Here is a 110,543-nt window from a genome sequence, read left to right on the forward strand (position 1 = left end):
AAAAGAAGCGCTTCGCCCAGGCCAGGCTGCTCAAACGACTGGGAGAGAGCCCACTGCGCATCGCGCCGGAGTGTGAGCACTTCGGCCGCTGTGGCGGCTGTCAGGTTCAGCATCTGTCCCAGCAGGAGCAGCGGGCCTATAAGCAGCAGGCGCTGCTGGACATGCTGTCCCGCCTGGGGGGCTGTGAACCACAAGAGGTGGCGGAGCCCATTAAAGGCGCCGGCTGGCACTACCGCCGTCGTGCCCGCCTGGCCCTCAAGGTGGATAAGGGCGAGCTGCAGATGGGGTTTCGCCGTGAGGGCAGCAGTGAGATCGAACCGGTGCGCCGCTGCCCCATACTGGTGCAGCCCTTTGCCGATCTGCTGCCTCAGATCCACAGTCTGCTGAACGGCCTCAAGGGAAAACGTCAGCTGGGACACCTGGAGCTGACCCGCACCGCCAGCGGTGACCTGTTCTGCTTGAGGGTGCTCAAACCCCTCAAGCAGCAGGATTGCGCCGCCCTCGAAGCCTTTGCCCTCGAGCATGAGCTGACGGTGTTGCTGGATGAGGGGGCGCAGGTGCGCCGCATCGATGGCAAGCCTCTTGCACCTTTCGCCATTGAGCTGGGTGAGATGAGTGAGCCCCTGGCCTATCTGCCTGGTGACTTCATTCAGGTGAACGATCAGGTGAACCAGGGGATGGTGGCCCAGGCCCTGGACTGGCTGGCACCGGATGAGGAGGACAGCGTGCTGGAGCTGTTTGCCGGCATCGGTAACTTCAGCTTCCCTCTGGCGCGGCGCTGCCGGTCGGTATTGGCGGTGGAGGGGGTGGATACCATGGTGGCCCGGGGCAATGAGCGCGCCCGGGAGCTGCGGGTGGACAACCTCACCTTCTGTCAGGCGGATCTCAACGATGGTGAGGGGGACCCTCGCTGGCTCAAACCGGTGGACCTGCTGCTGCTTGACCCTGCCCGGGCAGGCGCAGGCGGGGCTCTGACCCACCTGAGCCAATGGTCGCCTAAACGGGTGCTCTATGTCTCCTGCAACCCCGCCAGTTTGGCCCGTGACGCAAAATTGCTCACTGAGCAGGGATATCGCCTCAAGAGGGTTGGACTGGTGGATATGTTCCCCCATACTCAACATCTGGAGTCCATGGCACTTTTCGAAAAAAGTGGGCTCTGAACAACAGGATGCCGCCGGCAGGCGGTGAAGGAATCACGCTCTACATAGGATGACAAAACACCATGGTATCGGTTCGTCAGATCCATTTCGGAGAACAGCAGGTCGATCTTAGCCAGTGGCTGATGCAGCTGGAGCTCAGCGCGGAGTCGCGCCAGAAGCTGGAGGCCTGTTTCCGATATTGTCAGGAACTGACCGTGGAGGAGCGTCCGGTGCTGGAGGCGTGCCTGATCCGCGCCAGGGAGATGGTGGAGATCCTGCTGCCCCTGAACATGGACATCGCCACCCTGGAGGCCAGTGTCCTGTTCACCTGCCTGGATGAGGGACTGCTGACCCTGGAGCAGATCGAGGAGAAGTACGACGCCAAGCTGCTGCCCCTGATCAAGAGCGTTCAGGTGATGGACGCCATCCGCACCCTACAGACCGGCAGCGGCGTGCACGCCTCCGAGGGCCAGATCGATAACCTGCGTCGCATGCTGCTGGCCATGGTGGAGGATGTCCGCGCCGTGGTGATCAAGCTGGCGGAGGGGGTGGTCATGCTCCGCGAGGTGAAAAACGCCGACGAGGAGACCCGGGTGGTGCTGGCCCGGGAGGTGCGCGACATCTACGCGCCCCTGGCCAACCGTCTGGGTATTGGTCAGCTGAAGTGGGAACTGGAGGACCTCTCCTTCCGTTACCTGCACCCGGACACCTACAAAGATATCGCCAGGCTGTTGGACGAGAAACGCATCGACCGGGAAAGCTACATCCATGAGTTTGTCTCCGACCTGCAGCAGAACCTGGACAGAGACGGCATCCGCGCCGAGGTCTATGGCCGTCCCAAGCACATCTTCAGCATCTGGAAGAAGATGCAGAAGAAGAACCTGGCGTTTTCCGAACTGTTCGATGTGCGCGCCGTGCGCATCATCGCCGAGCGGCTGCAGGACTGCTACGCCGCCCTGGGGGTGGTGCACACCAAGTGGCGCCATCTGCCCAACGAATTCGATGACTATGTGGCGACCCCCAAGCCCAACGGTTACCAGTCCATTCATACTGTGGTGCTGGGCCCGGCGGGCAAGAGTGTGGAGATTCAGATCCGCACCGAGCAGATGCACCAGGACGCCGAGCTGGGTGTGGCCGCCCACTGGAAATACAAAGAGGGGCCCCAGTCCGGCAAATCCACCGGCTTCGAAGAGAAGATCAACTGGCTGAGAAAGATTCTCCAGTGGCAGGAGGATGTGGTGGAGAGCGGCAACCTCATCGACGAGGTGCGCAGCCAGGTGTTCGAGGACAGGGTCTACGTGTTTACCCCCAGGGGAGACGTGGTGGACATGCCTGCCGGCAGCACCGTGCTGGATTTTGCTTACTACATCCACTCGGTGGTGGGCCACCGCTGCATCGGCGCCAAGATCGATGGCCGCATCGTGCCCTTCACCACCGAGGTGGAGACCGGCCAGCGGGTGGAGATCATCACCGCCAAGCAGCCCAACCCCAAGCGAGACTGGCTCAACCCCAACCTGGGTTACATCAAGACCAGCCGCGCCCGGGCCAAGATTGCCCACTTCTTCAAGCAGGAAGACAAAGAGAAGAACACCGTCGCCGGCCGGGAGATCCTGGAGACCGAGCTGGGCCGTCACGGCCTCAAGCTGGAGGAGGCCAGCTCCGCGGTCGAGCGCTTCAATATGCACAGCCTGGATGACCTGCTGGCCGCCATCGGCGGTGGTGACATCCGCCTCAATCAGGTGATCAACCACATCCAGAGCCGTCATAAGCGCGCCATGGAGAACGAAGAGGACGCGGTGGCCGAACTGGTCAATCGGGCCCCCTCCCGCCCCAGCCGCCGCAGTGGCCAGATTGAGGTTAACGGGGTGGGCAACCTGATGACCCACCTGGCCAAGTGCTGTCAGCCCCTGCCCGGGGATCCCATCTACGGCTACATCACCCAGGGACGCGGCGTCTCCGTGCACCGGGAGGAGTGTGAGCAGCTCAAGGATATGCTGGAGCGCAGCCCGGAGCGTGGCGTGGACGTGGTCTGGGGCGAGAGCGCCGCCGGCGGCTACAGCGTCAGCATCCGGGTGGTGGCCAATGACCGCAACGGCCTGCTGCGGGACGTAACCACCTTGCTCACCAATGAGAAGTCCAACGTCACCGAGATGCGCAGCCGCTCGGACAACATGAAACACACCGCCATCATCGAGCTCAAGCTGGAGCTGTACAACATGGAATCCCTGAGTAGGCTGGTGTCCCGGCTGAGCCAAATTCCCGGCGTGGTGGAGGTAGGCAGACTGTGAGTCAGATGGACAGACTGCTGGCCATCATGGCCAAGCTGCGCGATCCCGACGGCGGTTGCCCCTGGGATCTGAAACAGGATTTTGCCTCCATAGTGCCCCATACCCTGGAGGAGGCCTACGAGGTGGCCGACGCCATCGAGCGGGGTGACTGGGAGGGGCTGCCCGGCGAGCTGGGGGACCTGCTGTTTCAGGTGGTGTTCTATGCCCAACTGGGCAAGGAGAAGCACTGGTTCGATTTCGAGGAGGTGGCCAGACGCATCAGTGACAAACTGGAGCGGCGCCACCCCCATGTGTTCACCGACGCCCAGATCCCCGAGACGGAGCTCAAGGCCAACTGGGAAGCCACCAAGTCTGCCGAGCGGGCAGACAAGGGGGAGCACTCCCTGTTGGATGACATCCCCAGGGGAATGCCTGCCCTGACTCGCTCGGTGAAGATTCAGAAGCGGGTGGCCACCGTCGGCTTCGACTGGGACAGCCTGGGGCCAGTGGTGGACAAGGTCCACGAAGAGGTGGATGAGGTGCTCGAGGAGGCCCATCAGGTGGTGGTGGATCAGGAGAAACTCACCGAGGAGGTGGGTGACCTGCTGTTTGCCGTCACCAACCTGGCCCGTCATCTCAAGGTGAACCCGGAGCAGGCCCTGCGCCGGGCCAACGACAAGTTTGAGCGACGCTTCCGTGGGGTGGAGGCGCTGGCTGGCGAGTCAGGTCGGGAACTTGATGCCCACACCCTGGAACAGCTGGAGGCCTACTGGCAGCAGGTGAAGGGGCGGGAATAGCCCTTTCGTCGTTACTTCGTCTGGCGCAAAAATCACCAATAAAGGCTTCAGGGGATTGCGATTAATTTGAGACGGATTCAACGCTTCTCAGATTGTCCTGCCCTGGGGCCTCTGGTATACTGTCATCCCGTCCTATAGTGAACTCCCACTAAGTCGTATCATTCTTATCTCAGGTTCAGCATGACTACAAATTATATCTTCGTGACGGGCGGGGTGGTTTCCTCGTTGGGTAAAGGCATTGCAGCAGCGTCTCTTGCCGCCATTCTGGAAGCTCGCGGTCTTAACGTGACCATCATGAAACTGGATCCCTACATCAACGTGGATCCCGGCACCATGAGCCCCACTCAGCACGGTGAGGTGTTCGTGACCGAAGACGGTGCCGAAACCGACCTGGACCTGGGCCACTACGAGCGCTTCATCCGCACCAAGATGAGCAAGCGCAACAACTTCACCTCCGGCCGCATCTATGCCGACGTTCTGCGCAAAGAGCGTCGCGGCGACTACCTGGGTGCCACCATCCAGGTGATCCCTCACATCACCAACGCCATCAAAGAGCGGGTGATCTCCGGTGCCGAAGGTCATGACGTGGCCATTGTGGAAGTGGGCGGTACCGTGGGTGACATCGAGTCCCTGCCGTTCCTGGAAGCCCTGCGTCAGCTGGCGGTAGAACTGGGCCGTGATCGTGCCATGTTTATGCACCTGACTTTGGTGCCTTACCTGTCCGCCGCCGGTGAAGTGAAGACCAAGCCGACTCAGCACTCAGTAAAAGAGCTGCTGTCCATCGGTATTCAGCCCGATATCCTCATCTGCCGTTCCGATCGCGTGGTGCCCGCCAACGAGCGTCGCAAGATCGCCCTGTTCTGTAACGTCGAAGAGAAGGCGGTAATCAGCCTGAAGGATGTGGACAGCATCTACAAAATCCCGGCCCTGCTGAAATCCCAGGGACTGGATGAGCTGTGTGCCAAGCGCTTTGGCCTGACCTGTCCTGAAGCGGACCTGTCCGAGTGGGAGCGGGTGATCTACGAAGAGGCCAACCCAACCGGCGAAGTGACCATCGGCATGGTGGGCAAATACGTTGAACTGCCTGACGCCTACAAGTCCGTCAACGAGGCGCTGAAGCACGGCGGTCTGAAGAACCGTGTCTCCGTGACCATCAAGTACGTGGACTCCCAAGACGTGGAAGCCAAGGGCACCTCCATCCTGGAAGGCCTGGACGGCATCCTGGTACCCGGTGGCTTCGGTGAGCGTGGCGTGGAAGGCAAGATTATGGCCGCCCGTTACGCCCGTGAAAACAAGGTGCCCTACCTGGGTATCTGCCTGGGTATGCAGGTGGCTCTGATTGAGTTCGCCCGCAATGTGGCCGGCCTGGAAGGCGCACACTCCAGCGAGTTCAATTCAGGCACCGATCACCCTGTTGTGGGTCTGATCACAGAATGGGTCGACGAAGAGGGTAATGTAGAGGAGCGCACTGAAGGCTCCGACCTCGGCGGCACCATGCGCCTGGGTGGCCAGCTGTGCCACCTGAAAGAGGGCTCCAAAGTAGCCCAGATGTACGGCGGCGCCACCTGCGTTGAGCGCCACCGTCACCGTTACGAAGTGAACAACAACTACGTCAAGCGCCTGGAAGAGGCGGGTCTGGCCTTCACCGGTCTGTCCACCGACAAGAAACTGGTTGAGATCATCGAGATCCCAGGTCACCCATGGTTTGTGGCCGGCCAGTTCCACCCAGAGTTCACTTCCACTCCACGTGACGGTCACCCCCTGTTTGCCGGTTTTGTGAAGGCAGCAGACGAGTTCCAGAAAAGGGAACTAAACTAGAGCGAGATTCCCGGGCGGGTGCCCTTGTGGCGCCCGTCCTTTAACTTTGAAACTCTGTAATAGGAAACTTTGAAATGGCAAAGATCGTTAAGATTGTCGGCCGCGAAGTCATGGACTCCCGCGGTAACCCCACTGTAGAAGCCGAAGTGCATCTGGAAGGCGGGTTTGTCGGCATGGCCTGTGCTCCCTCCGGTGCCTCCACCGGTACCCGTGAAGCCCTGGAACTGCGTGACGGTGACAAGTCCCGCTACCTGGGTAAGGGCGTACTGAAAGCCGTTGCCAACGTTAACGACTCTATCGCTCCTGCCCTGGTGGGCTTCGACGCCGCTGACCAGCGTGGTCTGGACAAGGTGATGATCGACCTGGACGGCACCGAGAACAAAGACAACCTGGGTGCCAACGCCATCCTGGCTGTGTCTCTGGCCGCTGCCAAGGCCGCCGCTGCCGCCAAGGGTCTGCCTCTGTACGCCCACATCGCTGAGCTGAACGGTACCCCTGGTGAGTACTCCATGCCAGTACCTATGATGAACATCCTCAACGGTGGTGAGCACGCGGACAACAACGTGGACATCCAGGAGTTCATGGTACAGCCTGTTGGCGCGCCTAACTTCCGTGAAGCCCTGCGCATGGGTGCCGAGATCTTCCACAGCCTGAAGAAGGTACTGAAGGCCAAGGGTCTGAACACTGCCGTAGGTGACGAAGGTGGTTTCGCCCCTAACCTGGCCTCCAACGCCGACGCCCTGGCTGTGATCAAGGAAGCGGTTGAAGCGGCTGGCTACAAGCTGGGCACCGACGTGACCCTGGCTCTGGACTGCGCGGCTTCCGAGTTCTACAAAGACGGTCAGTATGTCCTGAGCGGCGAAGACAAGAGCTTCGATTCCAACGCCTTCTCCGACTACCTGGGCGAGCTGAGCGCTCAGTACCCCATCGTATCCATCGAAGATGGCCTGGACGAGTCCGACTGGGAAGGCTGGGCCTACCTGACCAAGATCCTGGGTGACAAGATCCAGCTGGTGGGTGACGACCTGTTCGTAACCAACACCAAGATCCTCAAGCGCGGTATCGACAACAGCATCGGTAACTCCATCCTGATCAAGTTCAACCAGATCGGCTCCCTGTCCGAGACCCTGGACGCCATCAAGATGGCCAAAGACGCTGGCTTCACCGCAGTGATCTCCCACCGTTCCGGTGAGACCGAAGATGCCACCATCGCCGACCTGGCTGTGGGCACCGCTGCCGGCCAGATCAAGACCGGCTCCCTGTGCCGCTCTGACCGTGTTGCCAAGTACAACCAGTTGCTGCGCATCGAAGAGGCCCTGGGCGGTAACGTACCTTACCGTGGCCTGAAGGAGATCAACGGCCAGGGCTAATGCCTTGACGCGTTGAAAACCATACTGAAAAGCCGCCTTAGGGCGGCTTTTTTTGTGTCTGATGACTTTCCTTTTTGGTCGCCTTGGGTCAAGATCTTGTCATCATATTGCGGGTGGATACGATGCGACTGCTGCTTATTGTCTTGACGCTGTCCCTGGTTGGGCTTCAGTACCGTCTCTGGAACGGAGAGAATGGCTACGCCGAAGTGCGTCGGCTGGAGTCACAGATCGCCGAGCAGCAGGCCAACAACCTGCAACTGGAACAGCGCAATCAGATGCTGCGTCAGGAGATCACCGATCTGCGCGATGGGCTGGAGTCCATCGAAGAGCGCGCCCGGAACGAGCTGGGCATGGTGGGACCCAATGAGCAGTTCTTTCGGGTGATCAAACGCCCCTCCGCTGATTCTGCCCGCCAGTAATCCGCCCATCCCGGAGCCAAGATGTTACCTAAGCACACCCCCATTTACGCCGTGGTGCCCGCGGCCGGCGTTGGCAAGCGCATGGGAGCCGACATTCCCAAGCAGTATCTGCCACTCAATGGTCGCCCCATACTGTCCCACACCCTGGGCCGGCTGCTCAGCCATCCCGGCATCACTCAGGTGGTGGTGGCACTGGGCAGTGAGGATGGCTTCTTCGACGCGTTGCCAGAGTCCACCGATCCCAGGTTGACCCGGGTCCCTGGCGGGCAGGAGCGAGCCGATTCGGTGCTCAGTGCGCTGAGCCATATCGATGACGACCAGGCCTGGGTGATGGTCCATGATGCCGCCCGCCCCTGTCTGAGCCATGAGGATATCGATCGGTTGATCCGACTTTCCGGCGAGCAGGGAGGCATCCTGGCCGCCCCGGTACGGGATACCATGAAGCGGGCCAATGGCGATGGCGCCATTGACCACACGGTGGAGCGCAGTGGCTTGTGGCATGCCCTGACCCCGCAGTTGTTCCCACTCAAGGCCCTGCGTGATGCCCTGGCTCAGGGCCTGGAGCAGGGCGCCAACATAACCGATGAGGCCTCCGCCATGGAGCGCCTGGGATGGCACCCCACCCTGGTGGAGGGCAGCCCAGCCAACATCAAGGTGACCCACCCTGACGATCTGCGCATCGCCGGGTTGCTGATTAAGGAGTAGAGATGATTCGCATTGGCCATGGTTTCGATGTGCATAAATTTGGTGGTGAGGGTCCGGTGACCCTGGCCGGAGTGAAGGTGCCCTATCACCAGGGGCTGCTGGCCCACTCCGATGGGGATGTGATCCTGCACGCCATCAGCGATGCCCTGCTGGGGGCCCTGGCCCTGGGGGACATCGGCCACCATTTCCCCGACACCGACCCTAAGTTCAAGGGGGCGGACAGCCGGGTGCTGCTGCGCCATTGCTATGCTTTGGTGAAGGAGCGTGGATACACACTGGGCAACCTGGACGTGACCGTCATCGCCCAGGCCCCAAAGATGGCGCCCCACATCCAACAGATGCGCGCCAACATCAGTGCCGACCTGGAGTCGGCGCTGGATCAAGTTAACGTAAAGGCGACCACCACGGAGAAGCTGGGTTTTACCGGCCGTGCCGAGGGGATCGCCACCGAAGCAGTAGTGGTACTTACCCGTGACTGAATACACCCTGCCCCAGTGGCACTATCTCCATGGCGAGCCTGACGGCTATGCCATCCTGCGGACCCAGCCTGAAGACTTCATTGTCGAAGAGGGCCTCCCTTTCGAGGCCGACGGACAGGGTGAGCACCACCTGCTGCAGATCCGCAAGCGCCTGATGACCACCCACCAGCTGGCCCAGAAGCTGGCCAGTTTCGCCGGGGTGAAGCGGATGGACGTCTCCTGGGCGGGACTCAAGGATAAGTATGGGGTGACCACCCAGTGGTTCAGTGTCCGCATCCCTGGCAAGGAGACCCCGGACTGGAGCGCCCTCAATGGTGAGGACCTCCAGGTGTTGCAGGCCCTGCGCCATGGCAAGAAGCTGCGCACCGGCGCCCTGAGCGGCAACCGCTTTACCCTGACCCTGCGTCAGCTGCAGCCTGGCAGCAATCTGGAGCAGCGCCTGGAACAGATAAAGGCCCAGGGCGTGCCCAACTACTTCGGTGAGCAGCGCTTTGGTCATGGGGGCCGCAACGTGGAGCGTGCCGCAGAGATGTTCGCCGGCAAGCGCATCAAGGACAGGAACAAGCGCAGCATCTACCTGTCCGCAGCCCGCAGTTTCCTGTTTAACCATGTGGTGTCCGAGCGTCTGCAGCAGCATGGCCTGGCCTCTCTGTCCGGGGACACGGTGATGATGCCCACCGGGGGCAGCTTCTTTAAGTCTGAGGCCACTGACGCCGAGATCCCGGGGCGGGTGGTGCGTGGGGAACTGCGTCTGTCCGCGCCCATGGCCGGTGACTACCAGAGCGGTGACGATGAGGCCGACCAGTTTGAGCAGGAAGTGATGGCTCGCTGGCCAGAGCTGGTCCAGGGACTTAAGGATGCGCGCATGGATCAGGAGCGTCGTCCCCTGTTGCTGCGCCCGGAGCAGATGAGCTGGCAACTGGAGGGGGAGACCCTGGTGCTCAGCTTCCAGCTGCCTGCCGGGGCCTATGCCACGGCGGTATTGCGTGAGCTGCTCCGCTATGAGGAGGCACACAATCTTGAAAATCAAACGGTTAATGGATAAAAATAGCCCACTATGAAGATTCTGGTAAGCAATGATGACGGGGTGCATGCCCCGGGAATCCGCGCTCTGTCCGAGGCCTTGGCCTCTCTGGCAGAGGTGACGACCGTGGCACCTGACCGCAACTGTTCCGGGGCCAGCAACTCGCTGACCCTGACCAACCCGCTGCGGGTGCAGTCCATAGAGAACGGCTATCTGGCGGTGAACGGCACCCCCACCGATTGTGTGCACCTGGCGATTCGTGAGCTGATGGAAGGTGAGCCCGACCTGGTGGTGTCCGGCATCAATGCGGGCGCCAACCTGGGGGACGACACCCTCTACTCCGGCACCGTGGCCGCGGCCATGGAGGGACGCCATCTGGGGCTGCCCACCATCGCCGTTTCTCTGGTGGGTCGTGAGCTGCGCCACTACGAGACTGCCGCTCAGTTCACCCTGAAGCTGGTCAAGCACCTGAAACAGAATCCGCTGCCCTCCAACCAGATCCTCAACATCAACGTGCCCGACCTGCCGGAAGAGGCGATTCAGGGCGTCGTGGTCACCCGCCTGGGCGCTCGTCATAAGGCGGAAGGGATGATCCGCACCCAGGATCCCGCCGGTCGCGACATCTACTGGCTGGGACCTCCGGGTCAGCAGCAGGATGCCGGTCCGGGGACCGATTTCCATGCGGTGGCCAACGGCTACATCTCCATCACCCCGCTGACCGTGGATCTGACGGCCCACGATCAGCTGGATGGGCTCAAGGGCTGGATGGGCGGCTTGTCATGATAGGTCAGGCCCAGGTATACGGTCAGCGACTGGCCGACCTGCTTCGGCAGGCGGGCATCCAGAATGAGCGGGTGCTGGCGGCCATCGCCAATACCCCCAGAACCTCCTTTGTGGAGGGGGCCCTGACGCAAAAGGCCTGGGAGAACACCGCGCTGCCCATAGGCCAGGGACAGACCATCTCCCAACCCTATATCGTGGCGCGCATGACTCAGGCGCTGCTGCAGGATATGCCCGAAGGGCCGGTGCTGGAGATCGGGACCGGTTCGGGCTACCAGTCGGCGATTCTGGCTCAACTGGTCCCGGAGCTCTGTTCCGTGGAGCGCATCAAGGGGCTGCAGATCAAGGCCAGGCAACGACTGAAGAAGATGGATCTGCACAACATCGCCTTTAAATATGGCGATGGCTGGCAGGGTTGGCCGGCTCGGGCCCCCTTCGCCGGGATCATTGTGACCGCCGCCGCCCGGGAACTGCCCCAGGCGTTGCTGCAGCAGATGGCTGACGGTGGCCGGATGGTGATCCCCATAGGCGAACAGGTTCAGGTGCTGCACCTGATCACCCGCCAGGGCGATCGCTATCTGAGCGAGGTGCTCGAGGAGGTGCGTTTTGTGCCCTTGGTGGCCGGTGACACCGAGTAAGGAACACAGGCTGCGCCGCCGTTCTCTGGCGGCGTTTGCCTTTCTGGAGGGGCTGATTCTGCCTATCCCTGCAGAACTGGCCCTGGCGCCCATGTGTCGGCTGGAGCCCAGGCAGTGGTTTTCCCTGGCCTGCCTGACGGTGTTCTGGTCGGTGCTCGGTGGTTTGCTTGCCTACCTGGCGGCGCGTTATGGCATGGAGGCTCTGGTGATGCCTCTGGTGCAGCGCTGGCACTATGAGGCGGAACTGACGGAGATCCTGGCACTCTATGGCCAATGGGGAGCGGGGATACTGGCGGTGACCGGATTGACGCCACTGCCCTATAAGCTGGCCACCCTGGCGGCCGGGGCCAGCGGTGTGTCATGGCCCTTATTCCTGCTGGCGGCGACGGTGAGTCGAGCCAGCCGATATGTTTTGGTGGCCTGGGTGGCTAAGGAGACGGGCCGCCTGCCCAAGTCCTACGCCTGGCTGGGATGGTTGATACTGGGAGGATTGCTGTGCGCCATGCTGCTCGTTTTGTAAGCAGATCTTTCTTTTTGCTTCTGATCTTCTCTCTGGTCGGATGCAGTTTTCAGGCTCATAAACCTGCGCCTGTGGAAAGTTTATACACAGGCAAAACCTACAAGGACAAGGCCCGCGGCAGTGTCAGTCAATCCAGGTATCAGGTAAAACCTGGGGATACCCTCTATTCCATTGCCTGGGCGTCGGGCAACGACTACAAGGATCTGGCCCGGATTAACAAGCTGCCATCGCCCTATACAATCCGGGTCGGGCAGTGGCTTGATTTGCGATCGGTCAAAAAATCAGCAGCAACCACCTCCAGCACCAGAAAACCAGCAAAAACAACTGCGAATGCCAGTCGATCCACATCAAGCTCTGTCAGATCGCCGAAACAAAAAGAAAACACTAAATCTGTTGATCCCAAAAATTCTCAGGAGTATGCTTCAACAAGAAGCTCACAAAATATTAACAGGTCATTAAACTCTTCATTGCCGAAGAAAGTGTCCAAGTGGCGCTGGCCAGCCTCAGGAAAGGTGGTGGCCCGTTACTCCGACTCCGCTCAGGGGCAAAAGGGGTTGAATATCGCTTCCAGGGAGGGGGCGCCTGTTGTAGCTTCAGCCGAGGGCCGGGTGGTGTACGCCGGAAGTGCTCTCAGGGGATACGGCAAGTTGATCATCATTAAACACAGTGACGATTACCTGAGTGCCTATGCCCACAACAGAAAAATACTCGTAAAAGAGAAACAGGCAGTAAAAGCAGGTCAGCAGATCGCCGAAATGGGAAGTACAGACAGCGATCGGGTGATGTTGCACTTCGAGATCCGTTACCGGGGTAAGTCGGTGGATCCGGAGCGTTATCTGCCGAAGAAGTAATCTTTCTTGAAGGGACGTCAAGGTATATGGAGGCTTTACCGTGAAGTAATCATCAGTGGTTTGGGACAAATTGGGAGACTGGCCAATGAGTCGAAATATCAAGCAATACAGCAGTGCTGCCGTAGATCTGAACAGGGAAGAAGCAGTTTTGGGGACTGATTCCAACCGGGCAACTTCAGGCAAGCGAAAGGCAGCGAAAGAGTCCGCAGTAGATCAACTGGTTCAGGATGATCTGCAGAAAAATCTCGATGCCACTCAGTTGTATCTGAGTGAGATCGGATTCTCACCCTTGCTCACCGCCGAGGAGGAGGTCTATTACGCTCGCCGTGCCCAGCGTGATTGTGCCAAATCCCGTAACCGGATGATCGAAAGTAATCTGCGTCTGGTGGTGAAGATCGCCCGCCGGTACAACAATCGGGGTCTGGCCCTACTCGACTTGATCGAAGAGGGTAACCTGGGACTGATCCGCGCCGTGGAGAAGTTCGACCCGGAGCGTGGATTCCGTTTCTCTACCTACGCGACCTGGTGGATCCGTCAGACCATCGAGCGCGCCATCATGAACCAGACCCGTACCATACGTCTGCCCATTCATGTGGTGAAAGAGCTCAACGTCTACCTGCGCACCGCCCGTGAACTGGCCCACAGCCTGGATCACGAGCCCACCGCAGACGAGATCGCCGCCAAACTGGACAAGCCGGTTGAGGATGTGAGCAAGATGCTGAAGCTGAACGAGAAGATCAGCTCGGTGGACACGCCCATCGGTGGTGACTCCGACAAGGCTCTGCTGGACATCATTGCAGACGACGATAGCTCTGGTCCCGAATCCAAGGTGCAGGAAGACGACATCCAGGACTCGGTGGTCCGCTGGCTTGATGAGCTTAACTCCAAGCAGCGCGAAGTACTGGCTCGCCGCTTTGGACTGCTGGGCTATGAGCCCTCCACCCTGGAAGACGTGGGGCGGGAGATTGGTCTGACCCGAGAGCGGGTTCGTCAGATTCAGGTTGAAGCCCTGCGTCGCCTCAAGGATCTGCTGGGATCCCAGGGACTCTCCAGTGAGGCGCTGTTCCGTCCCTGATTCTGTCATTTGTTAGCGCAATGAAAAACGCGGCCACTGGGCCGCGTTTTCTTTTGTCGCTCTGGCTTACAGCATCGCCTTGAGTCGGTAGATCAGATCCTGGGCCTGGCGGGGGCTGAGGTTATCCGGGTCGCTCTGCTCCAGCATCTCCAGGGCCGGGTGGGGTTCCGGCTCCGCCGGACTGATGGCCAGAGAGAGCTGGGGTTCAGCCTGAGCCTGGCCCAGCTGTTCCAGTTGAGCCAGCTTGTGCTTGGCCTGGCGAATCACCCCTTGAGGCACGCCCGCCAGGGCGGCCACCTGCAAGCCATAACTGCGGCTCGCCGGCCCCTCCTGCACCGCGTGCATAAAGGCGATGGTGTCCCCATGCTCCACCGCATCCAGATGGACATTGACCGCTTCTGCGTGTTGCTCTGGTAGCTGGGTCAGCTCGAAGTAGTGGGTGGCGAACAGAGTCAGGGACTGACTCTTTCGGGTCAGGAACTCCGCCGCCGCCCAGGCCAGGGACAGGCCATCGTAGGTGGAGGTGCCGCGGCCAATCTCATCCATCAGCACCAGGCTGCGTTCACTGGCGTTGTTGAGAATGTTGGCGGTTTCGGTCATCTCAACCATGAAGGTGGAGCGTCCGGACGCCAGATCGTCCGAGGCGCCGATGCGGGTAAAGATCCGATCCAAACGGCCAATCTCGGCGCTGTCGGCCGGCACAAAGCAGCCGATGTGCGCCATCAGGGCAATGAGGGCCGTCTGCCTCATGTAGGTCGACTTACCCCCCATGTTGGGGCCGGTGAGCACCAGCATGCGGCGAGAGGGACACAGGGAGACCGGGTTGGCGATAAAGGGCTCCTTCATCACCTGCTCCACCACGGGGTGACGGCCACCGCGGATCTCGATGCCGATAGAGTCACTCAGAGTCGGGCGGCAGTAGTTCAGAGCCTCGGCCCTATCGGCGAAGGTCTGCAGCACATCCAGCTCGGCGCAGGCAAAGCCGAACATCTGCAGCTCGGCCAGCTTGGGCATCAGCAGGTCGAACAGCTCCTCATACAGCTGTTTCTCCAGGGCCAGGGCCTTGCCCTGACTGGTGAGCACCTTGTCCTCGTGCTCCTTGAGCTCGGGGATGATAAAGCGCTCGGCATTCTTCAGGGTCTGGCGGCGGATGTAGCTGGCCGGCACCAGGGCCGACTGGGCTTTGGACACTTCGATGAAGTAGCCGTGCACCTTGTTGTACCCCACCTTGAGGGTGGCGATGCCGGTGACCTCTTTCTCCCGGGCTTCCAGCTCAGCCAGATAGTCTGTGGCTCCCTGGGACAGATCTCGCCAGTAGTCCAGATCGCTGTTGTAGCCCGGCGCGATCACGCCGCCGTCGCGAATGAGCACCGGCGGATTGTCGATGATGGCTCGCTCCAGCAGCGCCAGCTCTTCGGGAAACTCCCCCAGCTGTTGGGTCAGGGCATTCAGCCGTGAAGACTGGCACTGGCCCAGGGTGTCTTTCAGCTCCGGCAGCACCCTCATCGCCTGACGCAGCCGGGTAAAGTCTCGGGGACGGGCGCTGCGCAGGGCCAGGCGTGCCAGTACCCGCTCGATATCGCCAATCTCCTTGAGCAGATCGATAAGGTCGGCGCTCAGCCCCAGCTCCACGAGTTCCGCCACCGCATCCAGGCGCTGATTCAGGGTGTCGCGGCAGGTCAGCGGCTGGTGGATCCAGCGCTGCAACTGACGGGAACCCATGGCGGTGGCGCTGGCGTCCAGCACCGACGCCAGGGTGTTGTCATGGCCGCCACTGAGGTTTCGGGTCAGCTCCAGATTGCGCCGGGTGGCGGCATCCAGCACGATGCCCTCATCGGAGAGATGGCGGCCGATGCTGCGGATGTGGGGCAGGGCGGTACGCTGGGTGTCCTTGACGTATTGAAGCAGACAACCGGCGGCGCACAGGCCCAGGTTGGCGTCCTCCACCCCAAACCCGGCCAGATCCCGGGTACCGAACTGCTCGGTCAGCTGCTTGCGGGCGGTGGCCAGGTCAAACTCCCATTCGGGCCGGCGGCGCAGCCCCTTGAGATCCTCCACCAGGTGCATTGCCATCAGCGATTCGCAGTAGAGCAGTTCCACCGGCGCCACCCGTTGCAGCTCGGCGGCCAGGCTCTCTTCATCGTTCAGCTCATTGAGGAAGAACCGGCCGGAGGTGAGATCCAAAGTGGCAAAGCCAAAACGGCCCTGGTGTTCATACAGGGCGGCCACCAGGTTATCGCGACGCTCGGTCAGTAGAGCTTCGTCGGTCACCGTGCCCGGGGTGACGATGCGCACCACTTTGCGCTCCACCGGGCCCTTGCTGGTGGCCGGATCGCCCACCTGCTCACAGATCGCCACCGATTCACCCATCTGCACCAGCCTGGCCAGATAGCCCTCAACCGCATGGTAGGGAACGCCGGCCATGGGGATGGGATCGCCGCCGCTCTTGCCGCGGGCGGTCAGGGTGATGTCCAGCAGAGCCGCAGTGCGCTTGGCATCGTCATAGAAGAGTTCATAGAAGTCGCCCATGCGATAGAACAGGATCACATCCTGATGCTGGGCTTTGAGAGTCAGGTACTGCTGCATCATCGGCGTGTGATGCGCTAGGGCGTCGGACTGGGGGCTCACGAGTTTCCTGCTGGGCAAAATCGACAAAGCCGTTATCATACCCCGGATCGAAAAACGCCTCCATACAGTAAACAGGGGTTGATACTGTATGACTATACAGTATACTGACCCCAGTTAAAGATAACGCCTCATCCAATTTCAGAGTGGAGCTAGCAATGGACAACAACAAACAGCGGGCATTGGCCGCTGCCCTGGGACAGATTGAAAAGCAGTTTGGAAAAGGCTCTATCATGCGCCTGGGTGATGCCACTGCCATGGACATTGAGGCCATCTCCACCGGTTCTCTGGGCCTGGATGTGGCTCTGGGTATTGGCGGTCTGCCCGCCGGTCGTGTTGTTGAGATCTACGGTCCTGAATCTTCCGGTAAGACCACCCTGACTCTGCAGGTGATCGCCGAAGCTCAGAAGATGGGCAAGACCTGTGCCTTCGTGGATGCTGAACACGCCCTGGACCCCATCTATGCCGAGAAGCTGGGTGTGAACGTGCAGGAGCTGCTGGTGTCCCAGCCCGATACCGGTGAACAGGCTCTGGAGATCTGCGACATGCTGGTGCGCTCCGGCGCCGTGGACGTGGTGATCGTCGACTCCGTGGCCGCATTGACGCCCAAGGCGGAGATCGAAGGCGAGATGGGTGACTCTCACGTGGGTCTGCAAGCCCGTCTGATGTCTCAGGCCCTGCGTAAGCTGACCGCTAACATCAAGCGTTCCAACACCCTGTGTATCTTCATCAACCAGATCCGGATGAAGATCGGTGTGATGTTCGGTAACCCTGAAACCACCACTGGTGGTAACGCCCTGAAGTTCTACGCCTCCGTGCGTCTGGATATTCGCCGCACCGGTGCCATCAAAGATGGTGACGAGGTGGTGGGTAACGAAACTCGGGTCAAGGTAGTGAAGAACAAGGTGGCACCTCCGTTCAAACAGGCCGAGTTCCAGATCCTCTACGGTGAGGGTTCCTCCAAAGAGGGTGAGCTCATCGATCTCGGTGTGAAGCACAAGCTGGTGGAGAAATCCGGCGCCTGGTACAGCTACAAGGGCGAGAAGATTGGTCAGGGTAAAGCGAACTGCATCCGCTTCCTCAAGGAAAACGTGGCCATCGCCGAAGAGATCGAGTCCCAGCTGCGTGCCATGCTGCTGGTGAAGGCCGAGCCCCAGGCCGACGAGTTTGACCCTGCTAAAGAGGGTGAGGAAGCCTGAGCCAGGCCGACCTCAAACAGGCGGCTCTGAATCTGCTGAGCCGCCGGGATCACGCCAAAGCCGAGCTGAAGCAAAAACTGCGTCAGCGCGGCTTTGATCTTTCTGGCAGCGACGAACTCTTCCTCCAGCTGGAGGAGTGGGGCTATCTGGATGAGGCGCGCTTTGCCCTCTCTTACGCCCGCAGTCGTGCCCTTCGTGGTCAGGGGCCTGCCAAGGTGAGGCAGGAGCTGCGTCAGCGGGGCCTTTCCTCTTCCCTGATTACTCAGGCCATAGATCAGGAGGAGCTGGATTGGTGGCAGTGTTGCCTGGAGCTGGCACAACGACGCTTCGACGCCCAGCAGCTGGCCGACTACAGCGCCCGTCAGAAGGCGTGGCGCTTCCTCACCGGCCGTGGCTTTGACCGCGACCAGATACACTACGCCTTCGAGGAGCTTTCCCGAAGCGAGTAATTTTCCCTTAATTCCCCCATATCGCTGGTTTGCCCGGCCCTGTTACGGATATAATCACCCGTTTGAACAGGCAGCGCTGCCAAGCCGATGGACAGTGCGCTGCCTCAACCCAGATACAACTCTTTTCAGGATGACCGCATGCGTATGACCACTGCTGAAATTCGGGAAGCTTTCCTGGAATATTTCCGCACTCAGAACCACGAAGTAGTGGAGTCCAGCTCCCTGGTTCCTCATAACGATCCCACTCTGCTGTTTACCAATGCGGGGATGAACCAGTTCAAGGACGTCTTCCTCGGCGCAGAGCAGCGCAACTACTCCCGTGCCACCACATCCCAGCGTTGTGTGCGCGCCGGTGGTAAGCATAACGACCTGGAAAACGTGGGTTACACCGCCCGTCACCACACCTTCTTCGAGATGCTGGGTAACTTCAGCTTTGGTGACTACTTCAAGCGTGATGCCATCAACTTCGCCTGGAACTTCCTCACCAAGGAGTTGAAGCTGCCCAAGGAGAAGCTGTGCGTCACCATCTATGAGTCCGATGATGAAGCCTATGAGATCTGGCTGAAGGAGATCGGCGTACCTGCCGAGTCCATCATCCGCATCGGTGACAACAAGGGCGCCCCTTACGCCTCTGACAACTTCTGGCAGATGGGCGACACCGGCCCATGCGGCCCCTGTACCGAGATCTTCTACGACCACGGCGACCACATCTGGGGTGGCCGTCCCGGTACCCCGGAAGAGGATGGGGATCGCTTCATCGAGATCTGGAACATCGTATTCATGCAGTACAACCGTCAGGCTGACGGCACCATGGAACCTCTGCCCAAGCCCTCTGTGGATACCGGCATGGGCCTGGAGCGTATTGCTGCCATCATGCAGGGCGTGCACTCCAACTATGAGATTGACCTGTTCCAGTCGCTGATCAAGCAGGCGGCCCAGCTGCTGTCCGTAGAGGATCTGGAGAACAACTCCCTCAAGGTGATCGCCGATCACATCCGCTCCTGTGCCTTCCTGATTGCCGATGGCGTGATGCCCTCCAACGAAGGCCGTGGCTATGTGTTGCGCCGCATCATTCGTCGTGCCGTGCGTCACGGTCACAAACTGGGTGCCCGTCAGCCTTTCTTCCACCGTCTGGCCCCTAAGCTGGCTGAGCTGATGGGCGCCGCCTACGATGAGCTCAATACCCAGATGCCGGTCATCTCCAAGGTTCTGAAAACCGAAGAGGAGCAGTTCCTGCGTACCGTGGACCGCGGCCTGGCTCTGCTGGAGGATGTGCTGGAGAACCTGGAAGGGGACACCATTCCTGGTGCCAAGGTGTTCGAACTCTATGACACCTACGGTTTCCCGGCGGACCTGACCGCCGACATCGCCCGTGAGCGCGACATGAAGATCGACCAGGAGGGCTTCGATGCCGCCATGGCCGAGCAGCGTAAGCGTGCCCAGCAGGCCAGCAAGTTCGGCATGGACTACAACGAAGTGCTGCGCATCGACAGTGACACCGAGTTCAGCGGTTACACCCTCAACGAGCAGGCGGCCAAGGTTGTGGCCATCTACAAAGAGGGCGAGTCCGTCGAGCAGCTGCTGGAAGGGGAAGAGGGCCAGGTGATTCTGGACACCACCCCCTTCTACGCCGAAAGCGGTGGTCAGGTGGGCGACTCCGGTGAACTGATGATGGCCAACGGCGCCTTCACCGTGAAGGATACCCGCAAGGCGGGCAACGCCATTGTTCATGTGGGCTATGTGTCCGGGGGAGAAATTCACGTCGGTGAAGAGCTGACTGCCACCATCGACAGCCATCGTCGTCAGGCGATCAAGCTGAACCACACCGCCACCCACCTGCTGCACGCCGCCCTGCGCAAGGTGCTGGGTGACCACGTGACCCAGAAAGGTTCTCTGGTCAACGCAGAAGGCCTGCGCTTCGACTTCAGCCACTTCGAAGGGGTCAGCATCAAGGCGCTGCGCACCGTTGAGAAGATGGTGAACGATCAGATCCGCGCCAACAACGAAGTGGCCACCCGACTGATGAACATCGACGATGCCAAGTCCGCCGGTGCCATGGCCCTGTTTGGTGAGAAGTACGACGACGAAGTACGGGTCGTGAACATGGGTGAGTTCTCCACCGAGCTCTGTGGTGGTACCCACGTTAACCGCACTGGTGACATCGGCTTCTTCAAGATCATCTCCGAAGGCGGCATTGCCGCAGGTGTGCGTCGTATTGAAGCCCTGACCGGCCAGGTGGCCATCGATGCCATGCATCAGCTGGGCGAACAGCTGGAAGGCCTGGCGACCATGGTCAAGAGTGACACCACCAACCTGGGCGAACGTGTTCGCACCCTGGTGGAGCGCAGCCGTTGGCTGGAGAAGGAGGTCGATCGCCTCAACGCCAAGCTGACCGCTCAGGCCGGCGCGTCTCTGGCGGACAACGCCGTTGAGATCAACGGCACCAAGGTAATTGTGGCCAACCTGGAAGGGGCTGAGCCCAAATCCCTGCGTGACACCCTGGATCAGCTGAAGAACAAGCTGGGCAGCGGCATTGTGGTTCTGGCAACCGCCAAGGACGACAAGGTCAGCCTGATTGCCGGCGTGACCAAGGATCTCACCGGTCAGGTGAAATCCGGTGAGCTGGTGAACATGGTGGCTCAGCAGGTTGGAGGTAAAGGCGGTGGTCGTCCTGACATGGCTCAGGCTGGCGGAACCGACGTAACTGCTCTGCCGGCTGCTCTGGCGAGCGTGAACGACTGGCTGGCGCAGCGGCTGTAATCAGTGTCCCTGTTTGTACAGAAGTTTGGTGGCACCTCGGTGGGGTCTTTTGACCGCATCGAGGCGGTCGCCGACGGTATTGCCCGTACCGTACGCGAAGGTCACAAGACGGTAGTGGTATTGTCAGCCATGGCTGGTGAGACCAATCGTTTGTTGGAACTGGCCTCCCTGGTGTCGGCTCAGCCTGACCAGCGCGAGCTGGACATGCTGGTCAGCACCGGCGAGCAGATCTCCATCGCCTTGATGGCCATGGCTTTACATAAGCGGGGAGTCCAGGCTGTCTCCCTGTTGGGATTCCAGGTGGGAATTCACACCGACGGCCATCATGGTCGCGCCGAGATTCAGTCCGTCGAACAGCAGCGCCTGGAGCGTTGCCTGGCGGCGGGACAGGTGCCCATTGTGGCCGGATTTCAGGGGGTGAGTCCTGACGGAGAGGTGACGACACTGGGCCGTGGAGGCTCTGATACCACGGCCGTTGCACTGGCCGCAGCCCTTGGTGCTGACGAATGTCAGATTTTCACCGACGTAGAAGGGGTTTATACTACTGATCCTAGGATAGAACCTAAGGCGCGCAAAATGAGCCACATCACCTTCGAGGAGATGTTGGAGCTAGCCAGTCTGGGTGCTAAGGTATTGCAAATGCGCTCTGTTGAATTTGCAGGCCGGCACCAGGTGCCACTCAGGGTGCTGTCCAGTTTCAAGGAAGGAGAAGGGACTCTGATCGATTACGATGGCCGTTGCCACTCCGGCAACTGCGTTACCGGTATCGCATACAGTCGCGAAGAGGCCAGCCTGACCCTGACCGGTCTGGTGGATGAGGCCGGCGTGGCTGCTGCCCTGTTTTCCCCCTTGGCTGATGCCAAAATTGCCGTGGATATGATAGTTCAGGCGGGCGCCGGAGAAGGCCGTGTCGACCTGACTTTTACCGTTCCTCGGGGTGACCTTCCCCTGGCCCGTTCCGTTATCGAGCCTCTGATGGAGAGGTTTGGTGCCAGGGAATTGATAGAAACCAGCGACATCTGCAAAGTTTCCGTAGTGGGGGCCTCAATGACCCAGCACACCTCGGTGGCCAAGCAGATGTTCGAAGTCTTGGGTCGAGAAGGAATTAAGATTCATTTGATTGCGACCTCGGAGATAAAGATCTCCGTTGCCATTGATGAGAAGTATCTTGAGCTTGCCGTCCGAAGCCTCCACAGCTCGTTTGGGCTGGGTGAAGACTGAGAATATCTGCCAATGTGGGTAGAATTAATCTAGGCTAACTTTATAATAGCGCTGCAAGATTCCACCGTCGAAGGCCGTGGACTTGAAGAGAGAGGAGCGAAAGAATGCTGATTTTGACTCGCCGCGTAGGCGAAACCTTAATGATTGGTGACGAAGTAACCGTTACTGTTTTGGGAGTAAAGGGCAACCAGGTACGTATTGGTGTGAACGCTCCCAAAGAGGTTTCTGTGCATCGCGAGGAGATCTACATGCGGATTCAAGCCGAGAAAGACGGCACTCCGCAGGGTGGAAACTTCTAAAAAAGACCGGCGCAACAGCGTCGGTTTTTTTATGCCTGAATCCCGTTTGAAGGGCGCTCTTAGGCACGGCTGCTGACAGTAAAATAATCATTTTCAGGGCTTGCTGCCGGAATCTTGGCTGGACTGGATAAAAACAGTGCAGTTGTTATCGCGCCCACCAAAAAGCGTTTGACATATTTCTGCTACGACGTAATATACGCCCCGCACCACGGCAGAGCGAGCTCTCCAGGTGACCGGGGACCTACCGGAAAACAGGTCGATTAGGTGAGGTGGCCGAGTGGCTGAAGGCGCGCCCCTGCTAAGGGCGTATACCTTGATCGGTATCGAGGGTTCGAATCCCTCCCTCACCGCCATTGCGCGCTCGTAGCTCAGCTGGATAGAGTACCTGGCTACGAACCAGGCGGTCGAAGGTTCGAATCCTTCCGAGCGCGCCATTTTCTTTAAGGATGCCTGAGCTGCGCTCAGGGGTTCTACGCGCTTGGTCGGATTGCCGGCCTGCGGGCAAAGCCCTACGGCGTTGCCGCGGCGAAAGCTTCGCTTTCTAGTGTCCGCGCCAACCCTTCCGAGCGCGCCATACATAAGAAAGCCGCGCAGTGCTTGCGCGGCTTTTATTTTCCCCGAGGGGAAGACAACAGAATTAGTGTGCGTCCGTAGCTCAGCTGGATAGAGTACCTGGCTACGAACCAGGCGGTCGAAGGTTCGAATCCTTCCGGACGCGCCATTAATTCCCAAGCACAGCTTGGAAAATACTTTGCGCGCTCGTAGCTCAGCTGGATAGAGTACCTGGCTACGAACCAGGCGGTCGAAGGTTCGAATCCTTCCGAGCGCGCCATTTTAAAGGATGCCTGAGCTGCGCTCAGGGGTTCTATACGCTTGGTCGGATTGCCGGCCTGCGGGCAAGCCCTACGGCGTTGCCGCGGCGAAAGCTTCGCTTTCTGGATTCCGCGCCAACCCTTCCGAGCGCGCCATCATTTCGACACTGGGGTATCCCCGGGTCAAAACCAAATATGTGCGTCCGTAGCTCAGCTGGATAGAGTACCTGGCTACGAACCAGGCGGTCGAAGGTTCGAATCCTTCCGGACGCGCCATATTTTTAAAAGTTAATGAGTGTCTGACACGAAATTGACTACAATCTGTTTTCTGCGCGCTCGTAGCTCAGCTGGATAGAGTACCTGGCTACGAACCAGGCGGTCGAAGGTTCGAATCCTTCCGAGCGCGCCATATTGATAAAAAAGCCCAAGCGAAAGCTTGGGTTTTTTTATGCGCGTCCGTCGGATTGCCGGCCTGCGGACGGAGCCCTTCGGCGTCGTTGCGGCGAAAGCTTGGGTTTTTTTATGCCTGAACCCTGCAAAGAGCACGGGGCCGCGCATTCGCCGCGATACAGAGGGCAACGCTGGCTGCTTCATCCTGCATCAATTTCTGCTCAGCTCGGGGCCGTATTGAAGCTTTGTTGTGCAATCAAACACCTGGAGTGAATTTGTTGCCCTTTAGGGGTTTGACATCCTCGCATTAGGCCGTAAGATAGCACTCCTGTGTTGGCCACTAAGGCGAACGCAGAGCGTGGTGAGGTGGCCGAGTGGCTGAAGGCGCGCCCCTGCTAAGGGCGTATACCTTGATCGGTATCGAGGGTTCGAATCCCTCCCTCACCGCCATTGCGCGCTCGTAGCTCAGCTGGATAGAGTACCTGGCTACGAACCAGGCGGTCGAAGGTTCGAATCCTTCCGAGCGCGCCATATTGATAAAGAAGCCCGAGCTGACGCTCGGGTTTTTTTATGCGCGCTCGTCAGTCAGTGGTCCTGCGGCGCGCTAGAGGCGATCAAAAGCAGAGATTAGCCGGGCTGGGTCAGTTCAATCATCAGGGCGAAGAAGCCGATCAGCCCGAGGCTAAGGCCAAAAATCCAGTAAAACCCCTTCTGTCCCTGTTTCAGGCTGTAGCCGTTCATGGTCAAGTACAGGTACCACAGCAGTGACAGGATAATCGGCAGCAGAAACATTCTTCCTATCATGGTGGTTCCTCATCATTGAGCTGTAGGCAATTTCTTAATAGATACCAAGAGTTTGCCGGGTTTTCAAACAGGCTTCCACTACCGGTTTTGCACGAATCCCACGGAAAGATGACAGGGATTGACAATGTTTATCAATACGTTAACCCTTGTGATCTGAGTGTAAAAAATTGACAAATTGGCTTCTTATTTATCCATTCGCGTGTAGCATATAGCCCTTGGGGGATTATCAAATTGACTATGCGCTACCTGACTTTGCTGACTTTGTTCTCCCTACCCGTTCTGGCCTGGTTCGACGCGGTTCCCGACTGGCTGGATAAAGAGAGTCATCAGCTGGTGATGGACCTCAACAGTGGTATCGGACAAAGCCAGAATCCTAACTTCTTAAAAGCCGAATATGGCGATGGTGAGATGATACTGTACTATCGTCAGGTAAATGGCGATCGTCTCGGTGCCTTCGGCGCAGTGGTGGAAAACCACGCTCAGGAGACCATTTACAGCTTCTGTGCCAGCGCCTACTATCGTAAGCGCTTAGAACTGGGCATGATATATCGTCACCTGTACCAGGATGATACGGGCAACACCAATCAGGAGATCCGTATCGACAGATACAGCTGTCTGCAGTCACAGCGTTTTTGACCGCAAGGGGAGCAGAGGCCCCGTCAGCCCGTACCTCTGAACGCCTTTGGCGATTGATTGGAGGTAAGATTCTTGCAACTCACCAGCTTCAGTGACTTCGCGTTCCGTTCCCTGCTCTACATGGCGACGCTGCCAGAGGGGGAGTTGACCAGCATCACCCAGGTAACCGAGGTCTACGGTGTATCCCGTAACCATATGGTGAAGGTGATCAATAAGCTGGGTCACGCCGGTTTCGTGAAGACCGTGCGGGGCAAGAAGGGGGGGATCTGTCTGGCTAAATCCCCTGAAGAGATTGGCCTGGGAGAAGTGATTCGTGCCCTGGAGCCTCTGCAACTGATCAATTGCGGCGAACCCTACTGTAAAATTCTTCCCGCCTGTCGCCTGAAGCAGGTGCTGACAGAAGCCACCAATGCGTTTCTGTCGACTCTGGATAACTACACCCTGGCGGACATGCTGTCCAACAATGATGAGCTCAAGGCTCTGATGATCCCTTCGGAAACCGTCGAGTAATCCCTTGTTGTCAGCCGAAGGGGGCCTGTTTGTCAGCGCCTTCGTCTCCGCCACTCTCGCTCCCGGGGGCTCAGAGGTGCTTCTGGGCTATCTGGTTCAATCCACTCCTGCCAATTGGTTCAGCCTCGTCATAATTGCCACCATAGGCAATACTCTGGGTTCCCTCACCAGTTATCTCCTTGGGCGCCTGGGACGGCGTGCCAGATCCCCCGAAGAGCTGATGGAGGGGAAGCACCAATGGCTGATCCCCAAGGTGCAGCGTTATGGCGTCTGGAGCCTGCTGCTGGCCTGGCTGCCTCTGATAGGGGATGCCATTCCCCTGCTTGCCGGATGGTTCCGGTTTGGGATGTTATCTAGTAGTCTGTTGATCTTCATTGGTAAGTTTTTTCGATACCTGGTGATCGCCCTCACCACTCTGGGCATCATCAGTCAGTTCTAGGCGCAGCCCGACCGGGCTGTGGGCCGCTACAGGAGGGATTCCGTGAAATTGTTCAAGCCACTGGCACTCAGTCTGGCGATTACCCTGGCCGGATGCGCATCCGACGCACCCACTCCGTCGCTGCCCGACGGGGTCGCTTATCTGGGCTCAAACCTGTCCCAGCAGGCAGAAGTAACAATTCCTTACGAAAAGTTCCAGTTGGACAACGGTCTGACCGTGGTGCTGCACAAAGACAGCTCTGACCCTCTGGTCCATGTGGACGTGACCTATCATGTGGGATCGGCCCGAGAGGAGTTGGGTAAGTCCGGCTTCGCCCACTTCTTCGAACACATGATGTTCCAGGGCTCCGAAAACGTCGCCGACGAGCAGCACTTCCAGCTGGTAACCGAGTCCGGCGGTACCCTGAACGGCACCACCAACAGCGATAGAACCAACTATTTTGAAACAGTGCCAGCCAATCAGCTGGAGAAGATGCTTTGGCTAGAGGCGGACCGCATGGGCTTCCTGTTGCCCGCGGTCACCGAAGAGGCGTTCGAGGTTCAGCGCGCCACCGTTAAGAACGAGCGTGGCCAGAGGGTGGACAACCAGCCCTATGGTCGCCTCAACGAACTGGTTTCCCAGGCGCTCTATCCAAAAGGCCACCCCTACTCCTGGCCGGTGATCGGTTGGATGGAGGAGCTGGACAACGGCAATGTGGATGACTTGCGCGCCTTCTTCAAGCGCTGGTATGGCCCCAACAACGCCACCCTGACCATTGGCGGCGACTTCGATCGTGAGCAGGTGCTGCAGTGGGTGGTGAAGTACTTTGGTTCCATCCCGAGGGGCCCGGAAGTGACCGCCCAGCCCAAGGCGCCCGCTTCTCTGGAGGCCGACCGTTACCTCACCCTGGAAGACAAAGTGCACTTGCCCCTGATTTACCTCTCCTTCCCTACGGTGTACGCCCGCCATCAGGATGAGGCAGCATTGGACCTGTTGTCTGAGATCCTCGGCGGCGGCAAGACCTCCATCTTCTACAAGAATCTGGTGAAATCCGGACTGGCGGTGCAGGCGGGCGTTGGCCATCCCTGCCGGGAACTGGCTTGCGAGTTCACCATGTACGCCCTGGCCAACCCGGGCAAGATGCCTCAGCTGGCCGAGATCGAGAAGGTGATTCGCGACTCCGTGGCCGAGTTTGAGAAGCGCGGTGTCCTGGCCGATGATCTCAAGAAAGCCCAGGTGGGCCATGAAGCCAACACCATCTTCGGTCTGCAGAGCGTCCGCGGCAAGGTGACCTCACTGGCGTACAACCAGACCTTCTTCGACGAGCCCGACCTGCTTCAGCAGGATCTGGACCGTTACCGCAATGTCACCGCCGAAGACGTGATGCGGGTGTTCAACACCTACATCAAGGACAAGCACGCGGTGATCATGAGCGTCGTGCCCCAGGGGCAACTGGCCCTGGCCGCCGCGCCAGCCAGTTTCACCGCCCCGGGCCCGATTCCCAAGGATCAGCTGAGCCACGCCGGTAAGGTGGAACAGGCTCAGATTCAGGACAGCTTCGACCGAAGCCAGGTGCCGGGATCCGGTCCCGCTCCTCAGCTCAAGGTACCTGCCCTGTGGCAACAGCGCCTGGCCAACGGCATCGATGTCATCGGCACTCAGAGCGATGAGACCCCCACCACAGAGATCATGATTGCCCTCGATGGCGGTCAGCGCCTGACCTCCGCCTCCGAGGCTGGTCTGGCTCAGCTCACTGCCACCATGATGGGCGAGTCCACCGAGTCCTTTACCACGGTTGAGATGGCTCAGGAACTGGAGAAGCTGGGGTCCTCCATCTCCGTCAGTGCCTCCGGCTATCGTACCTATGTCAGTGTCAGTGCCCTGACCGCCAACCTGGATCCCACCCTGGCCCTGTTGCAGGAGCGTCTGCTCAAGCCGGCGTTTAAGGATGAGGATTTCCAGCGGGTCAAGGTTCAGCAGATTCAGGGACTTCAGCACCAGGCCAACGATCCTGGCTGGCTGGCCAACACCGCCTGGAGCGAGTTGCTCTACGGTGGCAACAGCGCCGGTAAACCCGTCGGTGGCACCCTGGAGAGCGTTCAGGCCCTGACTCTGGATCAGGTCAAAGGCTTCTATAACGAGCAGTTCCGCGCCGGCAACGCCAGCGTGGTGGCGGTGTCTGACCTGGATCAGGCTCAGTTACTGGCCAAGCTCAACTGGCTGGGCCAATGGCAGGGCGACGCCAGTCAGTGGGCTCCGCTGAAAGCGATGCCACAGTTGGCCGGTCCCAAGGTGTACCTGCTGGATAAGCCGGGTGCGGCTCAATCGGTGATCAAGATAGGCCGCCGCGGCATGCCCTTTGATGCCTTGGGTGACTACTTCAAGTCCGGGTTGATGAACTATCCCCTGGGTGGGGCCTTCAACAGCCGCATCAACCTGAACCTGCGCGAAGACAAGGGCTACACCTATGGCGCCCGCAGCAGCTTCCGAGGCGGACCCGAGCTGGGCTCCTTCGTGGCTGGTGCCAGCGTACGTGCCGATGCCACCGCGGCGTCGGTGAAGGAGTTTGTCGACGAACTTCAGGGTTTCGCAGACAAGGGGATGACGGAAGAGGAGCTGGCCTTTATGCGGGCCTCGGTGACTCAGTCCGATGCCCTGAGCTTCGAGACCCCAGGGCAGAAAGCCCGCTTCCTGGGCAAGCTGCAACGCTATGACCTGCCCAAGGACTTTGTTGAGCAACAGGGGGACCTGATCCGCAGCATCAGCCGTGAGGAACTCAATCGCCTGGCGAAAGATCAGCTGGACCTGTCACAAATGATCATTCTGGTTGTTGGTGATAAAAGCAGCGTTGAGCCCTCTCTGAAAGAACTGGGCTATGATATCGTCACACTGACGCTGTAAAATTGTCCCTTTCCATCTACACCGGGAGGGCATCGCCCTCCCGTTTTAACGAGTATCTGACTTGACGGAATTTGAACGGAACCTGAGCCGACTCTCCAATGAGGAGGGGCGGCTCGCCCTGCGCTCTCTGGGGCGCGGGATAGAGCGGGAAGCCTTGCGCATTCTTCCCGAAGGCCTGCTGGCCCGGGACTCCCACCCCCAGGCCCTGGGCTCAGCCCTGACCAACAAGTGGATCACCACGGACTTTTCCGAGTCTTTGCTGGAGCTGATCACCGGGGTCAACACCTGTGTCGATGGCCTGCTCGAAGAGCTGGGTGATATCCATCGCTTTGTCAGTCACCACATCGGCGATCAGTTGTTGTGGCCCCAGTCCATGCCCTGCTTCATCGATCATCAGGAAGATGTGCCCATCGCCCAGTATGGTCACTCCCACGTCGGAAGGATGAAGACCCTCTACCGTGAGGGACTCAAGCGCCGTTATGGGGCCAAGATGCAGTCCATCGCCGGGGTGCACTTCAACTTCTCGTTGCCAAAATCGCTGTGGAAAGCCCTGTATGGGGACAGCTGCCAGGAGACCATCTCCACCGGCTATTTCCACATGATTCGCAACTTCCGTCATCAGGCCTGGATCCTGCCCTACCTGTTTGGGGCTTCCCCAACCCTGTGTTCCTCCTTCCTGGATGGTCGCGAAGTGGGGCTGGAGTTTGACACCCTCTCCAGCGGCTTGCTGGTGCTGCCCTGGGCCACCTCCCTGAGGATGAGCGACCTGGGCTACACCAACAGCGAGCAAACCAATCTGCGCATTCGCTATAACTCGGTTCAGGAGTACGTGTCCGACCTTAAGCGTGCCATCACCCTGCCGTCGGAGCGTTTTGCCGAACTGGGTCTGGAGGAGGGGGGCCAGCGGGTGCAGCTGAACACCAACATCCTGCAGATTGAGAATGAGCTTTACTCGCCCATCCGTCCCAAGCGCACCGCTCACAGTGGCGAGACCCCCTCGGACGCCCTGGATCGTGCCGGCGTGGAGTACATCGAGGTGCGCACCCTGGATGTGAACCCCTTCGCCCCCCACGGCGTAAGCCGGGATCAGGTGCTGCTGCTGGATCTCTTCCTGCTGGATTGTTTGCTGTTGCCCAGCCCCTGCTGGACAGACGAATGTCAGCAACAGACTCAGCGCAACTTCGATACCGTGGTGGCCAGGGGACGTCAGCCTGGTCTGGCACTGGAGTCAGGCTGTGGCGACAGCAAACCTCTCAGCCAGTGGCTGGCCGAGAGTTTTGCGCGTTGGCGTAAGATTGCCCGGGTGATCGACGGTGACCAGGGCAGTGACTATCAGGATGCCCTGGATCTTTGGCAGGGGTGCATCGATGACCCTGAGCAGACCCTCTCCGGCCGCATCCTGGCCGAACAGAAGGCTCAGGCCAATCCGGTGATGGCGCTGGCCAAGGCCCATCGTCAGCACTGGCTTGACGGTCAGTCTCAACGTCTGCCGGAACAGCGGCTGCAGCAGGAGGCCAAGGAGTCTGTAGAGCGACAACAGGCGCTGGAGGCCAACCAGGTGGGCACCTTCGAGGAGTACCTGGACCACTACTTCAAAGGATCAGAGCAGTGAAACCTCTGGGGTGGCTGCTGCTTCTGGGCGGGGTTCTGACTGGCTGTGCCAGCAATCAGGAGTTTGCCTGTGGCGTGGTGGCCAGCGGAGTGCGTCCGCCCGCGGCGCAGGGACTGTATCAGGTGATGGTGACTCACATCGATGGCCAGGCGGTGGTGTCCAAAGCCAGTTATCGCCTGCGTCCCGGTGAACACAAGTTGCGCCTGGTGGAACTGATTGACGATCCCCGGCTGGGGGTGAGCCTGCGAGACCGCAGCTATCGGGAGATGACCCTGTGGGTGGAGGCGGATCAGCAGTTCTCTCTGGCTGCCCGGTTTGATCCCGCTTCTCAGTCCGCCGAGGGAGGGCGTTACTGGGAGCCCACCATCTGGCAACAGCAGGCCCAGGTCTGCTCATTGGAGCCCTAGAAAAACGAAAAAGGCCGCATCAGCGGCCTTTTCTTATTCTACTGGGATATCAGGCGATGGCCATGGCGCCGCCCAGCCCGATAAAGGTCAGTCCACACAGGCGGTTGAACCGTTTCTGAGCCGTGGTGCTACATAGGCGGTTGGCCAGCTGACAGCCGCCGAAGGCCACCAGGTTGAGCACGATAAAATCCACCGCGGTAAAGGTGGAGCACAGCACCAGCAGCTGGGGCACCATGGGCTTTGCCGGATTCAGAAACTGGGGAAACAGGGCGGCAAAGAAGATCAGCCCCTTGGGATTGGCCAGGCCCACCATCAGTGTCTGACGGAACAGGCCGAAGGCGGTGGCGTCGTCCCGGTAGCGGAAGCCGGATTCCAGGTTCTCTTCGGGGCGCGAGCGCCAGGCCGAAATTCCTAGCCACAGCAGGTAGGCGGCGCCTCCATACTGGAGTAGCTCAAACAGGGCCGGGCTGCTGGTGATCAGGGCGCCGACGCCGGTGGCGGACAGCAGCATCAATACCAGGCCGGCCAGGTTGGAGCCCAACACGGTGGCCAGGGCTTTCTTGTGGCCGTGACGGACACTGGTAGACAGGGTCAGCAGTGTCATGGGGCCGGGGGCCACCAGCAGGATGACCACGGTGGCAAGGTATACCAGGTAAAGCTCAGTCGACATTGGAAAAATGACGGGTTTAAAAAGAAAGGGGCGCATTTAACCAGTGTGGCAATGGCCTGTAAAGGACCGGGGGGAATTCGGGCACAGGAATTGAGAGCTCACCTGTCAGCTTTGGCTGACAAAGGGGCAAAATCTTCACCCTTGTGGCATAGCGCTCGTAACCGGTATGCCTTTTGAGCATCTTAAGGTGGCAATTGTCCGTGCCTCAGGGCAGAATCAAGGCTTTCAGGGACACTCACGAACATCCAAACCCATGATGAAAATAGTAAAACTGCTGCTGAGCTCGGCGCTTCTGGTTTCTCTGGTTGGCTGTGCCACGCCGCCTCCCAGAGATCCCGAGAACCTGTGCAACATCTTTATGGAGAATCGGGACTGGTACAAAGCCGCCAAGGACACCCGCGAGAAGTGGGGGGTGCCTGTGCATGTGCCCATGGCGATGATGTATCAGGAGAGCTCCTTTAAGCACAACGCCCAGCCGCCCATGGAGTGGTTTTTGGGGTTCATCCCCATCGGCCGGGCCTCCAGCGCCTATGGCTACGCCCAGGCCAAGACCGTCACCTGGGATCAGTATGCCCGGGAAACCGGCAACTCCTGGTCCAGCCGCAGTGACTTCGACGACGCCATGGATTTCATGGGGTGGTACATCTACAAGAGCCACAAGATCAATGGGGTCTCCAAATGGGACGCCTACCGCCAGTACCTTAACTACCATGAGGGCTGGGGCGGCTATAAGCGCGGCAGCTACAAGAAGAAGCAGTGGCTGGTGAAAACTTCCCGTAAGGTGGAGGCACGTTCCAAGCGCTACGCGGCTCAGTACAACCAGTGCAAAGAGGATCTGGATCGCAGCTGGCTGTGGCGGCTGTTCTTCGGCTGATTCGTTTCAGAGCCCAAAAAAGCCAGCACCCGTTGCTGGCTTTTTTATTACCCTTCATCTGAGCACAAGCGCTCAACGACACCGTTCGGCGTCTCAGAGGTATTGTCGGCAGATCTCCGCCAGCGCCATCGGCGTGTCGGCCACATGGTCCGGTTGGTGCTGCCATTGAGCTGGCGAGGCGCCGCTGTAGGCGGCGGCCACCGCAATCACCCGGCTCTTTGGTCCCAGGGCAGCCCCCAGGTTGCGGGCAAACTGAACGTCGCCCTGATGGTCACCTATGTAGAACAGGGTCTCTGGGTTGTGGCCGCCAAACATGGTTTCAAGGCACCTCAGCCCTCCGGCCGGGTGAGGCTTTTGAGTCTCGCCAGACACCTCGTTGTAGCCGATCACCGCCTTGAAGGGGGCCGCGACCCCCTGGCGCTCCAGCTGGCGCCGGATGGTGAGCGAATCGTTCTGGGAGCAGATGCCGTGGGGCAGGGCCTGAAGCTGCTCCAGCACCTCGCTAATCCCATCAAACAGTGAGACCGCCGTGGTGTTGCGCCTCTGATGCTGAGCCCACAGAGGGCCCGCTTGGGCGGTTTCCTGAGCCGTCAGCCCATAGTAGTTCTGATAGAGATCCTGCCAGTTCTGCGCCGCGTGATTGGCCTGGTGATAGCGGGCCTCACTGCGCAGGCAGTGGGGAAGGCGGTCACCGGTCAGCCTTGGGGCCACTTCATCCAGAATGGAGAGGGTGATGCTGATGTTCTTCGGGGCGGAATTCACCAGAGTGCCGTCGTAATCCCACAGGATGGCGCTGGAGTGCATAGGGGTCTCCTTCTGAGCAGTGGCGCTCACTTTGCCACTGAACCCCCCTCGGAAAAAGTGCCCTGGCTCGAAATGAGTGTTCTGTGCTCCGGCCAAACGCCATAAAAAAACCGGAGTCAGGCTCCGGTTTTGTTTGGGAAGGGGGCTCAGTCGCCGAAGTAGTCGGCCACCTGTTTGAGGATGCCCGGCCCATCCAGGCCCAACACAGTGTGCATCTCCTCCTGGGTGCCCTGCTCAATGAAGCGGTCAGGCAGGCCCAGTTGCAGTACCGGTTTGGCGATCTTGTGGCGGTTCATGCATTCGATCAGCGCCGAGCCGGCGCCGCCCATGATGGCGTTCTCTTCCAGGGTCACCAGGCGTTCGTGGCTGTTGGCCATCTGCTGAACCATCTCCTCGTCGATGGGTTTGACGAAGCGCATGTTCACTACGGTGGCGTCCAGCTGCTCGGCCGCCTCCAGGGCGTAGGGCAGCAGGGTGCCGAAGCTGAAGATGCACAGCCCCTTGCCCTGACGACGGATCTCCGCCTTGCCGATGGGCAGGGTCTCCATCTCCTCCTGAATCTCCACCTTGAGGCCGGTGCCCCTGGGGTAGCGCACCGCCGCCGGGCTATCCATCATGTGGCCGGTGTAGAGCATCTGGCGACACTCATTGGCGTCCGCCGGCGCCATCACGGTGAAGTTGGGAATGCAGCGCAGGTAGGAGAGGTCGAAGGCACCCTGGTGGGTCTGGCCGTCGGCGCCCACCAGGCCGCCACGGTCGATGGCAAACAGCACAGGCAGGTTCATGATGCCCACATCGTGGATCGCCTGGTCGTAGGCGCGCTGCAGGAAGGTGGAGTAGATGGCCACCACTGGGTGATAACCCTCACAGGCAAAGCCGGCACCCAGAGTCACCGCATGTTGCTCGGCGATGGCCGCATCGAAGTACTGGTCAGGGAACTGCTGGGAGAACTCCACCATGCCGGAGCCTTCGCGCATGGCCGGGGTGATCCCCATCAGTTTGTTGTCCTTGGCGGCCATATCGCACAGCCAGTCACCGAACACCTTGGAGAAGGTGGGCTGGCCGGGCTTGGATTTGGGCAGTTTGGACTCCTCGACGTTGAACTTGGGTACGCCGTGGTAGCTGATGGGATCCTCTTCCGCAGGCTTATAGCCTTTACCCTTCTTGGTCATGATGTGCAGAATCTGCGGACCCTTGAGGTTGCGCATGTTGCGCAGGGTGTCCACCAGACCGCTGACATCGTGGCCATCGATGGGGCCGATGTAGTTGAAGCCCAGCTCCTCAAACAGGGTGCCCGGCACCACCATCCCCTTCAGGTGCTCCTCGGCACGGCGTGCCAGCTCCTTGATGGGAGGCACACCGGAGAGGGCCTTCTTGCCCCCCTCACGAATGGTGGTGTACAGACGGCCGGACATCAGCCTGGCCATGTGGTTGTTCAGGGCACCGACGTTCTCGGAGATGGACATCTCGTTGTCGTTGATGATCACCAGCATGTCTTTGTGGATGTCGCCGGCGTGGTTCAGGGCTTCGAACGCCATGCCACCGGTGAGGGCGCCGTCACCGATGACCGCCACCACCTTGCGATCCTGCCCTTCGCGGTCGGCGGCGATGGCCATACCCAGGGCGGCGGAGATGGAGGTGGTGGAGTGACCCACGCTCAGGGTGTCGTACTCGCTCTCTTCACGCCAGGGGAACGGATGCAGGCCGTCTTTCTGACGGATTGTGGGCATCTCTTTGGCGCGGCCGGTGAGGATCTTATGGGGGTAGGCCTGATGACCCACATCCCACACCAGGCGGTCGAAGGGGGTGTTGTACACGTAGTGCAATGCGACCGTCAGCTCCACAGCTCCCAAGCCGGAAGCCAGGTGGCCCGAAGAGTGGCTCACGCAGCGCAGCAGGTACTGACGGAGTTCATCCGCCACCGCTTGCAGGTCGGCCTTGGGCAGGGTGCGCAGGTCCTGAGGCATCAATGCCTTGGACAGGAGTGGATAATCGTTCAGATCCAGACTCATTATGACAGTCGCTTCTTGTTATCGTGATTATTGGCCTCGCTCGATGATGTATCGGGCAAAGTCAGTAAGTAGTTCAGTATTGTATGGCAACTGGGCCAAAGATGTCAGGGCATCTTTATGGAGACTCTGCGCCACCTCACAAGCCCCTTCCAGACCCAGCAGGGCAGGGAAGGTGCTCTTATCCGCATCGGCGTCCGAACCCTGGGGTTTTCCAAGCTGTTCGGTGTCGGCGGTGATGTCCAGGATGTCGTCCTGAACCTGGAACGCCAGCCCGATGGCTTCGGCATATTCCACCAGGGCGGTGCGGTGAGCCGGGTCCAGGTTGGGCACCGCCAGGGTTGCCAACTCCACGCTGGCCCGAATCAGGGCACCTGTCTTGAGCCGGTGCAGTTGGGTCAGCGCTTCTAAGGGAATACGTTTGCCGGTGGAAGCCAGATCGATCGCCTGGCCGCCGCACATCCCCTGGTAGCCTGAGGCCCTGGCCAGGGCGCGGAACATGGCCACCCGGTTGCCCTCCAGGGCGTCGGGCAGGTCGGCCTCGGCCAGAATCTCGAACGCCAGGGTCTGCAGCGCATCTCCGGCCAGAATGGCGGTGGCTTCGTCGAAGGCGATGTGACAGGTGGGCTGGCCCCGGCGCAGGTCATCATCGTCCATGGCCGGAAGATCATCGTGGATCAGCGAGTAGGCGTGGATGCATTCCACCGCCGCCGCCAGGGGATCCAGGGTCTTCTCATCGGCGCCCAGCATGGTGCCCACGCTGTAGACCAGAAAAGGCCGGACCCGTTTGCCGCCCAGCAGGGTGCCGTAACGCATCGCTTCCAACAGGCCGGGCGCGCAGGGGGGCAGGGAATCAAATTGGTGGATTAGGTGTTGGTCGACCCGTTCACGGTAACGGGTCAGGGCAGCGCTAAGCATGCTTACTCCTGAGATTCGAAATCAACCAGTTGTGCGTCGCCTTCCTCATCCCTGGTAAGCATCTGTACGCTCTGTTCTGCCTGGGTCAGCTTGCTCTGGCTGGCCCGCACGAGGTGAATGCCTCGCTCAAACTGTTTCAGCGCCTGCTCCAGCGGCAGGTTTCCCTGTTCCAGATTGCCAACAATCTGCTCCAGCTCCGACAGCGCCTGTTCAAAACTTAGGTTGTCCGGTTTTTTTGCCATCTTTCGGCTCCTTGAAGTGCTGGACAAAGGTACTGCTTTGTCGACCCCGGATCAATGGAGGTCCAGGCCGAAGCTGAAATTTCATTAAACTTGCCTTCGATTGGACCGATAAAGACAATAGACTACCTAGTTCCCCCTGTTGGGACGATCAGAAATTCAGACAGATCAGGAGAGTTTGTGGATCTCGCGACCCTAGTTGGCCTATTAGGCGCCTTTGCATTCGTGATCATGGCGATGATGGACGGGGGTGACCCCGGCGTTTTCGTCAACATCCCTTCGATCCTCATCGTGGTGTGTGGCTCCCTGTTCGTCGTGATGATGAAGTACAACATCAAGCAGTTCCTCGGAGCCATCAAGATCGCTGCCAAGGCGTTCATGTTCAAAATCGATAAGCCGGAAGATCTTATCGAGCAGGCGGTGGTGATGGCCGACTCCGCCCGCAAGGGGGGCTTTCTGGCCCTGGAAGAGGCGGAGATCAACAACAGCTTCATGCAGAAAGCGGTCGACCTGCTGGTGGATGGTCACGATGCCTCTGTGGTGCGCCAGGCCCTGGCCAAGGACATCGGCCTGACCATGGAGCGCCATCAGAGTGGCTCGGGCATCTTCCGCGCCCTGGCGGATGTGGCCCCGGCCATGGGGATGATCGGCACCCTGATTGGTCTGGTGGCCATGCTCAACAACATGGATGACCCCAAATCCATCGGTCCCGCCATGGCGGTGGCCCTGCTGACCACCCTCTATGGCGCCATTATCGCCAACATGGTGGCGGCGCCCATCGCCGATAAGCTGGAGCTGCGCATGGGTGAGGAGATGCTCAACCGCCGCCTGATCATGGACGCGGTGCTCTCCATCCAGGACGGTCAGAACCCCAGGGTGATCGAGGGCTTCCTCAAGAACTACCTGGCGGAGAAGCAGCGCGCCGTCTCCACCACAGAGGATTAGGTCCATGACCCTGACCGCCAATCGCGATGAGGACATGGCCCCGGCGAAGAAGGCCAGTGGAGGCTCTCCTGCCTGGATGGCCACCTTTGCCGACCTGATGTCTCTGCTGATGTGCTTCTTCGTGCTGCTGCTGGCTTTCTCCGAGATGGACGTGCTCAAGTTCAAGCAGATCGCCGGCTCCATGAAGTACGCCTTCGGTGTTCAGAACAAGCTGGAGGTGAAGGACATCCCCAAGGGGACCTCGGTCATTGCCCAGGAGTTTCGCCCTGGCCGGCCTGAACCCACCCCCATCGAGGTGATCAACCAGCAGACCATCCAGTTCACCAAGAACCACCTGGACGTGGATCCGGGTAAGGACCCGGTGGCCGGCAGTGAGCAAACCAACGACGGCAAGCTCAAGGGCGGCGCCAGTGAGCAGACCTCCCCGGCCTTGGACACCATGGCTCAGACCCAGGCGCAGGCCGAGAGCAGCGCCCTGGCCAAGAAGCTGGCGGAGCAGCTTCAGGAGCAGATCGAGGATGGGGCCATCGAGATTGAGTCCCTGGGCCAGCAGATCATGATTCGCATCCGTGAGAAGGGGGCGTTTCCGGCCAACTCGGCGTTCTTGCAGCCCAAGTTCCGTCCGGTGATCGCCGCGGTGGCGGGCCTGCTCAAGGATGTGCCCGGCATCATCACCATCACAGGGCACACGGACAACGCGGTGATCAACAACGAACTCTACCGTTCCAACTGGGAGCTCTCCGCCCAGCGAGCGGTCTCTGTGGCCCATGAGATGATCAAAGTGGAGGGGTTTGAACCTCACCGCATGGAGGTCATCGGTAAGGCCAACACCCAGCCCCTGGCCAGCAACGACGAAGCGGCCGGTCGAGCCAAAAACCGACGGGTGGAGATTGCGATCACCCAAGGTAAGCCTAAACTTTCCGAAGAGATCCCGGCCGTTCAGTAACCTGAGCGGGGTCACGTCCCTTGTGACGTGGCCTTCGGTCCTCTCTGCCAGCGGTTCCCCAGATGCATAAGCTCAGGTATAATGCCGCGCTTTGATTTTTTGCCCGTACAGGAAGCTCATGAAATTTATCGTTAAGCTGCATCCCGAGATCATGATTAAGAGCAAATCGGTGCGTAAGCGCTTCGGTAAATTGCTCGAGTCCAACATTCGCAATGTGTTGCGTAAGACGGACGAGACTGTGCGGGTTCGCTTCAACTGGGATCACATCAGTGCCGCCAGCAGCAATGACGATCCGGCCAACACCGCCAAACTGGTGGAATCCCTGAGCAACATGCCGGGCATCCACCACTTCATGGAGGTGCGCCAGTACAACTTCGAGACCCTGGACGACATCTATCAGCATGCGCTGCCGGTGTTCACCGAGCGCCTCAAGGGCAAGACCTTCTGCGTGCGTGCCAAGCGTCGCGGCAAACACGACTTCAACTCTCTCGAGGTGGAGCGTTATGTGGGCGGCGGCCTGAATCAGCACACCGAAGCCGTGGGGGTTCGCCTCAAGGATCCCGATGTGGTGATCGGCCTGGAGATTGAAGACGACAAGCTCTACCTGGTGCACAAGCGTCATGATGGCATGGGCGGTTTCCCCATCGCCACCCAGGAGGACGTGCTTTCCCTGATCTCCGGTGGGTTCGACTCCGGCGTGTCCAGCTTCCAGTGCATCAAGCGCGGTGCTCGTACCCACTACTGCTTCTTCAACCTCGGCGGCGCCGCTCACGAGCAGGGGGTCAAGCAGGTGGCTTACTACCTGTGGAACAAGTATGGCTCCTCCCACAAGGTGCGGTTCATCTCCATCCCCTTCGAACCCGTGGTGGAGGAGATCCTCGAGCGCATCGACAACGGCCAGATGGGCGTGATTCTCAAGCGGATGATGATGAAGGTGGCCAGTGGGGTGGCTCAGAAGTACAACATCCCCGCCCTGGTGACCGGTGAGGCCATGGGTCAGGTGTCCAGCCAGACCCTGACCAACCTCAATGTCATCGACAAGGTGAGCGACACCGTGATCCTTCGCCCCCTGGTGACCTGGGACAAGCAGGAGATCATCGACGTGGCCAGGGAGATCGGCACCGAGGAGTTTGCCGCCAGCATGCCTGAATACTGCGGCGTGATCTCTCAGAAACCGACCGTGAAAGCGGTACTCTCCAAGATCGAGGAGGAGGAGGCCAAGTTCTCCGAGGATCTGGTGGAGCGTGTGATGGCGGAGGCCAAGATGATGGACATTCGTGATATTGCCAAAGAGGAGCAGGCCAAGGTGACCGAAATGGAAACCGTGGACAGCCCCATCGACGGTGCCGTGGTTCTGGATATCCGCCCGCCCGAAGAGGAGGAGCAGAGCCCGCTGCAGCTGGACGGCGTCGAAGTGGTGACCCTGCCCTTCTTCAAGCTCGGCTCTCAGTTCAAGGAGCTGGACCAGCAGCGCACCTACCTGCTTTACTGCGATCGCGGCGTGATGTCCAAGTTGCAGGCCCTCTATCTCAAGGAGCAGGGCTACAGCAACATCAAGGTGTACCGCCCCTAATCGCCCAAGACAGAAAAACCGCCGAAAGGCGGTTTTTTTAGGGCTGGCGTTTGAGGTTCAGCTCGGCCGCAGAGCCCTGACCCTATCCAGGTTGTCTCTGTGGGTGGGCACCTCAATGCCCGCGTCGTCCGCCAGGGCAACCACGAAGCCACTGATCGCCTCAATTTCCGTGGGACGGCCTGCCTCTACGTCGGAGAGCATGGAGGAGCGATTCTGAGCCGTGGCCTCGGCTACCTTCAGCCCCAGGGCCAATATCTCCTGTGCTTCCATGGGCACGCCCTGGCTGGCGGCCACCCGGGCCAGCTCGTCGCTCAATCGCGTCAGGGTGGGCAGGTACCTGGCCTGGGTCAGTTCGCCATTGGGGCAGCGATGCAGCGCCGTCAGCGGATTGATCAGGGCATTGACCGCCAGCTTGTGCCACAGCCTCAGTTCGATGTTGTCATCCCGCTCAAAGCCGATGGCCGCCAGGGCCTCGGGCAATGGGCCTCTGTGTCGCAAAGAGCCGGCGAAACGTTGCCCCAGGCCGGTGTGCTTCACCGCCCCCTGTCCCTGACGCAGTGCGCCATCGGTCAGGGTGCCTGCCCACCAGTTGTGCTCGGGAAAGTCTCTGGCCAGCGTCTGTTGGGGCCCCAGCCCGTTGTGCAGCAGCACTATGGGAGTGTCACCCGTCACCTTTGACAGCAGGGGCGTTGCCGCCTCCTGGGCCTGGTAGGCCTTGGTGGTCACCAGCAGCGCCTGGCTGGGGGGCAGAGCGTCGGGCGTCAGGTGGCGCACCTTGTGGTGGAACCGCTCGCCTTCCAGGGTGGTCAGTTGGTGCGCCCTAACCTCATTGTGACTGCCGGGGCGGCCAATGATCACCGCTTCGATCCCCTGCTGTGCCAGCAGGCCCGCCATCAGTTGGCCGATGGCGCCGCCGCCGACTATGGCTACCGGTTCTGCCATCTCACCACCAGCATCAGAAACAGATGAAACATCAGGGCACCGGCCATGTCGGCCAGGAAATCCATGGGATCCGCCTGGCGGTAGGGCAGCCTGGACTGCACCAGTTCCACCAGGCCGGCGTAGCCTGCCAGCACCAGCAGCTGCTGCCAGCGGGGCCAGTCGAAGGCCAGGTGCAGCATCATCGCCAGGGCGGCGAAACCAAACAGGTGCCCCAGCTTGTCGGTATGGGCAATGGGCTGAGGGTAACTGGGCTTACCGAACAGCAGGTAGGAGAAGGCCGCCAGCATCAGCAGCAGGCTGAATCTGAACCAGAGCCGCTGCTGCGGATTGGGGGAGGTCAAAATCATCATGGCAGCAATAATAGCCGCCCGGGGGCCGCCAGGCCATGACCAATTGCCGCTTTTGGCCCTTTGCGCCTTGCGATGCCGGTGCCTGGGAGTAAACTCTTTGGCATCAACAGATTCAGCCGACACAGGCTTTGCAAGGAGATTTAGATGCCTTCATTCGATATAGTGTCCGAGGTAAACGCGGTGGAGCTGCGTAACTCGGTGGACAACGCCAGCCGTGAGCTGACCAACCGCTTCGATTTTCGTGGCGTGGAAGCCAGCTTCTCCCTGGCGGAGATGGTGGTGACCATGAAGACCGAGTCCGATTTCCAGCTCAAGCAGATGGAAGACATCCTGCGCGGTGCCCTGGCGGCCCGTAAGGTGGACACCAGTGCCATGGAGGTGGATGAGAAAGCCGTGCACAGTGGCAAGACCTTCTCCCGTAACGTCAAGTTTAAGCAGGGCATCGAGCAGCCCGTGGCCAAGAAGCTGGTGAAGATGATCAAGGACAGCAAGCTCAAGGTGCAGTCTCAGATTCAGGGTGACAAATTGAGGGTCACCGGCAAGAAACGCGACGACCTGCAGGCGGTGATGGCTCTGGTGCGCGAGGCGGAGTTGGGCCAGCCGTTCCAGTTCGAGAACTTCCGCGACTGATCACACTCAGCACAAAAAACGGGGAGCCTTGGCTCCCCGTTTTTTGTGCTTACACCGGTTGCTCGATGGTGAGCATCTGCTCCTCCAGCAGCCGCCGGGTGTATTTGTGCTGGGGGTTGGCAAACACCTCTGTGGTGCGCCCCTCCTCTACGACCACGCCCCGTTTGAGCACAATCACCCTGTCGCTCATGTGGCGCACCAGCCCCAGGTCGTGGGACATCAGGATGTAGCTCAGCCCCAGCTTCTGCTGCAGCTCCAGCAGCAGGTTGACGCACTGGGCCCTCAGGGAGGAGTCCAGTCCCGACAGCGCCTCATCGGAGATGATCACCTTGGGTTCCAGCATCAGGGCCCGGGCGATGGCCACCCGTTGCCTCTGGCCGTGGGAGATCATATGGGGATAGAAGTCCCCATGTTCCCGCAGCAGTCCCACCTTCCTCAGGATGCGGTTGACCGTTTGTTGACGCTCCTCCTTGTCCTGGCTGGTATTGAACTTCAGCGGCTCCTCCAGCAGCTGCCCGATGCGCTGGCGCGGATTCAGGGAAGTGGTGGGGTCCTGGAAGATCATCCGAATCAGACTGCAGCGGCGCTTGTGATCCATCATCTCCAGATGCTCACCATCGAGCAGGATCTCGCCACTGCTGCGCTGCTCTGCGCCGGCGAGGATCTTGGCCAGGGTGGTTCGGCCCGAGCCCGCTTCCCCAACGAAGGCCAGGGTCTCCTTGGGGTAGAGCTCGAAGGAGATCGGCTCCAGGGCGGTGTCATACACCTTGCGAAAGCGCCGGTAGCCCGCCGGAAACTTCTTGGACAGGTCTTTGACCTGCAGCAGCGGCTCGGTCATTTTCTCTCCTCCTCCGCCTGCAGCGGAAAGTGGCAGCGGTAGGCATGGCCGTTCTTGGTGGCGATCCGAGGCGGATTTACGCACTCGCGTCGGGCGTGGGGACAGCGGGGCCCCAGGCGGCAGCCGATGGGCAGGTGCTGCAGCGGCGGAATCATCCCCTCCAGGGTATTGAGCTGACGCTTGGGCAGCACCGACATGTTGGCGCTGGGGGCACTGGCGATCAGGGCCTGGGTGTAGGGGTGACGGGGCTCCTTGATCAGGGCCTTCACCGAGCCGGACTCCATCATCTGGCCACAGTAGAGCACACTCAGGTTGTGGCTCCAGCGCGCCACCGAGTTGAGATCATGGCTGATCAGCAAGATGGCCACGTTCTTGGTCTGGTTCAGCTTGGACAGCAGACGGTAGATCTGGGCGGCAGTGGCGGTTTCCAGTCCGGTGGTGGGTTCATCGGCGATCAGCAGTTTGGGACGGTGGGACACCGCCATGGCGATCATCACCTTCTGTGCCAGGCCCTCGGACAGCTCCCAGGGGAAGGCGCGCATCACCCGGGAGTGGTCCTTCACCCCGACCCGGTGCAGCAGGTCGATGGCCATCTCCTTGCGCGCCTTGGGGCGCTTCCACCAGGGCAGATCATCGAAATCCGGCATCGCCTCGATCAGCTGGCCGCCGATGCGGCTGCCAGGATCCAGGCAGGAGCCCGGTTCCTGGAAGATCATGGCAATCTCCCGCCCCATCAGCTTGCGTCTCTTGTTGATGGACATGGTCAGCAGATCTTCACCGCGCCAGCTCAGGCGGTCGGCGACAATGCGGGTGCGCTTGTCGGTGATGCCCATGATCGCCTGGGCCAGCAGGCTCTTGCCTGAGCCGGACTCGCCCACCAGGCCATGGATCTCGCCCTCCTGCAGGGTCAGGCTGAACTTCTCCACCGCCACCAGCCAGCCGTGGGGGGTGTTGAGCTCAATGGTGAGGTTGCGTATGTCGAGCAGATGCATCAGCCGCGGCCCTCCAGCAGGGCTTGGCGCAGCCCTTCACCCACCACATTGGTGGCCAGTACGCTGAACAAAATCGCCATGCCCGGCATGGTGACCGTCCAGGGGGCGGTCAGCAGGTTGTCCAGTCCCTGTTCGACCATGGCGCCCCACTCCGGCGAGGGCGACTGCGCCCCCAGGCCAATGAAGCCCAGGGCGGCGATATCCAGGATGGCCACGGAGAACGCCAGGGTGGTCTGAACAATCACCGGGTTCCATACATTGGGCAGGATGGAGTCGTAAAACACCTGCCAGGTGCCGGCGCCGTCCAGGCGAGCCGCCACCACGTACTCCTTTTGCACCTCTTCATGGACGGCGTTGTGCACGGTGCGCACAAAGCGGGGCACCAGGGAGAGGCCCACTGCCCAGATGACGTTGTCCAGTCCGGGGCCCAGAACCGCGGCAAAGAGGATCGCCAGTACCAGCGAGGGCATGGAGAGCAGGGTGTCCAGCAGGTGGGACAGCACACTGGCCTTCAGTCCCTTGGTCATACCGGACAGGCTGCCAATCAGGAAGCCGCACACCAGGGAGAGCAGCACGATCACCAGGGCATAGCCGAAGGTGAGGTGGGCCCCCTGCAAGATGCGCGAAAACAGATCCCGCCCCAGGTCGTCCGTCCCCAGGAAGTGTTCCACCGAACCGGCGTCGGCCCAGGAGGGGGGCACCAGCAGGGCCGAGGGGTCCTGGTAGGAAGCGGAGTAGGGAGCGACGAAGGGCCCCAGCAGGCTCATGGAGAGGATCAGCATCAGCACCCACAGACCGATCAGCGACAGGGGGTTTCGGGTGAAACTCTCCCAGATGGTCTGCCACAGGGAGGGGATCTTCTCCTCGTAGTAGATATTAACGTTGCCCATAGATCTCTTTCCGGCTGATGGGGTTGAGCGTGGTGTGGGCCACGTCAAACATGATGCTCAGGAATACGATGAACAGGGAGATGGTCAATACCCCTCCCTGCAGAGCGGTGTAGTCTCCCTGGCGCAGGGCTGCCACCAGCCAGGCGCCCACACCCGGCCAGGAGAACAGCAGCTCCACAATGATGATGGAGCTGGCGATAGGACCCAGCTGCAGCGCCAGCACCCTCAGTACCGAGGCCAGGGCGTTGGGCAGGGCATGATTCATGATCAGCTTATATCTGGAGATGCCCCGGGCCTCCAGGGCGCGGATGTAGTTCTTCTCCAGCTCTTCGGCCAGGGCAAAGCGGGTGATGCGGATGATGATGGTCAGTGGCAACACCATGACCACGGACATCGGCAGCACCAGGTGGGCCCAGGCGTCGGCCATGGCGGCGCCTCGCCAGGGGCTGTCGGAGAGGAAGATGTCCACCAGCAGCAGGCCGCTGAAGTCGGGAATGTCGTACATCAGGTTGATGCGCCCCGAGGCGGGCAGCCAGTCAAACTGGATGCCGAAGGTGATGATCTGCAACAGCCCGAGCCAGAATACCGGCAGGGAGAAGCCCACCAGGGTCAGGGTCATCACCACCCGCTGCACCGTGGGGTTGCGGCTCAGAGTGGCCAGCATGCCGATGGGAATGCCGATCAGCAGGGCCAGCCCCACCGAGAGCATGCCCAGCTCCAGGGTGGCCGGCAGCACCTGCAGCAGCTGGTCGGCAATGGCCTCACCTGAGTTCATGGAGACGCCGAAATCACCGCGCAGCCGGGTGCTGACGTAGGCCACGTAACCGACGATGGGACCGTGTTCCAGTTTGTAGGTGTGGTTGATCTCCGCCATCTCGGCGATGCTTGGGTCGCGCACTCCGGACAGGTTGGCCACCTGGTCGCCGGGCAGGGCCAGGGTGACCGAGTAAACCACCGCAAACAGCATCAGGGTGGTGAGCACAAACAGGTTGATACGTCGAAGCAGGTAGCTCAGCATCAGTCAGCCCTCTTAACCTGGCCAAAGCGGATGCCGCCTACCGTTGTCAGTATCGGGCCCTCCAGATGGCGCATTCGGCCCAGAGTCCGGGTGGCGTGAGCCAGGGGCAGCAGAGGCACCTGCTGCACCAGATGCTGCTCCAGTTGATGGTACTGGATGCGGCGCATGGTTCTGTCCTCATTGCTTCGGGCCTGCTGCAACAGGGCATCAAATTCGCGACTGCACCAGCGGGCGTGGTTGGTGCCCGAGACCAGGCCACTGCAGCTCAGTATGGGGGTAAAGAAGTTATCCGGATCCGTGTTGTCGGCGTTCCAGCCCAGCAGCACCGAGTCGTGTTCCGCCTGACGCAGCATGGTGGTGAACAGGCTCCAGTCGTAGCTCTTGATGATCACCGTGACGCCGATGGCCGCCAGATCCTGCTGAATCAGTTCGGCGGTCTTGATGGCGTTGGGGTTGTAGCTTCGGCCTATGGGGGGCGCCCAGATCTCCAGGCTCATGCCCGCCAGTCCAGCCTGGGTCAGCAGCGTTCGGGCCAGTTCAGGGTTGTAGGGCAGCTCTGTGGTGCTCTCCTGGTAGGCCCAGGAGATGGGGGCAGCAGGCCGGCGCCCCGGGCGGCGGTGTTGTGGTATACCGCCTTGAGGATCTTCTGCCGGTCTACCGCCATGGCCAGGGCCCGGCGTACCGTCAGCTGATCAAAGGGGGGCTTCTGGGTGTTGAACGCCCAGTAGGCCACGTTGAATCCGGGCTGGGCTTCCAGCTGCAGGTCATCGTACTCCTGAAGCAGGGAGAGTTGGCCCACCTGGGGCAGGGCGGCCACATCGCAGTCACCGCCAATCAGCTTGATCATTCGGCCGGTGGCATTGGGCGTGATATCGAAAATCAGCTGCTCCATGGCCGCAGGTCCACGGTAGTAGCCGCTGTGGCGCTTGTAGCGCACATATTGGTTTTTCTTGAACTCCACCAACTGGAAGGGGCCGGTGCCAATGGGCTGATGGTCAATCAGTTCCATCTCCCCGTCCCGGTAGAGGTGCTGACCATACTCCGCCGACAGGATGACGGCGAAATCGGTGGCGATGTTGGTGAGGAAGGTGGAATCGGGCTGGCGCAGTTCGAACTCCACCTGGTGGTCACCCAGCCGGTGCACCGCCAGCAGGTTTTCGGCCAGCTCTATGCTCTGGAAGAAGGGGTACTGACCGCCACCCACGCTGTGATAGGGGTGGTCACTGTCGATCATCCTGTTGAAGCTGAACAGCACATCATCCGCATCGAAGGGGCGGCTGGGGCTGAAGCGTTCATTGCTTTGAAACCAGACGTCATTGCGGAGAGTGAAGCGGTAACGGCGGCCATCTTCGGAGATCTGCCAGCTTTCGGCGAGTTCGGGAATCAGCTCACCGCTGACATCATCGAACCCCAGCAGCCGGTTGTAGATCTGCTTGGAGCTGGCGTCCAGGGTACTGCTGGAGGTCACCAACTGGGGATTAAACAGCTCCGGGTTGGCCTCGGAGCAGTACACCAGTCCCTGGGTGGGGGCGGAATCGGTGCGGCTGCAACCCTGGATGAGGGAGAGCAGCAGCAGCGCCGCTAGAACACGAAAGTGAGTCATTGGGTTAACTGACGTTTCTGGGATCCGGCTAGTGTATCAAAGCTGCCGCCAGGGATCATCAGCCTGATTTCATAACAGATCGTACTTCTTCAAAATGCCGCGCAGCTGATGGTAACTCAGCCCCAGCATCTCGGCGGTGCGTTTCTGGTTGAACTGACTCTCCTCCAGGGCCTGTTTGAGCAGATCCACTTCGAATGATTGCACCGTTTCCTTGAAGTCCAGGGGAAGTACCGGCTTGCCATTGGTGGCGCCGCCTGCCGGAGCCGAGGGAGTGGCGGGCTCTGGGGCCACGGGGGCGGAGGAGACCGGAGGCGGACTCTGTCTGTCCTGAGTCTTGACCCTCTGTTCCGGGCGCCAGGGAGACTCGAAGGGATCCAGGATGATCTGGTGCACCGGCAGGGCATCGTTGTTGTGGCGATAGACGCTGCGCTCCACCACGTTCTTCAGTTCCCGAACGTTGCCGGGCCAGTGGAACTCCAACAGGGTCTGCTGGGCCTTGCTGGTGAAGCCGGGAAACATCGACATTTGCAGCTGGCGAGCCATGTTGATGGCAAAGTACTCCGCCAACAGCAGGATGTCCTCGGTGCGCTCGCGCAAAGGGGGCAGGGTAATCACGTCAAAGGCCAGCCTGTCCAGCAGGTCGGCACGAAACTCGCCCTGTTCGGCCAGGTCCGGCAAATCCTCGTTGGTGGCGCAGATCAGGCGTACGTCGGTGCGAACGCTGCGGTTGCCGCCCACCCGTTCAAACTCACCGTATTCGATGACCCGAAGCAGTTTCTCCTGAATCAGCCCGGAGGTGTTGGCCAGTTCGTCCAGGAACAGGCTGCCCTTATGGGCTCGTTCGAACCGGCCCTCATGACGCTTCCCCGCGCCGGTAAAGGCACCGGATTCATGGCCAAATAGCTCACTTTCAAGTAGATTCTCATTTAGTGCGGCGCAGTTCAGGGTGATATAGGGCTGTTCCCAGCGGCTGGACAGAAAGTGCAGTCGTTCGGCGATCAACTCCTTACCCGTCCCCCGCTCGCCGATGATGAGCACCGGCTTATCCAGAGGCGCGACCTGAGACACGTGGTCCAATATGCTGAGAAAGGCGTTGGATTCGCCTATCAGGTTGTCTTGCTTACGAGAGTTGGCCATCGGTCCCTGATGTAGTGTGATTGGCTAATTGTTAGTGGATTTCATAATAGGGACTGGAAGGCGCAAAATAAAGGGATTTAAAAATTCCCTTTAATAACAAAGGTATAAAGGTCTGTGAAAAGTTGGCACGCTTCCTGTAACACTAAGGGCAAGAGGGCCATTACAGACTTTTAGAGGAAAGAGATTATGGGTATTTTTTCAAGGTTTGCCGACATCGTAAACTCCAACATCAGCGCCCTGCTGGACAAGGCGGAAGATCCGGAGAAGATGGTTCGCCTGATCATTCAGGAGATGGAAGACACTCTGGTTGAAGTACGCTCCACCTCCGCCAAGGTACTGGCCGAGAAGAAGGAAGCGATTCGCCGCATCGAGCGTGCCGAGGCCCAGGTAGAGGATTGGGCCTCCAAGGCGGAGCTGGCCCTGAGCAAGGATCGTGAAGACCTGGCCAAGGCGGCTCTGATGGAGAAGCAGAAAGGCGCCGAGTTGGTGGACACCCTCAAGCGTGAGCTGGTCTACATCGAAGAGCAGATTGAGCGCCTGAAGCAGGAGATCAACCAGCTGCAGGACAAGCTGAATGATGCCCGCGCCCGTCAGAAGACCATCATCATGCGTAAGCAGACTGCCAGCTCCCGCCTGGACGTGAAACGCCAGCTGGATACCGGCAAGATTGACGAAGCCATGATGAAGTTCGACCAGTATGAGCGTCGCGTGGAAACTCTCGAAGCGGAAGTGGAAGCCCACGAAATGATGCAGCCCAAGTCCCTGGAGGATGAGTTTGCTGCCCTGGCCGCCGAAGAGAAGATCAATGATGAACTTGAGCAGATGAAGAAGAAGCTCAAGAAGAAGAAAGACTGATTAGGGAGGAGTCGGAATGGAAGAGATCATGGGATTCCTCATCGCGCCGCTCATCATATTTCTACTGATTGTGGCGCCCATCTGGCTCATCCTGCACTACCGGAGCAAGAAACAACTGGCTCAGGGGTTGAGCGAGGAGGAGTATCAGCAGTTGAACCAGCTGCTGACCCGGGCGGACAAGATGAGTGAGCGTATTCAGACTCTGGAGGCGCTGCTGGACCAGGAATCACCGGAATGGAGGACCAAGCATGAAGGATAAACCACGTCAGTTGGTTCGACTGCCGGAGCAGGGCAAGGTGGCCGGGGTCTGTGCCGGCCTCGCCGAGCACTTTAACCTGGAGGTGTGGCTGGTTCGTATCGTGACCCTGTCCGCCATCCTGTTGACCGGTATCTTCAGCCTGCCCCTGCTGCTCTACATCATCGCCTGGGTATTGCTGGATAAGGGAAGCACCCGTCAGGAGCCCCACCAGCCAGAGCTGAAAACCAAGGTGTGGCAGGCCGGTGATTCGCCCCAGAAGGCGATGACCGAGGTCAGCACCCGCTTCCGAAACCTGGAGCTGCGTCTTCGCAGACTGGAGAAGCACGTGACCTCAGATGCATTCCATCTGAAGCGCGAAATCAATAACCTATAACCTCTCGTCCTCGGTATAACTCGGCCCGGTGTCACCACCGGGCCCAAGCTTTTTCTCCTACCACCAAGCAGTGATCCTATGAGCGCCATCAAACACAGGGTAAAACGTCTCACAAGCCAACTGGAGGAGGTCGCCCAGCGCGGCATGGATCGGCACATCCGCCTTGGGGTGACCGGCATCTCCGGGGCAGGTAAAACCGCTTTCATCACTGCCCTGGTCAATCAGTTGCTGCAGGCGGAGAGCCACCAGCTGCCCGCCTGGCAGGTGATGGCCCAGGGTCGCTACCTGGGTGGGCGCATTGCCCCGCAGCCGGATCTGACCCTGCAGCCCTTTGATTACACCGGTGCCATTGCCTGTCTTCAGCAGGCGCAGCCGGTCTGGCCGCCTTCGACCCGCAACATCAGCGAGATCCGTCTGGCGCTGCGCTACATGCCGGACAAGGGGCTGGCGGGGCAGATAGGCCGACCGGTCACCCTCTACCTGGACATCATCGACTATCCCGGCGAGTGGCTGCTGGATCTGCCGCTGATGCAGCAGGAGTATGAGCAGTGGTGTGAACAGATCTGGCCCCAGTTGCAGCTGCCCGCATGGGGGGAGCTGACCGAGTCCTGGTGTGCCCGGGCGGCCGCCCTGAGCACCGACGCCACCGAGGCGGACATCGCCGAACTGGCCCAGGAGTATGCCAGCCTGCTGCTGACGCTGAAGCTGCAGCGGGGAGCCAGCCTGTTGCAACCTGGCCGTGCCCTGTTGCCAGGGGAGCTGGCCGGCGCGCCTGTACTGGCCTGGTTCCCACTGCCACCAGAGAAACTGGCCAACCTGGGCGAGGAGTCCAGCCTGCGTCAGACTCTGATGTCCCGTTATCAGGCCTACCGGGACCAGGTGGTCACCCCCTTCTTCCGGGACTACTTTGCCAGGCTGGACCGTCAGGTGGTGCTGGTGGACTGCCTGTCCGCACTCAACCAGGGGCGGGATCAGGTGGAGCAACTGGCCCAGACCCTGCAGGCCCTGAGTCACAGTTTCCGCTACGGCCCGGGCTCCATGGTGACCCGGCTGTTCCGACCCAAGATTGACCGGGTGCTGTTCGCCGCCACCAAGGCGGATCATCTTACGGTAGACCAGCACCACAACCTGCTACAGCTGATGCACAGCCTGATGAAGTCCTCCCGGCGTCAGCCCAGGTACTTCGGCACCCAGATGGAGACCCTGGTGCTCAGTGCCATTAACGCCACTCGTCAGGGGCAGATGGAGCGCGACGGCCGCACGGTGTCTGTGGTCTCTGGCACCGATCTGAGCGGCGCCAAGAGCGTGCGTTTTCCCGGAGAGGTACCTGCCTCGTTGCCGGGCAATGGCTTCTGGCAGGAGCAGGGCTTTAGCTTTCAGCCCTTCAGTCCCCCCGGGTGGGACGGGCAGGATGCGCTGCCCCACATGAGGCTGGATTATGCCCTGCAGTTTCTTATTGGAGACAAGATGCGATGAAACCCATTAAGGCCGCCGAGGAGTTCAGCCCCGAGCTGGAGACCCAGATACAGCCCATGGAGGAGACCGAGACGGCCGCAGAGCCCGTAGAGATCCTTCCTCCCAAAAGGCGCATGGGCTGGTGGGGCAAGGCGCTGCTGGCCAGTGGCGCCGCGCTGATACTGGTCGAGAGTGGTTTTACCCTGGTTCGGGCCTGGGCGCAGAGCCCCTGGCTGTTCGGGCTCTATGCCCTGTTTTTCGCCCTGGCCCTGGGCGGTTTGTTGACCCTGAGCGTAAGGGAGCTGTCCCGGCTGCGCCGTCTCAAGAGCCGCCAGAGTTTGCGGGAGGAGCTGGATCCCCTGGTCAGCAGCGAACAGATGGGGGCGGCCCTGCCTCTGCTGGAGGGGCTGAAACGGGAGCTGCCCGGTGCGGCAGAGCGCTGGTCGGAGTTTGAGCGTTGTCAGCAGCCCCACCACAGTGATGCGGAGCTGCTGGATCTGGCCAACACCACCCTGGTGGCGCCCCTAGATGAGCAGGCCGAGGCGATCATCTACCGCTACTCTGCCCAGGCTTCGGTGATGCTGGCGGCCAGTCCCCTGGCGGTGATGGACATGGCGCTGATGCTGTGGCGCAACCAGAAGATGCTCGATGAGCTTTCGAAACTCTATGGGGTCGAGCCCGGCTATCTGGGGCGCGTGTCGCTGGTGCGACAGATGCTGGTGAACCTGATCTACGCCGGCGGCAGCGAGCTGGTGCTGGATCTGGGAGGTCAGCTGCTTACCGCCGAACTGACCGGCAAACTGTCTGCCCGGGTGGCCCAGGGACTGGGGGCGGGGATGCTCACCGCTCGCCTGGGATATCAGGCCCAGGCCCTGTGCCGGCCCCTGCCGCTGATCTCCCCCAGACCCAAGCTGCTCAAGGTCCAGGGCAAGCTGTTGGGTGAGCTCACCCGCTGGTCCGCCGGCGCCCTGAGACGGGCCAGGGAAACCGTGGATCGTAACAAATAATTTACATTAAACCGGGAGAGGATTTGCCCATCAGGCTGTTGCCTTGAGGCCGCTGGATTATGGTAGGGCTATAAAAGTGCGCCCCAGATCACGAATCTGATACACATAAATCCAACTAAGGGGTGCGTATTGGGGAGTTAAGCAACATGGCTTCAAAGATGCATCCGGAGACGGCGGTGATCCACGCCGGCCATCTCCGCGAACCTCAGGGCAGTCTGGTGTCGCCCTTATATCAGTCGGCCACCTTCGTGTTCGACGACGTACAAACCGGCTCTGCCCGCTTCGCCGGGGAACAGAGCGGGCCCATCTACACCCGCCTGGGGAATCCTACGGTGGCGGAGTTTGAGCGCCGTATGGCCCACCTGGAGGAGTCCGAGGGGGCTATCGCCTTTGCCAGCGGCATGGCCGCGGTCTCCGCCGTGTTTCTGGGGTTGCTCAGCAGCGGCGATCACCTGATCTGCAACACCTGCCTCTACGGCTGCACCCACTCCCTGGTGAGTGAGCAACTGCCCAGGTTTGGCATCGAGGTCACCCAGGTGGACTTCGCCGACCTGCAGGCGGTGGAGGCGGCCATCCGCCCCAATACCCGCATGCTGTTCCTGGAATCTCCGGTCAACCCCCACCTGGCGGTGTACGACCTTCAGGCGGTGGCCAGCCTGGCCAGTCGCAAGGGACTCACCTCGGTGGTGGATAACACCTTCATGACCCCGCTGCTGCAGCGGCCCAAGAGCCTGGGCATCGACATCGTGCTGCACAGCGCCACCAAATACCTCAATGGCCATGGTGACGTCATTGCCGGGGTGGTGTGCGCCGACGGCGAACCGCTGGAGCTGATGCGTCACCGCAGCCTCAAGGACATTGGCGGGGTGCTCTCCCCCCATGATGCCTGGCTGATTCTGCGAGGGATGAAAACCCTGGCCCTGCGCATGGAGCGTCATTGCCTCAATGCCCAGACTCTGGCGGAGTTTCTTGAGGGCCATCCGGCGGTGACCCGGGTCTACTACCCCGGGCTCAAGACCCATTCGGGTTACCACCTGCTGGGCAGTCAGATGGGCGGCGCCGGAGGCGTCCTGGCCCTGGAACTGAATGCGGACTTCGATGCGGCGGTGGCGTTTGTGAACCGGCTGAAGCTGTTCAACATCGCCGTCAGTCTTGGGGATGCGGAATCCCTGGTGCAGCATCCCGCCTCCATGACCCACGCCACCTATGAGGCGGGAGACAGGGAGAAAGCCGGGATCAGCGACACCCTGATCCGCCTCTCCGCCGGGTTGGAAAACGCCGAGGACTTGCTGGCCGATCTGCGTCAGGCCCTGGCGCCCCTGAGCCAGAGCAACACTCTGGAGGAGGCCCTATGAAAGGCACCAGTTACGTAGCCCGTCAGCCGGATGAGCAGGGCATCATTCATTACAGTGACGAAGAGAACCGGATCTGGAGCGAGCTGCTGGCCCGCCAGATGAGCTGGCTGCCGGGGCGTGCCTGTGACCAGTATCTGGAGGGGCTGCGCAAGCTGAACCTTCCAGAGGATCGCATCCCCCAGCTGGCGGAAGTCGACGCCGTACTGGAGCAGGCCACCGGCTGGCGTACCGCCCAGGTGCCGGCACTGATCTCCTTCCAGCATTTCTTCGAGCTGCTGGCGGACAAGCAGTTTCCCGTGGCCACCTTCATCCGTAGCCGGGAGGAGTTTGATTACCTGCAGGAGCCGGACATCTTCCATGAGATCTTCGGCCACTGCCCGCTGCTGACCAACCCCGCCTTTGCCCACTTCACCCATACCTATGGCAAGTTGGGGCTGGCCGCGTCCCCCAAGGAGAGGGTCTTTTTGGCCAGGCTCTACTGGTTTACCGTGGAGTTTGGCCTGGTGCAGACCGAGCAGGGGCTGCGCATCTACGGCGGCGGCATCCTCTCCTCCCCGGGGGAGACCCGTTATGCCCTCTCGGACGAGCCTGAGCGGGTGAGCATGTCGGTGCTGGATGCCCTGCGCACCCCCTACCGCATCGACATCATGCAGCCCATCTACTATGTACTGAATCACCTGGACGATCTGTTCGACATCGCCGAACTGGATCTCATGTCCCTGGTCAAGCAGGCCCAGGAGTTGGGGCTGCATGAGCCGAAGTTTCCGCCAAAACAAAAAGTAAGCTAAGGGCTACAGGCCCTAAAGGGAAAAGCTAATGTCTGAATTGTCACAAATGAAATGCGAAGCCTGCCAGGCCGGTGCGCCCACCGTATCCGATGAAGAGCTGGCGCAGCTGATGCGGGAGATCCCCGACTGGTCCACGCCGGTGTATGACGGGGTCATGCAGCTGGAGCGGGTCTATAAGTTCAAAAACTTCAAGTTGGCCTGGGCCTTCTCCAACAAGGTGGCTGAGCTGGCAGAGGCGGAGTTCCATCACCCCGGTATTCTGCTGGAGTGGGGCAAGGTGACCGTTACCTGGTGGACCCACGCCATCAATGGCCTGCACAAAAACGATTTCATCATGGCGGCCAAGACCGACCAGTTGCTGGATTGATTCCGGTTTCTCGGTGACAGGGCACCCCAGGGTGCCCTTTTTATTGCTTCGGCCCATTGGACAGCAGTCAAAAGCGATGCCAACAGCTCCGATCTCTGGCTAAAAAACACCCAATAAATTGTAAACAATTACTGACAGCGTAGTGTGCTCTGACGAATAGGGGTATCATGAGTCTTTATCGAACAGCAATTTAGGACCTTTTATGCGCCTGGAAGTGAGTTGTGACGACCGCATCGGGTTGGCCAGGGCGATTCTGGAAGTGCTGGAACAGCACCAGATCAACGTCAACGCCATCGATGCAGAGAGTCAGGGCTACATCTACCTGCAGCTGCCGGATTTGAGCTTCGATGAGCTGGCCGTGCTGCTGCCTATCCTGCGTAAAATTGACGCGGTAAAGGATGTCCGCACCGTTCCCTTTATGCCCTCCGAGCGTGAGCACTACGCCCTGGAAACCCTCCTCAGCACCCTGCCCGATGCGGTGCTCTCCATCGACACCAAGTTGAAGATCACCATGGCCAACGATTCAGCGGTGGCCATTCTCGGCAGCGCCCGCGATGAGGTGGAGGGGCAGCTACTCAGCAACTGGGTTCAGGGGTTCGGCTTCCAGCGCTGGCTGCAATCTGAGGAGGTGCTTCCCCAGGCCAGCCGGGTACAGGTCCAGGGCAGCGATTACCTGGCGGAGATGTTCCCCATCCACCTGCCAGAGGTCGGATCCGAGGGCACCTCCCTAGCCGGTGCCGTGGTGTTGCTGAAATCCCCCTCCCGGGTGGGTAAGCAGTTCAATGCCCTGCAGCAGCAGGTGACCGGCTTCGATACCGTGCTGGCCCAGAGCGATAAGATGAAGGCGCTGCTGGAGCAGGCCAGGCGCATGGCCCAGCTGGAAGCGCCGCTGCTGATCAGTGGTGAAACCGGTACCGGCAAGGAGCTGATGGCCCGCGCCTGCCACGATGCCAGCCTGAGGGCAGAAAAGTCCTTCGTGGTGATCAACTGCGCCTCCCTGCCCGACGCGGTGGCGGAGAGCGAGCTGTTTGGCCTGGCGTCTGCGCCCGGTCAACCCATCAAAAAAGGGGTGATCGAGCAGGCCAACGGCGGCACCATCTTCCTGGATGAGGTGGCGGACATGTCTGCCCAGCTCCAGGTGAAGCTGCTGCGATTCATCCAGGATGGCCGTTTCCGCCGGGTCGGGGACGACGAGGAGATCGCCGTGGATGTGCGCATCATCTGTGCCAGCCAGAAGGATCTCTCCGACCTCTGCCAGCAGGGCAAATTCCGCGAAGACCTCTACTACCGCATTAACGTACTCAACCTGATGCTGCCGCCTCTGCGGGAGCGTCAGGCGGACATCGTTCCCCTGGCGGAGCTGTTCCTGGAGCACTACAGCCAGCAGCTGGGCAGCCCCTCCCGTCAGCTCTCCGGTGAGTGCCGTGAGTTTATTCGTCACTACGCCTGGCCGGGTAACGTGCGTCAGCTGAAGAACGCCCTGTTTCGGGCGGTCTCCATGGCCGAAGGGATGGGGGAGATCGGCTCAGACGACCTGCGTCTGCCCGCCTGGACCGAGGGCTTTGGTTACTTCGACCAGGAGTTCGAGGGCACCCTGGAGCAGGCGGTCAAGCAGTTCGAGTCCAGTCTGCTCAGGCGCCTCTATCCCGCCTATCCCAGCACCCGTCAGCTGGCCAAGAAGCTGGGGGTTTCCCACACGGCCATCGCCAACAAGCTGCGGGAATACGGCATAGGAAAAAAGCGTAAGTAGTTGATTTGATAGCTCTATGTCACCCCTGTAAACCAGGGGTGACATCTTCTCCTCCCCCTCTCTTTCCTGTGATCTCTGTCACGTATCGCCATCCTTTGTTAGCGTTTGGTTACCAGTGTGTCGACAAAAGGTTTGTCGCCGCCACCGTACCGCCTCACCCATAAACAGAAGGGCGGACGGTCCACAGCGATCAACAAGGGAGAAGAAAATGACCTCTATGGATTACAACCCTCTGGGGACCGATGGCTTCGAGTTTGTGGAGTACACCGCCCCCAATGCCGAGGGCATTGGCAAGCTCAAGCAGCTGTTTGCCCTGCTGGGATTCACTGAGATCGCCAAGCACCGCAGCAAGGAAGCCTGGCTCTACCGCCAGGGCGACATCAACTTCATCATCAACGCTCAGCCCCACAGTCAGGCCGCCGAGTTTGCCGTTGCCCACGGCCCCTCCGTTTGTGGCATGGCCTGGCGGGTGCAGGATGCCGGCAAGGCCCTGGAACACGCCCTGGCCAACGGCGCCGAGCGTTTCGAGGGCAATATTGGTCCCATGGAGCTGAATATCCCCGCAGTCCACGGCATCGGCGATTCCACTCTCTACTTCGTCGACCGCTATGGTGACCAGAGCATCTACGACGTGGACTTCCAGTTCTACGCCGATTGGCAACAGAGCCTGGCCGCCAACGAGAAGGGCCTCATCGAGATCGATCACCTGACCCATAACGTGTTCCAGGGCAACATGAACAAGTGGGCCGGTTTCTACGAGCGTATCGGCAACTTCCGCGAGATCCGCTATTTCGACATCGAAGGCAAGCTGACTGGCCTGGTGAGCCGGGCCATGACCGGTCCCTGTGGCAAGATCCGCATCCCCATCAACGAGTCCTCCGACGACAAGTCGCAGATTGAGGAGTACCTGCGTGAGTACAAGGGGGAGGGGATTCAGCACATCGCCCTGACCACAGAGGACATCTACCAGACCGTGGCCGATCTGCGTGCCGGCGGCATGGACTTCATGCCCACACCGGACACCTACTACGAGAAGATCAACGACCGGGTGGAAGGTCATGGCGAAGATGTGGATCGTCTGCGCGACCTGCGCATCCTCATCGACGGCGCGCCCATGAAAGATGGCATCCTGCTGCAGATCTTTACCCAGACCGTGATTGGCCCTGTGTTCTTCGAGATCATCCAGCGCAAGGGCAACGAGGGCTTCGGTGAGGGCAACTTCAAGGCCCTGTTCGAGTCCATCGAGGAGGATCAGATCCGCCGCGGCGTCATCTGATGATGCGGCCGGGGCGCGTCGACCGACCCGCCCCAGGATCGGATTTTTTGCCAAGGAGGTCTCAATGAGAAAATGGATCAGCTTCCCCCATAAAGAGGGAACCGTCTCCCGTCAGGCCCATGCGGATCTGCCCGAGGAGGCGATTTACGAGCGTGAAGCGGGCCGGGCCGGCTTCTTCGGACCCGCGGCCCACTTCCATCATCGTCACCCGCCTACCGGCTGGAGCGAGTGGCAGGGGCCCCTGCGCCCCAGGGCCCTGGATATGAACCGTCAACAGGAGCGCGCGGCCATCCCCTGGCAGGTGCCCGCTTTCCTGCACAACAGTCATTGCCAGATGCGCCTGTGGCACCTGGACGCCCACATGACTGAGCTGATGCGCAACGCCGACGGCGATGAGCTGATGTTCGTCCACGCCGGTCGTGCCGAGCTCTATTGTGATTATGGCCATTTGACCCTGGAGACCGGCGACTACCTGATGATGCCCCGCTCCACCATGTGGCGACTGGAGGTGATCGAGCCTCTGCAGATCCTGATGATTGAGGCCACAGGCGACAGCTTTCAGTTGCCCGATAAGGGCCTGGTGGGGCCCCATGCCATCTTCGATCCGGCCATGCTGGACCTGCCCCAGATCAACGACCGCTTCCTGGCGCAGCAGAATGAGAGCCCCTGGCGGGTCAACATCAAGCGCCTGGGAGAGTTCTCTACGGTCAGCTATCCCTTCAATCCTTTGGATGCCATCGGCTGGCACGGCGACCTGGCCCCGGTGCGCATCAACTGGCGGGACATCCGCCCCCTGATGAGCCACAGGTACCACCTGCCGCCCTCGGCCCACACCACCTTTGTGGCCAGTCGTTTCGTGGTATGCACCTTTGTGCCTCGGCCCATCGAGAGTGATCCGGGCGCCCTCAAGGTGCCCTTCTATCACAACAACGATGACTTCGATGAGGTGCTCTTCTATCACGCCGGAGATTTCTTCAGCCGGGACAACATCGAAGCGGGGATGGTGACCTTCCACCCCTGCGGTTTCACCCATGGACCGCACCCCAAGGCGTTTGCCGCCGGTCAGGCCTATGCCAAGAAGTTCACCGACGAGGTGGCGGTGATGGTGGACACCCGGGATCCCCTGGAGCTGTCTGACCAGGCCCTGACCCTGGAAAATCCCGATTACGCCAACAGCTGGCAGGTGACAGATTGAGCTCAATTTCACTGCAGCAATAACCACTGACCTGATGAAATTGGCATAAGGAACAACAGATGAAATTAGCCACTTTGAACAACGGCAGTCGCGATGGCGAGCTGATGCTGGTCAGCCGCGACCTGACCCGGGCCGTCTCCGCCGTGGAGATTGCTCCGACCCTGCAAGCGGCCCTGGACAACTGGAGCGTGGCCAGGCCTCTGCTGCAGGCCCGTTACCAGATGCTCAATGACGGCGCCCTGGCCGACGCCATCCCCTTCGATCAGCAGGCGTGCCACTCGCCATTGCCAAGAGCCTTCCACTGGGCCGACGGCAGTGCCTATGTGAACCATGTGGAGCTGGTGCGCAAGGCCCGCGGCGCCGAGATGCCCGAATCCTTCTGGACCGACCCTCTTATCTATCAAGGGGGCTCCGACACCTTCCTGGCTCCCTATGAGCCGATCCGCATGCCCACCACAGAGTGGGGGGTGGATTTCGAGTCTGAGATTGCGGTGATCACCGACGATGTTCCCATGGGCATCAGCCCAGAAGGGGCGATGGACCACATCAAGCTGCTGATGCTGGTGAACGACGTCTCTCTGCGAAACCTGATCCCCGGCGAGTTGGCCAAGGGGTTTGGTTTCTATCAGTCCAAACCCTCCAGTGCTTTTTCGCCGGTGGCGGTGACCCCGGACGAGCTGGGTGAGCACTGGGCGGAGGGTAAGGTCAATCTGCCGCTTATCACCCACCTCAATGGCGAGTGCTTCGGCCGCCCCGATGCCGGGGTGGACATGACCTTTAACTTCCCCACCCTGGTGGCCCACGCCGCCAAGAGCCGTCCCCTGGGCAGCGGCACCATCATCGGCTCTGGAACCGTGTCCAACTATGACCGCAGTGCCGGCTCCTCCTGCCTGGCGGAGAAGCGGATGCTGGAGATCATTGACCAAGGCAAGCCGGTGACACCATTTATGCAATTTGGTGATATCGTCAGAATTGAAATGCTTGATTCTCAGCACAATTCCATTTTTGGTGCTATAGAACAAAGACTGGAAGAGTCTTAGGGAGTCCCCGTTGCCGATGCTCAAATTGTACGGATACTGGCGATCCAGTGCGGCCTATCGGGTTCGGATCGCCTGTGCCCTGAAAGGGCTGGAGTACGAGAACATCTCGGTCAACTTGGTTAAGAATGGGGGAGAGCAGCTTCAGCCCTGTTATGGGGTGCTCAACCCCAACCATCTGGTGCCCACGCTCCAGGATGGGGATCTGATACTCAATCAGTCCCTGGCGATCATCGAGTATCTGGATGAAGCCTACCCCGAGCCGTCACTGCTGCCCGATGAGCCGACCCGGCGTGCCCGTGCCCGCGCACTGGCCCAGAATCTGGCCATCGACTGTCACCCCCTGAATAACCTGCGGGTGCTTAAGTACCTGACGGCAGAGTTGGGGGTGACGGATCAGCAGAAGATGGAGTGGTATCACCACTGGCTAAAAACCGCCTTTGCCGGGTTCGAGCTGCAACTTGAGCAGAGCGCCGGACTCTATTGCGTCGGGGATCAGGTGACCATGGCGGATCTCTGTCTGGTTCCCCAGGTCTACAATGCCGAGCGCTTCCAACTGCCCATGGGGGAGTATCCGCTCATCAACGGCATTGTCCGCCGTTGTCGGGAGTTGACCCCCTTCGTTCAGGCGGCGCCGGAGAACCAGCCGGATGCGGTAACCTAAAAACGACAAAAGGCCGGAAGAAACCGGCCTTTTTTGTCTGACGATGTTCGTTGGATTAGATGGACTTGGCGCTGTCGCGCTGCTCCAGCAGGAAGTCCAGGAAGGTGCGGTCCGCCTGAGTCAGGGCGCGGCCCCGCTTCCAGGCCACGTGCAGGTCCATAAACAGCGGCTCGGCAAAGGAGACCGCCTTGATCTGCGGGTCGTTGTCCACCACCATCTTCAGCACCGTGGTGATGGCGAAACCCTGACGTACAATGGAGCGGATCAGCTCAATCAGGTTGGTTTCGAACGCCAGCTGCGGCTCCTTGTTGTGGGCCTTGGCCATCTGGTCCATCCGCTCCCTGTGGTAGTAGCCTCGCTTGAACATCACCAGCTCGTGTTCGAGGAACTCGTCAAACTTGACCGACTCCTGCTCCGCCAGAGGGTGGTCCAGTGAACAGGCAACGATCATCTCCTCCTTAGTCAGGGGGATGGTTTCCAGGGTGGGTTGGGTGTCTCCGTCGATCACAATGCCGATGTCGATTTCGTCGCGCTCGATCATCGACTGGATCTCGCGGGTACCCGCCTCTATCAGGGACAGTTTGAGCTCGGGGTACCTGTGGTGGAAGGCCATCAGCAGGGCAGGGAAGTAGTAGGAGCCGATCATGCCTGGCAGGGCGATCTTCACCTCACCACGGCCCAGCTGTTGCAGTCGGGTCATGGCGGACTCGGCCAGCTCAACCCGGGAGAGAATCTCCTTGGCGTGTGGCAGCAGCTCCTGGCCTTCGGCGGTCAACTGAACCCGCTTGTCCTGACGGTGCAGCAGCACCAGGCCCAGCTCAGTTTCCAGTTTCTTGATGGCGGTACTCACCGCTGGCTGAGCCACACCCAGGATACGGGCGGCCCGGGTGAAACTGCTCTGCTCGGCGACAGTGACAAAGTTGCGTAGTTGACGGAGGTCCATAACGGATTCTTTCTTTTTTTAAGAATTAATATAATTGATTTATTACTATGCCAAACAAATGCGCTATTACCTAACGAATTTTTAAGCGCAATTAGCAAGGATGGATCCATGACACAAAGCTCAGGTGACTTGGCGCAACTATTTACCGGAATCTGTCGGCTGGAGCATGCTCTGGCCCTGATGGAATGGGATCAGGCAACCCTTTGCAGCGATGCAGGACAAGCCGCGAGAGGGGAGGCGATGGCGGAGCTCCACTCGGAAATTCACCGCCGCCTTAACCAGCCCTGGGTGGCCGAAGCCCTGGCGCGAGCGCCCGCTGACACCGCCGGACAGCATAGGATGCGCACTCTGATGGCCAGGCGTCATCGGGAGGCGACCCTGCTGGATGAGGCCTTTATTCGTCGCAAGGTCACCCTGTCGGTGGCGTGCGAAACCGCCTGGCGACAGGCCAGAGAGGAGAGCCGGTTCTCACTCTTTGCCGAGGCCTTTACCCCTCTGCTGGCACTGCTGAAGGAGGAGGGAGCCAGGCGGGCTGAGCCTGGTGAGCCGCCCTACCAGGCGTTGCTGAAAAAGTTTGAGCCCGACCTGAGCCTGGACGGGCTCAATGCCCTGTTTGCCCCCATCGAGGCGCAGTTGCCGGAGCTGATTCAGCAGGCCAGCGAAATGAGTGCGCAGCGAACTGTCGAGCCTCTGCCCGGCATCAGCGTAGAGGAGCAGAAACGGGTGGCTGAGCGCCTGGCACATCAGTTGGGCTTTGACAGCGGGGCCGGGCGCATCGATGTCAGCACCCACCCCTTTACCGCCGGGGTACCGGGTGACGTTCGCATCACCTCCAGGTACGACAGCAACAACCTGCTCTCCGGCTTCTACTCCATGATTCATGAAGTGGGCCATGCCCGGTTTGAACAGGGCATCGACACCAGCTGGCGCCAAACCCCCATGGCCAGAGTTCAGTCGGCCGGGTTGCACGAGGCCCAGGCCCTGGCGTTTGAGATGCAACTGGCCCGAGAGCCTGAGTTCCTCGCCTGGCTGTCGCAACTGCTGCAACAGGAGTGGGGCAGTCACTCGGCACTGAGCGCCGCCAACCTTCAGGCTCATGTCCATCGGGTGGTTCCCAGTCTGATTCGGGTGGAGGCGGATGAAGTGACCTATCCGGCCCACATCCTGTTGAGGCTGCGCCTGGAGCAGGCGCTGTTGTCCGGGGATCTGCCTTTGAATGATCTGCCCGATGCCTGGAACCGGGGAATGGATCAACTGTTGGGAGTGACCCCTGGCAACGACGGCGAGGGGTGCCTGCAGGACATTCACTGGTGCTTTGCCGAGTTTGGCTATTTTCCCAGTTATGCCCTGGGCGCCATGCTGGCGGCCCAGCAGTTTGAGGGGTTAAGACAACAACCAGGCTGGCAGCAGCCGGTGCCGGAGCGCCACCTCTGGGTGTGTGAACAGCTGTCTCAATCGATCTGGCAGCATGGCGGCGCTCAGGACCTCAATCAAGCTGCGGTTTCCACCAGTGGTCGCCCGCTGAGCGCCGAGCCTTTGCTGGCGCACTTCAGGCGCCGCTACCTGGAGAGTTAGCCTCGGCGGAGGGTTTGGGCTCAGTCAGGCCAGTGCGGCTCAGGCGATGAAACTGCAGGGCCGCCATGACGCCCAACAGAGCGCTGAGCATCAGCACCAGCCGGGTGTCGAACAGGGCCAGCAGGGCGCCCAGGATGGCGATAATCACATTGCCCAGGCAGAACACCGTGGTCAGCAGCCCCATCAGCTGCCCCTGACCGTCGTTGCCCTGCGCCTGCTCCGACAGGAAACTGGGCACCATGGCGTTGAACAGGGCAATGCCGGCCCCTGCGACCACGAAGCTGGCGATGTAGTGGCCGGAGCCATAGGGGAAGCTGGCGATGGCCAGGGCAAACATCGTCATTCCCACCAGGGCGGAAGGGACCAGCCCCAACATCCGTTTGACCTTCATGGTCGCCAGGGTCGCCGTGGCGATCATCGCACTGGTGAGCAGGACCGTCGCCCAGGCGATCTGCTGACTGTCGAAGGCGAGGTACTCCACCAGCCACACAGGATAGAACTCGTAGAAGCCATTCAGCCCCAGCATCAGCAGCAGGTAGCAGGTGAAGAAGCTGCGGTACTTGGGTTGGGTCAGCAGGCTGAGGCTGCTGCCCTGTCCCTTCTGGGCTCCCTTGGGACTGTCCGCCGGCAGGGCAACCAGTATCAGGCCCAACGCCGCCGCACAGGCCAGGGCCGCGACCCAGAATGCCAGACTGGCACCCAGGGGAAGCAACATCCCGCCCACCAGAGGGCCCACCAGATATCCGGCGTAGCCCATGGCGCTCAGGTAGGAGAAGGCCCGGGTACGGTCAATTCTGGGGTGCAGATCCGCCGCAATCGCCCGGGCCACCGACAGGTTGCCCTCGAACAGCCCGGTCAGCAGCCGGCTCAGGGCGAACAGGGAGAAACTGCCCAGGCTGATGGACCAGGCGGTGAGACCGTAGCTCAGTGCCGCCCCCAGCATGGTCCAGGCCAGCACCCGCTTGCGTCCCGCCCTGTCGGACCAGGCACCGATGTAGTTCCCCCCAATGAGAATGCCCACAGGATAGATGGCCAGGGCGACCCCCAGAAGCATCTTGGGCGGCAGCCCGAGAAACTGCCCCACCGGATGACCCAGGTCCAGAAACAGCGGCGCCAGGATCGGGTAGGGCAGGGCGATACCACTGACGCTGATCAGGGTGATCAGTAGGGTGATGCCGAAGGTGTAGTAGGGGCGAGCGTCCATCTCTGCATCCATTTTGTAAAGTTAATGGTTTATATAATGAGGGTGATTCACCCATCTGTAAAGCCATTGCCGCAAATTTCTACTTCGGCCCTGACATAGCGCGAGCCAAAGGATAAGGTAGTGGCCGCCTGAATTCGGGCAGAGAAATCAGATTTGTAGGAGAAGTCATGTCCCGCCCCCTCGCTGCCAGAGTGCCCAATGCACTGGTCTTGCTCAGTTTCCTCGCGATCCTTGCCTGGTTGGCTACCCTGGTGGTGCCTGCCGGGATGTTTGACGTTCATCAGGTGGGTGATCGCACACTGCTGGTGGAGGGCAGCTTCCGCTACGCCGAGGAGCCCCTGGCCATGCCCTGGTTCTCTGAAGAGGGCGGCTCCGGTCTCACCAACGTCCTATTTGAAGGCCTGGTATCCGGCTCAAAGTGGGGCAGTGCCATTGGCATCATCGCCTTCCTGCTGGTGATCGGCGGAGCCTTTGGCATCATCATGGCCACCGGCGCCATGGACAGGGCCATCGTCTCCATGATTCATCGGTCGGCCCGGTATCAGGATCTAATGCCTCCGATGTTGTTTCTGCTCTTCTCCCTGGGCGGTGCCATCTTCGGCATGGGGGAGGAGGCGGTGGCCTTCTGCGTCATCCTGGTGCCCATGATGGTGCGCCTGGGCTACGACAGCCTTTCCGCGGTTTGTTGCTCCTATGTGGCGACTCAGGTGGGGTTTGGCACCAGCTGGATGAATCCATTCAGCGTGGCCATTGCCCAGGGCATTGCCGGGGTGCCGGTGCTGTCTGGCGCGCCACTGCGCATGGGGATCTGGGTGCTGTTCACCCTGGCCGGCATGCTCTACCTCTACCGCTATGGCCGTCGTATCCGCCGTCAGCCCGAGCTGTCCCCCAGCCATGCATCCGATCAGTATTGGCGCGATCTCAGTGATCAGGGCAATCAGGCGGAGTCCATGGACAACCTGGACAAGGGCATCATCCTGACTTTGGTGCTGGGCCTGGTCTGGGTGACCTGGGGGGTCATCACCAAGGGATACTACATTCCACAGATTGCCGCTCAGTTTATGGTTATTGGCCTGGTCATCGGCATCATCGGGCGCATAGGTGGTCGCTTTAGCTCATTGAACCAGTTGGGCGATCACTTTACCCATGGCGCCGCCATCCTGATGCCGGCGATTCTGGTGGTGGCCCTGGCCAAAGGGATCATCCTGCTTCTTGGGGGTGATAATCCGGCTGAGCCCTCCATCCTCAACTCGTTGCTGTACAGCGCTGGCAACGCCTTCGAGGGGCTGGGCGCCCAGACTGCCGCGGTAGTGATGTTCTGGTTCCAGTCTCTGTTTAACGTACTGGTCTCCTCTGGCAGTGGTCAGGCAGCCCTGACCATGCCACTGATGGCCCCTCTGGCCGATATGCTTCAGGTGACCCGACAGGTTGCGGTGTTGGCGTTCCAGCTCGGAGATGGACTGACCAACATCATCATTCCAACGTCCGCCAGTCTGGTGGGGTGTCTGGGGGTGGCCAGGCTGGAGTGGCCGCTGTGGGTCGGCTTTATCTGGCGCTTCACCCTGCTGATGATGGGCATGGCCACCCTGGTGATGGTGGCGGCCACAGCCGTGGGTTATCAGTAACCCGTATAAAGATGGGGGGAGGCGGCTGAGCTGCCCTCCCCAATGAGTCTTTTCCTCTCGAGGCTTGGACCCTCTATTGCTCTTCTCCAAGAAGGTGGGCCATTTCGTCCGTGGGAATCAGATCCAGGTGTCCCCCTTCGTCGAAGCACCAGCCCTTGATGTATCCCATCGCCTTCATCCGTTCGAAGTTATCAATGATCACACCGGCTTCCTGGTCTGCGGACGCCGGATCCAGCCCCTGAACATGACGCAGGTACTCCGCAATGCTGCTCCTGGAGGCTGATTGAGAAATATCGGCCATCGTCACTCTCCTATGCTCTTGGTATAAACCTAGTACGAAGAGTGCAGATCGCCAGATGATTTTTTATGGGGGCAGATGTGGAATGAATTTAGAGAAGAGAAACAAAAAAGCCACCCGTAGGTGGCTTTCTGCTTGGTGGAGCTACACGGGATCGAACCGTGGACCTCTTGCATGCCATGCAAGCGCTCTCCCAGCTGAGCTATAGCCCCACTATTGCTTTTTCAAGCGAATAAGTGGCGTCCCCTAGGGGATTCGAACCCCTGTTACCGCCGTGAAAGGGCGGTGTCCTAGGCCTCTAGACGAAGGGGACCCTGGACTTTCACCGTTTAGACTCTGGTGACAAGAGTGAAAGTGGTGGAGCTACACGGGATCGAACCGTGGACCTCTTGCATGCCATGCAAGCGCTCTCCCAGCTGAGCTATAGCCCCACTATTGCTTTTTCAAGCGAATAAGTGGCGTCCCCTAGGGGATTCGAACCCCTGTTACCGCCGTGAAAGGGCGGTGTCCTAGGCCTCTAGACGAAGGGGACCCTGGACTTTCACCGTTTAGACTCTGGTGACAAGAGCGAAAGTGGTGGAGCTACACGGGATCGAACCGTGGACCTCTTGCATGCCATGCAAGCGCTCTCCCAGCTGAGCTATAGCCCCACTATTGCTTTTTCAAGCGAACACGCGGCATCTCTAGGAGATTGGTGTCCTGTTGTCGCCGTGCATAGAGTGCGCGGTGTCTACACCGCCCGGCTCTTGCCGACTTCAACAAATAAGTGGCGTCCCCTAGGGGATTCGAACCCCTGTTACCGCCGTGAAAGGGCGGTGTCCTAGGCCTCTAGACGAAGGGGACCCTGGACTTTCACCGTTTAGACTCTGGTGACAAGAGCGAAAGTGGTGGAGCTACACGGGATCGAACCGTGGACCTCTTGCATGCCATGCAAGCGCTCTCCCAGCTGAGCTATAGCCCCACTATTGCTTTTTCAAGCGAACACGCGGCATCTCTAGGAGATTGGTGTTCTGTTGTCGCCGTGCATAGAGTGCGCGGTGCCTACACCGCCCGGCTCTTGCCGACTTCAACAAATAAGTGGCGTCCCCTAGGGGATTCGAACCCCTGTTACCGCCGTGAAAGGGCGGTGTCCTAGGCCTCTAGACGAAGGGGACCCTGGACTTTCACCGTTTAGACTCTGGTGACAAGAGCGAAAGTGGTGGAGCTACACGGGATCGAACCGTGGACCTCTTGCATGCCATGCAAGCGCTCTCCCAGCTGAGCTATAGCCCCACTATTGCTTTTTCAAGCGAATAAGTGGCGTCCCCTAGGGGATTCGAACCCCTGTTACCGCCGTGAAAGGGCGGTGTCCTAGGCCTCTAGACGAAGGGGACCCTGGACTTTCACCGTTTAAACTCTGGTGACAAGAGCGAATAAGTGGCGTCCCCTAGGGGATTCGAACCCCTGTTACCGCCGTGAAAGGGCGGTGTCCTAGGCCTCTAGACGAAGGGGACCCCGGACTTTCACCGTTTAGACTCTGGTGATAAGAGTGAATAAGTGGCGTCCCCTAGGGGATTCGAACCCCTGTTACCGCCGTGAAAGGGCGGTGTCCTAGGCCTCTAGACGAAGGGGACCCCGGACTTTCACCGTTTAGACTCTGGTGACAAGAGTGAATAATGGCGTCCCCTAGGGGATTCGAACCCCTGTTACCGCCGTGAAAGGGCGGTGTCCTAGGCCTCTAGACGAAGGGGACCCTGGACTGCTTCACACCTTATTCAGGTGGAAACAAAAGGCCGCATATCTGCGACCCTTTTTAAACTTGGTGGAGCTACACGGGATCGAACCGTGGACCTCTTGCATGCCATGCAAGCGCTCTCCCAGCTGAGCTATAGCCCCAAGCTTGGTTGCACATCCTGGGAAGCATTCCCTGAGTGCGAGGCGCATTGTATGGACGCCCCCAAAATGTGTCAACCGGTTTTTCAGGAATTAGCTCTGTTTGCTACAAATTCAACCGCCTTGGTGATTCTGGCCACAGACCTTGTACGACCTATCAACAACAGGGTCTGATCCAGGCCTGGAGACTGGCCAGCGCCGGTCACGGCAACACGCAGAGGCATACCTACTTTACCCATGCCCAGCTCCAGTTCAGACGCGGTGTCCTGAATGGCCTGATGGATGGCTTCGGCATTCCACTCTTCCAATGCTTCCAGCTTGGCTTTTACCAGTTCTAGGGGCTGCTGAGCTACCGGGCGCAGGTGCTTCTTGGCGGCGGTGGCGTCAAACTCTTCGAAGTCCTCATAGAAGTAGCGGCTGGAAGCAGCCAGCTCTTTCAGGGTTTGGCAGCGCTCGGCCATCACTGTGATCAGCTGTTCCAGCGCCGGACCGTTCTCCAGATTGATCTGCTGATCCTGCATGTGCCACTGAAGGTGCTCGGCAACATAAGCTGGGTCCATGCTCTTCATATAGTGCTGGTTGAGCCACAACAGCTTCTCAGTATTGAAAGCAGAAGCGGACTTGTTGATGGCGTCCAGGCTGAACAGATCGATCATCTCCTGGCGGGTAAAGATCTCCTGGTCACCGTGGGACCAACCCAGACGAACCAGGTAGTTGAGCAAGGCTTCAGGCAGGTAACCGTCATCTCGGTACTGCATTACGCTCACGGCACCATGGCGCTTAGACAGCTTGGCACCGTCGTCACCCAGGATCATGGAAACGTGGGCAAACTCGGGAACCGGTGCACCCAGCGCCTTATAGATGTTGATCTGGCGCGGGGTGTTGTTGATGTGGTCTTCGCCCCGCACCACGTGGGAGATGCCCATATCCCAATCATCTACTACTACACAGAAGTTGTAGGTAGGAGAGCCATCGGTACGGCGAATAATCAGATCGTCCAGCTCGTCGTTGGCAATTTCGATGCGGCCACGAACGTGGTCTTCAAATACCACGGTACCTTCGACTGGGTTGCGGAAGCGGATAACAAAAGGCGCGTCCTGTTCGGCGCCGTCGCGACAGGTGCCGTCGTAACGCGGTTTCTCACCATTGGCCATCTGAGTTTCACGCAGCTCATCCAGGCGTTCGCGGGTGCAATAGCACTTGTAGGCTTTGCCCTCTTCGATCAGTTGATCGATGAGCTGGTTGTAACGGTCAAAACGCTTGGTCTGGTAGTAAGGACCCTCTTCCCAGTTCAAGCCCAGCCACTGCATGCCCTCCATGATGGCATCGATGGCCTCCTGGGTGGAGCGCTCCAGATCAGTATCCTCAATGCGCAGTACAAACTCGCCACCCATGTTACGGGCATAGAGCCAAGAGTAGAGGGCAGTACGGGCACCACCAACGTGCAGGTATCCCGTGGGGCTGGGTGCAAAACGCGTTTTAACAGTCATAACCTTCTCTAGAATTTTTCATTCGGTGGTCCCACCTATAGAGGTGGGAAGAAAATCGCACTATTCTAGCAGAACTCCATCAGGGAAACCCAAAACTGTTTTGCTTATATATGGAGGCAGTGAGTTTCTCTGGATGATGGCGCTGGCAACCTTGAAAAGGATGGGGTTCTGTCCAGACATTTGCGTGCAAATCCAGCGGCTTCGATCTTAAGCTGAACCTATTTCGCCCAGGGCGTTCGATAAGTCGCCACATGGCCGGTTTCGGGGAGAAACCTGTTGACACCTAAGGAGTGCCACCTATAATACGCCTCCGTTGCTGAGGGCGATTAGCTCAGTTGGGAGAGCACCTGCCTTACAAGCAGGGGGTCACTGGTTCAAGCCCGGTATCGCCCACCATTTCTTCAGCACAGTGTGAAAACACCACATATTATGTGGGCGATTAGCTCAGTTGGGAGAGCACCTGCCTTACAAGCAGGGGGTCACTGGTTCAAGCCCGGTATCGCCCACCACTTATTTTTGATGAGTGGTTTTTGCCATTTGTCAGCCACAGTTTGCTGTGGGCGATTAGCTCAGTTGGGAGAGCACCTGCCTTACAAGCAGGGGGTCACTGGTTCAAGCCCGGTATCGCCCACCACTTACTTTGATGAGTGGTTTTTACCATTTGTCAGCCACAGTTTGCTGTGGGCGATTAGCTCAGTTGGGAGAGCACCTGCCTTACAAGCAGGGGGTCACTGGTTCAAGCCCGGTATCGCCCACCACTTACTTTGATGAGTGGTTTTTACCATTTGTCAGCCACAGTTTGCTGTGGGCGATTAGCTCAGTTGGGAGAGCACCTGCCTTACAAGCAGGGGGTCACTGGTTCAAGCCCGGTATCGCCCACCACTTACTTTGATGAGTGGTTTTTGCCATTTGTCAGCCACAGTTTGCTGTGGGCGATTAGCTCAGTTGGGAGAGCACCTGCCTTACAAGCAGGGGGTCACTGGTTCAAGCCCGGTATCGCCCACCACTTACTTTGATGAGTGGTTTTTTGCCATTTGTCAGCCACAGTTTGCTGTGGGCGATTAGCTCAGTTGGGAGAGCACCTGCCTTACAAGCAGGGGGTCACTGGTTCAAGCCCGGTATCGCCCACCACCTTAAAAGAAAAGCGAGTCTTCGGACTCGCTTTTTTTATGTTTGTCTGGTGTCATTCGGTCAGCAAGCCATCTTTCGATGGCTGTTCATCTCAGCTAGCGCTCTCTATTCCTTACCCTTGGCGTGTCTCTCAAAGTAGGGCTGCAGAAAGTCTGCAATGCTGTCCTGAGCTTTTCTGTTCGGATGGATACCATCTCGCTGCATCAGGTGAGGGTAGGGGGCAATTTCGGTCATGAAGAAGGGGATCAGGGGAACCTGAAATTCATGGCTCAGATCCTGAAATACCTGCTCAAACTGATTGGCGTAGCGTTGTCCGTAATTGGGCGGGACCATCACCTGAGACAGCATCACCGCACTGCCGGCGGCCATCGACTGGTCGAGGATCTTCCCCAGGTTCTTCTTTAACAACGGCGGCGGGAAGCCTCTCAGGCCGTCGTTGCCACCAAGTTCCACAAAAACCCAGTCTGGCTGATGTTGCTCAAGCAGATTGGGGAGCCTCTTCAACGCTCCTCCGGTGGTTTCGCCGCTGACCGAAGCGTTAATAAGCTGAATTCCCTCCAGGTCCGTATTGAGTTTATGGACCCATCCTTCTCGCTCGGTCATGCCGTAACTGGCGCTCAGGCTGTCACCTAAGATAAGAATGGTTACACTGTTTGCGAAAACAATGGACGGAAAAAGCAGTATAACTGTCATTAAAAAGGAACGAATTATCATAACTATGCCGGATTCAAACACTACGCTAGCCATTCGAGTCCAGGGTCTGGAACAGAAGGTTCCAACACTGGATGGTGAACTACAGATCCTTCAGGGCGTCGACCTGGAAGTCAAGTCGGGCGAGTCTATCGCCGTCACCGGCCCCTCCGGGGCGGGCAAATCCACTCTGCTTGCCCTGCTGGCCGGCCTGGACATAGCCTCATCGGGGGAGGTGTGGTTGGCAGGCGAACCACTGCATCAGCTGGATGAGGAGCAGAGGGCCAACCTGCGCGGTCGCAAGGTGGGGTTCATATTCCAGTCCTTCATGCTGGTGGAAAGCCTGACCGCCCTGGAGAACGTCATGCTGCCCGTAGAACTGGCGGGCAATACCGATGCCCGAACCCAGGCGGAGAACATGCTGCAACGAGTGGGGCTGTCCCACCGTCTGGATCATTTCCCCAATCAACTCTCCGGAGGCGAGCAGCAGCGGGTCGCCATCGCCCGGGCTTTTGTCAGCCAACCCGATATCCTGTTTGCCGATGAGCCAACCGGAAACCTGGACCAGGCCAACAGCGCCAAGGTAGAGGATCTGCTGTTTGAGCTGAATCAGGAGCATCACACCACCCTGGTGCTGGTGACCCATGATCTCAAGCTGGCACAGCGCTGCGCGACCCGGGTTCAGATGGTGAGTGGCAGACTGGAGGCCTTATGAGCATCTTCCCCCTCGCATGGAGGCTGTTCAGGCGAGAGCTTGCCCACGGCCAGCTCAGGTTAATTGGAGCTGCTCTGATTCTGGCGGTGGCGGCGGTGACCGCCCTGGCTCTGGTGTCCGACCGTCTGCAATCCTCCATTGTCCGTCAGGCCAGCACCTTCCTGGCCGCCGACCGTGTTCTCTCCTCTCCCCAACGGGTGGACCCGGCCTGGCTTGAGGCCGCCAAAGAGGCGGGGCTCGAGGTCTCCACCACCCTGGAGTTTCAGTCCATGCTCTTCTCCGAGGAGCGGTTTCAACTGGTAACGGTCAAAGCGGTGTCACCCCAGTACCCGCTTCGGGGCAGCATCGATCTGGTGGGGCAGTCTGCGACACCTCTGCCAGAGCCAGGGGCCCTGTGGTTGGACAGCCGACTGGCCGGCTGGATAGAGCAGAGCAACCTGGCGGAAATTGGGGAAGCCAGTTTCAGCCTGGATCAGGCCATTCGTCGCCTTCCCGACGGCGGCTTCAATCTGTTTGCGTCGGCGCCCGTGGTGTTGATGAACCTGTCAGACGTAGACGCCACCGGCGTCATTCAGCCCGGCAGCCGCCTCAGTTGGCGCTATCAGTTTGTGGGCAATGCCGACGCGATAAAGAGCTACGCCGACTGGCTCAACGGCCGCCTGACCACCTCACAGCGCTGGGTGGATGTACGCAGCCAGGATTCTCCGGTGTCCCGGGCGATTCAGAGGGCAGAGCAGTTCCTGTTGCTGACCGCACTGCTTGGCATCGCCCTGGCCTGTGCGGCCATCTCCGTGGCGACTCAGCGCTACTGCCTGAGGCATTATGATGCGGTGGCCATGCTCAAGACCCTGGGGGCCTCCCACAATCAGGTGCGTGGCATCTTTGTCACCCACCTCTCCCTGGTGACCCTGCTGGGCATCGCCATCGGTTTGGTCATCGGGTTGCTCGGGGCCGAGGGGCTGCTGACCTGGTTACCAGAGGAGTTCAGCCAGGGAGAGGCCTCGGTGGCCCGTCCTCTGGCACTGGGGGCATCGACCGGCCTGGTGGCTGGCTTCGGCTTCACCCTCTATCCCCTGTTGCGTCTGCTGGCCATTCCACCCTTGAGGGTGTTGAGAAAAGACCTGGGGCCGGTGCGATGGCAGGGCTGGCTCAACGCCGTGCTCTCTGTGGCCGCCCTGGCTCTGCTGGCCTACATCTACAGCGGCAATGCCATGATGACCGGTGTCTTGCTCGTTGGCGGGGCTGCCCTGGCGCTGTTGCTGTTGCTGGTGGCCTGGCTGCTGCTGAACTGGGGCCGTCAGTTGGGGATGCGCACCGGCACGCCTCTGCAGCTGGCCGTTGCCGGCTTGCGGCGCCGTGCCCGGGATAATGCCGTGCAGCTGGTGGGCTTCTCCGTCTCCCTGGTGTTGCTGCTCACCATCCTGGCGTTGCGTCAGGACATCCTGGCCGACTGGCAGAAGCAGCTGCCTCAGGGGACCCCGGATCACTTCCTGGTCAACATCAGCCTGGATGAACTGCCGGAGATGGGCAATTTCCTGTCAGGTCGTCAGGTGGAGGCCACAGACTTCTATCCGGTGATTCGCGGTCGCCTCTCTGCCATCAATGGCGCCCAGGTGAATCAGCCGGTGACCAAGGAGGAGGGTGAGCCCGAATCAAGGCAGGGACCCTCGGGCATAGGCCGGGAACTTAACCTGACCTTCCGAGACACCCTGCCTCCGAACAACCCCGTGGTCGCGGGCAGCTGGTTCACCGGTGACGCTCAGGGTGAGGTGTCGGTGGAGTCCAGGGTGGCGGAGCGTCTGGGCATTGGCCTTGGCGATCGCCTGACGTTCACCATAGATACCCAACCTGTGGAGGTGGAGGTCACCAGTCTGCGCAAGGTGAATTGGGAAACCATGCAGCCCAACTTCTTTATGATCTTCCCTCCGGCGGATCTGGTGCGTTTCCCGGCTACTTACATCGCCAGCTTCAAACATCCCGAGGGCGACGCAGGCCTGGTGGGCGACTTGATTCAGCAGTTTCCCACGGTCTCGGTGATCGACGTGGGCTCCATCATCACCCAGCTCAGAGAGGTGATAGATCAGGTCTCCCTGGCGTTAACCCTGGTGTTGATGGTGGTGGTGCTGGCCAGTGCCATGGTGCTCATTGCCCAGACCGAGGCGGGCATGGCCAGCCGTCGTCAGGAGCTGGCCATTATGCGTACCCTGGGGGCGGCAGGCAGTCTGCTGCGACGGGCCGTCGCCTGGGAGTTCCTGCTGCTGGGGGCGGTGGCTGGCCTGTTGGCCGTGGTGGTCACCGAGCTGACCCTGGCCCTGCTCAAGAGCCAGGTCTTCAACCTGGTGGTCAATGGCCATACCCTGTGGTGGTTCCTGATCCCGGTCTTGGGTGCGGTACTCATCGGCTCCATCGGCATGCTGGCCTGTCGTCGTCTGCTGGCCAACCAGTGCGGTGCATTGCTCAGGGGCAATTAGAGACATAACAAGCAAAAGGCCGCGGAGTACGCGGCCTTTTTTCTTTTTGGGCATTCTTTGCTCAGTCTAGATACCCATTCAATTTGGGCACAATGTCGACACATCGAGGCCTGAGTGGCTGGATGCCGGCGCAAAAATATTCAGCAAAGGTCAACACGCCTTAACGTCCGAGCAGGGCCTGCAGCGCCGCAGGCAGCTCCGGATAGCGGAAGTCGAAACCGTGTCTCAGCAGGCGGTTGGGCAGGACGCTCTGGCCCTTGAGGAGCAGGGAGGACATCTCTCCCAGGGCCAGTTTCAGGGCCGTTGCCGGTACCGTCATGAAGGCGGGGCGACGCAGGGCCTGCCCAAGGGCTTTGCTGAACTCCTTGTTGCTGACCGGTGTTGGGGTGGTGCCGTTGTACACCCCCTGACAACTGTCGGTCATCATCAGGTAGCCAATCACTGCCACCAAATCATCGATGTGGATCCAGGACATGGCCTGGCTGCCACTGCCCACTGGGCCGCCGACCCCGGCGCGAAACGCCGGCAGCATCTTCTTCAGGGCACCACCCTCTCCCAGCACCAAACCGATGCGCAGCACACAGACCCGGGTGCGAGGCGCGGCCTGCATCGCCAGATACTCCCAGGTGTGGCACACCCGTTGGGCAAAATCGTTCTCGTCATACACCAGGGGGGTATCTTCATCCATGTGACTGTCGGAGTCGGTGCCATAGATGCCGATGGCCGAAGCGCTGATGAACACCTTGGGCGGCGACTCCAGCCCCAGTATCCAGTCACTCAGGGTTTGGGTCAGTCGCCAGCGGCTGTCACAGATCAGGTGTTTCTGTTTGCCGCTCCACCTCTTGTCGGCAATGGGCTCGCCGGCCAGATTGATGACCGCGTCCACCCCCTGAAGCCAGGGCAGGGCTTCAATGCCCACGCACTCCGCCTCGATGCCCTGTTGCTGCAGCCGTCGCCCCGATCGTTCAGGATGACGGCTGATCACCACCAGCTCGTGGGCCCCGCTCAACTGTTTCAGCAGCCTGCCGCCAACAAACCCGGTGCCGCCAGTGACAAGAATCTTCATGCCTGCCTCCCCCTCCATGCCCTCTGACCGGAGGCATCGCTCCGGAATCTGTGTTACACATACAAAGTTAGCATACGATCAATTTCCACAAGGAGTTCAAACTCATGCAACCTGTTGCTGTGGTTACCGGCTGCGGTCGCCGCCTGGGCGCATTCCTCACCGAGCGGTTGTTGGATCAGGGGTTCCGGGTCTATGGGCAGTATCGAACCTCAACGCCAGCCGCCCACCCGCACCTCATTGCCTCCCGGGTGGACTTTACCGATGCTCAGCAGGTGCAGCAGTGGGCCCAGACCATAGTGTCGGACGCCGGCAGGGTGGATCTTCTGATCAACAATGCCTCTCTGTATCAGCCTGATGCGCAGAGGGTGAGCGAGGGAATTGAGCAGCTTGACCAGTTTCACCGCGTCCACCTTCAGGCTCCTTACCTGCTGGTCCAGGCGCTCAAGGGTGCCCTGGCACAGGCAAGCGGCTCTGTGGTGAATCTGACGGACATCTATGTGCATCACCCCAATGCGGACTACAGCCTCTACTGTGCTACCAAGGCCGGCCTCGACAGTCTCACCCAGTCCTGGGCCAAACAGCTGGCGCCCCAAGTGCGGGTCAACAGCATAGAGCCGGGTCCGATTCTGTTTCTGGATGAACATGGCGAGGCATATCGGCAGCAGATACTCAGTCGCACCCTGCTGCAGATTGAAGGTGGGCTGGAGCCCATCTGGCAGGCGCTATGGATGCTGGTCAACAACCCGTATATGACCGGAGCGCGCATCCCGGTAGATGGTGGTCGCGGCGTCGCCCAGCTTTAATGACCCCAGGTGAATGGGGACGGTGTCTCCCTCCAGTGGCGCATTGTTGAGCAGTTGATTGAGTAAGGGGATCAGGTAATCAGGCTGGGTGGCCAGCTCAGGTGCCCTATCCACCGAGAGGATATCCAGATCCAGGGGGCGGTCCTTGATGCTGCACTGAGGGTCGCTCCTGTCTCTTCCCCGCCGCTCCTCCTGGCGATTGAATCTGGACTTGACCTGCTGGGGTGACAGTGAACTGTCGAACCAGAACGCGAAGTTGACGAAGGGCAGCAGGGACTCCATCTCCTGGGGCTCTGTGGTGATGATACCGCTGAGGGTGACCCGTTGGAACTGCTCACACAGCCAGGAGAGGGCGTCGGTGGCGTTCTCCTGTGGCTGGAGGTTGGCGCCAAAGCTGCAGTAGTAGCGGTGCGATGCGGGGCGCGGGCTTTTGGTACTCGTCATCCTCTCTCCTTGGTGACTCCATCGCCTTCCAATCGGGCGTTATCTAATTAAGATAACAGGATATACTGTGTTCTTCTCATCCAGACAACGGATTACTATGAGCTCTTTTCAACGTAGCCTGATGGTGTGTGCCGCCCTGGTGGTGGTCCTGGCCGGAATCAAAAGCGCCAGTACCATCTTGGTGCCCTTTTTGCTGGCTATCTTTATCGCCATCATCTGCAGCCCCTTAGTACGGCTGATGACCCGCATGGGATTACCCAAGGGGCTGGCCATCATCATGGTGATGGTGATGGTGTTGGCCGTAGGCACCTGGCTTGGCGCCCTGATTGGCAGCTCCATCAACGACTTCACCGCACAGTTGCCCCAGTATCGCAGCCAGTTGACCGATCAGTTCCATGCGGTGGCGGATCTGGCGGCGCGCTTCAATGTGCCCATCTCCATTGAGGTGCTCAAGGAGCAGTTCGACCCGGGTAAGCTGATGAGTCTGGCAACCGACATGCTCTCCGGCATTGGCGCGGTCATGGCCAACCTGCTGCTGATCGTGCTCACCGTGGTGTTTATGCTGTTCGAGGCCTCCAGCCTGCCGAGGAAGCTGCACTACGCACTGGATGACCCTCATATGAGGATGCAGCAGATTGACCGCTTCCTGGACTCGGTCAACCGCTATCTGGCCATCAAGACCCTGGTCAGCCTGGGGACCGGTGTGATCTGTGGGGTCGGCCTCTACCTGCTCGGGGTGGACTACTTCATTCTGTGGGGAGTGGTGGCCTTCCTGTTCAACTACATCCCCAACATCGGCTCCATCATTGCCGCCGTGCCCCCCGTGGCACTGGCGTTGATTCAGTTGGGGGCCGGCGGCGCCGCCGGCGTGGCCGGTCTGTATGTGGCGGTGAACATGTTTATGGGCAACGTCATCGAGCCCAGGATGATGGGCAGGGGGCTGGGCCTGTCCACCCTGGTGGTGTTCCTGTCGTTGATCTTCTGGGGATGGCTGCTGGGCTCCGTCGGCATGCTGTTGTCTGTGCCGCTGACCATGATCGTCAAGATTGGCCTGGAGGCGACCCGGGGTGGCCGCTGGCTGGCTGCGCTGCTGGAGGGGGAACCTCAGACCCGCAGTCTGGCGATCACCGTAACCATGACCGGTAAACCCGTTCGCCGTCCTCTGGAGGGCGCCCAGTGATCGATCTCGCGCCACATCTGCCGGACTCTCTGCAAGTCAATCAGGCCCAGCGACTGTTCCATGGCCGGGGTCACTGCTACCCGGGGCTGGAAAGCCTGACCCTGGACCTCTACCCGCCAGTATTGCTGCTGACCAGCTTCACCACGCCGGAGCAATCCCAGCTGACGCTGTGGCTGCAACAGGTGACCGATTGGTGGAAGCAGGTCAGCGGGGATCAGCCTCTGCATCTGGTGTGGCAGGACAGGGGCTGTTCGCCTGCTCAAACCACTCAGATTGCCGGTGAGATCCCTGAGCCTCACTGGATCCTGGAAGGGGAGCAGCAATATCTGGTCAACCTGATGCGAGGCCAGAATCATGGCCTGTTCCTGGATATGGCCGCCGGTCGTCGGTGGGTGCGTGATCACGCCAAGGGCAAACGCGTCCTCAACCTGTTCGCGTATACCTGTGGCTTTTCCGTGGCGGCCTGTGCCGGAGAAGCCCAGTCTGTGGTCAACCTGGACATGAGCGGTGGCGCGCTGAAGACAGGCAAACGCAACCACGCCAAGAATGAGCTGGGACAAGGGGTGCGTTATCTGGCCCACGATCTGTTCAAGACCTTTGGCAAGCTCAAGAAACTGGGGCCTTATGACCTGGTGGTGGTGGACCCTCCCAGCTTCCAGCACGGCAGCTTTATCGCTACCAAGGACTATTGCCGGGTGCTGCGGCGGTTGCCCGAACTGCTGGCACCTGGGGGCGAGGCCCTGCTGTGCCTCAACGCCCCGGAACTCAGCCGCGACTTCCTCAAGGGGCAGGTGGCGGAGTTTGCCCCGGCCCTGACTCTGATTGAGCAGCTGGCCAACCCGGCCTCTTTTCCCGAGTCCGACCCGGACAAGGGGCTCAAGGTGTTCAGATACCGATTGGATTGATGAAAAAAAACTTCGGAATGCCTGGGTTTTTCTGTGAAATTGCGCCCAAACAGCCCTTGTGGAGAAATATTCTTACGAATGCCGTTTTTTGGTGAAATGTTCGTGGAATAGGCGCCTGAGTGGTAGACTTACCCTACTCACATGAGAGATGTGGTGAGTTCACTATTCAGGAGTAAGGCGGGTTTATGGAAATGCAAGATTACGAAGAAGCCTATTATCAGGTTCAAGACGAAGTCGCTGGCGATCTGCCCGTTGATCTGGATGAAGACGCCTACTTGGATTAATCGTCCTGCGTCATGAAAAAAACCAACGCTGCGGCGTTGGTTTTTTTGTGCCTGTATGCCACCTGTCGTGGCTCAGCCGTTGGTCAGCCAGCGGTCATCCTTAATCTCGGTCACTTTCCACTGGTTGTCGATAACCTGCAGGCGTATCTCGCGCAGGTCCTGCCTAAGATAGCCGTTGACCAGCCCTTTGAGTTTGATGGTGACCAGAATGTCTGAGTTGCGTCGCCGGAAGAAGTCCGCATTGGTAGAGGAGAGCTCTACCTCGGCCTCTTCCATATAGAGGCCAAACAGGTTGCGCTGTACCTGACTGGCCAGCTTGTAGTGATGAAACAGCCCTTTGAGTTCACCATCGACCATGGGCAGTGTCTTATTCAGGTCCCGTGCGACATAGATTGCCTCAAAGAACTCCACGGCCACTTTTTCAGGGGGCTGGTCCGGCCCTGTGGTCGGGTTACAGCCACCCAGCAGCATCAGAATAAGCAGCAGGGTAAAACGGATCATCTGTGGGGGAGTCCTGATTGCGGGGGAGGGGACACTATAGCAGTGGCCGAGAAGCGACACTAGCCGCAGTTTGAGGGTCGGTCCAGATTGGTGTTCTTGCGACCAGGTTAACAATTCACATGCTAGGCAACCTCCTGAAATGGCACGAAAACCTGATCAAGATCACCCTTTGCTCTTTTCCCACCAAATCTCCCCTTAACTGGCAAGGGAATTGTTGTAAAAATGTAAGTGGTTTTTGTGCTCTTGCGTCTGTGGGGTATCCACTGGCCGGGGCATGAATAATACCGATTTCATTGAGTGGCTGTTCTCTCTGCTGCGCCGGAGACCGGGTTCCGATCAAGGTGTGAGGCGTCGCTGCCAGTGATGCTGACAGTCAGTCTTGCCGCACAGACTGGAACAACATGGGCCGGCCACAGCGAGCCGTTGCTGAGTGGAATTGGTGCAAGGCATAGGAAATGCAGGAGCTTGCGTGTATCGAGCGTTGTTGGCTTTATTAGGAAGTTGCCGGGATCTGCTGCCCATCGTTCTGGTGGTGGCTCTCTTTCAATTGGCGGTGTTGCAACAGCCGCTGCCCAGTGTCATCGACATCGTCCTGGGAATGGGGCTGGTGGTCATTGGGTTGACACTTTTCGTATTTGGCCTGGAGATGGGCCTGTTCCCCATAGGTGAAACCCTGGCTCAGGCCTTTGCCCGTAAGGGCGCCCTGGTGCCTCTGCTGCTGTTTGCCTTCCTGCTGGGGTTTGGCACCACAGTGGCGGAGCCGGCGCTGATTGCCGTGGCCGATGAGGCCGCCGAAGTGGCGGCCGCCGGTGGCCTGCTGGCTCAGACGGTAGAGGCTCAGGAGAGCTATGCCACTCAGCTGCGGCTGACCGTGGCCCTCTCCGTCGGCTGCGCCATTCTGCTTGGGGTGATACGCATCCTCAAGGGCTGGCCGCTGCATAAGCTGATCATCGGCGGGTATGTCATCGTCATGGCCCTGACCATGATCGCCCCCAAGGAGATCATTGGCATCGCCTACGACTCCGGCGGCGTGACTACCTCCACCATCACCGTGCCTCTGGTGACCGCCCTGGGGGTGGGACTGGCCAGTTCCATCAAGGGAAGAAACCCCATGTTGGATGGCTTTGGTCTCATCGCCTTCGCTTCGCTGTTGCCGGTGCAGTTTGTTCTGATGTTCGGGGTGGTGCGCACATGGATTGGCTGATTGAGATTTTTAACACCCTCATCGACACCCTGGGTGATGTGGTGCCCATCGTCGCCGTACTCTTCGGTTTTCAGTACCTGGTGCTCAAGCGTCCGGTGCCCCACCTGAAACAGGTGCTGGCGGGCTTTGTGGCGGTGATCCTGGGCCTGGCCCTGTTCCTGGTGGGATTGGAACGGGCGCTGTTCCCCCTGGGAGAACTGATGGCCACTCAACTGACCAATCCGGAGTTCCTCGGCATTGAGGGACAGGGGAGTTGGCAGGATTATTACTGGGTCTATCTGTTTGCCTTTGCCATAGGCTTTGCCACCACCATCGCCGAACCCTCTCTGCTGGCGGTGGCCATCAAGGCAGAGGAGGTCTCAGGGGGCGCGATCCGGCCCATGGGCCTGCGGCTGGCGGTTGCCCTGGGGGTGGCCATTGGCATCGCCCTGGGGGCTTACCGCATCGTGGTGGGCGACCCCATCCATTGGTATATCCTGGCGGGCTATCTGGTGGTGGTGGTTCAGACCACCTATGCTCCCAAGAACGTGATACCCCTGGCGTACGACTCAGGGGGGGTGACCACCTCCACCGTGACCGTACCCCTGGTGGCGGCCCTGGGCCTGGGGCTGGCCAGCACCATTCCGGGCAGAAGCCCAATGATTGATGGCTTTGGCCTTATCGCCTTTGCCAGCCTGTTTCCCATGATCAGTGTGATGGGCTATGCCCAGTTAACCGCCCTGATTCAACGAGTTTCGAAGAGGTAGAGCATGCGCTTTAAACTGATCATCGCCTTCGTCGAGGAGGATAAGAGCGATCAACTGGTTGAGGCGGCCCGTGATGCCGGTGCCACCGGGGTTACCCTGATCAACCACGCCCGCGGGGAAGGACTCAAACCCAAGAAGACCTTCTTCGGCCTCCATCTGGAGGTGCAGAGGGATGTCCTGCTGTTTGTGGTGGAGGAGCACCTGGCGCGCAACATTCTGGAGAGTTTGGCCGAGGTGGGTGAGTTTGACAGTTCGCCGGGCACCGGCATTGCGCTGCAGCTGGATATAGAGGATGTCGTGGGCGTCGCCCACCAGATTGAGAGCCTGTCAGAACGGGTTGGAGACGAGATATGAATCAGGAACTGATCAAGGTAAAGGATGTGATGGCCCAGAAGTGGGTGATGCTCGATGGATTGAAGACGGTGTCCGAAGGGCTGGAGGTGCTGCGTAAGCACCACGCCGAGGCGCTGATCATCAGCAAGCGTCATGAGAACGACGAGTATGGGCTGGTGCTGCTTTCTGATATCGGCAAGAAGGTGATGGCCCGGGACAAGGCACCGGATAGGGTCAACCTCTATGAGATCATGTCCAAGCCGGTTCTGCCTGTTCATCCGGAGATGGACATCCGTTACTGCGCTCGCCTGTTTGAACAATTTGGCATTAATCAGGCTCCGGTGATTGAAAACCATGAGGTAATTGGATTAATCTCCTATACAGAGATGGTGCTTCAGCAGAGTCTCCACAATTAGACTTTTTAAAGGTTATCCACAAAACCTGTGGACAAGCCTGTTATTAGATCAATATCAGATGCGTAACTTGTTGATCTAAATGTTCTTTTGTCCAAAAAAGTCACTTAGGTTAAAAAAAGCCCGCCCAATCCAGGCGGGCTTTTTGCTGTCAGTTATCCCCATCCCACCTGTGGCTTACCCTGTAGGTCGCGCTTCTGCATGAGTGCGCGACGCCGTTTGAGTCATACGCAGGGCATAAAAGCCCGCCCTATTCAGACGGGCTTTTCGCTGTCTGTCATTCCCATCCCAGCGTAGACGGCGGTTTTGCGGAAGTGCTTACCTTTGTTGCTGTCAGCCATTCTCATCTCACTTCAGGCCTATCCTGTAGGTGGCGCTTGTGCAGGAGTGCGTCAAACGCCGGGCAAAAGAAAGCCCGCCAATTGGCGGGCTTAAAGCGTCATTCATCCGGTTATGGCCCGGATTTTTATTGTGTGTATCTCGCCGCGACCGTGTCCACCTGACCCCCAGAATCGGACCCGGTCCTCACAGGCTTAACCCTTGGGGTAGGGGTGCGCTACGCCTTTGTGGCAATCGATACAGGTCTTACGCTTGTCTTCAGCCTTCTTGAAGTTACGCTCGTGCATCTTCTTGGCGATCTTCTTCATGGACTCAGGCTGGTTCTCATAGATGTTGGAGTGGCAGCTGGTACAGGTGCGGGAATCGATGGAACGCAGGTAATCGCGAGCCAGGTCAGCCTGCTCTTTGCGGTTCGCTTCCAGCCACTCTTGAGTGTTAAAGCCATCAATGGTCATGTAACCGATGATGTCCTTGGACACGATGATCTTCTTCACCAGGTACTCGAAGCCACCTGGAGGCAGGTGACACTGGGCACAGGTCACAGTGATGCCGGCGCTGTTGTTGCCGTGGCTGGACGCCAGAACCTCATCCCGCAGGGAGTGGTTGGAGTGGCAGGTCATACAGAAGTCGTCGGTGCTGGTGGCGTGCAGCACAACCTGGGTGCCGTAGACACCTACGCCGCCCACGACCAGGGCCAGGAAAGCACCTACTGGGATGCCCAGCAGCCATTTGGCTTTGGGCCGTTGCCATAACCGGCTCCAGGCGGAGCCTTGTTTGTTGTCAGACATCTCTCATCCTCATTTTCTTTTTTTGGGGGTCGAATTCTATTCAAAACCTTAGCCGAACTTTACGAGCTTTTGCAGGTAAAAGCTGGCACCGGGGACTTTATCAATATATTTCTTCATTCGCTGGATTATTTTGAATTTGCTCCAGCAAATCGCAAAAACTTTGATCTGGTCGGAAAAAATGAACCCTTCCCCTGCGAACTCCGGGGCAGATACTGTGAAAAAGCTCACTGGATCCTATTTGACAAAAAGGCGTTGTGAAGTGGGGAGAATATGGGCTTCATTGGAGAGCAAACATAAAAAAAGCTGCCCCTGGGGGCAGCTTCTTATCGAAACCTGAGTTTCGGCTTATGCGTCGGCCTGGATGGCGGTCAGGGCGATGGTGTAGACAATGTCTTCCACCAGGGCGCCACGGGACAGGTCGTTCACAGGCTTGCGCATGCCCTGCAGCATAGGACCGATGGAGATCAGGTCTGCAGAACGCTGAACCGCCTTGTAGGTGGTGTTACCAGTGTTCAGGTCTGGGAAGACGAACACGGTGGCTTTACCGGCTACTGGGCTGTCAGGGGCCTTGGAAGCAGCCACGTTCGGCATGATGGCCGCGTCGTACTGCAGAGGGCCGTCGATCATCAGGTCAGGACGCTTCTCCTGAGCGATGCGAGTGGCTTCGCGAACCTTCTCTACGTCAGCACCCTGGCCGGAGCTGCCGGTGGAGTAGGAGATCATCGCAACGCGAGGCTCGATGCCGAAGGCCTTGGCGGAGTCGGCGGACTGGATGGCAATCTCAGCCAGCTGCTCGGCGTTCGGATCCGGGTTGATGGCACAGTCACCGTACACCAGAACCTGGTCAGGCAGCAGCATGAAGAACACTGAGGACACCAGGGAGGCGCCAGGTGCGGTCTTGATCAGCTGCAGAGGTGGGCGGATGGTGTTGGCGGTGGTGTGAACCGCGCCAGATACCAGGCCGTCTACCTGATCTTCGGCCAGCATCATGGTACCCAGTACCACGTTGTCGGACAGCTGCTCGCGGGCAACCACTTCGGTCAGGCCCTTGCTCTTACGCAGCTCGCACATAGGAGCAACGTAACGCTCGCGGGCGGTCTCGGGATCCACGATCTCGATGCCGTCGCCCAGGGTCACGCCCTGCTGGGCAGCCACACGGCGAACCTCTTCAGGGTTACCCACCAGCACACACTTGGCGATGCCACGCTCGGCACAGATGGCGGCAGCCTTAACGGTACGGGGCTCGTCACCTTCAGGCAGCACGATGCGCTTGTTGGCGCGACGGGCAAACTCGGTCAGCTGGTAGCGGAAGGCGGCTGGAGACAGCAGGTTTTCGCGCTTGGAATCGCTGGCCATGTTCTCGATGAACTTGCGATCGATGTGGCCGGCAACGTAGTCCTGCAGCAGTTCGATACGGGCAGAGTCATCAACAGGCACTTCGTGGTTGAAGTTCTGGATGTTCAGGGCGGTCTGCCAGGTGTTGGTGTCGACCATCATTACCGGCAGGCCGGTGTCGAACGCCTGAGCGCACAGATCCTGAACCTGCTGCTCCAGCTCATAACCGCCGGTCAGCATCAGGGCACCAATCTTGGTGCCGTTCATGGCAGCCAGACAGGCAGAAACCACGATGTCGGAACGGTCGCCGGAGGTCACCAGCAGGGTGTCCGCTTGCAGGTGGTTCACCATGTTGGGGATGGCACGGGTACAGAAGCTCACGCGACGCAGACGACGGGAGTGCATCTCACCGGCGTTGATCAGGCGGGCACCCAGGTGCTTGGCCAGATCGGAGGCACGTGGGGAAACCAGGTCCAGGTTGTACGGTACCGCACCCAGAATTGGGATCGGGGAGTTGGCGGACAGCTGGAAGATGTCGGCGTGGTCACCGCGAACAACCTGATCGTGCTCGAACACTTCAGACAGGTCAGGGCGGGCACGGCCACGCTCATCCACAGGTGCGCCAATCTTGTTGATGATGGCACCCAGGATACGCTTGTTCTTCTTACCACCGAACTCATCGAGGATGATCTCCAGGCGCTTCTGCACCTGGGCCGCGCTGTCGGCACCTGGGTTGATCACGAACACGATGTCGGAATCCAGGGTCTTGGCGGTCTTGCTGTTCAGGGTGTTGGCGAAGGGGTGGCTGCGGGTAGGCACCAGACCTTCAACGATCAGCACCTCGGTACCTTCATCGCCAGACTTCACCCGGGCAACAATCTCTTCCAGAAGCACGTCGGTCTCGCCGGCGCTGATGCGCTGCTGGGCGTGATCCATGGAGTAGGGCTCTGGTGGATTGATGGTGGGGGAGGTGGAGAGAATGGTGGAGGAGCGTTCTGGGCCGGTGTCGCCGGGGCGTTGCTGTGCAACAGGCTTGTAGAAGTTGACCTTGACACCCTGGCGTTCCAGGGCGCGGACCATACCCAGGCTGATGGAGGTCAGGCCGACGCCTGTGCCTACCGGAATCAACATGATAGAGCGAGACATAAAATACCTCTTAAAAAGGACTGAGCCACTTGCGTGGCTCAGTGTACTTCATTGGATCAGGAGATCAGAGCCAGAGAATCGCTGGCGATAACAAACTCTTCGTTGGTTGGGATAACCATAGCAACGGGAGAGCCGTCTTTGGTGATGATGCCGTCGTTGCCGAAGCGGGCAGCAGCGTTCTTCTCGGCGTCCACTTCGTAACCGAAGATGGCCAGGTTGTTCAGAACGGTTTCACGGATCAGCATGGAGTTTTCACCGATGCCGCCGGTGAAGACGATGGCGTCAACGCGCTTCAGAGGCACGGTGTAGGAAGCCACGTACTTGGCCAGGCGGTAGCAGAACACTTCCAGGGCCAGGGTGCAGCCAGCGTCGCCCTCAGCGTGACCCTCTTCGATGCCGCGGCAGTCGTTGGTCTTCTCGGACAGACCCATCAGGCCGGACTCTTTGTTCAGCATGTTGTTTACCTGATCCAGGGTGTAACCCAGGTTGTTGACCAGGTGGAAGATGATGGCTGGATCCAGGTCACCGGAGCGGGTACCCATTACCAGACCTTCCAGAGGAGTCAGGCCCATGGAGGTGTCAACACTCTGACCGTTGCGAACTGCGGTTACGGAACCGCCGTTGCCCAGGTGGCAGGTGATAACGTTGGTGTCGGCAACCTCTTTGCCCAGTACCTTGGCGGCTTCGCCGGATACGAACAGGTGGCTGGTGCCGTGCATGCCGTAGCGACGGATGCCGTGCTCACGGTACAGCTTCTGAGGGATGGCGTAGCTGTAGGCCACCTTAGGCATGGTCTGGTGGAAAGCGGTGTCGAATACGGCAACCTGAGGCAGGGCAGCGAAGGCAGCCTGGGCAGCGCGGATACCGATCAGGTGAGCGGGGTTGTGCAGAGGAGCCAGAGAGGCGCACTCTTCGATGCCGGCCAGAACGTCATCGGTGATCAGCATGGACTTGGTGTACTTCTCGCCACCGTGAACGATGCGGTGACCAATGGCAACCAGCTGCTCAGCCATTTCAGGCTTGCTGGCCAGGATGGTACCAACGATGTAGTCCAGAGCCTCAGAGTGGGCGGCACCGGCACCCAGGGGCGCTTCGCCCTTGTTGCCATCCAGCTTCCACTTGATGCGGGCATCTTCGAGGTTGAAGCACTCTGCCAGACCGGACAGGTGCTCGTCACCGTTAGTTGCATCGATTACGGCGAATTTCAGGGAGGAGCTACCGCAGTTAAGAACGAGAACAAGTTTGCTCATTATTCATACACCTAAGTGATTTACTTGCGTACAACCGACTGCGCCCTGGGGCGGTTAAGTCGATAACGACCGAAGATGGTAAGAAGTTACAGTATAGACCCGCTGTATCTGCGACCTGTGTCGCATTTTCGGGTCCCCTAACGGGCCGAAATTCAACCATCTTCCTAGAAAGGTATGACCATTTTACCCATACTTTTCTGAAGAAGCGGAATCAGGACGTGATACACTTAACGAATCTGTGATCCGTCTCCCGTTGTATAAAGGAGAGTGAAGCATGACCTTTTTTGAAACACTGAGATGTGGCAATCACTACATGAAACAGTGGCCCAGAGCGGTTCAGCTGGCCCCCCTGTTTCCCGAGTACAGGGTGATAAAAGCCACTGAACTGGCCATCCGGGTCATGCCTCCGGTGGCGGTGTTTTGCCTGTGGTTTCAGCTTCAGTGGCTGGGGCCAGAGAGCCTGCCTCAGATCATCGCCAGTACCCTGTTCCTGCTGAGTCTGCCCCTTCAGGGCCTGTACTGGTTGGGGTGGCGTTCCCAGCAATTGCTGCCACGGCCTCTGGTGGCCTGGTGTGATGATTTGCGTTCACGCATGCTGGAGGCGGGGGAGCAGATCGCCCCGCTGGGAGCCCGAGCTCGCTACCTGAATATGGCCCAACTGCTCCGACGAGTTTTTAACAAACTGGACAACGGAGAGTGGCACAGGTTGGATCGCCGCTGAGGGCGAATCGGATCTGGCTCACAAAAAAGCGGAGGCACCGGCCTCCGCTTTTCAGTTTTATTCACTAATAAGGCGCTGTGCGCCAATTTATCAGTAATAGATCACGTTTTTGATTCTTTGCCTCGGTGCCTGCTGATACAGCTGCCACACCTTTTTATAGTCCAGCTTCAGCTCCGCAACATAGTTGTCACCCACAGGATAGATGCGAACCACCTCGGCGCCCCGCACCAGGCCGTCCACCTGGGTCTGAAACTGGTCGCTCTGCAGCAGCTGCTGATCCATCCGGCCTGTGCCCGACACTCTCACGCCATAGATCTGCTCCGCCAGTTCCCGGTAGGCGTCCAGCTTGGCCGCCCGCATCGCCTGCTGCACTTTCAGGTCTCGGTTGTCCCCCAGCTGGGCTGAGATGGGGGCGATCCCCTTGGCGGTGAGTATGGGAAACTCCTGGGGGGGAACAGGCTCGTACTCTACATAGGCGTTGTTCTGACACCCGGCCAGGAAAATCAGCGCGGCCGCTGCGAGTCGTTTCATGGGTTTACCTCCCTCACCGGTGTTCTTCCTGGCTGCTCCTGTCGATAGAGCAGGCCTCCCTGTTCCGTGATGCTGTTGCTCTGCTCCAGATAACCGGATGACTCCTGCCAGGGCAGAAACGCCTGGGAGGTGGACGCCACCCTGTTATTGGCGATGTCCACCAGGCGGCTGTTGATGATCACCCCACTGCTGTCCCGGCTCAGGGTGGCGATCAGCACCTGGCTCACCGGCAGGCTGGCTTGCAGCCGCTCGTAGTCCCGGCTGAGGATCAGGTTGCCCTGCTTGGAGACGCGAATCTGCTGGCTGCTGTTCAGCTCCACCAGATTGAATCCCCGCTGGTGCAGGGCGCCGACCAGGCCGTCGCCCAGTTGCAGGGCAAGCCGGCCACTGCTCTCCAGTTCGTCCAGCCACACCGGGGTGGTGACTGCGATCAGTTTGGTTTTGTCCGGCAGGTCGTGATTGCGTTCAAGATCTTCGGCGATGCGCTGGGCCAGGTGGATTACGGCACTGCTGTGCGGCAAACCTTTGCCGCTCACGCTGTATTGTGGCGGCGGTTCTGCCGGAGGGGTGGCACAGCCCCCCAAAAGCAGGCACAGGACGCCTATGGCCTTTTTCATCGCTATCTCCAGTGGCTTGGGCATTCACGGTTCTCTGTATCATATCGGCCAAAAAGCCCGGCGCTTTAGTGGCAAATGTAGGCACATTCATTGCATTATTTACGCCAACTGCATTGAGGACGGTAACGCGATGTCTAAACCCCTACACCTGGCTCTGCTCAGTGCCTGCCTGATGGCGGCACAGGTTTCGGCCCAGTGGCTGACCCTGAGTGGCAGCGCCCCCATAGGTAACGATGACCTGACCAAGGCGCGGGAGGAGGCGATCCGCAACGCGCTGGCCAAGTCAGGCCAGGGCGAGATCATGGTCAATGGTGTGTTGGGGCCGGCCACGGAACTGACCCAGATCGGCGAATACCAATTGCTGTCTGAGTCCATCAGCGACGGCATCCTGGAGGTGACCCTGAGGGCGGACGTGCGCGCCGTGGGCAATCAGTGTGCCGGTGCCGGCTTTCGTTTCGCCCTGACTCTGCCCCGGGCCGATGTGGTGCACCGTCAGCACCTGGTGCCGGGCAGCCTCTACGAGTTTGATGCGGCGCTGACCCGGCTGCTGGCCAACACCATCAATGGGGAAGCCACCTCTCTGTTCGCCCATGAGCGCAGCGACATCAGTGTCAGCTTTGGTCAGTTGAATCAGGACTACGGTGATCAGTGGGCCAGGGAGATGAGCCGGGACGACAACAGCCAGTATGTGGTGGCCATCTCCATCGATGATCTGACTCTGGATCCCCATGAAACCACCCTGGGATGGTTCGAAGATGACCGTAACCGCTATTTTGGTGCCAACCTCAACATCTATGATGGCCTCACCGGTCAGATGATCTGGCACAAGCGCTACCGGACTCAGGGGGACTGGCCCTTCAAGCGCAGCGATGCGGTGGAGTTGGGCTCCAGCCATTTCTGGAACAGCGACTATGGCAGACAGATCCGTCAGCAGGTGGTGGCCATGGCTCAGGACATCGACGGCACCCTGCATTGCCGTCCCCTGCATGGACGGGTGCTGTCTGTGGATCAGGAGCGGGTCACCATCAATCTGGGCAGCCGTCACGGTGTCCGGGTCGGGGACAGGGTCTCATTGCAGAACCGGCAGCAGGGCGAGCAGGGGTGGTGGAACCGCGACCCGGACTCCGAAGACATCCTGGTGATTCAGCAGGTGCAACTTGAGCAGGCGGTGGGCACCCTGATGCCAGGTTCCAGCTATACCCGCTGGCAGCCCATGGACATGGTGCGGGCTCAGGCCCATAGGCGCTGAGCGGGATGAACAATAAAAAAGCCGGCGGTTAGGCCGGCTTTTTTGTGGGCGTTCGTGGGTTACGCCTTGATCACCTTGCCCAGGCGTCCACCTGTGGTGGTGGTGCCCTCCTGATTGTAGGTCAGGGCATTGGGGTTCCGGGTGGCGTTGAGCAGCTGCTGCAGACGCCCCAGGCTGGCCAGAAACTGGTCGGCCAGCTGATTATTGTGCTGGTTTTTCACCTGACACTCCGCCAGGATCTCACGGCAGCGGGTTACCCCGGCCATCGCCTGTGGGTCCGACTTGATGTCAGCCACCTGCGGGTGTGATTCCAGCTCCTTGTCGCCGCCGGCAATCTTATCCAGCTGCGCCAGTTTCTGTTTGAGCAGAGATTCGATCTTGTCCGCATCCCGCTCAAGCAACGCCTCGGTTTCCTGCTCCAACAGTTGAAGCAGGTTAGACAGGCGCTCCTGCTGAGCGCCAATCAAGGCGTGAATGCCGGACTCACTCACCGGTCAGTTCACTCTCGAAGCGGGAGAGGTTGGCAGCCAGCTTGTCCGGGTCAACGTGGTAACGACCTTCGGAGATCGCCTGCTTCAGGGCTTCCACCTTGGAGCTGTTGACCTCAGGGGTTTCCTGCATCACCTTCTCCGCCCGTTGCAGTTGCTGGGCTTCCTGGGTCAGCTTCACCTCATCCCCCTTGGCGGCAGCCTGAGCACTGCTCCCTTCGGGCTTGCTTTGTTGGGTCACCGCCCGCCGGGCCGGTTGCAGGCCTGCGGTACCGCTGCTCAGTTTGTTGATGTCGATAGCCATAATGTGGCTCCGTCGCTGTGTATTTGGGCTCTTCTGACACTGGTATCGGCCGCGCGGCCAGAAGCTTTAGGGTAATTTTTACATTTTCACCCGCACATGGCCAATGCCAGTGACGTAGGCGTCCACCATTCTGCGCGACCGGCTGTTCTGCACCCGGATGGCGTCACCCATGGAACCGCTGCTCATGGCGGTGCCTGAGGTGCGAATGGAGAGGTGGTCATTATTGGCTTCGATGGTCACCGGATCCCCTTTGCACACCAGACAGACGTTGCGCTTGGTGATCACCTGACCCGCCCCCGCTCGCCTTTTTAGTCTGGCACCATTCAGCTCATCAGGTGAGCTGAAATGGTTCCCCCTCAGACTGTTATTATTGACGTACCTCAGCTCCACCATGGACTCGTCCAGCAGGGTGTCTGGCCCCAGGGCCATTCTGGCCACCAGCACCGGGTACTCAATGGCGACCTGCACCGGCACATACACCAGCCAGGGCTGAGGTGAGTCGCAACTGACCTTGACGGTCAGATAGCGAGTGTTTCCCTTGACAGCCGGGGCCTGAGCCTGCAGGGGCGTGTCACAGTTTTCGAAGTGGCGACGTTTGTCCAATTCACTGGCGGTCACCTTAATTCGCGCCCCTTCCGGCACCTCTACCATGTCGAGGACATACTGGGAAGCGGCCTCTTCAATCATGTCTAAAGAAGTTTCGCCCAGTGCCGACACACTAAAGAGCAGGGAGAGTAAGAATGCATACAGCTTCATGGAAATTAACCACCGACCAGATAACCTATACTTGAACACGCTTGGGGAAATTGATACAACGCAGCAGCATCATATCAAAAGTTCCGGTGCCAACAATTTGTCGGTTGGGTGTGCAGCAATATCTGTGCCTTTGTTTCAGCTTTAATAAGGACTCCACCAATGGCTAGCATCTTAGACTCGGTGAACCAGCGCACCCAGCTGGTCGGGCAGAACCGCCTCGAGCTTCTCCTATTCCGGCTTAATGGCCGGCAGACCTTTGGGATTAACGTATTCAAGGTGCGGGAGGTTCTGCAGTGTCCGAAGCTGACCAGCCTGCCTCGCCTGAACAATCTGGTCCGGGGTGTGGCCCACATCCGCGGTCAGACCATCTCCGTCATCGACATGTCTGCCGCCGTGGGTGGCCGTCCGACTCAGGATGTGGAGAACAGCTTCATCATCATCAGTGAGTACAACCGCTCCGTCCAGGGCTTCCTGGTGGCGGGTGTCGAGCGCATTGTGAATCTCAACTGGGATTCCGTCATGCCACCGCCGCAGGGCAGTGGTCGCAGCAACTACCTGACCGCGGTGACCGAGATCAACGGTGAACTGGTGGAGATCCTCGATGTCGAGAAGATTCTCGATGAGATCACCCCGGCCAAAACCGACATCAGCGATGACGTGGCCGCCAACCTCAGCCCCATCTCTGAGCGCAAGCGTCGCATCATGGTGGTGGATGACTCCTCCGTTGCCCGCAAGCAGGTGGTGCGCGCCCTGGAACCTCTGGGACTGGAGATCGAGCTGGCCAAAGACGGCCTGGAGGCTCTGCGCAAGCTGGAAGATCTGGTGAAGGACAAAGAGGATATCTCCGAGGTGTTTGGTGGTATCATCTCCGACATTGAGATGCCGGAGATGGACGGTTACACCCTGACCGCCTCCATTCGTGACAATCCCAAACTCACCTCTCTGAAGGTGATCCTGCACACCTCCCTCAGTGGAGTGTTCAACCAAGCCATGGTGAAGAAAGTGGGTGCAGACGACTTCATCGCCAAGTTTAATCCTGATGAATTGGCAGGAGCGATCGATCGCTACCTGAAAGAGGCCTGATTCGGTGCCAACCAAAACCTTAGCTCCTACGGAATACCAGACCTTTGCCGCCTTCCTGCAGAAGCAGTGCGGCATCGTGCTGGGGGACAACAAGCAATATCTGGTACGTAGCCGCCTAAGTCCGTTGATGAAATCCTTCGGTCTGGACAGCCTGTCCGACCTGGTGAAGCAATCGATGCGTCCTGAGCAGAGCAAACTCAGAACCGCCGTCGTCGAGGCGATGACCACCAACGAAACCTTCTGGTTCCGTGATACCTACCCCTATCAGTTGCTGGCGGACGAACTTCTGCCTGAACTGGCCAAACTGGGGCGGTCCATCCGCATCTGGTCCAGTGCCTGCTCCTCAGGCCAGGAGCCTTACTCCATGGCCATGGTGGTCCATGAGACCCGGCAGAAGCGCCCCGGGATGCTGATGAACGGGGTGGACATCATGGCCACCGACCTGTCCACCCAGATCCTGGACCAGGCCAAGGCCGGTGAGTATGACGAGCTGGCCCTGACCCGGGGTCTGTCGCCGGAGCGTCGTCGCCTGTTCTTCCAGCCTTCGCCCAAGGGGATGAAGGTGCGGGATGACGTGCGTCGCATGGTCAATTTCCGTCAGCTCAACCTGTTGGACAGCTATGCCCTGCTGGGCAAGTTCGACGTGATCTTTTGCCGTAACGTACTCATCTACTTCTCGGCGGAGGACAAGGGCAAGATCCTGCGGCAATTTGCTGCCGCCCTCAACCCGGGTGGCTACCTGGTGCTGGGGGCCTCCGAGTCTCTTGCCGGTCTCACCGACCAGTTCGAAATGCTCAGATTCCCTGCTGGAATCATACATAGAAAGCGATAGCCTCTCTTTTTATCGACAAAGGCGTGCCAATGGCACGCCTTTTGCTTTTCTAGGGCAAGACTGCGTTTAGGAGGCAAAGATGGCCATCTCGTTCGATAAAGCACTGGGCATTCATCAACACACCCTGGGGATCCGTTCCCAGCGTGCCGAAGTGCTGGCCAACAACATTGCCAACGCTGACACCCCTGGCTACAAGGCCCAGGACGTGGACTTCGAACAGGCCCTGAGCCAGGCGAAAACGGCCCAGGGCGGCATCTCCATGTCCAAGACCCACGAAGAGCACTTCAAAATCGGCAGAGAGCCCATTGGCGGCCTGGCCTACCGGGTGCCGCTGCAGCCGGATACCGGCGACGGCAACACCGTGGATGTCAACATCGAACGCAATAACTTCATGCAGAACAACCTGGAGCAGCAGATGACCCTCGAGTTTCTCGGGAGCAAGTTCCAGGGAATGCGCAAAGCGCTGCGGGGTGAATAACCATGAGCCTGTTTAATATTCTCGATATCGCCGGCAGCGGCATGATGGCGCAGAACGTGCGCCTGAACACCACTGCCAGTAACGTGGCCAACGCCAACAGCGTCTCCAGCAGCTCTGGCGACACCTACCGTGCCCGTGAGCCGGTGTTTGCCGCCCGCCTCCAGGAGTTCGTCACCCATCAGCATGGGCCTCATGGTGCCGGCATCAAGAAGGAGCTGGAAGCCCTGGGTGGCGTCAGCGTGGCCGGCATTGTGGAGAGCAACAAGCCGCTGATCCAGGAGTACGCCCCGGATCACCCCATGGCGAACGAGGAGGGCTACATCTTCAAGCCCAACGTCAACGTGGTGGAGGAGATGGCCAACATGATCTCCGCATCCCGCAGTTATCAGGCCAACGTCGAGGTGGCTGACGCCGCCAAGAACCTGGCCAAGCAAACTCTCAGACTTGGTAAATAAAGGGGGACTGGATGAGTAATACCATCGACAACAGTTACTTAAACTCCCTCAAGTGGCAGCAAGAAGCGACTCCCACAGCCAAGGACAACAACCAGGCTCTGACTCAGGAAGACTTTTTCTCCCTGCTGTCTCAGCAGTTGTCCATGCAGGATCCCTTCAAGCCGGTGGACAACGATCAGATGATCTCTCAGATGTCCTCCTTTGCCACCGTTGATGGGATCAACTCCTTGAACGATGAGATCAAGAACATGAACACCGTGATGAACTCCAGCCAGGCCCTCGAGGCCAGCAGTCTGGTAGGTCAGAAGGTGCTGATCCCATCAGACAAGGCGGTTTCGGACGGCGCCAGCCCGATCACCGGTGTGATCTCCACCCCGGCCGGGGCGCAGAACATGACCATGAAGGTGAAGGATGGGGCTGGGCAGATTGTCCGCACCTTCGAGGTGCCTGTGGGCAATGGCGGCAACGTCGACTTCAGCTGGGACGGCAAAAATGCCGACGGCGACGCTTTGCCGGAGGGCACCTACAGCTTTACCGCTGAGGCCCTGGTTGGCGGCAAGACCGATACTCTACCGGTGTTCACCTATGGCCACGTCAGCAGCGTGACCCTGGGCGGTGCCAACTACGATACAGTCCTGAATCTGCGCGGTGTCGGCGGCGTTAAGCTGTCTGACGTATTGGCGGTCGCAGAAGGCTCTTAACGAGGAACGAGCATGTCATTCAATATCTCACTCAGCGGTCTGAATGCCGCGCAGAAGGACCTGGATACCACGTCGAACAACATTGCCAACGTGAACACCATTGGCTTTAAAGAGTCTCGCGCCGAGTTTGCCGACGTTTATTCCAACTCCCTGTTCACCAACAGCAAGACCAATGTGGGCAGCGGTGTGGCGACCTCTCAGGTGGCCCAGCAGTTCCACCAGGGCTCCTTGCAGTTCACCAACAACGCCCTGGACCTGGCCATCAATGGTAACGGCATGTTCGTCACCATCTCTGAGTTCGGCTCCCAGGACTACAACTACACCCGCGCCGGTGCGTTCAAGCTGAACGACGACAACTTCATGGTGGACTCCCAGGGCAACTACCTGATGGCTCTGCCGGTGAATGACGACGGCTCGGTTTCCTCCGTCAGCCTCTCCACCACCCAGCCGGTGCAGATTCCCCAGACGGCGGGTCAGCCTCAGATGACCGGTGTTGTGGACGTCTCGGTGAACGTCAATGCCGGCGACATCACCCATGATCCGGCCAACTTCGATCCCACGGATCCCACCACCTACAACAACGCCACCTCGGTGACCGTGTACGACTCACTGGGTGAGCCGCACATCATGACCCAGTACTTCGTTAAGCCTCCGGGCGGCGCTTTGAACAACAACAACCAGTGGCTGACCTTCTTCACCATGGACGACAAGCCGGTGAACATCGGTGACGCCGCCGGCGCCACCACCAACGGTACCTGGGACCAGGACACCAACGGTGACGGCGTGGCCGATACCGCAGGTATTGCCGCTCAGAATGCCGCCGGTCATACCGCCGCCGTGGTGAGCTTCGACGACACAGGTAACTTCCTGAACACCAACCCCACCATGATCCAGACCGTGGCTCTGGGTACCACGGGTGCCGGTGTGATTGGCCCGGGCGCCGATGGCACTCAGCGGGTTGAGATCCGCATGGACAACCCCACTCAGTACGCCTCCAAGTTTGAGGTGACCAAGCTGAAGCAGGACGGTTCCACCGTGGGTCGACTGACCAACGTGGAAGTGGCGGCCGATGGCCTGATCAGCGCCACCTACTCCAATGGTACCGAAGTGCCCCTGGGCAAGGTGGCTCTGGCGCGTTTTGCCAATGAGCAGGGCCTGACTCAGCAGGGCAACACCTCCTGGAAACAGAGCCAGGCGTCCGGTGAGGCGCTGTTGGGTGAGCCCAACACCGGCACCTTCGGCGCCATCAACTCGGCGGCCTTGGAGCAGTCCAACACCGACCTGACCACTGAGCTGGTGGACCTGATCAGCGCTCAGCGTAACTTCCAGGCCAACTCCCGTGCCCTGGATATCGCCAACCAGCTGCAGCAGAACATCCTGCAGATCCGCTAAGCCTGGATTGCCGCCCCTGCCGGGGGCGGCAACCCCTTTCCCCTCGTTGCCCCTTCCCCAATTCTGAATCCCCCCTGAACCGCCCAATCGCCGCACTTTTCGTTTCTGGCACAGCTATTGCATTTACCCTGGGTAATTAACGTCATTGCCGACTGTGGAGTCACCTTTGGACAAGATGCTTTATATCGCCGCGTCAGGCGCCAGCCAGAACATGTACGCCCTGGGTGTGCATGCCAACAACCTGGCCAACGCCCGCACCGACGGTTTCAAGGCGGATCTGCACCAGGCCCGCAGCATGCAGGCGTTCGGTGAGGGGTTGCCCACCCGGGTGTTTGCCATGACCGAGCGCCCGGCCAGCAACTTTGATGCCGGCAGCCTGAAGACCACGGGTCGCAGCCTGGATGTGGCCATCAAGGGTGAAGGCTGGTTTGTGGTCGAGGATGAGCAGGGCAACGAAGCCCTGACCCGTGCCGGCTCTCTGAAGGTCGACGAAGGGGGCATGCTCACCAACGCTCAAGGCCGCCCCATCATGGGGGCCGCCGGGCCCATCTTCCTGCCACTGCCGGTGGAGAAGGTGGAGATCGCCACCAACGGCATCATCACAGTGCGTCCCCAGGGCGCACCGGCCAACGCCATGGAAGAGGTGGACCAGCTTCAGATGGTCAACCCAGAAATCAATACTCTGACCAAGGGCGAAGATGGCTTGTTCCGTGCCCTTGGCGGCGAAGCCTACCTGGCCGATGCAGAGGTGGAGCTGGTGGCGGGTGCCATCGAGGGCAGCAACGTCAGCCCGGTACATGAACTGGTGGGAATGATCGAGATGCAGCGTCAATTCGACATGCAGCTGAAGATGATGAAAACCGCCGAAGAGAACGACAGGTCAGCCGCAAAACTGTTGCGGGTGTAACGGACATTTAAAGGGTAAAGAGTATGCAACCGGCACTTTGGATCAGTAAAACAGGCCTGGACGCTCAGCAGACTGAAATCTCCAACATCTCAAACAACCTGGCTAACGCCAGCACCGTGGGCTTTAAGAAGAGCCGCGCCGTGTTTGAGGACCTGCTCTATCAAACCATCAACCAGGCCGGGGGCATCAGCGCCCAGAATACCGAGCTGCCCAACGGCCTGACCCTGGGCGCCGGCACCAAGGTGGCGGCCACTCAGCGCATCTTCTCCCAGGGCAACATGGAAACCACCAACAACAGCCTGGACCTGATGATCGACGGCCCGGGCTTCTTCCAGATTCAGATGCCTGACGGTACCCAGGCCTACTCCCGCAACGGCCAGTTCACTCTGGACGAGGAGGGGCAGATGGTGACCCCGGGTTCCGGTTATGTGCTGGACCCAGGCATCGTCATCCCGGAAGACGCCCAGTCCGTGACAGTCTCCTCCGAGGGTGAGGTGTCGGTGCGGGTGCCCGGCCAGGCGGCCAACGTGGTGGTGGGCCAGATTGAGATCTCCAACTTCGTCAACGCCAGTGGCCTGGAGCCCATAGGTCAAAACCTGTTCCTGGAGACCGGCGCCAGTGGTGCGCCCATCGCCGGCGTACCCGGCCTGGATGGTCTGGGTTCCATCCGTCAGGGTGCTCTGGAAACCTCCAACGTCAACGTGACCGAGGAGCTGGTGAACATGATCGAAGCCCAGCGGGTGTATGAGATGAACTCCAAGGTGATCTCCACCGTGGATCAGATGCTGGCCAACCTGAACCAGCAACTCTAAGGAGCCTTAGATGAGACACTGGATAGCCGCAGCCAGCCTGATCACCCTGGTGGGGTGCACCTCACCAGGGGCCCCGATTCCGGATGATCCCTACTACGCTCCGGTTTACCCCGAGCTGCCCCCTACCCAGGTGGTCAACACCGGTTCCATCTATCAGGATGCCTACGCCAACGAGCTCTATTCCGACATCAAGGCTCACAGGGTCGGTGATGTGATCACCGTCGAGCTGGTGGAGGCCACCAAGGCCAAGAAGAGCGCCACCAACGAGATGAAGAAGGACAACTCCATGTCCCTCGATCCCATCACCGCAGGCGGCGGTCCGGTCACCATCAACGGCCAGACCCTGGATCTCAACTACAAAGAGAAACTGGATCTCTCTAAAGAGGCGGACGCGGACCAGAGCAACAGCCTCAATGGCTCCATCTCGGTGAACGTGCTGCAGGTACTGGCCAACGGCAACCTGGTGATTCGCGGTGAAAAGTGGATCACCATCAACGACGGTGAAGAGTACATCCGCCTGACCGGCCTGATTCGCCCCAGGGACATCAAGCCGGACAACACCGTGGAGTCCACCCGCGTCGCCAACGCCCGCATCCAGTACAGCGGCACCGGCACCTTCGCAGAATCCCAGAAGACCGGCTGGCTGGCCGCCTTCTTCAACGGTCCCCTGTGGCCCTTCTAGGAGACGACTAGGATGAGACTCTTTGCCGTACTCATGGCCCTGGTTCTGGCCTTGCCGGCTCAGGCGATGCGTCTGAAGGACATCACCGATGTTCAGGGTGTCCGCGACAACCAATTGATCGGCTATGGTCTGGTGGTGGGTCTGCCCGGCACCGGTGAGAAGGGGCAGTTCACCGAGCAGAGCTTTGCCACCATGCTCTCCAACTTCGGCATCAACTTGCCGCCCGGCACCCGTCCCAAGACCAAGAACGTGGCGGCGGTGGCGGTGCACGCCACCCTGCCTCCCTTTATCAAGCCCGGTCAGCAGATCGACGTCACCGTCTCCTCCGTGGGCAGTGCCAAGAGCCTGCGTGGTGGCACCCTGATTCAGACCTTCTTAAAAGGTGCCGACGGCAAGGTGTACGCCCTGGCCCAGGGCAGCCTGGTGGTCTCCGGCTTCTCTGCCGAAGGCGCCGATGGCTCCAAGGTGATTCAGAACACCCCGACCGTGGGCCGCATTCCCAACGGCGCCATCGTCGAGCGCAGCGTGCCCAGCCCCTTTGCCAACGGCGACTTCCTCACCTTCAACCTGCATCGCCCGGACTTCTCCACCGCCAAGCGGGTGGCCGACACCATCAATGGCCTGCTGGGACCTGGTGTGGCCCGGGCCCAGGATGCCACCTCCATCCAGGTGTCTGCCCCCCGGGACCGCTCCCAGCGTGTGGCCTACCTGGCCACCCTGGAGAACCTCAACGTGGAGCCGGCGGAAGAATCGGCCAAGGTGATCGTCAACAGCCGTACCGGCACCATAGTGGTGGGCAGTGAGGTGCGCCTCCTGCCGGCAGCCATTACCCATGGCGGCCTGACGGTGACCATCAGCGAAGCCTTCAACACCTCTCAGCCCGGCATGCTGGCGGGTGGCAACACAGTGAACAACCCGGTGAGCAGCATCGGCGTCAACGAGTCGGCCCGGCGCATGTTCAAGTTTGATCCCGGCGTGACCCTGGATGAACTGGTGCGGGCGGTGAACCAGGTGGGCGCGGCCCCCTCGGATCTGATGGCCATTCTCGAAGCCCTGTCTCAGGCCGGCGCCCTGCGCGGCGAGCTGATCATCATCTAGGCGGCAACATGGATCCTTTGAAGCAGCAGAATCAGCACTACCTGGACCTGGCGGCCATGGACGACCTGAGGCAGAAGGCCCAGGCGGACCCGGACGCTTCCCTGGAGGAGGTGGCGCTGCAGTTTGAGGGGATCTTCCTCGGGATGATGCTCAAGGAGATGCGCAGCGCCAATGCCGCCTTCGAGACCGATTCGCCGTTTAACAGCCAGACCACCAACTTCTACCGGGACATGCAGGACCAGCAACTGGTCAGTGAACTGGCGGGCAAGGGCACCCTGGGGCTGGCGGATCTCATCGTGGCCCAGCTCGGCGGTGACGAGAACCTGACGCCGGCCTCGGTGCTGCGTGGCTCCAACAGCGCCATCGCACCTCATGCCCCCCTGGCCTCTGCGGCCAACCCTGTGCCCACAACGGACGTTGCAGTCGATGAGCCGGTCAATGACCTGGCCCAGGATGCCCCGCGTCCGCCTCTGGCTTCAGCCATCAATCCGGTGGACTTCTCCTCGCCACAGAGCTTCGTGAACAGCCTGATGCCGGAGGCACGCCGGGCCGCCAAGGAGCTGGGGGTCAGCCCTGAGCTGCTGGTGGCCCAGTCGGCCCTGGAGACCGGCTGGGGCCGCAAGGTCCTCCCCTCCAAAGAGGGCAGCAGCCATAACCTGTTCAACATCAAGGCGGGCAGCAGCTGGCAGGGCGACAGCGTCAAGATCAATGCCCTCGAGGTAGAGCAGGGGGTGCCGGTCAAAAGGCGCTCCGAATTCAGGGTGTATGACAACATCCAACAGAGTTTTCAGGACTTCGTCGATTTTGTTCGCCGGCCGCGTTATCAGGACGCGCTGGATGCGGGCAACGACGAAGGGTTTATCCGTGGTTTGCAGCAGGCTGGCTATGCCACCGATCCTCAGTATGCGGACAAGGTACTGAAGGTGATGAAGCGTTTGATGGAGGGGGCGGCGTCCTCCTCTCAAGGGAGTAAATAATGGCAGACTTGATGAACATTGGCCGCTCCGGCGTCATGAGCGCCCAGAAGCAGCTGCAGGTCACCTCGAATAACATCGCCAACGTCGGCACCGAAGGGTACTCCCGCCAGGTGGCGGAACAGCGCACCTCAGAGTCGCTGTTCATGGCCGGCAGCTTTGTGGGTACCGGCTCCTACGTGGCAGACGTCAAGCGCATCTACAACAGCTACGCGACTCGGGAGCTGAACCTGGCGACCAGTCAGCTCTCCTACGCCAACATGTCCTGGCGCAAGGCGGATGAACTCAACCAGGTGTTCTCCGTATCCGGTGACGCCATCCCTGAGTCCATGAACAACGCCTTCAAAGCGATCAACAACATGGCGGACATACCCAATGATCTGAGTGCCAGGGACAACGTACTGGTGTCCCTGGGCCAGCTGGAGGGGGCGTTCGATACCGTCGCCGAAGGCCTGACCTCTCAACTGCGTCAGACCAACGAACAGGTTTTGGTCACCGTGGATCGGGTGAACGCCATCACCACCGAGCTGGCGGACATCAACGCCCAGCTGATGAAGGTGGAAGGCAAGGATCTGCAGCTGCTGGACTATCAGTCCAAGCTGATCTCTGAGCTCAGTGACTACGTTCAGGTGAACGTCATTGAACAGGACAGTGGCGTAAAGAGCGTCATGATGGGCGGCGCCGCCATGCTGGTGTCCGGCCCTAATCAGCTGGAGCTTGGCACCACCGACGGTGACCCGGTGCGTCATGAGCTGCGCTACACCGTCGACACCGGTCAGAACAAGATCACTCTGGATGGCCGTGATGTGGGCGGGCAGCTTCAGGCGTTGATGGATTACCGTGACAACGTTTTGCTGCCGGCAGAGCGGGATCTGGGCAAGATGGCTCTGGGGCTGGCGGATGCCATGAACAAAGCCCAGGCTAATGGGTTCGACCTGGACGGTAACGTGGGTCAGAATCTGTTTGCCGACATCAACAGCCTGGAGATGTCCATCGGTCGCAGCGCCAGCTCCGGCAGCAACGCCGGGGGTACCGAGGTCGGGGTGAACATTGATGACGTCGGTGCGCTCACCGGGGGCAAATACACCCTGGTGTGGGATGGAGCCAACTATCAGATGACTGATGAGTACGGCAAAACCAGCACCCTGACCGCGGATCCAGCCAATGCCAACCGATTCGTTTCCGCCGAAGGCTTCAGCATCATTCAGGACACCAGTGGTGGTGCGCCAGTGGCTGGCGATAAATGGGCACTGATGCCCACGGCCAATGCGGCCAAAGGCCTCAGCCTGCAGATTGATAACCCCCGTGCCCTGGCGGCCGCCGGCTACACCAAGGAAACCACCGCAGGTGACGGTGAAGCCACCCTGGTCTCCGTGGACAGGACCAATCCGGCGTTTCCTGCAGGGGAGGTGAACCTGTCGATCACCCCCAACGATCCGACCTCTACCCCTCCAGGGCAGAACACCTACACCATGACCGATAAGGACGGCAATGCCCTTGCCAATGGCGTCTATACCGGCGACACCATCTCCGCCCTCGGGTTTTCGGTGAAGATTGAGGACAACACCACCGCCACCAGCAGCTTCAAGCTGAACATGGACTTTGCGGTGGGAGACAACGCCAACGCGGTGGCCATGGGCAACATTCCCAATCTCAAACTCCAGGACGGTGGCAAGTCCACCCTGGCGGACACCTTCCAGGGGATCATCACCGAAGTGGGCAGCCAGGCGGCCGCCCAGGAGGTGGCCAGAACCTCGGCTCAGGCGGTGTTCGATCAGGCACAGAACCGGGTGGAGTCCGAATCCGGGGTAAACCTGGATGAGGAAGCGGCCAATATGATGCGTTTCCAGCAGGCTTATCAGGCCTCGGCACGGGTGATGACCGTGGCCAAGGAAACCTTCGATACACTCTTCAATTCACTGCGATAGGGGGCGGGGATGCGCGTTTCCACTTTTCAGTTCTATAACCTGAACACCAATAACCTGACCACATTGCAGTCGCAGAACAACAAGACTTTGCAGAAGCTCTCAAGTGGCAAAGAGGTGAGTACTGCCGCCGACGATCCCGTGGCCAACATCGCCATTGAGAACCTCAAGCAGCAGTCTGCGGTGTTGACTCAGTATGAGGCCAACATCAACCTGGCCAACAACCGACTCTCTCAGGAGGAGCCGCACCTGGCGTCCTACGAGACCCTGGTGATGAGCATGAAAGACATCATGCTCGAAGGCAACGATGGCTCCCTCTCCTGGGACAGCCGCAAGGTTCACGCCAGCGATCTGCGCTCCAACCTGGATGCCCTGGTGTCTTTGGCCAACAGCCAGGATGAGTCGGGCAACTACCTGTTCTCCGGCACCGCCAGCGACACCCAGCCCTTTGTGAATGCGGGTGGCGTGGTGACCTATGTGGGCAACTCCGGTCAGCGCACCGCCACCATAGGCGACGGGGTGACCCTGCCGGTGAACGATCCCGGTGACGAGGTGTTCTTCAATGTGCCCATCGCCAGCGGCGATTATCAGGCGGATTACGCCGGCGCCACCATGACCGAGAAATTCTTTGTTGAGAGCGCCGAGGTGGTGAATCCGGCGCTGACCCAGGCTCCGGGCTACCGTTTTGATTTCGTCGATGACGGCGCCGGCAATGTGGCCTACGAGGTCTATGACAATGGCGGCACCCTGGTGACCGGGCCTACCGCCTTTGATCCCACTCAGCCCCTGACCTTCGATGGCATCGAAGTGACCATCAGCGGCGATCCCAGCATAGGTGACAGCCTCTCCATGGCGGAGCAGGAGAGTCGTGACCCCTTCAGTATCATCAACCGGGCCATCGAGATGCTGGAGTCGGAAGAGGGGCTGAAGAGTCCCCAGGCTCAGGCGGAGTATGGCCAGCTGCTGGGGGACATCACCGAGGTGTTCAATCACGCCACCGGGGTACGTGCCGAGGTCGGCAACCGCATGAAGGCCCTGGAGACCTTTGAGAATCAGCACTCGGACATGAAGCTGGTGTCCGAAGGAGTGAAGTCCAACCTGGAAGATCTGGATTACGCCTCTGCCATCTCTGAGTTTGAGCGTCAAACCCTGGCGATGAATGCCCTGACTCAGACCTTTGGGCGGGTCAACAGCACCACACTGTTCGACTTTATCTAGAGTTCGTCCGCAAGAGCCACCGTGAACTGGATCACAAAATCGAACGCGATTGTGTCTGGTCACGGTGGCTTTTTTCATGTCCGGGGTTAAGTGTTTGAATTTGTTTGGTTATTTCTTTTTTGTGTTTTTTTTGGAAAAAATGCAAAAAGGGCTAAAGGACTGAAAAACGCCGCCGATACCCTAATTGAAACCAGGACGCGCCACACAACTCGGCGCGACAATTAAGGCAATAACGCCCGAGTTAACGAGGAAGACATCATGGCTTTAAGTGTAAATACCAACGTCACTTCCATGCAGGCACAGAGCAACCTGAACAAAGCGACCATGGGCACTCAGACCTCCATGGAGCGTCTGGCTTCCGGTCTGCGCATCAACTCCGCTAAGGACGATGCCGCAGGTCTGCAGATCTCCAACCGTATGACCAGCCAGATCAACGGTCTGGACGTGGCAATGCGTAACGCCAACGACGGTATCTCCATCGCTCAGACCGCTGAAGGTGCCATGCAGGAGTCCACCAACATCCTGCAGCGTATGCGTGACCTGTCCCTGCAGTCCGCCAACGGCTCCAACTCTGCCGATGACCGCGCGTCCATGCAGAAAGAGATCTCCGCACTGCAGACCGAACTGACCCGTATCGCCGACACCACCGTGTTCGGTGGTCAGAAGCTGCTGGACGGCTCCTACGGCACCCAGTCTTTCCAGATTGGTGCCAACGCCAACGAAACCATCGGCATCAGCCTGAAGAACACCGGTGCCAAGGCCATTGGTTACAACAGCACTCAGCTGGAAGGTGCCACTGCCGGTCTGGGCTTCGGTATCGCAGCCGCCGCTGACGCCACCGGTGCCAACGGCGTGACCGCCACCACCCTGACCATCAGCGGTGAAGAGTCCAAGAACGTAGCCATCAGCGCCGGCGACACCGCCGAGACCATCGCTGCCGCCATCAACAAAGAGACTGCGTCCACCGGTGTTGAAGCTGACGCCAAGACCACTCTGAAGATGGACAACATGGGTGGCGCAGGTCAGGTATCCTTCGACCTGAACGGCTCCTCCATCTCCGTAGCTGTTGCTGATGCAAGCGACCTGAGCGGCATCGCCGAGGCCATCAACGAGAAGACCGATTCCACCGGTGTGACTGCGTCCATCGATGAGAACGGCGCCCTGCTGATGACCGACGCCGACGGCGGCGACATTGCCATCACCGACTTCAACAACTCCGGTGCCACCAAGACCGTTGATATCACCGCGGTAGATTACGACGGTGCCGAGAACGGTGCAGCTATTCAGCTGACCGGTGGTGCAGCCACTGACTCCACCAAGGTAACCGGTGCGATTCAGCTGAAGTCTCAGGATGCGTTCAGCACCACTTCCAGCACCAACACCGTGTCTCCGGCCACCACCATCACTGGTTCTACCCTGACCTCCGTGGACAGCGTAGACATCTCCAGCGCTGACGGTGCCCAGAGCGCCATCGACATCATCGATTCCGCCATCGCGATGATCGACACCCAGCGTGCTGACCTTGGTGCGACTCAGAACCGTCTGAACCACACCATCAACAACCTGGGTAACATTCAGACCAACGTATCTGACGCCCGTAGCCGTATCCAGGACGTGGACTTCGCCAAGGAAACTGCCGAGCTGTCCAAGCAGCAGGTTCTGTCTCAGTCCTCCTCCGCGATGCTGGCCCAGGCCAACCAGCTGCCTTCCGCAGCCCTGTCCCTGCTGTAACAGCAAGCGACCTCAGAAAAAGCCCGGTCTTCCGGGCTTTTTTTATGCCTCTAATTTACAAAGAGAAAAAAGGGTTAAAGCTTGTGCTAATTTGGCCGATAACCTCAGAGACAGCGGTAGGACCTTTCCGGGGTGTCAAACCTTTGACGGAGAAGGCCAGAGGCAGGGGACGGTTGGCGCCGTCTTAATACAAAGCTATCTGAAGAGGAACTGGGACCATGGATAGCACCATCACGAGTACGGTTGGCACAGCAGTTGCTACATCTTCCGTAAAACCAGAGTTTGCCGCCGAGCAACAGGCGGTGAAAGCGCAACAGACAGAGGTAGTGGCCGCAGACGCGGTCACTGCGACCACCAAGGCCGAAGAGGCGGATAAAGAGTCCGGCAAAGAGGCCATGGATGAGCGTGTGGCCGAGGCGACACGGGGCATGAACGAGTTCTTTAACTCCATCGATAAGGACATTCGTTTCCACATCGATGAGGACACCAACCGCAGCGTGGTGAAGGTGGTAGAGGCAAAGAGTGGCGATGTGATCCGGCAAATTCCTTCCGAAGAGGTGCTGGAACTTGCCGCCCGCATGTCAGAAGCCAGTGGGCTCTTGGTCAAAGATAAGATTTAACTCATTCTCCCTGGCGGGAGCGGAGTAGGGGTAACAGCATGGGCTTAACCGCAGTGGGCCTGGGATCAGGCCTGGACATCAACGGAATCGTAAGTGCATTGGTCAATGCAGAGAAGGCGCCAAAGGAAGCCTCTCTGAACCTGAAAGAGGCCAATGTTCAGTCAGAGATCTCCGCCATCGGCTCCATCAAGAGTGCCATGAGCAGTTTCCAGGACTCACTGGAGAAACTCTCCAGTGCCGATGAGTTTGATAAGCGCAAGGTGTCTCTGAGTCAGGCGGACTACCTTACAGCCACTGCGGATAAGGATGCGGTGACCGGCAGTTACAACGTTCAGGTGGAGCAACTGGCGGAGAGTCAGAAGGTGGGCTCGGGCTCTGTGGCCGACGTTACCGCTGCCCTGGGCGCCGGTTCCCTGACCCTGGATGTGGGTGGGGAGAGCTTCGACATTGCCGTTGAAGCCACCGACTCCATGCAGGACATCATGAAGAAGATCAACGATGCCGACGATAACACCGGCATCACCGCCACCATTGTGACCGACGACACCGGCAGCCGCCTGGTGATGACGTCCGATGAGACCGGTACCGCCAACAACATCAGTGTGACCTCCTCCGGCGACGCCGGGCTGACCACGGTATTCGATGCCACTTCTGAGATTCAGGCGGCCAAAGACTCCATCGTCTACATCGATGGCCTCAAGGTCACCTCCTCCAGCAACACCGTCGACAAGGCGATCCAGGGGGTAAGCCTGGATCTGAAAAAGGCGGAAGTGGGTGAAACCACCAAGGTGACCATCAGCAATGACACCGCGGCGGTCAAGAAGAACGTCGAGGCCTTCGTCGAAGCCTACAACGAGATGATGACCACGGTTTCAGACTTGAGCGGATACAACGCCGAGACCAAAACCGCCGGTGCCCTGCAGGGGGATGCGTTGCCTCGCTCCATCCAGAGTCAGATGCGCAGCCTTATTGGCAGCACCTATGACACTTCAGATGGTGCCAAGTCCCTGTCCATGTTTGGTGTCTCCACCGACCGCTACGGTAAGCTGGAGATCGACGAGGACAAGCTGGATGCAGCCCTGAAGAACGACGCCACCTCTGTGATGGAGTTGTTCACGACAGAGGATACCGGCCTGGCGGCCAAGCTGGACACGACGCTGGAGGCTTATGTCCAGTCTGGCGGCATCATCGAAGGGCGGGATACCAGCCTTCAGAATCAGCTGGAGCGCATCACAGACGAGCGCACCAGCCTGGCCACCAGAATGAAGAGTTATGAGGACCGGCTGTACAAGCAGTTTAATGCCATGGATGCGGCGGTCGCCTCTTTGAATTCACAGAGCGCAGACCTGGCATCCAGATTTGAAGCCCTGCCAGGATTCACCAGGAAAACCTCATGAGTCAGCAGCAACTGGAAGCGATCACCCAGACCATCTCTACGCTGCTTGAGCAGATTGCCGAAGCGGATGTGGATGGTCGTGAAGAGCTTCTGCCACAGCTCAATCAGTGCATTGAGGAGCGCCGTACCTGTCTCGGTGAGTTGCTCGACACTGAGCTGGCTCAAGACCGGGAGTGGATTAAGCTTCAGCTAGATATTACCCGGGCCCTTGCCAAGCGAGGCAAGGCCCAACTCGATAAGCAACGTGATGCCTTTGGTGGTTACCGCAAGGGGCGTCAGCAAGTCTCCGTCTATCAGAATGTAGAATTAGGAAAGTAACATGCGTGGATCCCTGAAAGCCTACCGCCAGGTAAACGTAGAGAGCCAGAAAGCCGAAGCTTCCCCCCACAAGGTGGTGCAGCTTCTGCTCGGCGGCAGCATCGACAAACTGCTGCAGGCCAAGATGGCTTTGGACTCCAACCAGGTTGCCAAAAAGGGTGAACTCCTGGGGCGGACCATGGAGATCATCACCCACCTGAAAGCCTCCCTGGATCACGAAAAAGGGGGGGAAGTGGCCGGTAACCTGGACGCTCTGTACGACTACATGCTGCGCCGCATCGCCGAAGCCAACGCCGAGTCCGATGTGGCCGCCATCGACGAAGTCATTGATCTGCTGAAGACTGTGAAAGAGGGCTGGGATGCGATCCCTGCCGAACATCACAATATTAAGCAGCCTGCATGATCACATTTAAGCAACCTTGATTTCTGACCGCTTATTAAGCGTCAGGAGGATGGGTTGCTTGCTAATGCCTACTTTCCCATTACAATAACCGGACTCCCTGCCTTCATCCATTGAGGTGAAATGAGCGGAGGAGCCCGATATATAGGCTGTTTTTAAACAGCACCTTGATTGATTTCCCACGATGCAGCTGTGGTCGGAAGATAAGTAATGCAGACAGAACAAAGCATATTATTAGTGGATTGGAACCATGACCGGCTCCAACAACTAAACTTTTTGCTTAACTTCCTGGGTGAAACCGTTGAAGCCGTTAAAATGGGGGATCTCCCCGGGCGGCTCTCCGATGCCGAGCGATACCGAAGTGTGATCTTTGGGCACAACACTGAGGAAGACAAGGAGATCGCCATCAGCGTACTCCGGGAGTTTCCTCATCAGCCCTTCCTGTGCCTGGATGCCCGTCCTCAGGAGATGGCCAACCTGGTCGGCGAGATCGCCCTGCCGTTCAGCTACGCCCAACTGACCGAGATGCTGCATTATTGCCAGGTGTACAACCGTACCCGGCATGAAGTTGCCCCCACCAGTGCCAATCAGACCAAGCTGTTCCGCAGCCTGGTAGGTCGCAGTGAAGCCATTGCCGAAGTGCGTCACCTGATGTCTCAGGTGGCGGAAACCGAGGCCACCGTACTGGTGACCGGCCAGTCCGGTACCGGCAAAGAGGTGGTGGCCCGCAATGTCCACTACCTATCCAAGCGCCGTAACGGTCCCTTCATCCCGGTGAACTGTGGCGCCATTCCCGCCGAGCTGCTGGAGAGTGAGCTGTTCGGTCATGAGAAGGGCGCCTTCACCGGCGCCATTGGCACCCGCAAGGGCCGCTTCGAGATGGCCGAGGGTGGCACCCTGTTCCTGGATGAGATTGGTGACATGCCGGCTCATATGCAGGTGAAGCTGCTGCGTGTGCTGCAGGAGAAGACCTTCGAGCGTGTCGGCGGCACCAAGCCGCTGCAGGCGGACGTGCGCATCGTCGCCGCCACCCACCAGAATCTGGAGCAGATGATCGAGAAGGGCCGGTTCCGTGAAGACCTGTTCTACCGACTCAATGTGTTCCCCATCGAGATGCCCGCCCTGTCTGAGCGCAAAGAGGACATCCCTCTGCTGCTGCAGGAGCTGGTAAGCCGCCTGGAAGGGGAGGGCAAGGGTGCCGTTCGCTTTACCATGCGCGCCGTCGAGTCCCTGACCGCCCACCCCTGGTCCGGTAACGTCCGTGAACTGTCCAACCTGGTGGAGCGGATGGTGATCCTCTATCCAAACAGCCTGGTGGACGTGAACGACCTGCCGATGAAGTACCGTCATGTGGACGTGCCCCAGTTCTCTCCCGAGTATCCGGAAGAGTTGCAGGAGCGCGACGCCCTGGCGGCCCTGT

The 110,543-nt window shown here is 59.5% G+C and carries 105 protein-coding genes, 29 tRNA genes and 1 pseudogene (2 of these 135 cut by a window edge); 90 read left to right on the forward strand and 45 right to left on the reverse strand.

Annotated elements, in window-relative coordinates; all coding sequences use genetic code 11:
* The 14 genes from rlmD to rpoS form a co-directional block, all read left to right on the forward strand.
* A protein-coding gene (gene rlmD / locus QUE41_RS05045) for a 23S rRNA (uracil(1939)-C(5))-methyltransferase RlmD (protein ID WP_286341835.1) crosses the window boundary here: on the forward strand, window positions 1–1,160 show its 3' portion. 175 nt of this gene lie to the left of the window's left edge; the window shows 1,160 of its 1,335 coding nt (coding positions 176–1,335); its start codon lies beyond the left edge, outside the window; its stop codon occupies window positions 1,158–1,160.
* A gap of 62 nt (window positions 1,161–1,222) precedes the next feature.
* Window positions 1,223–3,427, forward strand: a complete 2,205-nt coding sequence (relA, locus tag QUE41_RS05050) for a GTP diphosphokinase (protein WP_286341836.1) — start codon at window positions 1,223–1,225, stop codon at window positions 3,425–3,427.
* A gap of 5 nt (window positions 3,428–3,432) precedes the next feature.
* Entirely contained in the window at window positions 3,433–4,203 is a 771-nt protein-coding gene (gene mazG / locus QUE41_RS05055; RefSeq protein WP_286341837.1) for a nucleoside triphosphate pyrophosphohydrolase, read from the forward strand.
* A gap of 180 nt (window positions 4,204–4,383) precedes the next feature.
* A complete protein-coding gene (gene pyrG / locus QUE41_RS05060) occupies window positions 4,384–6,021 on the forward strand; it encodes a CTP synthase (RefSeq protein WP_286341838.1) in 1,638 nt (545 codons plus the stop codon).
* 74 nt (window positions 6,022–6,095) lie between these two features.
* The gene (gene eno, locus QUE41_RS05065) at window positions 6,096–7,391 is read left to right on the forward strand and encodes a phosphopyruvate hydratase (protein ID WP_286341839.1); all 1,296 of its coding nucleotides are present in this window, start codon (window positions 6,096–6,098) and stop codon (window positions 7,389–7,391) included.
* 122 nt (window positions 7,392–7,513) lie between these two features.
* Window positions 7,514–7,810 (forward strand): cell division protein FtsB, encoded by a 297-nt coding sequence (ftsB, locus tag QUE41_RS05070; RefSeq protein ID WP_286341840.1) that lies wholly within the window; start codon window positions 7,514–7,516, stop codon window positions 7,808–7,810.
* 21 nt (window positions 7,811–7,831) lie between these two features.
* Entirely contained in the window at window positions 7,832–8,515 is a 684-nt protein-coding gene (ispD, locus tag QUE41_RS05075) for a 2-C-methyl-D-erythritol 4-phosphate cytidylyltransferase (protein WP_286341841.1), read from the forward strand.
* A gap of 2 nt (window positions 8,516–8,517) precedes the next feature.
* The gene (gene ispF / locus QUE41_RS05080) at window positions 8,518–8,994 is read left to right on the forward strand and encodes a 2-C-methyl-D-erythritol 2,4-cyclodiphosphate synthase (RefSeq protein ID WP_286341842.1); all 477 of its coding nucleotides are present in this window, start codon (window positions 8,518–8,520) and stop codon (window positions 8,992–8,994) included.
* Window positions 8,987–10,039 carry a tRNA pseudouridine(13) synthase TruD gene (truD, locus tag QUE41_RS05085; RefSeq protein WP_286341843.1) on the forward strand — a complete coding sequence of 351 codons (1,053 nt, stop codon included), beginning with the start codon at window positions 8,987–8,989 and terminating at the stop codon, window positions 10,037–10,039. The genes ispF and truD overlap by 8 nt, the downstream gene beginning before the upstream one ends.
* A gap of 12 nt (window positions 10,040–10,051) precedes the next feature.
* Window positions 10,052–10,801 carry a 5'/3'-nucleotidase SurE gene (surE, locus tag QUE41_RS05090; protein WP_286341844.1) on the forward strand — a complete coding sequence of 250 codons (750 nt, stop codon included), beginning with the start codon at window positions 10,052–10,054 and terminating at the stop codon, window positions 10,799–10,801.
* Window positions 10,798–11,436 carry a protein-L-isoaspartate(D-aspartate) O-methyltransferase gene (locus QUE41_RS05095; protein ID WP_286341845.1) on the forward strand — a complete coding sequence of 213 codons (639 nt, stop codon included), beginning with the start codon at window positions 10,798–10,800 and terminating at the stop codon, window positions 11,434–11,436. Before surE ends, QUE41_RS05095 begins: the two co-directional genes overlap by 4 nt.
* A complete protein-coding gene (locus QUE41_RS05100; RefSeq protein WP_286341846.1) occupies window positions 11,423–11,956 on the forward strand; it encodes a YqaA family protein in 534 nt (177 codons plus the stop codon). Before QUE41_RS05095 ends, QUE41_RS05100 begins: the two co-directional genes overlap by 14 nt.
* Window positions 11,932–12,807, forward strand: a complete 876-nt coding sequence (locus QUE41_RS05105; RefSeq protein ID WP_286341847.1) for a peptidoglycan DD-metalloendopeptidase family protein — start codon at window positions 11,932–11,934, stop codon at window positions 12,805–12,807. The genes QUE41_RS05100 and QUE41_RS05105 overlap by 25 nt, the downstream gene beginning before the upstream one ends.
* Before the next feature lie 85 nt (window positions 12,808–12,892).
* On the forward strand, window positions 12,893–13,882 hold the full coding sequence (gene rpoS, locus QUE41_RS05110; RefSeq protein ID WP_286341848.1) for an RNA polymerase sigma factor RpoS: 990 nt from the start codon (window positions 12,893–12,895) through the stop codon (window positions 13,880–13,882).
* A gap of 66 nt (window positions 13,883–13,948) precedes the next feature.
* Here rpoS and mutS read toward each other — a convergent pair whose 3' ends face one another.
* On the reverse strand, window positions 13,949–16,471 hold the full coding sequence (gene mutS / locus QUE41_RS05115; protein ID WP_286342909.1) for a DNA mismatch repair protein MutS: 2,523 nt from the start codon (window positions 16,469–16,471) through the stop codon (window positions 13,949–13,951).
* A 194-nt stretch (window positions 16,472–16,665) separates the two neighbouring features.
* Here mutS and recA point away from each other — a divergent pair, with 194 nt between their 5' ends.
* The 13 genes from recA (at window position 16,666) to QUE41_RS05180 (ending at window position 24,168) form a co-directional block, all read left to right on the forward strand.
* A complete protein-coding gene (gene recA / locus QUE41_RS05120; RefSeq protein WP_286341849.1) occupies window positions 16,666–17,706 on the forward strand; it encodes a recombinase RecA in 1,041 nt (346 codons plus the stop codon).
* A 26-nt stretch (window positions 17,707–17,732) separates the two neighbouring features.
* Window positions 17,733–18,155: a regulatory protein RecX gene (locus tag QUE41_RS05125; protein WP_502876015.1), complete on the forward strand. Its 423-nt coding sequence runs from the start codon at window positions 17,733–17,735 to the stop codon at window positions 18,153–18,155.
* Window positions 18,156–18,293: 138 nt separating this feature from the next.
* The gene (gene alaS, locus QUE41_RS05130) at window positions 18,294–20,915 is read left to right on the forward strand and encodes an alanine--tRNA ligase (protein ID WP_286341850.1); all 2,622 of its coding nucleotides are present in this window, start codon (window positions 18,294–18,296) and stop codon (window positions 20,913–20,915) included.
* A 3-nt stretch (window positions 20,916–20,918) separates the two neighbouring features.
* A complete protein-coding gene (locus QUE41_RS05135) occupies window positions 20,919–22,136 on the forward strand; it encodes an aspartate kinase (protein ID WP_286341851.1) in 1,218 nt (405 codons plus the stop codon).
* A gap of 104 nt (window positions 22,137–22,240) precedes the next feature.
* Window positions 22,241–22,435, forward strand: coding sequence for a carbon storage regulator CsrA (gene csrA, locus QUE41_RS05140; protein ID WP_028109924.1), 195 nt, complete (start codon window positions 22,241–22,243; stop codon window positions 22,433–22,435).
* Between the two features lie 263 nt (window positions 22,436–22,698).
* Window positions 22,699–22,788: transfer RNA gene (locus QUE41_RS05145), tRNA-Ser, on the forward strand.
* Window positions 22,789–22,792: 4 nt separating this feature from the next.
* A tRNA-Arg gene (locus QUE41_RS05150) sits at window positions 22,793–22,869 on the forward strand.
* A gap of 210 nt (window positions 22,870–23,079) precedes the next feature.
* Window positions 23,080–23,156 (forward strand) — tRNA-Arg (locus QUE41_RS05155).
* Window positions 23,157–23,190: 34 nt separating this feature from the next.
* Window positions 23,191–23,267: transfer RNA gene (locus tag QUE41_RS05160), tRNA-Arg, on the forward strand.
* Window positions 23,268–23,446: 179 nt separating this feature from the next.
* Window positions 23,447–23,523, forward strand: a tRNA-Arg gene (locus tag QUE41_RS05165).
* A 56-nt stretch (window positions 23,524–23,579) separates the two neighbouring features.
* Window positions 23,580–23,656, forward strand: a tRNA-Arg gene (locus QUE41_RS05170).
* Between the two features lie 341 nt (window positions 23,657–23,997).
* Window positions 23,998–24,087: transfer RNA gene (locus QUE41_RS05175), tRNA-Ser, on the forward strand.
* 4 nt (window positions 24,088–24,091) lie between these two features.
* Window positions 24,092–24,168 (forward strand) — tRNA-Arg (locus tag QUE41_RS05180).
* A 96-nt stretch (window positions 24,169–24,264) separates the two neighbouring features.
* Here QUE41_RS05180 and QUE41_RS05185 read toward each other — a convergent pair.
* Window positions 24,265–24,441, reverse strand: a complete 177-nt coding sequence (locus tag QUE41_RS05185) for a hypothetical protein (protein WP_286341852.1) — start codon at window positions 24,439–24,441, stop codon at window positions 24,265–24,267.
* Between the two features lie 237 nt (window positions 24,442–24,678).
* Between QUE41_RS05185 and QUE41_RS05190 the strand changes: the two genes are divergently transcribed.
* From QUE41_RS05190 to QUE41_RS05215, 6 genes are all read left to right on the forward strand, one after another.
* Window positions 24,679–25,077: a hypothetical protein gene (locus QUE41_RS05190; RefSeq protein WP_286341853.1), complete on the forward strand. Its 399-nt coding sequence runs from the start codon at window positions 24,679–24,681 to the stop codon at window positions 25,075–25,077.
* Between the two features lie 72 nt (window positions 25,078–25,149).
* Window positions 25,150–25,587 (forward strand): nitric oxide-sensing transcriptional repressor NsrR, encoded by a 438-nt coding sequence (nsrR, locus tag QUE41_RS05195; protein ID WP_286341854.1) that lies wholly within the window; start codon window positions 25,150–25,152, stop codon window positions 25,585–25,587.
* 7 nt (window positions 25,588–25,594) lie between these two features.
* Entirely contained in the window at window positions 25,595–26,026 is a 432-nt protein-coding gene (locus QUE41_RS05200; RefSeq protein ID WP_286341855.1) for a YqaA family protein, read from the forward strand.
* A 42-nt stretch (window positions 26,027–26,068) separates the two neighbouring features.
* Window positions 26,069–28,906: a M16 family metallopeptidase gene (locus QUE41_RS05205; protein ID WP_286341856.1), complete on the forward strand. Its 2,838-nt coding sequence runs from the start codon at window positions 26,069–26,071 to the stop codon at window positions 28,904–28,906.
* A gap of 61 nt (window positions 28,907–28,967) precedes the next feature.
* Entirely contained in the window at window positions 28,968–30,518 is a 1,551-nt protein-coding gene (gene gshA / locus QUE41_RS05210; protein WP_286341857.1) for a glutamate--cysteine ligase, read from the forward strand.
* On the forward strand, window positions 30,515–30,925 hold the full coding sequence (locus QUE41_RS05215) for a hypothetical protein (RefSeq protein WP_286341858.1): 411 nt from the start codon (window positions 30,515–30,517) through the stop codon (window positions 30,923–30,925). Before gshA ends, QUE41_RS05215 begins: the two co-directional genes overlap by 4 nt.
* 49 nt (window positions 30,926–30,974) lie before the next feature.
* On the opposite strand, the gene QUE41_RS05220 is transcribed toward QUE41_RS05215, so the two are convergent.
* Window positions 30,975–31,595, reverse strand: coding sequence for a LysE family translocator (locus QUE41_RS05220; protein WP_286341859.1), 621 nt, complete (start codon window positions 31,593–31,595; stop codon window positions 30,975–30,977).
* A gap of 256 nt (window positions 31,596–31,851) precedes the next feature.
* On the opposite strand from QUE41_RS05220, the gene QUE41_RS05225 reads away from it, so the two are divergent.
* Window positions 31,852–32,469, forward strand: a complete 618-nt coding sequence (locus tag QUE41_RS05225) for a transglycosylase SLT domain-containing protein (protein ID WP_286342911.1) — start codon at window positions 31,852–31,854, stop codon at window positions 32,467–32,469.
* A gap of 93 nt (window positions 32,470–32,562) precedes the next feature.
* Here QUE41_RS05225 and QUE41_RS05230 read toward each other — a convergent pair whose 3' ends face one another.
* From QUE41_RS05230 to xseB, 4 genes are all read right to left on the reverse strand, one after another.
* On the reverse strand, window positions 32,563–33,273 hold the full coding sequence (locus QUE41_RS05230) for an HAD family hydrolase (RefSeq protein ID WP_286341860.1): 711 nt from the start codon (window positions 33,271–33,273) through the stop codon (window positions 32,563–32,565).
* Window positions 33,274–33,419: 146 nt separating this feature from the next.
* Window positions 33,420–35,285 carry a 1-deoxy-D-xylulose-5-phosphate synthase gene (gene dxs / locus QUE41_RS05235; protein WP_286341861.1) on the reverse strand — a complete coding sequence of 622 codons (1,866 nt, stop codon included), beginning with the start codon at window positions 35,283–35,285 and terminating at the stop codon, window positions 33,420–33,422.
* 27 nt (window positions 35,286–35,312) lie between these two features.
* Window positions 35,313–36,200, reverse strand: a complete 888-nt coding sequence (gene ispA / locus QUE41_RS05240) for a (2E,6E)-farnesyl diphosphate synthase (protein WP_286341862.1) — start codon at window positions 36,198–36,200, stop codon at window positions 35,313–35,315.
* Window positions 36,201–36,202: 2 nt separating this feature from the next.
* On the reverse strand, window positions 36,203–36,442 hold the full coding sequence (gene xseB / locus QUE41_RS05245; RefSeq protein WP_028110548.1) for an exodeoxyribonuclease VII small subunit: 240 nt from the start codon (window positions 36,440–36,442) through the stop codon (window positions 36,203–36,205).
* A gap of 177 nt (window positions 36,443–36,619) precedes the next feature.
* On the opposite strand from xseB, the gene pomA reads away from it, so the two are divergent.
* The 3 genes from pomA to thiI all read left to right on the forward strand — a co-directional run bounded on the left by pomA (window position 36,620) and on the right by thiI (window position 39,903).
* Window positions 36,620–37,384: a flagellar motor protein PomA gene (gene pomA, locus QUE41_RS05250; protein ID WP_286341863.1), complete on the forward strand. Its 765-nt coding sequence runs from the start codon at window positions 36,620–36,622 to the stop codon at window positions 37,382–37,384.
* A 4-nt stretch (window positions 37,385–37,388) separates the two neighbouring features.
* Window positions 37,389–38,330 (forward strand): flagellar motor protein MotB, encoded by a 942-nt coding sequence (locus QUE41_RS05255; protein ID WP_502875949.1) that lies wholly within the window; start codon window positions 37,389–37,391, stop codon window positions 38,328–38,330.
* Window positions 38,331–38,448: 118 nt separating this feature from the next.
* On the forward strand, window positions 38,449–39,903 hold the full coding sequence (thiI, locus tag QUE41_RS05260; protein WP_286341864.1) for a tRNA uracil 4-sulfurtransferase ThiI: 1,455 nt from the start codon (window positions 38,449–38,451) through the stop codon (window positions 39,901–39,903).
* A 57-nt stretch (window positions 39,904–39,960) separates the two neighbouring features.
* Here thiI and QUE41_RS05265 read toward each other — a convergent pair whose 3' ends face one another.
* Window positions 39,961–40,845, reverse strand: coding sequence for a ketopantoate reductase family protein (locus QUE41_RS05265; protein WP_286341865.1), 885 nt, complete (start codon window positions 40,843–40,845; stop codon window positions 39,961–39,963).
* Window positions 40,830–41,195, reverse strand: a complete 366-nt coding sequence (locus QUE41_RS05270) for a VanZ family protein (protein WP_286341866.1) — start codon at window positions 41,193–41,195, stop codon at window positions 40,830–40,832. The genes QUE41_RS05265 and QUE41_RS05270 overlap by 16 nt, the downstream gene beginning before the upstream one ends.
* A 144-nt stretch (window positions 41,196–41,339) precedes the next feature.
* Here QUE41_RS05270 and QUE41_RS05275 point away from each other — a divergent pair, with 144 nt between their 5' ends.
* Complete coding sequence (locus QUE41_RS05275; RefSeq protein WP_286341867.1) at window positions 41,340–41,825, forward strand: YajQ family cyclic di-GMP-binding protein; 486 nt, start codon at window positions 41,340–41,342, stop codon at window positions 41,823–41,825.
* Between the two features lie 49 nt (window positions 41,826–41,874).
* On the opposite strand, the gene QUE41_RS05280 is transcribed toward QUE41_RS05275, so the two are convergent.
* From QUE41_RS05280 to pspF, 6 genes and pseudogenes are all read right to left on the reverse strand, one after another.
* Window positions 41,875–42,663, reverse strand: coding sequence for an ATP-binding cassette domain-containing protein (locus tag QUE41_RS05280; protein WP_286341868.1), 789 nt, complete (start codon window positions 42,661–42,663; stop codon window positions 41,875–41,877).
* Window positions 42,660–43,655, reverse strand: coding sequence for an oligopeptide/dipeptide ABC transporter ATP-binding protein (locus QUE41_RS05285; protein WP_286341869.1), 996 nt, complete (start codon window positions 43,653–43,655; stop codon window positions 42,660–42,662). The genes QUE41_RS05280 and QUE41_RS05285 overlap by 4 nt, the downstream gene beginning before the upstream one ends.
* Window positions 43,655–44,545, reverse strand: a complete 891-nt coding sequence (locus QUE41_RS05290; protein ID WP_028110539.1) for an ABC transporter permease subunit — start codon at window positions 44,543–44,545, stop codon at window positions 43,655–43,657. Before QUE41_RS05290 ends, QUE41_RS05285 begins: the two co-directional genes overlap by 1 nt.
* Entirely contained in the window at window positions 44,532–45,563 is a 1,032-nt protein-coding gene (locus QUE41_RS05295) for an ABC transporter permease subunit (RefSeq protein ID WP_286341870.1), read from the reverse strand. The genes QUE41_RS05290 and QUE41_RS05295 overlap by 14 nt, the downstream gene beginning before the upstream one ends.
* A pseudogene (locus QUE41_RS05305) lies at window positions 45,563–47,166 on the reverse strand (ABC transporter substrate-binding protein). The gene QUE41_RS05295 and the pseudogene QUE41_RS05305 overlap by 1 nt, the downstream one beginning before the upstream one ends.
* 69 nt (window positions 47,167–47,235) lie before the next feature.
* Entirely contained in the window at window positions 47,236–48,303 is a 1,068-nt protein-coding gene (gene pspF, locus QUE41_RS05310; protein ID WP_286341872.1) for a phage shock protein operon transcriptional activator, read from the reverse strand.
* 186 nt (window positions 48,304–48,489) lie between these two features.
* Between pspF and pspA the strand changes: the two genes are divergently transcribed.
* From pspA to maiA, 13 genes are all read left to right on the forward strand, one after another.
* The gene (gene pspA / locus QUE41_RS05315) at window positions 48,490–49,158 is read left to right on the forward strand and encodes a phage shock protein PspA (protein ID WP_028110535.1); all 669 of its coding nucleotides are present in this window, start codon (window positions 48,490–48,492) and stop codon (window positions 49,156–49,158) included.
* Between the two features lie 28 nt (window positions 49,159–49,186).
* Window positions 49,187–49,417: an envelope stress response membrane protein PspB gene (gene pspB / locus QUE41_RS05320; RefSeq protein ID WP_286342914.1), complete on the forward strand. Its 231-nt coding sequence runs from the start codon at window positions 49,187–49,189 to the stop codon at window positions 49,415–49,417.
* Complete coding sequence (pspC, locus tag QUE41_RS05325; protein ID WP_286341873.1) at window positions 49,407–49,790, forward strand: envelope stress response membrane protein PspC; 384 nt, start codon at window positions 49,407–49,409, stop codon at window positions 49,788–49,790. The genes pspB and pspC overlap by 11 nt, the downstream gene beginning before the upstream one ends.
* Window positions 49,791–49,868: 78 nt before the next feature.
* Window positions 49,869–51,266, forward strand: coding sequence for a YcjX family GTP-binding protein (locus QUE41_RS05330; protein ID WP_286341874.1), 1,398 nt, complete (start codon window positions 49,869–49,871; stop codon window positions 51,264–51,266).
* Window positions 51,263–52,252: a YcjF family protein gene (locus QUE41_RS05335; RefSeq protein WP_286341875.1), complete on the forward strand. Its 990-nt coding sequence runs from the start codon at window positions 51,263–51,265 to the stop codon at window positions 52,250–52,252. Before QUE41_RS05330 ends, QUE41_RS05335 begins: the two co-directional genes overlap by 4 nt.
* A 146-nt stretch (window positions 52,253–52,398) precedes the next feature.
* Window positions 52,399–53,607: a trans-sulfuration enzyme family protein gene (locus QUE41_RS05340; protein ID WP_286341876.1), complete on the forward strand. Its 1,209-nt coding sequence runs from the start codon at window positions 52,399–52,401 to the stop codon at window positions 53,605–53,607.
* Window positions 53,604–54,395 carry a phenylalanine 4-monooxygenase gene (gene phhA, locus QUE41_RS05345; protein WP_286341877.1) on the forward strand — a complete coding sequence of 264 codons (792 nt, stop codon included), beginning with the start codon at window positions 53,604–53,606 and terminating at the stop codon, window positions 54,393–54,395. The genes QUE41_RS05340 and phhA overlap by 4 nt, the downstream gene beginning before the upstream one ends.
* Window positions 54,396–54,423: 28 nt before the next feature.
* Window positions 54,424–54,762, forward strand: a complete 339-nt coding sequence (locus tag QUE41_RS05350) for a 4a-hydroxytetrahydrobiopterin dehydratase (RefSeq protein ID WP_286341878.1) — start codon at window positions 54,424–54,426, stop codon at window positions 54,760–54,762.
* A 202-nt stretch (window positions 54,763–54,964) separates the two neighbouring features.
* Entirely contained in the window at window positions 54,965–56,512 is a 1,548-nt protein-coding gene (gene tyrR, locus QUE41_RS05355; RefSeq protein WP_286341879.1) for a transcriptional regulator TyrR, read from the forward strand.
* Between the two features lie 208 nt (window positions 56,513–56,720).
* Complete coding sequence (hppD, locus tag QUE41_RS05360) at window positions 56,721–57,788, forward strand: 4-hydroxyphenylpyruvate dioxygenase (protein WP_286341880.1); 1,068 nt, start codon at window positions 56,721–56,723, stop codon at window positions 57,786–57,788.
* 64 nt (window positions 57,789–57,852) lie between these two features.
* Window positions 57,853–58,983, forward strand: coding sequence for a homogentisate 1,2-dioxygenase (locus QUE41_RS05365; RefSeq protein ID WP_286341881.1), 1,131 nt, complete (start codon window positions 57,853–57,855; stop codon window positions 58,981–58,983).
* Between the two features lie 59 nt (window positions 58,984–59,042).
* A complete protein-coding gene (locus QUE41_RS05370; protein WP_286341882.1) occupies window positions 59,043–60,023 on the forward strand; it encodes a fumarylacetoacetate hydrolase family protein in 981 nt (326 codons plus the stop codon).
* Window positions 60,024–60,039: 16 nt separating this feature from the next.
* A complete protein-coding gene (gene maiA, locus QUE41_RS05375; protein WP_286341883.1) occupies window positions 60,040–60,684 on the forward strand; it encodes a maleylacetoacetate isomerase in 645 nt (214 codons plus the stop codon).
* Between the two features lie 55 nt (window positions 60,685–60,739).
* Here maiA and QUE41_RS05380 read toward each other — a convergent pair whose 3' ends face one another.
* Window positions 60,740–61,627 carry a LysR family transcriptional regulator gene (locus QUE41_RS05380; protein WP_286341884.1) on the reverse strand — a complete coding sequence of 296 codons (888 nt, stop codon included), beginning with the start codon at window positions 61,625–61,627 and terminating at the stop codon, window positions 60,740–60,742.
* 108 nt (window positions 61,628–61,735) lie between these two features.
* Here QUE41_RS05380 and QUE41_RS05385 point away from each other — a divergent pair, with 108 nt between their 5' ends.
* Window positions 61,736–63,202 (forward strand): carboxypeptidase M32, encoded by a 1,467-nt coding sequence (locus QUE41_RS05385; protein ID WP_286341885.1) that lies wholly within the window; start codon window positions 61,736–61,738, stop codon window positions 63,200–63,202.
* Here the strand turns inward: QUE41_RS05385 and QUE41_RS05390 are convergent.
* On the reverse strand, window positions 63,177–64,406 hold the full coding sequence (locus tag QUE41_RS05390) for an MFS transporter (protein ID WP_286341886.1): 1,230 nt from the start codon (window positions 64,404–64,406) through the stop codon (window positions 63,177–63,179). The two genes, QUE41_RS05385 and QUE41_RS05390, sit on opposite strands and share 26 nt — an antisense overlap.
* Window positions 64,407–64,573: 167 nt before the next feature.
* On the opposite strand from QUE41_RS05390, the gene yfcC reads away from it, so the two are divergent.
* Window positions 64,574–66,031, forward strand: a complete 1,458-nt coding sequence (gene yfcC, locus QUE41_RS05395; protein ID WP_286341887.1) for a putative basic amino acid antiporter YfcC — start codon at window positions 64,574–64,576, stop codon at window positions 66,029–66,031.
* Between the two features lie 73 nt (window positions 66,032–66,104).
* Here yfcC and QUE41_RS05400 read toward each other — a convergent pair whose 3' ends face one another.
* From QUE41_RS05400 to gltX, 16 genes are all read right to left on the reverse strand, one after another.
* Window positions 66,105–66,332 carry a hypothetical protein gene (locus tag QUE41_RS05400; RefSeq protein ID WP_286341888.1) on the reverse strand — a complete coding sequence of 76 codons (228 nt, stop codon included), beginning with the start codon at window positions 66,330–66,332 and terminating at the stop codon, window positions 66,105–66,107.
* A 133-nt stretch (window positions 66,333–66,465) separates the two neighbouring features.
* Window positions 66,466–66,541: transfer RNA gene (locus QUE41_RS05405), tRNA-Ala, on the reverse strand.
* Window positions 66,542–66,566: 25 nt separating this feature from the next.
* A tRNA-Glu gene (locus tag QUE41_RS05410) sits at window positions 66,567–66,642 on the reverse strand.
* A 42-nt stretch (window positions 66,643–66,684) separates the two neighbouring features.
* Window positions 66,685–66,760: transfer RNA gene (locus tag QUE41_RS05415), tRNA-Ala, on the reverse strand.
* Between the two features lie 25 nt (window positions 66,761–66,785).
* Window positions 66,786–66,861, reverse strand: a tRNA-Glu gene (locus tag QUE41_RS05420).
* 42 nt (window positions 66,862–66,903) lie between these two features.
* Window positions 66,904–66,979: transfer RNA gene (locus QUE41_RS05425), tRNA-Ala, on the reverse strand.
* A 117-nt stretch (window positions 66,980–67,096) separates the two neighbouring features.
* Window positions 67,097–67,172 (reverse strand) — tRNA-Glu (locus QUE41_RS05430).
* 42 nt (window positions 67,173–67,214) lie between these two features.
* Window positions 67,215–67,290 (reverse strand) — tRNA-Ala (locus QUE41_RS05435).
* 117 nt (window positions 67,291–67,407) lie between these two features.
* Window positions 67,408–67,483, reverse strand: a tRNA-Glu gene (locus QUE41_RS05440).
* 42 nt (window positions 67,484–67,525) lie between these two features.
* A tRNA-Ala gene (locus QUE41_RS05445) sits at window positions 67,526–67,601 on the reverse strand.
* A gap of 25 nt (window positions 67,602–67,626) precedes the next feature.
* Window positions 67,627–67,702: transfer RNA gene (locus tag QUE41_RS05450), tRNA-Glu, on the reverse strand.
* 44 nt (window positions 67,703–67,746) lie between these two features.
* A tRNA-Glu gene (locus tag QUE41_RS05455) sits at window positions 67,747–67,822 on the reverse strand.
* A gap of 44 nt (window positions 67,823–67,866) precedes the next feature.
* Window positions 67,867–67,942, reverse strand: a tRNA-Glu gene (locus QUE41_RS05460).
* 43 nt (window positions 67,943–67,985) lie between these two features.
* Window positions 67,986–68,061 (reverse strand) — tRNA-Glu (locus QUE41_RS05465).
* 67 nt (window positions 68,062–68,128) lie between these two features.
* Window positions 68,129–68,204: transfer RNA gene (locus tag QUE41_RS05470), tRNA-Ala, on the reverse strand.
* 83 nt (window positions 68,205–68,287) lie between these two features.
* On the reverse strand, window positions 68,288–69,691 hold the full coding sequence (gltX, locus tag QUE41_RS05475; RefSeq protein WP_286341889.1) for a glutamate--tRNA ligase: 1,404 nt from the start codon (window positions 69,689–69,691) through the stop codon (window positions 68,288–68,290).
* Window positions 69,692–70,011: 320 nt separating this feature from the next.
* Here gltX and QUE41_RS05480 point away from each other — a divergent pair.
* The 7 genes from QUE41_RS05480 to QUE41_RS05510 all read left to right on the forward strand — a co-directional run bounded on the left by QUE41_RS05480 (window position 70,012) and on the right by QUE41_RS05510 (window position 70,822).
* Window positions 70,012–70,087 (forward strand) — tRNA-Val (locus tag QUE41_RS05480).
* A 37-nt stretch (window positions 70,088–70,124) separates the two neighbouring features.
* A tRNA-Val gene (locus QUE41_RS05485) sits at window positions 70,125–70,200 on the forward strand.
* 49 nt (window positions 70,201–70,249) lie between these two features.
* Window positions 70,250–70,325: transfer RNA gene (locus QUE41_RS05490), tRNA-Val, on the forward strand.
* A 48-nt stretch (window positions 70,326–70,373) separates the two neighbouring features.
* Window positions 70,374–70,449: transfer RNA gene (locus QUE41_RS05495), tRNA-Val, on the forward strand.
* Between the two features lie 48 nt (window positions 70,450–70,497).
* A tRNA-Val gene (locus QUE41_RS05500) sits at window positions 70,498–70,573 on the forward strand.
* 48 nt (window positions 70,574–70,621) lie between these two features.
* Window positions 70,622–70,697, forward strand: a tRNA-Val gene (locus tag QUE41_RS05505).
* Between the two features lie 49 nt (window positions 70,698–70,746).
* Window positions 70,747–70,822 (forward strand) — tRNA-Val (locus QUE41_RS05510).
* Window positions 70,823–70,927: 105 nt separating this feature from the next.
* Here the strand turns inward: QUE41_RS05510 and QUE41_RS05515 are convergent.
* Window positions 70,928–71,536 carry an arylesterase gene (locus QUE41_RS05515; protein WP_286341890.1) on the reverse strand — a complete coding sequence of 203 codons (609 nt, stop codon included), beginning with the start codon at window positions 71,534–71,536 and terminating at the stop codon, window positions 70,928–70,930.
* Between the two features lie 4 nt (window positions 71,537–71,540).
* On the opposite strand from QUE41_RS05515, the gene QUE41_RS05520 reads away from it, so the two are divergent.
* Both QUE41_RS05520 and QUE41_RS05525 read left to right on the forward strand, forming a co-directional pair.
* The gene (locus QUE41_RS05520; protein ID WP_286341891.1) at window positions 71,541–72,227 is read left to right on the forward strand and encodes an ABC transporter ATP-binding protein; all 687 of its coding nucleotides are present in this window, start codon (window positions 71,541–71,543) and stop codon (window positions 72,225–72,227) included.
* The gene (locus QUE41_RS05525; protein ID WP_286341892.1) at window positions 72,224–74,698 is read left to right on the forward strand and encodes an ABC transporter permease; all 2,475 of its coding nucleotides are present in this window, start codon (window positions 72,224–72,226) and stop codon (window positions 74,696–74,698) included. Before QUE41_RS05520 ends, QUE41_RS05525 begins: the two co-directional genes overlap by 4 nt.
* Window positions 74,699–74,858: 160 nt before the next feature.
* Here the strand turns inward: QUE41_RS05525 and QUE41_RS05530 are convergent, their stop codons facing one another.
* On the reverse strand, window positions 74,859–75,764 hold the full coding sequence (locus QUE41_RS05530; protein WP_286341893.1) for a TIGR01777 family oxidoreductase: 906 nt from the start codon (window positions 75,762–75,764) through the stop codon (window positions 74,859–74,861).
* A gap of 104 nt (window positions 75,765–75,868) precedes the next feature.
* On the opposite strand from QUE41_RS05530, the gene QUE41_RS05535 reads away from it, so the two are divergent.
* Window positions 75,869–76,567 (forward strand): SDR family oxidoreductase, encoded by a 699-nt coding sequence (locus tag QUE41_RS05535; protein ID WP_286341894.1) that lies wholly within the window; start codon window positions 75,869–75,871, stop codon window positions 76,565–76,567.
* Here the strand turns inward: QUE41_RS05535 and QUE41_RS05540 are convergent.
* On the reverse strand, window positions 76,487–77,011 hold the full coding sequence (locus tag QUE41_RS05540) for a 2-amino-4-hydroxy-6-hydroxymethyldihydropteridine diphosphokinase (protein WP_286341895.1): 525 nt from the start codon (window positions 77,009–77,011) through the stop codon (window positions 76,487–76,489). The two genes, QUE41_RS05535 and QUE41_RS05540, sit on opposite strands and share 81 nt — an antisense overlap.
* A 97-nt stretch (window positions 77,012–77,108) precedes the next feature.
* Here QUE41_RS05540 and QUE41_RS05545 point away from each other — a divergent pair, with 97 nt between their 5' ends.
* Together QUE41_RS05545 and QUE41_RS05550 are read left to right on the forward strand one after the other, a co-directional pair.
* Window positions 77,109–78,191: an AI-2E family transporter gene (locus QUE41_RS05545; RefSeq protein ID WP_286341896.1), complete on the forward strand. Its 1,083-nt coding sequence runs from the start codon at window positions 77,109–77,111 to the stop codon at window positions 78,189–78,191.
* Complete coding sequence (locus QUE41_RS05550) at window positions 78,191–79,096, forward strand: class I SAM-dependent methyltransferase (protein ID WP_502876016.1); 906 nt, start codon at window positions 78,191–78,193, stop codon at window positions 79,094–79,096. The genes QUE41_RS05545 and QUE41_RS05550 overlap by 1 nt, the downstream gene beginning before the upstream one ends.
* A gap of 356 nt (window positions 79,097–79,452) precedes the next feature.
* Here the strand turns inward: QUE41_RS05550 and QUE41_RS05555 are convergent, their stop codons facing one another.
* Entirely contained in the window at window positions 79,453–79,881 is a 429-nt protein-coding gene (locus tag QUE41_RS05555) for a hypothetical protein (RefSeq protein ID WP_286341898.1), read from the reverse strand.
* 481 nt (window positions 79,882–80,362) lie between these two features.
* Here QUE41_RS05555 and QUE41_RS05560 point away from each other — a divergent pair, with 481 nt between their 5' ends.
* The 4 genes from QUE41_RS05560 to QUE41_RS05575 are packed head-to-tail and all read left to right on the forward strand — an operon-like array spanning window position 80,363 to window position 82,580.
* Window positions 80,363–81,085, forward strand: coding sequence for a DUF1538 family protein (locus QUE41_RS05560; RefSeq protein ID WP_502876017.1), 723 nt, complete (start codon window positions 80,363–80,365; stop codon window positions 81,083–81,085).
* Window positions 81,073–81,831 carry a DUF1538 domain-containing protein gene (locus QUE41_RS05565; RefSeq protein WP_286341900.1) on the forward strand — a complete coding sequence of 253 codons (759 nt, stop codon included), beginning with the start codon at window positions 81,073–81,075 and terminating at the stop codon, window positions 81,829–81,831. The genes QUE41_RS05560 and QUE41_RS05565 overlap by 13 nt, the downstream gene beginning before the upstream one ends.
* A gap of 3 nt (window positions 81,832–81,834) precedes the next feature.
* The gene (locus tag QUE41_RS05570; protein WP_286341901.1) at window positions 81,835–82,185 is read left to right on the forward strand and encodes a P-II family nitrogen regulator; all 351 of its coding nucleotides are present in this window, start codon (window positions 81,835–81,837) and stop codon (window positions 82,183–82,185) included.
* Window positions 82,182–82,580, forward strand: coding sequence for a CBS domain-containing protein (locus QUE41_RS05575; protein WP_286341902.1), 399 nt, complete (start codon window positions 82,182–82,184; stop codon window positions 82,578–82,580). The genes QUE41_RS05570 and QUE41_RS05575 overlap by 4 nt, the downstream gene beginning before the upstream one ends.
* A gap of 530 nt (window positions 82,581–83,110) precedes the next feature.
* Here the strand turns inward: QUE41_RS05575 and QUE41_RS05580 are convergent.
* From QUE41_RS05580 to QUE41_RS05590, 3 genes are all read right to left on the reverse strand, one after another.
* Complete coding sequence (locus QUE41_RS05580; RefSeq protein WP_286341903.1) at window positions 83,111–83,704, reverse strand: NapC/NirT family cytochrome c; 594 nt, start codon at window positions 83,702–83,704, stop codon at window positions 83,111–83,113.
* A 345-nt stretch (window positions 83,705–84,049) separates the two neighbouring features.
* Window positions 84,050–86,185, reverse strand: a complete 2,136-nt coding sequence (gene pta / locus QUE41_RS05585) for a phosphate acetyltransferase (protein WP_286341904.1) — start codon at window positions 86,183–86,185, stop codon at window positions 84,050–84,052.
* A gap of 56 nt (window positions 86,186–86,241) precedes the next feature.
* Window positions 86,242–87,438, reverse strand: coding sequence for an acetate kinase (locus QUE41_RS05590; RefSeq protein ID WP_286342915.1), 1,197 nt, complete (start codon window positions 87,436–87,438; stop codon window positions 86,242–86,244).
* Window positions 87,439–87,709: 271 nt separating this feature from the next.
* Between QUE41_RS05590 and yfbV the strand changes: the two genes are divergently transcribed.
* Window positions 87,710–88,156 (forward strand): terminus macrodomain insulation protein YfbV, encoded by a 447-nt coding sequence (yfbV, locus tag QUE41_RS05595; RefSeq protein ID WP_286341905.1) that lies wholly within the window; start codon window positions 87,710–87,712, stop codon window positions 88,154–88,156.
* A 90-nt stretch (window positions 88,157–88,246) separates the two neighbouring features.
* Here yfbV and QUE41_RS05600 read toward each other — a convergent pair whose 3' ends face one another.
* Window positions 88,247–88,687, reverse strand: coding sequence for an LPP20 family lipoprotein (locus QUE41_RS05600; RefSeq protein WP_286341906.1), 441 nt, complete (start codon window positions 88,685–88,687; stop codon window positions 88,247–88,249).
* Window positions 88,684–89,304 carry a FlgO family outer membrane protein gene (locus QUE41_RS05605; protein ID WP_286341907.1) on the reverse strand — a complete coding sequence of 207 codons (621 nt, stop codon included), beginning with the start codon at window positions 89,302–89,304 and terminating at the stop codon, window positions 88,684–88,686. Before QUE41_RS05605 ends, QUE41_RS05600 begins: the two co-directional genes overlap by 4 nt.
* Window positions 89,305–89,434: 130 nt before the next feature.
* Here QUE41_RS05605 and QUE41_RS05610 point away from each other — a divergent pair, with 130 nt between their 5' ends.
* Complete coding sequence (locus tag QUE41_RS05610) at window positions 89,435–90,553, forward strand: flagellar assembly protein T N-terminal domain-containing protein (RefSeq protein WP_286341908.1); 1,119 nt, start codon at window positions 89,435–89,437, stop codon at window positions 90,551–90,553.
* A gap of 59 nt (window positions 90,554–90,612) precedes the next feature.
* On the opposite strand, the gene flgN is transcribed toward QUE41_RS05610, so the two are convergent.
* From flgN to flgA, 3 genes are all read right to left on the reverse strand, one after another.
* Entirely contained in the window at window positions 90,613–91,044 is a 432-nt protein-coding gene (gene flgN, locus QUE41_RS05615; RefSeq protein ID WP_286341909.1) for a flagellar protein FlgN, read from the reverse strand.
* Entirely contained in the window at window positions 91,037–91,345 is a 309-nt protein-coding gene (gene flgM, locus QUE41_RS05620) for a flagellar biosynthesis anti-sigma factor FlgM (RefSeq protein ID WP_028110209.1), read from the reverse strand. Before flgM ends, flgN begins: the two co-directional genes overlap by 8 nt.
* Before the next feature lie 78 nt (window positions 91,346–91,423).
* Window positions 91,424–92,101 (reverse strand): flagellar basal body P-ring formation chaperone FlgA, encoded by a 678-nt coding sequence (gene flgA, locus QUE41_RS05625; RefSeq protein ID WP_286341910.1) that lies wholly within the window; start codon window positions 92,099–92,101, stop codon window positions 91,424–91,426.
* A 159-nt stretch (window positions 92,102–92,260) separates the two neighbouring features.
* Here flgA and QUE41_RS05630 point away from each other — a divergent pair, with 159 nt between their 5' ends.
* The 19 genes from QUE41_RS05630 to QUE41_RS05720 all read left to right on the forward strand — a co-directional run.
* A complete protein-coding gene (locus QUE41_RS05630) occupies window positions 92,261–93,184 on the forward strand; it encodes a chemotaxis protein CheV (RefSeq protein ID WP_286341911.1) in 924 nt (307 codons plus the stop codon).
* Window positions 93,185–93,188: 4 nt separating this feature from the next.
* Window positions 93,189–94,016, forward strand: a complete 828-nt coding sequence (locus QUE41_RS05635) for a CheR family methyltransferase (protein WP_286341912.1) — start codon at window positions 93,189–93,191, stop codon at window positions 94,014–94,016.
* 79 nt (window positions 94,017–94,095) lie between these two features.
* Window positions 94,096–94,494, forward strand: coding sequence for a flagellar basal body rod protein FlgB (flgB, locus tag QUE41_RS05640; RefSeq protein ID WP_286341913.1), 399 nt, complete (start codon window positions 94,096–94,098; stop codon window positions 94,492–94,494).
* 2 nt (window positions 94,495–94,496) lie between these two features.
* Window positions 94,497–94,949 (forward strand): flagellar basal body rod protein FlgC, encoded by a 453-nt coding sequence (gene flgC / locus QUE41_RS05645; RefSeq protein ID WP_286341914.1) that lies wholly within the window; start codon window positions 94,497–94,499, stop codon window positions 94,947–94,949.
* Window positions 94,950–94,960: 11 nt separating this feature from the next.
* A complete protein-coding gene (locus QUE41_RS05650; RefSeq protein ID WP_286341915.1) occupies window positions 94,961–95,650 on the forward strand; it encodes a flagellar hook assembly protein FlgD in 690 nt (229 codons plus the stop codon).
* A 12-nt stretch (window positions 95,651–95,662) separates the two neighbouring features.
* Window positions 95,663–97,042 carry a flagellar hook protein FlgE gene (gene flgE, locus QUE41_RS05655; protein WP_286341916.1) on the forward strand — a complete coding sequence of 460 codons (1,380 nt, stop codon included), beginning with the start codon at window positions 95,663–95,665 and terminating at the stop codon, window positions 97,040–97,042.
* 166 nt (window positions 97,043–97,208) lie between these two features.
* Complete coding sequence (gene flgF / locus QUE41_RS05660) at window positions 97,209–97,949, forward strand: flagellar basal-body rod protein FlgF (RefSeq protein ID WP_286341917.1); 741 nt, start codon at window positions 97,209–97,211, stop codon at window positions 97,947–97,949.
* Between the two features lie 23 nt (window positions 97,950–97,972).
* Entirely contained in the window at window positions 97,973–98,761 is a 789-nt protein-coding gene (gene flgG / locus QUE41_RS05665) for a flagellar basal-body rod protein FlgG (RefSeq protein WP_028110201.1), read from the forward strand.
* 10 nt (window positions 98,762–98,771) lie between these two features.
* A complete protein-coding gene (gene flgH, locus QUE41_RS05670) occupies window positions 98,772–99,443 on the forward strand; it encodes a flagellar basal body L-ring protein FlgH (RefSeq protein ID WP_286341918.1) in 672 nt (223 codons plus the stop codon).
* A 12-nt stretch (window positions 99,444–99,455) separates the two neighbouring features.
* Window positions 99,456–100,541 (forward strand): flagellar basal body P-ring protein FlgI, encoded by a 1,086-nt coding sequence (locus QUE41_RS05675; protein WP_286341919.1) that lies wholly within the window; start codon window positions 99,456–99,458, stop codon window positions 100,539–100,541.
* 8 nt (window positions 100,542–100,549) lie between these two features.
* A complete protein-coding gene (flgJ, locus tag QUE41_RS05680; RefSeq protein ID WP_286341920.1) occupies window positions 100,550–101,518 on the forward strand; it encodes a flagellar assembly peptidoglycan hydrolase FlgJ in 969 nt (322 codons plus the stop codon).
* Window positions 101,518–103,443 carry a flagellar hook-associated protein FlgK gene (flgK, locus tag QUE41_RS05685; protein ID WP_286341921.1) on the forward strand — a complete coding sequence of 642 codons (1,926 nt, stop codon included), beginning with the start codon at window positions 101,518–101,520 and terminating at the stop codon, window positions 103,441–103,443. The genes flgJ and flgK overlap by 1 nt, the downstream gene beginning before the upstream one ends.
* Before the next feature lie 9 nt (window positions 103,444–103,452).
* Window positions 103,453–104,658: a flagellar hook-associated protein FlgL gene (flgL, locus tag QUE41_RS05690; RefSeq protein ID WP_286341922.1), complete on the forward strand. Its 1,206-nt coding sequence runs from the start codon at window positions 103,453–103,455 to the stop codon at window positions 104,656–104,658.
* A 258-nt stretch (window positions 104,659–104,916) separates the two neighbouring features.
* Window positions 104,917–106,389 (forward strand): flagellin, encoded by a 1,473-nt coding sequence (locus QUE41_RS05695; protein WP_286341923.1) that lies wholly within the window; start codon window positions 104,917–104,919, stop codon window positions 106,387–106,389.
* A gap of 218 nt (window positions 106,390–106,607) precedes the next feature.
* A complete protein-coding gene (locus QUE41_RS05700; protein WP_286341924.1) occupies window positions 106,608–107,009 on the forward strand; it encodes a flagellar protein FlaG in 402 nt (133 codons plus the stop codon).
* Window positions 107,010–107,047: 38 nt separating this feature from the next.
* Window positions 107,048–108,406: a flagellar filament capping protein FliD gene (gene fliD, locus QUE41_RS05705; RefSeq protein ID WP_286341925.1), complete on the forward strand. Its 1,359-nt coding sequence runs from the start codon at window positions 107,048–107,050 to the stop codon at window positions 108,404–108,406.
* Complete coding sequence (locus tag QUE41_RS05710) at window positions 108,403–108,723, forward strand: hypothetical protein (RefSeq protein ID WP_286341926.1); 321 nt, start codon at window positions 108,403–108,405, stop codon at window positions 108,721–108,723. The genes fliD and QUE41_RS05710 overlap by 4 nt, the downstream gene beginning before the upstream one ends.
* Before the next feature lies 1 nt (window position 108,724).
* Complete coding sequence (gene fliS / locus QUE41_RS05715; RefSeq protein ID WP_286341927.1) at window positions 108,725–109,126, forward strand: flagellar export chaperone FliS; 402 nt, start codon at window positions 108,725–108,727, stop codon at window positions 109,124–109,126.
* 207 nt (window positions 109,127–109,333) lie between these two features.
* Window positions 109,334–110,543, forward strand: partial view of a sigma-54 dependent transcriptional regulator gene (locus QUE41_RS05720; protein WP_286341928.1) — the 5' portion only. Its footprint extends 224 nt past the window's final position; only the first 1,210 of its 1,434 coding nucleotides appear in the window; it begins with the start codon at window positions 109,334–109,336; its stop codon lies beyond the right edge, outside the window.

The sequence above is a fragment of the Ferrimonas sp. YFM genome, from assembly GCF_030296015.1.
Classification (GTDB): domain Bacteria; phylum Pseudomonadota; class Gammaproteobacteria; order Enterobacterales; family Shewanellaceae; genus Ferrimonas.

What these genes read in the sequence shown, in the direction of transcription:
- relA (WP_286341836.1), top strand. Translation starts at nt 1,223, where the DNA reads ATGGTATCGGTTCGTCAGATCCATTTCGGAGAACAGCAGGTCGATCTT.
- mazG (WP_286341837.1), top strand. Translation starts at nt 3,433, where the DNA reads ATGGACAGACTGCTGGCCATCATGGCCAAGCTGCGCGATCCCGACGGC.
- pyrG (WP_286341838.1), top strand. Translation starts at nt 4,384, where the DNA reads ATGACTACAAATTATATCTTCGTGACGGGCGGGGTGGTTTCCTCGTTG.
- eno (WP_286341839.1), top strand. Translation starts at nt 6,096, where the DNA reads ATGGCAAAGATCGTTAAGATTGTCGGCCGCGAAGTCATGGACTCCCGC.
- ftsB (WP_286341840.1), top strand. Translation starts at nt 7,514, where the DNA reads ATGCGACTGCTGCTTATTGTCTTGACGCTGTCCCTGGTTGGGCTTCAG.
- ispD (WP_286341841.1), top strand. Translation starts at nt 7,832, where the DNA reads ATGTTACCTAAGCACACCCCCATTTACGCCGTGGTGCCCGCGGCCGGC.
- ispF (WP_286341842.1), top strand. Translation starts at nt 8,518, where the DNA reads ATGATTCGCATTGGCCATGGTTTCGATGTGCATAAATTTGGTGGTGAG.
- surE (WP_286341844.1), top strand. Translation starts at nt 10,052, where the DNA reads ATGAAGATTCTGGTAAGCAATGATGACGGGGTGCATGCCCCGGGAATC.
- QUE41_RS05095 (WP_286341845.1), top strand. Translation starts at nt 10,798, where the DNA reads ATGATAGGTCAGGCCCAGGTATACGGTCAGCGACTGGCCGACCTGCTT.
- rpoS (WP_286341848.1), top strand. Translation starts at nt 12,893, where the DNA reads ATGAGTCGAAATATCAAGCAATACAGCAGTGCTGCCGTAGATCTGAAC.
- mutS (WP_286342909.1), bottom strand. Translation starts at nt 16,471, where the DNA reads ATGATGCAGCAGTACCTGACTCTCAAAGCCCAGCATCAGGATGTGATC.
- recA (WP_286341849.1), top strand. Translation starts at nt 16,666, where the DNA reads ATGGACAACAACAAACAGCGGGCATTGGCCGCTGCCCTGGGACAGATT.
- alaS (WP_286341850.1), top strand. Translation starts at nt 18,294, where the DNA reads ATGCGTATGACCACTGCTGAAATTCGGGAAGCTTTCCTGGAATATTTC.
- csrA (WP_028109924.1), top strand. Translation starts at nt 22,241, where the DNA reads ATGCTGATTTTGACTCGCCGCGTAGGCGAAACCTTAATGATTGGTGAC.
- QUE41_RS05185 (WP_286341852.1), bottom strand. Translation starts at nt 24,441, where the DNA reads ATGATAGGAAGAATGTTTCTGCTGCCGATTATCCTGTCACTGCTGTGG.
- QUE41_RS05190 (WP_286341853.1), top strand. Translation starts at nt 24,679, where the DNA reads ATGCGCTACCTGACTTTGCTGACTTTGTTCTCCCTACCCGTTCTGGCC.
- QUE41_RS05220 (WP_286341859.1), bottom strand. Translation starts at nt 31,595, where the DNA reads ATGTCGACTGAGCTTTACCTGGTATACCTTGCCACCGTGGTCATCCTG.
- QUE41_RS05225 (WP_286342911.1), top strand. Translation starts at nt 31,852, where the DNA reads ATGAAAATAGTAAAACTGCTGCTGAGCTCGGCGCTTCTGGTTTCTCTG.
- QUE41_RS05230 (WP_286341860.1), bottom strand. Translation starts at nt 33,273, where the DNA reads ATGCACTCCAGCGCCATCCTGTGGGATTACGACGGCACTCTGGTGAAT.
- dxs (WP_286341861.1), bottom strand. Translation starts at nt 35,285, where the DNA reads ATGAGTCTGGATCTGAACGATTATCCACTCCTGTCCAAGGCATTGATG.
- ispA (WP_286341862.1), bottom strand. Translation starts at nt 36,200, where the DNA reads ATGCTTAGCGCTGCCCTGACCCGTTACCGTGAACGGGTCGACCAACAC.
- xseB (WP_028110548.1), bottom strand. Translation starts at nt 36,442, where the DNA reads ATGGCAAAAAAACCGGACAACCTAAGTTTTGAACAGGCGCTGTCGGAG.
- QUE41_RS05255 (WP_502875949.1), top strand. Translation starts at nt 37,389, where the DNA reads ATGACCCTGACCGCCAATCGCGATGAGGACATGGCCCCGGCGAAGAAG.
- thiI (WP_286341864.1), top strand. Translation starts at nt 38,449, where the DNA reads ATGAAATTTATCGTTAAGCTGCATCCCGAGATCATGATTAAGAGCAAA.
- QUE41_RS05265 (WP_286341865.1), bottom strand. Translation starts at nt 40,845, where the DNA reads ATGGCAGAACCGGTAGCCATAGTCGGCGGCGGCGCCATCGGCCAACTG.
- QUE41_RS05270 (WP_286341866.1), bottom strand. Translation starts at nt 41,195, where the DNA reads ATGATGATTTTGACCTCCCCCAATCCGCAGCAGCGGCTCTGGTTCAGA.
- QUE41_RS05275 (WP_286341867.1), top strand. Translation starts at nt 41,340, where the DNA reads ATGCCTTCATTCGATATAGTGTCCGAGGTAAACGCGGTGGAGCTGCGT.
- QUE41_RS05280 (WP_286341868.1), bottom strand. Translation starts at nt 42,663, where the DNA reads ATGACCGAGCCGCTGCTGCAGGTCAAAGACCTGTCCAAGAAGTTTCCG.
- QUE41_RS05285 (WP_286341869.1), bottom strand. Translation starts at nt 43,655, where the DNA reads ATGCATCTGCTCGACATACGCAACCTCACCATTGAGCTCAACACCCCC.
- QUE41_RS05290 (WP_028110539.1), bottom strand. Translation starts at nt 44,545, where the DNA reads ATGGGCAACGTTAATATCTACTACGAGGAGAAGATCCCCTCCCTGTGG.
- QUE41_RS05295 (WP_286341870.1), bottom strand. Translation starts at nt 45,563, where the DNA reads ATGCTGAGCTACCTGCTTCGACGTATCAACCTGTTTGTGCTCACCACC.
- pspF (WP_286341872.1), bottom strand. Translation starts at nt 48,303, where the DNA reads ATGGCCAACTCTCGTAAGCAAGACAACCTGATAGGCGAATCCAACGCC.
- pspA (WP_028110535.1), top strand. Translation starts at nt 48,490, where the DNA reads ATGGGTATTTTTTCAAGGTTTGCCGACATCGTAAACTCCAACATCAGC.
- pspB (WP_286342914.1), top strand. Translation starts at nt 49,187, where the DNA reads ATGGGATTCCTCATCGCGCCGCTCATCATATTTCTACTGATTGTGGCG.
- pspC (WP_286341873.1), top strand. Translation starts at nt 49,407, where the DNA reads ATGAAGGATAAACCACGTCAGTTGGTTCGACTGCCGGAGCAGGGCAAG.
- QUE41_RS05330 (WP_286341874.1), top strand. Translation starts at nt 49,869, where the DNA reads ATGAGCGCCATCAAACACAGGGTAAAACGTCTCACAAGCCAACTGGAG.
- QUE41_RS05335 (WP_286341875.1), top strand. Translation starts at nt 51,263, where the DNA reads ATGAAACCCATTAAGGCCGCCGAGGAGTTCAGCCCCGAGCTGGAGACC.
- QUE41_RS05340 (WP_286341876.1), top strand. Translation starts at nt 52,399, where the DNA reads ATGGCTTCAAAGATGCATCCGGAGACGGCGGTGATCCACGCCGGCCAT.
- phhA (WP_286341877.1), top strand. Translation starts at nt 53,604, where the DNA reads ATGAAAGGCACCAGTTACGTAGCCCGTCAGCCGGATGAGCAGGGCATC.
- QUE41_RS05350 (WP_286341878.1), top strand. Translation starts at nt 54,424, where the DNA reads ATGTCTGAATTGTCACAAATGAAATGCGAAGCCTGCCAGGCCGGTGCG.
- tyrR (WP_286341879.1), top strand. Translation starts at nt 54,965, where the DNA reads ATGCGCCTGGAAGTGAGTTGTGACGACCGCATCGGGTTGGCCAGGGCG.
- hppD (WP_286341880.1), top strand. Translation starts at nt 56,721, where the DNA reads ATGACCTCTATGGATTACAACCCTCTGGGGACCGATGGCTTCGAGTTT.
- QUE41_RS05365 (WP_286341881.1), top strand. Translation starts at nt 57,853, where the DNA reads ATGAGAAAATGGATCAGCTTCCCCCATAAAGAGGGAACCGTCTCCCGT.
- QUE41_RS05370 (WP_286341882.1), top strand. Translation starts at nt 59,043, where the DNA reads ATGAAATTAGCCACTTTGAACAACGGCAGTCGCGATGGCGAGCTGATG.
- maiA (WP_286341883.1), top strand. Translation starts at nt 60,040, where the DNA reads ATGCTCAAATTGTACGGATACTGGCGATCCAGTGCGGCCTATCGGGTT.
- QUE41_RS05380 (WP_286341884.1), bottom strand. Translation starts at nt 61,627, where the DNA reads ATGGACCTCCGTCAACTACGCAACTTTGTCACTGTCGCCGAGCAGAGC.
- QUE41_RS05385 (WP_286341885.1), top strand. Translation starts at nt 61,736, where the DNA reads ATGACACAAAGCTCAGGTGACTTGGCGCAACTATTTACCGGAATCTGT.
- QUE41_RS05390 (WP_286341886.1), bottom strand. Translation starts at nt 64,406, where the DNA reads ATGGACGCTCGCCCCTACTACACCTTCGGCATCACCCTACTGATCACC.
- yfcC (WP_286341887.1), top strand. Translation starts at nt 64,574, where the DNA reads ATGTCCCGCCCCCTCGCTGCCAGAGTGCCCAATGCACTGGTCTTGCTC.
- QUE41_RS05400 (WP_286341888.1), bottom strand. Translation starts at nt 66,332, where the DNA reads ATGGCCGATATTTCTCAATCAGCCTCCAGGAGCAGCATTGCGGAGTAC.
- gltX (WP_286341889.1), bottom strand. Translation starts at nt 69,691, where the DNA reads ATGACTGTTAAAACGCGTTTTGCACCCAGCCCCACGGGATACCTGCAC.
- QUE41_RS05515 (WP_286341890.1), bottom strand. Translation starts at nt 71,536, where the DNA reads ATGATAATTCGTTCCTTTTTAATGACAGTTATACTGCTTTTTCCGTCC.
- QUE41_RS05520 (WP_286341891.1), top strand. Translation starts at nt 71,541, where the DNA reads ATGCCGGATTCAAACACTACGCTAGCCATTCGAGTCCAGGGTCTGGAA.
- QUE41_RS05525 (WP_286341892.1), top strand. Translation starts at nt 72,224, where the DNA reads ATGAGCATCTTCCCCCTCGCATGGAGGCTGTTCAGGCGAGAGCTTGCC.
- QUE41_RS05530 (WP_286341893.1), bottom strand. Translation starts at nt 75,764, where the DNA reads ATGAAGATTCTTGTCACTGGCGGCACCGGGTTTGTTGGCGGCAGGCTG.
- QUE41_RS05535 (WP_286341894.1), top strand. Translation starts at nt 75,869, where the DNA reads ATGCAACCTGTTGCTGTGGTTACCGGCTGCGGTCGCCGCCTGGGCGCA.
- QUE41_RS05540 (WP_286341895.1), bottom strand. Translation starts at nt 77,011, where the DNA reads ATGACGAGTACCAAAAGCCCGCGCCCCGCATCGCACCGCTACTACTGC.
- QUE41_RS05545 (WP_286341896.1), top strand. Translation starts at nt 77,109, where the DNA reads ATGAGCTCTTTTCAACGTAGCCTGATGGTGTGTGCCGCCCTGGTGGTG.
- QUE41_RS05555 (WP_286341898.1), bottom strand. Translation starts at nt 79,881, where the DNA reads ATGATCCGTTTTACCCTGCTGCTTATTCTGATGCTGCTGGGTGGCTGT.
- QUE41_RS05565 (WP_286341900.1), top strand. Translation starts at nt 81,073, where the DNA reads ATGGATTGGCTGATTGAGATTTTTAACACCCTCATCGACACCCTGGGT.
- QUE41_RS05570 (WP_286341901.1), top strand. Translation starts at nt 81,835, where the DNA reads ATGCGCTTTAAACTGATCATCGCCTTCGTCGAGGAGGATAAGAGCGAT.
- QUE41_RS05575 (WP_286341902.1), top strand. Translation starts at nt 82,182, where the DNA reads ATGAATCAGGAACTGATCAAGGTAAAGGATGTGATGGCCCAGAAGTGG.
- QUE41_RS05580 (WP_286341903.1), bottom strand. Translation starts at nt 83,704, where the DNA reads ATGTCTGACAACAAACAAGGCTCCGCCTGGAGCCGGTTATGGCAACGG.
- pta (WP_286341904.1), bottom strand. Translation starts at nt 86,185, where the DNA reads ATGTCTCGCTCTATCATGTTGATTCCGGTAGGCACAGGCGTCGGCCTG.
- yfbV (WP_286341905.1), top strand. Translation starts at nt 87,710, where the DNA reads ATGACCTTTTTTGAAACACTGAGATGTGGCAATCACTACATGAAACAG.
- QUE41_RS05600 (WP_286341906.1), bottom strand. Translation starts at nt 88,687, where the DNA reads ATGAAACGACTCGCAGCGGCCGCGCTGATTTTCCTGGCCGGGTGTCAG.
- QUE41_RS05605 (WP_286341907.1), bottom strand. Translation starts at nt 89,304, where the DNA reads ATGAAAAAGGCCATAGGCGTCCTGTGCCTGCTTTTGGGGGGCTGTGCC.
- QUE41_RS05610 (WP_286341908.1), top strand. Translation starts at nt 89,435, where the DNA reads ATGTCTAAACCCCTACACCTGGCTCTGCTCAGTGCCTGCCTGATGGCG.
- flgM (WP_028110209.1), bottom strand. Translation starts at nt 91,345, where the DNA reads ATGGCTATCGACATCAACAAACTGAGCAGCGGTACCGCAGGCCTGCAA.
- flgA (WP_286341910.1), bottom strand. Translation starts at nt 92,101, where the DNA reads ATGAAGCTGTATGCATTCTTACTCTCCCTGCTCTTTAGTGTGTCGGCA.
- QUE41_RS05630 (WP_286341911.1), top strand. Translation starts at nt 92,261, where the DNA reads ATGGCTAGCATCTTAGACTCGGTGAACCAGCGCACCCAGCTGGTCGGG.
- flgB (WP_286341913.1), top strand. Translation starts at nt 94,096, where the DNA reads ATGGCCATCTCGTTCGATAAAGCACTGGGCATTCATCAACACACCCTG.
- flgC (WP_286341914.1), top strand. Translation starts at nt 94,497, where the DNA reads ATGAGCCTGTTTAATATTCTCGATATCGCCGGCAGCGGCATGATGGCG.
- QUE41_RS05650 (WP_286341915.1), top strand. Translation starts at nt 94,961, where the DNA reads ATGAGTAATACCATCGACAACAGTTACTTAAACTCCCTCAAGTGGCAG.
- flgE (WP_286341916.1), top strand. Translation starts at nt 95,663, where the DNA reads ATGTCATTCAATATCTCACTCAGCGGTCTGAATGCCGCGCAGAAGGAC.
- flgG (WP_028110201.1), top strand. Translation starts at nt 97,973, where the DNA reads ATGCAACCGGCACTTTGGATCAGTAAAACAGGCCTGGACGCTCAGCAG.
- flgH (WP_286341918.1), top strand. Translation starts at nt 98,772, where the DNA reads ATGAGACACTGGATAGCCGCAGCCAGCCTGATCACCCTGGTGGGGTGC.
- QUE41_RS05675 (WP_286341919.1), top strand. Translation starts at nt 99,456, where the DNA reads ATGAGACTCTTTGCCGTACTCATGGCCCTGGTTCTGGCCTTGCCGGCT.
- flgJ (WP_286341920.1), top strand. Translation starts at nt 100,550, where the DNA reads ATGGATCCTTTGAAGCAGCAGAATCAGCACTACCTGGACCTGGCGGCC.
- flgK (WP_286341921.1), top strand. Translation starts at nt 101,518, where the DNA reads ATGGCAGACTTGATGAACATTGGCCGCTCCGGCGTCATGAGCGCCCAG.
- flgL (WP_286341922.1), top strand. Translation starts at nt 103,453, where the DNA reads ATGCGCGTTTCCACTTTTCAGTTCTATAACCTGAACACCAATAACCTG.
- QUE41_RS05695 (WP_286341923.1), top strand. Translation starts at nt 104,917, where the DNA reads ATGGCTTTAAGTGTAAATACCAACGTCACTTCCATGCAGGCACAGAGC.
- QUE41_RS05700 (WP_286341924.1), top strand. Translation starts at nt 106,608, where the DNA reads ATGGATAGCACCATCACGAGTACGGTTGGCACAGCAGTTGCTACATCT.
- fliD (WP_286341925.1), top strand. Translation starts at nt 107,048, where the DNA reads ATGGGCTTAACCGCAGTGGGCCTGGGATCAGGCCTGGACATCAACGGA.
- QUE41_RS05710 (WP_286341926.1), top strand. Translation starts at nt 108,403, where the DNA reads ATGAGTCAGCAGCAACTGGAAGCGATCACCCAGACCATCTCTACGCTG.
- fliS (WP_286341927.1), top strand. Translation starts at nt 108,725, where the DNA reads ATGCGTGGATCCCTGAAAGCCTACCGCCAGGTAAACGTAGAGAGCCAG.